Origin of the sequence: Kibdelosporangium banguiense, from assembly GCF_017876405.1 — a bacterium.
In the GTDB taxonomy this organism is placed as follows: domain Bacteria; phylum Actinomycetota; class Actinomycetes; order Mycobacteriales; family Pseudonocardiaceae; genus Kibdelosporangium; species Kibdelosporangium banguiense.
Genome location: NZ_JAGINW010000001.1, coordinates 9,756,217 through 9,871,559, shown reverse-complemented (window position 1 = coordinate 9,871,559; position 115,343 = coordinate 9,756,217). Strand labels below are relative to the sequence as shown.

The 115,343-nt window shown below is 67.0% G+C and carries 80 protein-coding genes and 5 pseudogenes (2 of these 85 only partly in view); 33 read left to right on the top strand and 52 right to left on the bottom strand.

Annotated features, from left to right (window positions below; genetic code table 11):
* Positions 1–237 carry the 3' portion of a DUF6292 family protein gene (locus tag JOF56_RS44545; protein ID WP_209645585.1) on the top strand. The gene continues 183 nt to the left of window position 1, outside the view, so only the last 237 of its 420 coding nucleotides appear in the window; the start codon falls outside the window, past its left edge; it ends in the stop codon at positions 235–237.
* Between the two features lie 164 nt (positions 238–401).
* Here JOF56_RS44545 and JOF56_RS44540 read toward each other — a convergent pair whose 3' ends face one another.
* The 6 genes from JOF56_RS44540 to JOF56_RS44515 all read right to left on the bottom strand — a co-directional run bounded on the left by JOF56_RS44540 (position 402) and on the right by JOF56_RS44515 (position 7,104).
* Entirely contained in the window at positions 402–1,907 is a 1,506-nt protein-coding gene (locus JOF56_RS44540; RefSeq protein WP_209645584.1) for an FAD-dependent oxidoreductase, read from the bottom strand.
* Positions 1,908–2,000: 93 nt separating this feature from the next.
* The gene (locus tag JOF56_RS44535; RefSeq protein ID WP_209649140.1) at positions 2,001–2,213 is read right to left on the bottom strand and encodes a hypothetical protein; all 213 of its coding nucleotides are present in this window, start codon (positions 2,211–2,213) and stop codon (positions 2,001–2,003) included.
* A 69-nt stretch (positions 2,214–2,282) separates the two neighbouring features.
* A complete protein-coding gene (locus tag JOF56_RS44530; RefSeq protein WP_209645583.1) occupies positions 2,283–2,498 on the bottom strand; it encodes a DUF3618 domain-containing protein in 216 nt (71 codons plus the stop codon).
* Entirely contained in the window at positions 2,495–2,893 is a 399-nt protein-coding gene (locus JOF56_RS44525; protein ID WP_209645582.1) for a phage holin family protein, read from the bottom strand. The genes JOF56_RS44530 and JOF56_RS44525 overlap by 4 nt, the downstream gene beginning before the upstream one ends.
* A 218-nt stretch (positions 2,894–3,111) precedes the next feature.
* Positions 3,112–3,756: an endonuclease gene (locus tag JOF56_RS44520; protein WP_209645581.1), complete on the bottom strand. Its 645-nt coding sequence runs from the start codon at positions 3,754–3,756 to the stop codon at positions 3,112–3,114.
* Positions 3,757–4,212: 456 nt separating this feature from the next.
* Positions 4,213–7,104 carry an FAD-binding and (Fe-S)-binding domain-containing protein gene (locus tag JOF56_RS44515; RefSeq protein WP_307855536.1) on the bottom strand — a complete coding sequence of 964 codons (2,892 nt, stop codon included), beginning with the start codon at positions 7,102–7,104 and terminating at the stop codon, positions 4,213–4,215.
* Between the two features lie 71 nt (positions 7,105–7,175).
* Between JOF56_RS44515 and JOF56_RS44510 the strand changes: the two genes are divergently transcribed.
* From JOF56_RS44510 to JOF56_RS44490, 6 genes and pseudogenes are all read left to right on the top strand, one after another.
* Positions 7,176–8,960 (top strand): thiamine pyrophosphate-requiring protein, encoded by a 1,785-nt coding sequence (locus tag JOF56_RS44510; RefSeq protein ID WP_209645580.1) that lies wholly within the window; start codon positions 7,176–7,178, stop codon positions 8,958–8,960.
* A 257-nt stretch (positions 8,961–9,217) separates the two neighbouring features.
* Positions 9,218–9,366, top strand: a pseudogene (locus JOF56_RS58760) (plasmid stabilization protein); the annotation flags it as partial.
* Positions 9,367–9,637: 271 nt separating this feature from the next.
* Positions 9,638–10,828: an AI-2E family transporter gene (locus JOF56_RS44505; protein ID WP_209645579.1), complete on the top strand. Its 1,191-nt coding sequence runs from the start codon at positions 9,638–9,640 to the stop codon at positions 10,826–10,828.
* Positions 10,829–11,696: 868 nt separating this feature from the next.
* A complete protein-coding gene (locus JOF56_RS44500) occupies positions 11,697–13,652 on the top strand; it encodes a multicopper oxidase family protein (protein WP_245378653.1) in 1,956 nt (651 codons plus the stop codon).
* A gap of 703 nt (positions 13,653–14,355) precedes the next feature.
* A complete protein-coding gene (locus JOF56_RS44495; protein WP_209645578.1) occupies positions 14,356–15,855 on the top strand; it encodes a hypothetical protein in 1,500 nt (499 codons plus the stop codon).
* A 39-nt stretch (positions 15,856–15,894) separates the two neighbouring features.
* A complete protein-coding gene (locus tag JOF56_RS44490; RefSeq protein WP_209645577.1) occupies positions 15,895–17,094 on the top strand; it encodes a cytochrome P450 in 1,200 nt (399 codons plus the stop codon).
* Positions 17,095–17,170: 76 nt separating this feature from the next.
* On the opposite strand, the gene JOF56_RS44485 is transcribed toward JOF56_RS44490, so the two are convergent.
* Positions 17,171–19,531 (bottom strand): arylsulfatase, encoded by a 2,361-nt coding sequence (locus tag JOF56_RS44485; protein ID WP_281065585.1) that lies wholly within the window; start codon positions 19,529–19,531, stop codon positions 17,171–17,173.
* Between the two features lie 572 nt (positions 19,532–20,103).
* On the opposite strand from JOF56_RS44485, the gene JOF56_RS44480 reads away from it, so the two are divergent.
* Positions 20,104–20,592 carry a DUF6069 family protein gene (locus JOF56_RS44480; protein ID WP_209645576.1) on the top strand — a complete coding sequence of 163 codons (489 nt, stop codon included), beginning with the start codon at positions 20,104–20,106 and terminating at the stop codon, positions 20,590–20,592.
* 149 nt (positions 20,593–20,741) lie between these two features.
* On the opposite strand, the gene JOF56_RS44475 is transcribed toward JOF56_RS44480, so the two are convergent.
* Both JOF56_RS44475 and JOF56_RS44470 read right to left on the bottom strand, forming a co-directional pair.
* A complete protein-coding gene (locus JOF56_RS44475; RefSeq protein ID WP_209645575.1) occupies positions 20,742–21,224 on the bottom strand; it encodes a hypothetical protein in 483 nt (160 codons plus the stop codon).
* Between the two features lie 88 nt (positions 21,225–21,312).
* Positions 21,313–23,145 (bottom strand): glycoside hydrolase family 15 protein, encoded by a 1,833-nt coding sequence (locus JOF56_RS44470; RefSeq protein WP_209645574.1) that lies wholly within the window; start codon positions 23,143–23,145, stop codon positions 21,313–21,315.
* Between the two features lie 608 nt (positions 23,146–23,753).
* On the opposite strand from JOF56_RS44470, the gene JOF56_RS44465 reads away from it, so the two are divergent.
* Positions 23,754–25,151 (top strand): FAD-binding oxidoreductase, encoded by a 1,398-nt coding sequence (locus JOF56_RS44465; protein WP_209645573.1) that lies wholly within the window; start codon positions 23,754–23,756, stop codon positions 25,149–25,151.
* Between the two features lie 13 nt (positions 25,152–25,164).
* Here the strand turns inward: JOF56_RS44465 and JOF56_RS44460 are convergent, their stop codons facing one another.
* The 3 genes from JOF56_RS44460 to JOF56_RS44450 form a co-directional block, all read right to left on the bottom strand.
* Positions 25,165–27,246 (bottom strand): ATP-binding protein, encoded by a 2,082-nt coding sequence (locus JOF56_RS44460; protein ID WP_209645572.1) that lies wholly within the window; start codon positions 27,244–27,246, stop codon positions 25,165–25,167.
* Positions 27,247–27,293: 47 nt separating this feature from the next.
* The gene (locus JOF56_RS44455; protein ID WP_307855535.1) at positions 27,294–29,678 is read right to left on the bottom strand and encodes an ATP-binding protein; all 2,385 of its coding nucleotides are present in this window, start codon (positions 29,676–29,678) and stop codon (positions 27,294–27,296) included.
* A 184-nt stretch (positions 29,679–29,862) separates the two neighbouring features.
* Positions 29,863–31,188, bottom strand: coding sequence for a diacylglycerol/lipid kinase family protein (locus JOF56_RS44450; RefSeq protein WP_245378651.1), 1,326 nt, complete (start codon positions 31,186–31,188; stop codon positions 29,863–29,865).
* 607 nt (positions 31,189–31,795) lie between these two features.
* On the opposite strand from JOF56_RS44450, the gene JOF56_RS44445 reads away from it, so the two are divergent.
* The 3 genes from JOF56_RS44445 to JOF56_RS44435 all read left to right on the top strand — a co-directional run bounded on the left by JOF56_RS44445 (position 31,796) and on the right by JOF56_RS44435 (position 36,161).
* On the top strand, positions 31,796–32,296 hold the full coding sequence (locus JOF56_RS44445) for a hypothetical protein (protein ID WP_209645571.1): 501 nt from the start codon (positions 31,796–31,798) through the stop codon (positions 32,294–32,296).
* 167 nt (positions 32,297–32,463) lie between these two features.
* The gene (locus JOF56_RS44440; protein WP_209645570.1) at positions 32,464–33,399 is read left to right on the top strand and encodes a polyphosphate kinase 2 family protein; all 936 of its coding nucleotides are present in this window, start codon (positions 32,464–32,466) and stop codon (positions 33,397–33,399) included.
* Positions 33,400–33,413: 14 nt separating this feature from the next.
* The gene (locus JOF56_RS44435) at positions 33,414–36,161 is read left to right on the top strand and encodes a cation-translocating P-type ATPase (RefSeq protein ID WP_209645569.1); all 2,748 of its coding nucleotides are present in this window, start codon (positions 33,414–33,416) and stop codon (positions 36,159–36,161) included.
* Between the two features lie 131 nt (positions 36,162–36,292).
* Here JOF56_RS44435 and sbnA read toward each other — a convergent pair whose 3' ends face one another.
* The 9 genes from sbnA to JOF56_RS44390 form a co-directional block, all read right to left on the bottom strand.
* Positions 36,293–37,279, bottom strand: coding sequence for a 2,3-diaminopropionate biosynthesis protein SbnA (gene sbnA / locus JOF56_RS44430; RefSeq protein WP_209645568.1), 987 nt, complete (start codon positions 37,277–37,279; stop codon positions 36,293–36,295).
* Between the two features lie 214 nt (positions 37,280–37,493).
* Positions 37,494–38,657: a threonine synthase gene (locus tag JOF56_RS44425; RefSeq protein ID WP_209645567.1), complete on the bottom strand. Its 1,164-nt coding sequence runs from the start codon at positions 38,655–38,657 to the stop codon at positions 37,494–37,496.
* A 99-nt stretch (positions 38,658–38,756) separates the two neighbouring features.
* A complete protein-coding gene (gene sbnB, locus JOF56_RS44420; protein WP_209645566.1) occupies positions 38,757–39,830 on the bottom strand; it encodes a 2,3-diaminopropionate biosynthesis protein SbnB in 1,074 nt (357 codons plus the stop codon).
* Positions 39,827–40,831, bottom strand: a complete 1,005-nt coding sequence (locus tag JOF56_RS44415; protein WP_209645565.1) for a TauD/TfdA family dioxygenase — start codon at positions 40,829–40,831, stop codon at positions 39,827–39,829. The genes sbnB and JOF56_RS44415 overlap by 4 nt, the downstream gene beginning before the upstream one ends.
* 46 nt (positions 40,832–40,877) lie before the next feature.
* Entirely contained in the window at positions 40,878–43,478 is a 2,601-nt protein-coding gene (locus JOF56_RS44410; protein ID WP_209645564.1) for a non-ribosomal peptide synthetase, read from the bottom strand.
* A gap of 37 nt (positions 43,479–43,515) precedes the next feature.
* Positions 43,516–46,335 (bottom strand): Pls/PosA family non-ribosomal peptide synthetase, encoded by a 2,820-nt coding sequence (locus JOF56_RS44405; RefSeq protein WP_209645563.1) that lies wholly within the window; start codon positions 46,333–46,335, stop codon positions 43,516–43,518.
* Positions 46,336–46,841: 506 nt separating this feature from the next.
* Entirely contained in the window at positions 46,842–47,900 is a 1,059-nt protein-coding gene (locus tag JOF56_RS44400; protein ID WP_209645562.1) for a PLP-dependent cysteine synthase family protein, read from the bottom strand.
* Between the two features lie 16 nt (positions 47,901–47,916).
* Positions 47,917–49,185 (bottom strand): MFS transporter, encoded by a 1,269-nt coding sequence (locus tag JOF56_RS44395; RefSeq protein WP_209645561.1) that lies wholly within the window; start codon positions 49,183–49,185, stop codon positions 47,917–47,919.
* A complete protein-coding gene (locus tag JOF56_RS44390; RefSeq protein WP_372448403.1) occupies positions 49,182–50,267 on the bottom strand; it encodes a PLP-dependent cysteine synthase family protein in 1,086 nt (361 codons plus the stop codon). The genes JOF56_RS44395 and JOF56_RS44390 overlap by 4 nt, the downstream gene beginning before the upstream one ends.
* Positions 50,268–50,652: 385 nt before the next feature.
* Between JOF56_RS44390 and JOF56_RS44385 the strand changes: the two genes are divergently transcribed.
* Positions 50,653–54,501 carry an nSTAND1 domain-containing NTPase gene (locus JOF56_RS44385; protein WP_209645559.1) on the top strand — a complete coding sequence of 1,283 codons (3,849 nt, stop codon included), beginning with the start codon at positions 50,653–50,655 and terminating at the stop codon, positions 54,499–54,501.
* Between the two features lie 117 nt (positions 54,502–54,618).
* Here the strand turns inward: JOF56_RS44385 and JOF56_RS44380 are convergent, their stop codons facing one another.
* Entirely contained in the window at positions 54,619–55,341 is a 723-nt protein-coding gene (locus JOF56_RS44380) for a S1 family peptidase (RefSeq protein WP_209645558.1), read from the bottom strand.
* A gap of 400 nt (positions 55,342–55,741) precedes the next feature.
* Between JOF56_RS44380 and JOF56_RS44375 the strand changes: the two genes are divergently transcribed.
* The 4 genes and pseudogenes from JOF56_RS44375 to JOF56_RS44360 all read left to right on the top strand — a co-directional run bounded on the left by JOF56_RS44375 (position 55,742) and on the right by JOF56_RS44360 (position 58,534).
* Positions 55,742–55,987 (top strand): RNA polymerase sigma factor, encoded by a 246-nt coding sequence (locus JOF56_RS44375; RefSeq protein WP_209645557.1) that lies wholly within the window; start codon positions 55,742–55,744, stop codon positions 55,985–55,987.
* Positions 55,988–56,318: 331 nt separating this feature from the next.
* Entirely contained in the window at positions 56,319–56,519 is a 201-nt protein-coding gene (locus JOF56_RS44370; protein WP_209645556.1) for a zf-HC2 domain-containing protein, read from the top strand.
* Between the two features lie 86 nt (positions 56,520–56,605).
* Positions 56,606–56,978, top strand: a pseudogene (locus JOF56_RS44365) (hypothetical protein).
* Positions 56,979–57,514: 536 nt separating this feature from the next.
* The gene (locus JOF56_RS44360; RefSeq protein ID WP_209645554.1) at positions 57,515–58,534 is read left to right on the top strand and encodes a S1C family serine protease; all 1,020 of its coding nucleotides are present in this window, start codon (positions 57,515–57,517) and stop codon (positions 58,532–58,534) included.
* A gap of 52 nt (positions 58,535–58,586) precedes the next feature.
* Here JOF56_RS44360 and JOF56_RS44355 read toward each other — a convergent pair whose 3' ends face one another.
* The 9 genes from JOF56_RS44355 to JOF56_RS44320 form a co-directional block, all read right to left on the bottom strand.
* A complete protein-coding gene (locus JOF56_RS44355; protein ID WP_209645553.1) occupies positions 58,587–59,570 on the bottom strand; it encodes a serine/threonine-protein kinase in 984 nt (327 codons plus the stop codon).
* A 112-nt stretch (positions 59,571–59,682) separates the two neighbouring features.
* Positions 59,683–60,393, bottom strand: coding sequence for an SPFH domain-containing protein (locus JOF56_RS44350; protein WP_209645552.1), 711 nt, complete (start codon positions 60,391–60,393; stop codon positions 59,683–59,685).
* 987 nt (positions 60,394–61,380) lie between these two features.
* On the bottom strand, positions 61,381–62,565 hold the full coding sequence (locus JOF56_RS44345) for a zinc-dependent alcohol dehydrogenase (RefSeq protein ID WP_209645551.1): 1,185 nt from the start codon (positions 62,563–62,565) through the stop codon (positions 61,381–61,383).
* A gap of 446 nt (positions 62,566–63,011) precedes the next feature.
* Positions 63,012–63,770 (bottom strand): alpha/beta fold hydrolase, encoded by a 759-nt coding sequence (locus JOF56_RS44340; RefSeq protein ID WP_307855829.1) that lies wholly within the window; start codon positions 63,768–63,770, stop codon positions 63,012–63,014.
* A complete protein-coding gene (locus JOF56_RS60420) occupies positions 63,736–64,506 on the bottom strand; it encodes an RDD family protein (RefSeq protein ID WP_307855534.1) in 771 nt (256 codons plus the stop codon). Before JOF56_RS60420 ends, JOF56_RS44340 begins: the two co-directional genes overlap by 35 nt.
* On the bottom strand, positions 64,503–65,075 hold the full coding sequence (locus JOF56_RS44335) for a hypothetical protein (protein WP_209645549.1): 573 nt from the start codon (positions 65,073–65,075) through the stop codon (positions 64,503–64,505). The genes JOF56_RS60420 and JOF56_RS44335 overlap by 4 nt, the downstream gene beginning before the upstream one ends.
* A gap of 6 nt (positions 65,076–65,081) precedes the next feature.
* On the bottom strand, positions 65,082–65,696 hold the full coding sequence (locus JOF56_RS44330; protein WP_209645548.1) for an HdeD family acid-resistance protein: 615 nt from the start codon (positions 65,694–65,696) through the stop codon (positions 65,082–65,084).
* Positions 65,697–66,585: 889 nt separating this feature from the next.
* The gene (locus tag JOF56_RS44325) at positions 66,586–67,176 is read right to left on the bottom strand and encodes an RNA polymerase sigma factor (RefSeq protein WP_209645547.1); all 591 of its coding nucleotides are present in this window, start codon (positions 67,174–67,176) and stop codon (positions 66,586–66,588) included.
* 417 nt (positions 67,177–67,593) lie between these two features.
* Positions 67,594–67,857: a PhoD-like phosphatase N-terminal domain-containing protein gene (locus JOF56_RS44320; RefSeq protein ID WP_209645546.1), complete on the bottom strand. Its 264-nt coding sequence runs from the start codon at positions 67,855–67,857 to the stop codon at positions 67,594–67,596.
* A gap of 169 nt (positions 67,858–68,026) precedes the next feature.
* On the opposite strand from JOF56_RS44320, the gene JOF56_RS44315 reads away from it, so the two are divergent.
* The 3 genes from JOF56_RS44315 to JOF56_RS44305 are packed head-to-tail and all read left to right on the top strand — an operon-like array spanning position 68,027 to position 74,216.
* Positions 68,027–69,754, top strand: coding sequence for a PEP-utilizing enzyme (locus tag JOF56_RS44315; RefSeq protein WP_209645545.1), 1,728 nt, complete (start codon positions 68,027–68,029; stop codon positions 69,752–69,754).
* 11 nt (positions 69,755–69,765) lie between these two features.
* Positions 69,766–71,859, top strand: a complete 2,094-nt coding sequence (locus JOF56_RS44310; protein WP_209645544.1) for a pyruvate, phosphate dikinase — start codon at positions 69,766–69,768, stop codon at positions 71,857–71,859.
* A 26-nt stretch (positions 71,860–71,885) separates the two neighbouring features.
* Entirely contained in the window at positions 71,886–74,216 is a 2,331-nt protein-coding gene (locus JOF56_RS44305; RefSeq protein ID WP_209645543.1) for an ATP-binding protein, read from the top strand.
* Positions 74,217–74,223: 7 nt separating this feature from the next.
* Here JOF56_RS44305 and JOF56_RS44300 read toward each other — a convergent pair whose 3' ends face one another.
* The 9 genes from JOF56_RS44300 to JOF56_RS44260 form a co-directional block, all read right to left on the bottom strand.
* Positions 74,224–76,569, bottom strand: coding sequence for an ATP-binding protein (locus JOF56_RS44300; protein WP_209645542.1), 2,346 nt, complete (start codon positions 76,567–76,569; stop codon positions 74,224–74,226).
* Positions 76,570–77,050: 481 nt separating this feature from the next.
* Positions 77,051–78,331 (bottom strand): cytochrome P450, encoded by a 1,281-nt coding sequence (locus JOF56_RS44295; RefSeq protein WP_372448309.1) that lies wholly within the window; start codon positions 78,329–78,331, stop codon positions 77,051–77,053.
* The gene (locus JOF56_RS44290; protein ID WP_209648852.1) at positions 78,328–78,861 is read right to left on the bottom strand and encodes a GTP-binding protein; all 534 of its coding nucleotides are present in this window, start codon (positions 78,859–78,861) and stop codon (positions 78,328–78,330) included. Before JOF56_RS44290 ends, JOF56_RS44295 begins: the two co-directional genes overlap by 4 nt.
* Before the next feature lie 52 nt (positions 78,862–78,913).
* Positions 78,914–79,273 carry a DUF742 domain-containing protein gene (locus JOF56_RS44285; protein ID WP_209645541.1) on the bottom strand — a complete coding sequence of 120 codons (360 nt, stop codon included), beginning with the start codon at positions 79,271–79,273 and terminating at the stop codon, positions 78,914–78,916.
* Entirely contained in the window at positions 79,270–79,689 is a 420-nt protein-coding gene (locus tag JOF56_RS44280) for a roadblock/LC7 domain-containing protein (RefSeq protein ID WP_209645540.1), read from the bottom strand. The genes JOF56_RS44285 and JOF56_RS44280 overlap by 4 nt, the downstream gene beginning before the upstream one ends.
* Positions 79,690–79,817: 128 nt before the next feature.
* Entirely contained in the window at positions 79,818–81,227 is a 1,410-nt protein-coding gene (locus tag JOF56_RS44275) for a sensor histidine kinase (RefSeq protein WP_372448308.1), read from the bottom strand.
* A gap of 750 nt (positions 81,228–81,977) precedes the next feature.
* Positions 81,978–84,053 carry an ATP-binding protein gene (locus JOF56_RS44270; protein ID WP_209645539.1) on the bottom strand — a complete coding sequence of 692 codons (2,076 nt, stop codon included), beginning with the start codon at positions 84,051–84,053 and terminating at the stop codon, positions 81,978–81,980.
* Positions 84,054–85,209: 1,156 nt separating this feature from the next.
* On the bottom strand, positions 85,210–87,303 hold the full coding sequence (locus JOF56_RS44265) for an ATP-binding protein (RefSeq protein ID WP_209645538.1): 2,094 nt from the start codon (positions 87,301–87,303) through the stop codon (positions 85,210–85,212).
* Positions 87,303–89,648: an ATP-binding protein gene (locus JOF56_RS44260; RefSeq protein WP_209645537.1), complete on the bottom strand. Its 2,346-nt coding sequence runs from the start codon at positions 89,646–89,648 to the stop codon at positions 87,303–87,305. Before JOF56_RS44260 ends, JOF56_RS44265 begins: the two co-directional genes overlap by 1 nt.
* Before the next feature lie 424 nt (positions 89,649–90,072).
* On the opposite strand from JOF56_RS44260, the pseudogene JOF56_RS44255 reads away from it, so the two are divergent.
* Positions 90,073–90,321: pseudogene (locus JOF56_RS44255) on the top strand (nSTAND3 domain-containing NTPase); the annotation flags it as partial.
* A 115-nt stretch (positions 90,322–90,436) separates the two neighbouring features.
* Here the strand turns inward: JOF56_RS44255 and JOF56_RS44250 are convergent.
* From JOF56_RS44250 to JOF56_RS44225, 5 genes and pseudogenes are all read right to left on the bottom strand, one after another.
* Positions 90,437–91,093 (bottom strand): Pycsar system effector family protein, encoded by a 657-nt coding sequence (locus JOF56_RS44250; RefSeq protein ID WP_209645535.1) that lies wholly within the window; start codon positions 91,091–91,093, stop codon positions 90,437–90,439.
* 178 nt (positions 91,094–91,271) lie between these two features.
* Entirely contained in the window at positions 91,272–91,691 is a 420-nt protein-coding gene (locus JOF56_RS44245) for a hypothetical protein (RefSeq protein WP_307855533.1), read from the bottom strand.
* A gap of 14 nt (positions 91,692–91,705) precedes the next feature.
* Positions 91,706–91,912, bottom strand: coding sequence for a hypothetical protein (locus JOF56_RS44240; RefSeq protein WP_209645534.1), 207 nt, complete (start codon positions 91,910–91,912; stop codon positions 91,706–91,708).
* Between the two features lie 124 nt (positions 91,913–92,036).
* On the bottom strand, positions 92,037–92,876 hold the full coding sequence (locus JOF56_RS44235) for a hypothetical protein (RefSeq protein ID WP_209645533.1): 840 nt from the start codon (positions 92,874–92,876) through the stop codon (positions 92,037–92,039).
* A 278-nt stretch (positions 92,877–93,154) separates the two neighbouring features.
* Positions 93,155–93,918 (bottom strand): annotated as a pseudogene (locus tag JOF56_RS44225) (SAM-dependent methyltransferase).
* 197 nt (positions 93,919–94,115) lie between these two features.
* On the opposite strand from JOF56_RS44225, the gene JOF56_RS44220 reads away from it, so the two are divergent.
* The 6 genes from JOF56_RS44220 (at position 94,116) to JOF56_RS44200 (ending at position 100,485) form a co-directional block, all read left to right on the top strand.
* Positions 94,116–94,886, top strand: coding sequence for an SDR family NAD(P)-dependent oxidoreductase (locus JOF56_RS44220; protein WP_209645530.1), 771 nt, complete (start codon positions 94,116–94,118; stop codon positions 94,884–94,886).
* A gap of 248 nt (positions 94,887–95,134) precedes the next feature.
* Positions 95,135–95,269: a hypothetical protein gene (locus JOF56_RS59750; RefSeq protein ID WP_281065584.1), complete on the top strand. Its 135-nt coding sequence runs from the start codon at positions 95,135–95,137 to the stop codon at positions 95,267–95,269.
* Positions 95,270–95,317: 48 nt separating this feature from the next.
* Complete coding sequence (locus JOF56_RS44215) at positions 95,318–96,763, top strand: amidase (RefSeq protein WP_307855532.1); 1,446 nt, start codon at positions 95,318–95,320, stop codon at positions 96,761–96,763.
* Between the two features lie 243 nt (positions 96,764–97,006).
* Positions 97,007–97,240 (top strand): erythromycin esterase family protein, encoded by a 234-nt coding sequence (locus JOF56_RS60900; protein ID WP_372448307.1) that lies wholly within the window; start codon positions 97,007–97,009, stop codon positions 97,238–97,240.
* Between the two features lie 48 nt (positions 97,241–97,288).
* On the top strand, positions 97,289–98,008 hold the full coding sequence (locus JOF56_RS44205; RefSeq protein WP_209645529.1) for a TetR/AcrR family transcriptional regulator: 720 nt from the start codon (positions 97,289–97,291) through the stop codon (positions 98,006–98,008).
* A complete protein-coding gene (locus JOF56_RS44200) occupies positions 98,005–100,485 on the top strand; it encodes a PEP/pyruvate-binding domain-containing protein (protein ID WP_307855531.1) in 2,481 nt (826 codons plus the stop codon). The genes JOF56_RS44205 and JOF56_RS44200 overlap by 4 nt, the downstream gene beginning before the upstream one ends.
* Positions 100,486–100,637: 152 nt before the next feature.
* Here the strand turns inward: JOF56_RS44200 and JOF56_RS58745 are convergent.
* The 3 genes and pseudogenes from JOF56_RS58745 to JOF56_RS44180 form a co-directional block, all read right to left on the bottom strand.
* Positions 100,638–101,282, bottom strand: a pseudogene (locus JOF56_RS58745) (arginine deiminase family protein).
* A 173-nt stretch (positions 101,283–101,455) separates the two neighbouring features.
* Positions 101,456–101,791, bottom strand: a complete 336-nt coding sequence (locus JOF56_RS58740; RefSeq protein ID WP_281065583.1) for a DUF3140 domain-containing protein — start codon at positions 101,789–101,791, stop codon at positions 101,456–101,458.
* Positions 101,792–101,978: 187 nt separating this feature from the next.
* Complete coding sequence (locus JOF56_RS44180; protein WP_209645525.1) at positions 101,979–102,191, bottom strand: hypothetical protein; 213 nt, start codon at positions 102,189–102,191, stop codon at positions 101,979–101,981.
* Between the two features lie 179 nt (positions 102,192–102,370).
* Here JOF56_RS44180 and JOF56_RS44175 point away from each other — a divergent pair, with 179 nt between their 5' ends.
* From JOF56_RS44175 to JOF56_RS44150, 6 genes are all read left to right on the top strand, one after another.
* A complete protein-coding gene (locus JOF56_RS44175) occupies positions 102,371–103,171 on the top strand; it encodes an aspartate/glutamate racemase family protein (RefSeq protein WP_209645524.1) in 801 nt (266 codons plus the stop codon).
* A gap of 249 nt (positions 103,172–103,420) precedes the next feature.
* On the top strand, positions 103,421–105,163 hold the full coding sequence (locus JOF56_RS44170; RefSeq protein WP_209645523.1) for a condensation domain-containing protein: 1,743 nt from the start codon (positions 103,421–103,423) through the stop codon (positions 105,161–105,163).
* Between the two features lie 58 nt (positions 105,164–105,221).
* Positions 105,222–105,761 (top strand): phosphopantetheine-binding protein, encoded by a 540-nt coding sequence (locus JOF56_RS44165; protein ID WP_209645522.1) that lies wholly within the window; start codon positions 105,222–105,224, stop codon positions 105,759–105,761.
* A gap of 10 nt (positions 105,762–105,771) precedes the next feature.
* The gene (locus tag JOF56_RS44160; protein WP_209645521.1) at positions 105,772–107,259 is read left to right on the top strand and encodes an AMP-binding protein; all 1,488 of its coding nucleotides are present in this window, start codon (positions 105,772–105,774) and stop codon (positions 107,257–107,259) included.
* Positions 107,243–108,139 (top strand): thioesterase domain-containing protein, encoded by an 897-nt coding sequence (locus JOF56_RS44155; RefSeq protein WP_209645520.1) that lies wholly within the window; start codon positions 107,243–107,245, stop codon positions 108,137–108,139. Before JOF56_RS44160 ends, JOF56_RS44155 begins: the two co-directional genes overlap by 17 nt.
* On the top strand, positions 108,136–109,674 hold the full coding sequence (locus JOF56_RS44150) for an amino acid adenylation domain-containing protein (RefSeq protein WP_209645519.1): 1,539 nt from the start codon (positions 108,136–108,138) through the stop codon (positions 109,672–109,674). Before JOF56_RS44155 ends, JOF56_RS44150 begins: the two co-directional genes overlap by 4 nt.
* Here JOF56_RS44150 and JOF56_RS44145 read toward each other — a convergent pair.
* The 4 genes in view from JOF56_RS44145 to JOF56_RS44130 are tightly spaced (each overlapping or abutting the next) and all read right to left on the bottom strand, a layout consistent with a single transcriptional unit that may run on beyond the window.
* Positions 109,635–111,437, bottom strand: a complete 1,803-nt coding sequence (locus JOF56_RS44145; RefSeq protein WP_209645518.1) for a condensation domain-containing protein — start codon at positions 111,435–111,437, stop codon at positions 109,635–109,637. The genes JOF56_RS44150 and JOF56_RS44145 overlap by 40 nt on opposite strands.
* Positions 111,434–113,464: a non-ribosomal peptide synthetase gene (locus JOF56_RS44140; RefSeq protein WP_209645517.1), complete on the bottom strand. Its 2,031-nt coding sequence runs from the start codon at positions 113,462–113,464 to the stop codon at positions 111,434–111,436. The genes JOF56_RS44145 and JOF56_RS44140 overlap by 4 nt, the downstream gene beginning before the upstream one ends.
* Positions 113,461–114,534 carry a GntG family PLP-dependent aldolase gene (locus JOF56_RS44135; RefSeq protein ID WP_307855530.1) on the bottom strand — a complete coding sequence of 358 codons (1,074 nt, stop codon included), beginning with the start codon at positions 114,532–114,534 and terminating at the stop codon, positions 113,461–113,463. Before JOF56_RS44135 ends, JOF56_RS44140 begins: the two co-directional genes overlap by 4 nt.
* On the bottom strand, positions 114,500–115,343 hold the 3' portion of the coding sequence (locus JOF56_RS44130; protein ID WP_307855529.1) for an ATP-grasp domain-containing protein. Its footprint extends 371 nt past the window's final position; the window shows 844 of its 1,215 coding nt (coding positions 372–1,215); its start codon lies off the right edge, out of view; the stop codon is at positions 114,500–114,502. Before JOF56_RS44130 ends, JOF56_RS44135 begins: the two co-directional genes overlap by 35 nt.

The window sequence follows — 115,343 nt, the reverse complement described above, 5'->3', positions numbered from 1 at the left end:
TTGTTGTGGGACGAACAGACCGGCTGGGCGGTCGCGATGGAGTCGGCGAGCGGCGAGGACTTGATCGTGGTGGCCGTGCACCAGGCGGACTTGCTGCCCGCCCCGGCCGCGGTCGCCCGGTGGCTCACACAAGTGACCGACGGCGCAGTACGTTCGGTGACTGTCCGTAAACGCCAAGTCGACCGTGCTGTGCTGACACGTAGGCTTTCGCGGTACGTACCGGCATATCGGGATTGACGAGCGGCCCGAGGCATCGGTTGCGGATGCGACAGGCCGGAGACGTTTCCGGATTCCGGGGAGTATCACCAGGGTGTTCAGCCCAGCCAGGCCGTGATGGCCGTGGGCCTGGTCAGGATCAGGCTCGGCCGGCGCCTCGCCGACGACGTGCGACACCCGGTAGGTCAGGTCTCCGGATCGCGGCGTGGCAGCGGACGCGTCGCCGGTCCTTCTAGGACATTGCCGTCGACATCGAACCGAGATCCGTGGCACGGGCAGTCCCAGCTGCGTTCGGCCTGGTTGAACCGCACCAAGCAGCCAAGGTGCGTGCAGCGCAGTGATACGCCGTGCAGGCCACCGTCATCATCGCGGTAGACGCCTTTGCGGCCGAGACCGTCCCGCACGACGCTGGCCTGTCCGCGCGGCACGTCCTCGCTGGTGGTTGTGTCGACGGTGACGAGCCGGTCGCCGATCATGTCGCCGGCGACCATCGCGTTCATCTTCAGCAGGGACGGCAGGGCGGTCAGCGTCACACGGTGCGGACTGAACCGGTCCGCCCACGGGTTCGGCTTGTCCATAAGCCGATCCGCGAGAATCATGCCAGCGAACGTTCCGGTCGACAGCCCCCATTTCGCGTACCCGGTCGCGACATGGAGCCGCTTCGAGCCCATCGTGTATGAGCCGATCATCGGCAGGTCGTCGTAGCCGCGGGGATCCTGCGCGGACCACCTGTGGGTGACCCGATCGACGTCCCAGTGCTCGCGGGCGAAGGACTCGAGCCGCTGGTACCGCTCGTTGCCGACGAATCGCTCCCCGGTGGGATGGCTTTGCCCACACACGATCAACAGATCGCCCGCGGAACCTATGGACCAGGCCGGGTTCCCTGCGCTGATGGCGAGCTCACGCGGCGGTGCCCCAGACCGCAGTCGCAGGGCGACGCAGTAGGCGCGGATGGGTTCCAGGCGGCCGAAGTACAGCCCTCGGTCAAGGATCGGGTAGTGCGTCGCAACCACCACGCGATCCGCACTGACCGTGCCGCTTTCGGTAGCCGCCCGGCATTGCGTTCTTTCGTGAACCAGCAAGACGCGGCTGTTCTCGAACACTTCGCATCCGTCACCGTGCACGCTCGCCGCCAGCCCGATCAGGTAGCGAGCCGGGTGGATCATCAACTGGTCATCCAGGCGGACAGCGCCGAACATCGGGAACGGGACATCGAGTTCGTCGACCGACGTCACGGGCAGCCCCGCCGCGGCAGCGGCTTCGGCTTCCCGCCGTACGGCGGGCAACTCGCCCTCGGTCATGGCGTAGGTGACCGCCGGCCTGCGGTCCGCGTCGCATTCGATTCCCTCCTGCTCGACAAGCGCGGCGAGCTGGTCCACGCCGGCCATGCTGGCGGCCGCGTAGTCGCTCGCCGCGGCGGTGCCGTGCCGTCCGGCGATCTTCGAGTACATGGTGGCTTGCAGCGCTGTCACCTTGGCGGTGTTGTTGCCACTGACGCCGCTGGCGATTCGGCCCGCCTCCAGCACGGCGACGCGTGCGCCGGCACGCTTGAGCAACAAGGCTGTGGTCAGCCCGGTGATGCCGCCACCGATGACGACCACATCAAAATTCTTGTCGCCCTCCAGGTTCCGGTATCCGTCGGCCGGCAGCGCCTCGAGCCAGAGCGAATGCCGCGCGGTTGTCGTTGACATGGCTCCCGGATACCCGCATCAGGCGCCTGCCATGCCGCGACGTACAGGACCGCGTCAACGGCTTTCTTGAGCGCCGTCGTGAGATTGTGTTGATCACGATCCGATGGTGGGTGTCTTCCGGTCGTCCAGCCACACTGCCACACCGGCTTCGGTCAGCTGGGATAGCGGACCGTCGTCGTCCGTGAAGGGTTCGGGATCACGCCATTCCTCGGACCTGGTGGGCCGATTGCCGCGCAGCGCGCCCTGGATCTCGTGCTTGAGCTCGTCGTCGCGGAGTGGTCCATGCTTGTCGCTTTCGCGTTGCATCGCGGCCTCCTCTTCAGTCGAAGCAGACCGACGCGAACGGCCCGAGGTGCTCAGTCAGCTCTCGCAGTCTCATCGGTGCTTTCGCCTCCACCACATCGCGGTCACGACAAGCAGGAGCATCACACCCGTGACGATCACCGGCAGCCGGGCAGAACGCCGCATCCGCGCCGGGACACGGGTGAGCGCGTCGATGGTGCCTGCCAGCTCCTCGCGGGTGAGCTCGACGTCGCGGCGCAAGTCGTCGTCGGTCAGTCCGTCGCCGGGCATCCGTTGCTTGCTGGTCATCGCTGCGTCGCCTCTTTCACGGTCCGGATGTCCTGTTTCGCGCTTTCCACAGCGGCGGACGGCAGCGGAGCGCCGCGGCGTAGCTGTGCGCGGGCGACTAGGATGGCAAGCCCCGCCATGGCAAGGGCGATGGCACCGCCGACAAGCGCGGCCACCCAGACCGGCATAACGAGTGCGAGCAGCAGGATCAGCCCGGCTATGATCGCGCCGCCACCGTAGAGGGCGAGCACACCGGCGACCCCGGCCGCCGTCGCGCCCAGTCCGGCGTGCCGGATCTTGCCGCGCACCTCACGTCCGGCCAGCCGGACCTCGGTGCGGGCGAGGTGGCCGACCTGACCGGAGAGATCTTTGAGCAGCTCACTGGTGGACTTCTCACCAGAGGTGTTTTCCGGCATCGCGATCACTCCTCCTGTCTGGACTACCCCGCCGGCCGGGCGGAAAACGACTCGTCCAGCACCTGTGACAAACCGGCTGGGGGGTACTCGAATGTACGGCCTGAAGTTGCTTGTCGGGGCCGGTGTGCATGGGCCGGACCAGGAAGCGTTCTTCGACTTCTGAGAGAACCGGGTGCATCCGGAGCTCCGGGACCGCGCGGCGGCCCTCGTGTGACCTGTCACGAGGCGCTTTGCTGGACTTCCTTGGCGAGGCGCCTATCCAGACCAACGCGGACCAGACCCGCGGCCAGCCTGGCGGGATCGTCACCGGCCAGTCGGGCCAGCCGGCCGCGATCGGCTGTCAGGCCGACCTTGGCCGCGCCGTCGAGCGCCTTGCGGTCCAGATACGGCCGAAGCTCCGGCCATACCCCTTGCACCTCGCGGCAGAAGATGTGTGCGCCCACCGGCCCTAGTCGCGGAATCTCCTGCAGCAACGCCCGGATCTTGTCCACGTCGCCGTCCGCCGCTTTGCGGAGCTTGCGTAGGTCACCGCTGTACTTGTCGAGCAGCAACTGCGCGCCCTCGCCGAGTGCGGTCGCGGTGCTTTCGTCGTAGCGGACGTAGTGAGCCCTGCCGAGGGCGTCGACTCGTTGCTGCCAGGTCGCGTTGAGCATCTTGCGAGGGGTGGTCATCTTGGCCTTGGCCAGCTCATGGGCGGCGGCCACCGCGATGTCCGCCTTGATCCGGGTGGACAGCAACACGCTCAGCACGAGCAACCGGTAAAGCGGGGACGGTTTGTCGGCGAGGCGGATGCTGGCCTGGCTGGCATAGGTGTCGCCGGCCACGTCGAGCAGCCGCCTCGCGATCTGCTTCTGGTCGGTCATGCAGGCCGGGTACCACGAGTGCCGGTGCGTGAACCCGGGCCGAAGGTCCGGGCGGTGGTGGCAAAGTGTTTGCTCTGGTGTGTACTCATGCCCTTGGGTTACCCCCAGCTGGTTGGTTGCCTGTCGGACGGCCGTCATCCGATCCCGAGTGCTGGGTGCGTCGTCTGGGATGCAGTGGGTACCCGGTCTGTGTGACCAGACAACGACCGATGCGGTATGTCGTCGTGGTGTCGCTTAGCGATCGGGCGTCTGGGTAAGTCTCTGGCATGACGAGAAGTGCGCTGACTCGAACCGAGCAGCTGTGCCTTGACCCATGTGCGGAATGCGTGGAGATGGACAGCAGTCACGTCGCGATGACGCTGGAACCGGCTTTCTACAGCACAGTGTCGCCCAGGTTGGCCGAATGGGCCGCAACGGGTCAAGGTGTTCTGACCTGACGTCAGGATGTGGCCTGGATCAATCGCGGGTACGTGCTCGCAGGGCTTGGGCGAGAAGCTCCGCGAGATGGACGCCTTTGTGACCGCCGCTGTCGAGTTCGTGGATCTGTGTGCGGCAGCTGAATCCGTCGGCGAGGACGGTGGTCGATGGGGCGGCTGCGCGTAGCCGAGGCAGCAGGACTCGTTCGGCGCAGGCTTTGCTCACGTCGAGGTGGCCTCGTTCGAATCCGAAGTTGTCGGCCAGTCCGCAGCAGCCGGATTCCAGCTGTTCGATGTGGACACCGGCCTGACGCAGCAGTGTGCGGTCGGCGTCCCAGCCCATGATGGCGTGCTGGTGGCAATGAACTTGGGCAAGAGCTTGGTCCACGGCTACGGGCGGGGGCTGGTACCCATCGGTGTGTTCGGTGAGTAGCTCGGCCAGTGTCACGGTCTGCTCGTGGAGGCGGCGGACGTCGTGGTCGCCGGGGAACAGGTCGAGGGCGTCGGACCGGAAGACCGCGGTGCAGCTGGGTTCGAGGCCGACGACGAGGCCGCCCGCACGTACGTGGCGGGCGAGGGCGCGCACGGTGCGGGTGAGGATCCGTTTGGCTGTTGTGAGCTGCCCGGTGGAGATCCAGGTCAGGCCGCAGCACAGCGGCCGGGCCGGCATGGTGACTTGCCAGCCGGCATCTTCGAGCACTTCGACAGCCGCTTTCCCGATGTGTGGATGGAAGAAGCCGGTGAACGTGTCGGGCCAGAGCACGGCTGTGCCGCGATGGCCGGGTCGTGAGCCGCGGCGGTGGAACCAGTGCTGCAGGCTTTCGCGTGCGAACAGCGGGATCTGGCGCTTCTCCACTCCGGCCAACGCGATGGCCAGTGTGGACAGCAAGGGAGTGTGAGTGGCCGCGTTGACGATGCGGCTGAGCCGCAGTCTGCTGACGGCGTGGGCGATCGTGGGGAGCCAGCCCATCGACAGGTCCGAGCGGGGACGCCGCCACGGCCGGCCTTGGTAGTGGTGAGCCAGGAACTCCGCTTTGTAGGTCGCCATGTCCACGTCGGCCGGGCAGTCGGCCTTGCATCCTTTGCAGGACAGGCACAAGTCCAATGCGTCCTTGACGGCTCCGGAGCGCCAGCCGTCCTGGATCGGGCTGTCGCCGTGACCGTCCAGCATCTCGAACAGCAGGCGGGCGCGACCGCGCGTGGAGTGTTCCTCGTCCTTGGTGACTTGGTACGAGGGGCACATGACCGCGCCTTTGGAGTTGGTGTGCTGCCGGCATTTGCCGACTCCGACGCACCGGTTGGCGGCCTCGGCGAAGGAACCGCCGTCATGCGGGTAGTGAAAGTGCAGGCGCTGGTCGACGGCGGGCGCCCAGGACGAGCCGAGCCGCAGGTGGTCATCGAGCGGGGACGGATGGACCACCTTGCCCGGGTTCATCTTGTCGCCGGGGTCGAAGATCGCCTTGAGCTTGCCGAAGGCGTCGACGAGGTCTGCCCCGAACATCCTTGGCAGCAGTTCACCGCGGCTCTGTCCGTCGCCGTGTTCGCCGGAGAACGACCCGCCGAACTCGGCGACCAGGTCGGCGGCGCGTTGCATGAACTGCCGGTACGCGGCCACGCCGTTGGTGGTGTAGAGGTCGAACGGGATGCGGGTGTGCACGCAGCCCTGTCCAAAGTGGCCGTAGAGACTGGGACCTGTGTTGTCGGCGTACCCGAATTCCTGGTACAGGCCTTGCAGGCGGCGGAGGTAGTCGCCGAGCCGGTCCGGTGCGACGGCGGAATCCTCCCAGCCTTCGAACGTATCGGGATGGTTCGGGATGTGGGCGGTGGCGCCGAGGCCTGCCTCGCGAACTTGCCACAGCTCGTCCTCGTGGGCGGGGTCGTGTTCCGACTCGCCGATCCCGTCGAGCAGTCGCTGTGCCTGTTGCTCGACTTCGTCCTTGGTGCTCGCGCCGAACTGCACCATCAGGTACGCGTGCCCTTTCGGCAGTTCGCCTCGTGCTTTGTCGTTGAGGTGCTTGATCTGTTCGTCGCGGATCAGCCGTGCGTCCATGCCTTCCAGCGCGATGGGGTCGTGCGGCAGGATCGCCGGAACGGCGTCCGCGGCCCGGTAGATGTCGGGGAATCCCAGCACGACCAGAGTCCGCTCGTTGAGCACCGTAACGAGTTCGAGTTCCGCACGGAGGATGGTCACCAGCGTCGACTCGCTACCGGTCAGCAGACCGGCAACGTCGAAGTCGTGTTCTGGCAACAGGGAGTCGAGGTTGTAACCGGACATGCGGCGTGGGATGTCCGGATAGCGTTCGCGGATCCGGTCGGCGTAGGTGTCCCTGAGATGACGCAGTCGCCGGTAGACCGACGCGCGGAGGTCGCCCCGGCGTTCGATCCGGGCGTAGTCGTCATCTGTGGTCTCACCGCACCAGAAGCGGGTGCCGTCGTAGAGCAATACTTCCAGTCTCGCGATGTTGTCGACGACCTTGCCAGTGCGTTGTGCGGTCGCGCCACAGGAGTTGTTCCCGATCATCCCGCCGATGGTGCAGTTCATGTGGGTCGCGGGCTCCGGGCCGTACCGCAGTCCTGTGTCCGCCAGTTGGCGGCTGAGCTCGTCCAGCACGATTCCCGACTGCACAACGCAGGTGCGCGCGTTGACGTCGACGGATTCCAGCCGCGTGCAGTATTTCGACCAATCGATCACGATCGCGGTGTTGGTGCATTGCCCGGCCAGGCTTGTGCCACCGCCCCGGGAAAGGACAGGGGCGTCGAATTCCCGCGCCACAGCGACCGCTTCGACTGCGGCCTCCGGTGTTCGCGGTATCACGACACCGATAGGCATTTGCCGGAAATTGGACGCGTCGGTCGAATACGCGGCGCGACTGCCCGCATCGAACCGGATCTCGCCGTCCACCCGCTCACGCAAGCTCGTTACCAGGTCCACGGTGGCTTGTGTACCCCGATGCCGACTGGGTAACCGCCAGGGAGGGAGTATCGAGCGGAAGGGGACCTGACGTGGCCGAGACCGTTGGCGACTACGTGCTGCAACGTTTGCGGGACTGGAATGTCGAGCAAGTGTTCGGCTATCCGGGCGACGGTATCAACGGGATTATCGCCGCGTTCGGAAAAGCGGACAACGAACCACGATTCGTGCAGTCACGGCATGAGGAGATGGCGGCTTTCGAAGCGGTCGGTTATGCGAAGTTCTCCGGCCGGGTAGGTGTGTGCATGGCCACCAGTGGGCCGGGCGCGATTCATTTGCTGAACGGCTTGTACGACGCGAAGCTGGACCACGTACCGGTGGTGGCGATCGTCGGGCAGACCGCGCGCAGCGCGATGGGCGGGAGCTATCAGCAGGAAGTGGACTTGCAGGTCCTGTTCAAGGACGTCGCCAGCGACTACCTCGTTGAGGTGAACGTGGCCGAGCAGCTGCCGAACGCCATCGATCGCGCCATCCGGATCGCGCTGGCCCGGCGCGCACCCACGGCGATCATCATCCCGGCCGACCTTCAGGACGAGAAGTACACGCCACCGAAGCACGCGTTCAAGAACGTTCCCTCCAGCCCCCCGAGCGTGGTCCAGCCGGACGTGCTCCCGGCCGCAGGAGACATCGAGCGCGCCGCCGAGGTGCTCAACGCGGGCAAGAAGGTGGCGATCCTGGTCGGCCAGGGCGCACGCGCCGCCGCCGCCGAGGTACGTCACGTTGCCGACCTGCTAGGCGCAGGCGTAGCGAAGGCTCTGCTGGGCAAGGATGTCCTCTCGGATGAGCTGCCATATGTGACCGGCTCGATCGGTCTGCTGGGTACCCGGCCGAGCTACGAGCTGATGCGCGACTGCGACACCCTGTTGATGATCGGCTCGAACTTCCCCTACTCCCAGTTCCTGCCGAACTTCGGTAAGGCCCGTGGTGTGCAGATCGACCTCGACGGCACCATGATCGGAATGCGATTCCCGACCGAAGTGAACCTCGTTGGCGACTCGAAGTCCACACTGGCCGCGTTGATCCCTCTGCTGCGGGCCAAAGAGGACCGCTCGTGGCGGAAGACCATTGAGTCCAATGTGGCACGATGGTGGCAGACAGTGGAGATGCAGGCGATGGTGACCGCCACACCGGTCAACCCGATGCGGATCGTCTGGGAGCTGTCCGCGCGCGTTCCGCAGGACGCGATCGTGACCGCTGACTCGGGATCCGCGGCCAACTGGTACGCCAGGGACTTGAAGATGCGTGGCCGGATGCGCGGGTCGCTGTCGGGTACGCTGGCCACGATGGGCCCTGCCGTTCCTTACGCGATCGGCGCGAAGTTCGCTCACCCGGACCGGCCGGTGGTGGCGCTGGTCGGCGACGGTGCCATGCAGATGAACGGGATGGCCGAGCTGATCACGATCGCTCGCTACCGCGAGCTGTGGGCCGATCCGCGATGTGTGGTCTGTGTGCTGCACAACAACGATCTGAACCAGGTCACGTGGGAGTTGCGGGCGATGGGCGGTGCGCCGAAGTTCGAGGAATCCCAGGTACTGCCGGATGTCTCGTACGCCTCGTTTGCTCAGAGCGTGGGGCTTGAGGGGATCACCGTGGACGACCCGGACGACTTGGGGCCTGCGTGGGATCGTGCCCTGTCCGCGGATGGTCCGGTGGTGCTGGATGTCCACTGTGATCCCGAGGTGCCGCCGATTCCGCCGCACGCGACGTTCGAACAGGCCAAGTTCGCCGCCGAAGCGGTGCTCAAAGGCGACCCGGACGCCTGGCACCTGATGGTCGAGGGCCTCAAGACCAAGGCACAGGAAGTGCTGCCGCATTGATCGACGCCGCCGCCTGTCGAGTGCCAGCCGAGGTCCTGGAAACGGACGGCGCTCCCTCCCTGCAGTGGAGTCTGGTCTGCGTCGGTGGGCATGAAGCAGGTTTCCACTTCTATGCGTCCGGCGATGGTGAGTTCGCAGATCCAGGGGAGCTGACCGTGACGGCGCATGGCTTCGGTCCGGGCGTCTCCCACGGTGGGGTTGGGTGGGCGGTTTCGCGGGATTCTCCTTTGTAGACAGCTTTCGAAGGATGTCGGCTTATGCAGCAGTCATGGAGCAACAAGCGTGAGCGACAGTACAAGCATGTCAAGGACTCAGCGAGGAAGTGCGGCGCCAGCACGAAACGAGCCAAGGAGATCGCGCGGCCCGTACGGTCAACAAGAACCGTGCCCAGTCCGGTGAATCCCAGCCGACGGCCTCGCCGATCCGCGCTCACCGGACTGTTCGCTGGGTACCCGTGACATGTGAGAGAACTCCAAGCCAGCATCCGGCCTGACCGGCTGGTGGGGGCGCGGTCACGCCAGGCGTAGTGGGCCGTCCGCCACGGGCGAGGAGTACTGGTTGCCGCAGGCGGTCTCGCGCTCGCAGCCGGGCTGGGACTTGCCGCCGCTCGCCGTCAGTAGCGTCAATCACCTTCGCACCTTATGTTTCGGCGGGCATCCGGGTGTCAATCCGCCAGCATGAGCGAGCGGCAGGATGTGCCCAGACCACTACGGTTGACAGCCGCATACGCCTGGCGCCTGGTGGTGATCGCGGCGGCGCTGTACGTGGCCGGGACAGTCGTCGGGTACCTGGGACCAGTGGTCGTGCCGGTGGCGGTCGCGCTGTTGCTGGCTGCCCTGCTCACCCCGGCGGTGGGTTTCCTGACGCGTCACAGGATTCCGCGCGGCTTGTCGGTGGCGTTGGTGTTGCTCGCCGGACTGGTTGTGATCGCGGCTCTGCTTACGTTCGTTGTTCAGGCCTTCATCGACGGCTTGCCCGCGTTGCGTGACCAGCTTGGGCGCAGTGTCGGGACCATCAGCGACTGGCTGATGAACGGTCCGCTGCACTTGAGCAACGACCAGGTCCGGCAGTTCTCTGGCCGGATCGTGCATGCGCTGACCGACAACCAGGCGAAGGTCACGACCGGCGCCATCACCACGGCCACGACCATCGGTGAGTTCCTGGCGCAGATGCTGCTGGTGCTGTTCGTATTGATCTTCCTGATGTATGACGGTGCGGACATCTGGAACTTTCTGCTTGGTGCGGTGCCGCACCGGACCCGTCAGCGTGTCGACGTCGCCGGTCGCCAGGGTCTCGCGTCCTTGGTCAGCTACGTGCGGGCCACCGTCGCAGTGGCCACTGTGGACGCTGTTGGAATTGGTATCGGGTTGTGGGCAGTGGGCGTCCCGCTGGTGATTCCGTTGGCCACGCTGGTGTTTCTTGGCGCATTTGTGCCGATCGTCGGCGCGGTGGTCGCCGGTGGCGCCGCCGTGCTCGTCGCGCTCGTGGCCAATGGGCCTGTCCCCGCGTTGATCGTGCTCGGCGTGGTGATCCTCGTGCAACAGCTGGAAGGCCATGTGCTGCAACCTTTCCTGCTGGGTCGCGCGGTGAAGCTGCACCCGGTTGCCGTGGTGCTCGCGATCGCGGCCGGAGTGGTCACCGCCGGCATCGTCGGCGCTTTGCTGTCCGTGCCTCTGTTGGCCGTACTGAATTCCGGTATCCGCTCGTTGCGCAGCCCTGCGGATGAGGGAACCGACCCGGACGACGTGCACAGCAGCCAGCCGGAAGTGGCCGAACCAGGCAGGACCGACGACGATGCCGACCAGCAGGAAGAAGAGCAGGACCGCCCGCCTGCACGACGACAGCGACCACGTCACCATCACTGTTAAGCTGCCCGCAGACCAACTACCCGACATCGCCCACGCGGCCGAGTCTTTCGCTCTTCGCGGAGTCTTCGAGCGGCACGCCCAGGATGTTGCGCGACGGGACAAGGCAAGGAGTCTACGATGGACAGACGGAGCGAGGAAGGCTACTGAAGGTGGCACTTGTGAGGCTCGGTCCGATGTCAGCGCTCGACAGAGTCAACCGATCGTGACAACTTCCATGGCGGTGCGATACGAGCCAATGCAGAGCACCAGCCGGCTGGCATCGTCCGTGTACGTACCGGATTCGCATGTACAAACGGGACCTCCTGTACGTACAGTTTTTCCATGTACATAAGAGATTGCCGTCCACGTCACCGATGAAATCGTCACCTGGAACCTGGTGGCTGTGAGGGCTGCCCTGTGACCAGTTCCGGGACCCGTACTCCACTCGGGTATTCTCGCGCGAGGCGACGATGTCCCTCTTATGGGCCAGTCCTTCGACTCGACCGTACCAAATAGTCGAGTCAGTCGACCACGTTGAGATGCTCAACGCGACATCTGCTCGCCACAAAGGGGGCACGCGCGTGACCCGATTGAACTATGGTAACGAGCTCCGCATTCCGAGAGAATGAAAGTGACGGTCCTGCTGAGACTTGGATCGAGCAGTAGGACGTCGTAGGGAACAATCGCGCAAAATGAGTAACGCGGCTCCGGTTTGTACGTAGCAGCCCTGTCTCCGCCAACTTCGGCAATGCAGTCATTTCCGTGCCAACGGCACGGTGTTCTTCCCGTCAAGCGAGCGGTGTCATCTTTTTGTCCATCGTGGAGTTACTGGTAGGGAGGAAGGAATCAGAATGCAGGTCATCTGTCCACGCGTAGACGAGGTATTCCCATGAATCGTCGCGGGTTTCTCGCGACCACGGCCACGTTCGGCGCGGCCGTGGCCTTGGCAGGCGACGCGTCAGTCGGCCCGGCCGCGACCGGGCTGGGGCCGGTCACGATCGTGCCTGATGATCCATGGTTCGACGATCTCGTCCAGCGGCCGGTCGGCTCCAGTTGTTCCGGTGCCGAGGAAACAAGGACAGTCCTACGCTCGAGTCTCACGTCGTACCTCGACCCATTGCGCGTCCCTCCTATGCTGTGCCCGAAGCGGGGGTACCTGACGGTGCGGATGCAGTCCACCTGGGTGCGGCTGCACTCCGAGTTGCCGCTGTCCAGGGTTTGGGCCTACGACGGGCACTTTCCCGGTCCCACCATCGAAGTCCGGCGCGGACAACGGCTGCGTGTGGCGTGGCACAACGACATCAGCGGGTGCTACCCGATCGTCGACGTACGCACCCAGGACCCCGACGGCACGACGAAGCCCGGTTACACCGCCCAGGACGAGGTGGTCGCCGGCGTGGCGGAGTTGCCACCATGGACAGTGGTGCACCTGCACGGCGCCCACACCAACGCAATGAACGACGGATGGGCGTTCAACGCAGTACCGCCAGGGCACGCACAGTTGGCGGAGTATCCGAACGACCAGCAGGCCACCGCACTCTGGTACCACGACCACGCGATGAGCATCACCGCGCTCAACGTGCTGACCGGACTGGCCGGCATGTACCTCATCCGCGACGACGAGGAGGACTCGCTCGCGTTGCCCTGTGGCGAATATGAGGTCCCACTGGTGATCGCTGACCGGAACCTGACCACCACACGGGACGGGCAGTTCACGGGTCAACTGATGCGCAAGCTGTACGACGACGGAGTGACCGATCACCCGTTCCTCGGCCCGTTCACCCTCGTCAACGGCACGATCTGGCCGTACTTCGACGTCGAGCCGCGGTGGTACCGGTTCCGCATGCTCAACGCGTCGAATTCCCGAACCTACCAACTACGACTGGCCGACGAGACCGGTGTACCGATCGAGCCAGACCTGGCGCGGCGCGCGGTCAAACAGATCGGTACCGACAGCGGCCTGCTGCCCGAACCGGTCGACATCCCGATCGGTGGGCTGACCATCGCCTCGGCCGAGCGTGCCGACATGCTGGTCGACTTCAGCGTGTTCGCGGGCAAGCGTGTGCAGTTGTTGAACACCGCCGGGGACGCGGGAGACAACCAGGAGGTCATGCAGTTCCGGGTCGCTCGTGATCACGCGTGCGCCGACAGCTTCACGTTGCCGGAGAAGGTATCCGGCTCGTTCGTGCGGTTGACACACGAGACGTTGCCGCCTGCGCACGAGCGCCGGTGGGTGCTGCTGACCCCGGCATCACTGACCGGGATGCCGATGATCTGGGAGATGATCGAGGTCGACGAGTCCTCGGTCACGCTGCCGAGCGACGGTGTGGTCCAGATCGACCTGCCGGGCCAGGGATTGAAAACGCTCAAGCGGGTCGCCGTGAAGTTTGAGGAGACCGTCAACTACTTCACCAAGTACGGCGGCTGGGAACTCTGGAACTTCCTTAACCTCAGCGGATCCGACGTGCCCGACAGTCATCCGATGCACATCCACGTGATGGCCTTCCAAGCGTTGAGCCGCAACAACTACACCGTCGACGCGTTCACGGTGATCAAGGCAGGGCAGGAGCGGACAGTGGGATTGGGCACGCTACCCGGCCGGCCGATCGCGTTCGCCAGTCCCGGCACGCTCGACGACAACGAGCAGGGCTGGAAGGACGTGATCCGGGTGGCAGCAGGCGAACTGGTCTCGGTCGCCGGCCAGTTCGGCGGCGGCACCGGTGAGTTCACGTATCACTGCCACATCCTGGAACACGAGGACGAGTCGATGATGCGCCCGTTTGTCGTGATGCCGGAGGAGATTCTGGCGTTGCACCCGATGGGCCCAGGCGGCGGGCACCACTGACCGTCAGTGCATCGAGCGTGGCCTCGACAGGCGGTCACGGAGAGCCCTTGGTTGCGGACTTGATTTTCGGAAAATCCAGTCCCGCCAAGGGCTCTCTGTCCATCGGGCCCGGTTGCCCACGACACCCCAAACGATCAACTCGTGGCTTTCATGGCTGCGATGGTGCTGTTCGGATGCCGATGTCGACCGGGTTCGTCGCGCGGGCGCATGAACGGTCCACTGATCGGCTCGAACGAGCAGGCTTTGACCAGACCATCGGTTCCGCGCTGGCGGGCGACGCCATCCACAACGCCCTCACCAGCGACCCCTGGATATCACCACTCGCCACAGCCTGTCGGGGCCGGGCGAATGGCCCCTTTCCAGAGCCCCCTCCTGATGCCACAGACTGGAGTGCGGTGAGTATTTTTCAATGAACGGGTGGGGGATGTCAAGCTGACACTCCATCCGGCGACTGCTCTCGCGTACCGAGAAATATTGGTACCGCGTGTGCATGGTCGCGGTACGGGGGTGATTGGCGGAATAAATCACGCGGGTCATTGTGGGCCCCATGCAAGCGGTGCCGCGCGGCATCACCTCCAGTGATGAGAGCGCCCCATGGGGGCGACCGGGGGGTGCGTCTTGTTTCGGCACAATGAAGCTTTGTCTGAAACTCTGGATCTATCGAGTTCCCATAGTAGTGAGATAGCGAAAGTGATATCCTGACATGCGTGAAGTGATGGATTTGCGAGATGCTCGACAGAATGCAATCGCCTCACATCCGTTCTTTGGCTGGTTGCACGCGGATCATGTGCCGCTCGAGGAGCGCCTGACGTTTGCGCCAATGGCGGCGTTCTTTGTCATGCAGTTCCGGGACATGAACCGTTGGGTGCTGCGTTTCCCCGAGCCGCGGGACGAGTATGAGTGGATTATCGATGCCGGCACCTGGGAGGACGAGAAGCATTCGCATTTGTTCTTGGAAGACTGGCGGAAGCTGGCACTCGATCAGAAGCTGGGGTGGAAGGCGAGTGACATGCTGTGGTGGCTGTTCCTGTCCGAGGATCAAGAAGTGTTCCGCCGGAGCGGCATGGAGTTCATCTCGCTGGCGGTCGAGGATGCCGACGACGCGCTGGTCCGCTTCGGCCACTCGGAGGCCGGGGAAGCCACCGGGCACGTAATGCTCGACAATACGTCGAAGGTCGCGACGGCACTCTCCGAGCGGACCGGGTTGGAATACCGTTACTTCGGCAAGTACCACCTGGACCTCGAATCGGGTCACGTCGCGAATACAGAGGGCGTGTTCGAGGAACAAATCCTCGACAGCCGGCGGCGTGTCAGTGCCATGGAACTGTGCGGGAGAATGTTCGATCTCTTCGAACGCATTTTCGACGGGTTCATGACCTATGCCCACACCTATATCGACTCCGGCACGGTGCCCCGTCGTTCCCCCTCCCGGCGGGCGACCGAGGAGTGGACCGCGCCACCTCTCGCGATCCATCCCGCCGACCACCGCGACGTCGAGATGGCCCGCCTGATCGAGGAGCGCAAGGCACGAGTCGCCACGCACCCCTTCTACGGTTGGCTGAGCAAGGAAAGTGGCCTGTCACCGCTGCAGAAGCTCCAGCGATTCATCCCCATGTGGATGATGGACGTGCTGGGCTACCGGGATCTGAACAAGTACGCCATGTCCTACACCGATCCTGAAAACGCCGCCCAGCAGGCGATCAACGCCTGGGCTTCGAGGCTTTCGACGCACAGTGACCTGTTTCTCGCCGACTGGGACGCCCTCGGGCTCGACACTGTGCTCGGATTCTCCGCCAGCGAGACCCTGGAGTTCATCTTTCTCGATACGGATATGGATCTGCACCGCGAACACATGATCGAGTTCGCCAAGCTCGCGCATCGGCACAGCGACCCGGCCGTGCGGTGGTGGATGATGACCGCCCTGGAATCAACCGGGGAGGCATTCTTCGCCCATACACGTCCGCTCGCCCGAGTAGTCGAAGAGACAACCAACGTGCGGCTGGACTACCTATGCGGACGGCACGACGCGCCACAGTCCGGGACGAGCGTCGGTGGCGTGGACGACGGTGTGCCGCCCGCCTCGCTCAACGCCGTCACCCTGGGCGTCGCACAGGGGCTGGTGAACCACGTATTCGATGCGATGGACAGCCAACTGTGGCGGTCCCTGGCCGTCGCCCGCGCGAACAAGTTCGCTGTGCCGTAGTGAGCGCTGTGTCGTAACGAGGGCGGAGGACCTGACATCATGCATGGCAACAACGCAGAGACGCCGCTGTGGGGGCTTCTCGACCCGGGGATCCGACCGGCCCCTTACCCGCACCACAGGCGTCTGCGCGAGTCGGGGCCGATCCATCACGACCCGATGGGCGCGTTCCTGCTGACCCGGCACGCCGACTGCGCCGCCCTTTTGCGTGACCCACGCTTCGGTCATGGAAAGCTGGTCACCGCGAGGCCGGACGGGAGCCCGCAGGCACAGGTCGGGCGTCCGTTCCTGTTCCTCAACCCGCCCCGCCACACCCGGTTGCGGCACCTGGTTGGCAAAGCGTTCGCGCCACCCGCCGTGGCCATGCTCCGACCACGGATCGAGCGCCTGGTCGCCCAACTGCTCGACGACGCAATCGCGCTCGGCGAGGTCGACCTGATCTCGACGTTCGCCTACCCATTACCGATGATGATGATCTGCGACCTGCTCGGGGTCCCCACCGAGGACCACGGCATGCTCCAGCAGTGGTCGCACGATCTGGCCATGGCGTTCGATCCCGACTTCGATTTCCTCCAGCCACCCGACATCCTGGTGCAGCGGGACCGCGCCTGGTCGGCGTTCGCCGAGTACTTCCTGGACCTGGCCGAGCGGCGCCGCCGACGGCCTCAGGCCGACCTGATCAGCCAGCTCACCGCTGTCGAGGAGCACGGAGACATACTCAGCCAAGAGGAACTGCTCAACACCTGCGAGTTGCTGCTCGTCGCGGGCCACGAGACCACGGTCAACCTCCTCGGCAACGGCACCCTGGCATTGCTGCGACACCCCGACCAACTCGACCTCCTCCGCCGCGATCCCAGACTCGCCGGCAACGCCGTGGAGGAACTGCTGCGCTACGACTCGCCCCTGCAATTCATCGCACGGACCGCGCTGACCGACGCGCAGTTCGCCGGCCGGTACGTTCTCGCAGGCGAACTGGTCATCGCGCTCGTCGCCGCGGCCAACCGCGACCCCGAGGTGTTCAACGACCCGGATCGCCTCGATCTCGCCAGATCTCCCGGCCGCCACCTCGGGTTCGGCCTCGGCATCCACTCCTGCCTCGGCGCGCGACTGGCCCGCCTGGAAGGCCAGATCGCCCTGACCGCACTCGCATCGCTACCCGGACTGGCCCTGGCCGGCGAACCCGTGTACCGGGACAACCCTGTGTTGCGTGGCCCTGCCAGCCTGCCTGTCAGGTTGCGGTGACGCGGGGTGCTGCGGGTTGGTGCTGGTCTGGTGGGTGTGATTGCCCAAGCTGTTCATGTGCAACAGGTCTTCGCCTTTACTGACGCACCATGGCCGCTCGAAGGCGGTCTTCCGGTGTGATCAGGCGGTCATGACTGTCGTCGCCGATCTCGAGCCGCACCCAGTTCACTGTGCCAGTGAAGTCACTGTTTTCGGGTGCGTAGTCGTCGCTGACGGCTGATCCATGGTCTTTGCCCAGGTCCACGGTTTCGTCAGCGGAGAACACCAGGGGGATGGTGGCGTCCAGGCGTCCCTCGCCGATCTGGGCACCGTCGAGGAGAAGAACTACCGTTCCGCCCTTGCCCAGGCCGCCGCCATCGTAGGCGAATTCCATCCGCAACTGGTGGATTCCCGGCCCCAGCTGCGCGTCGCCGGTTACGGTGTACCGGGCTAGTCCGAACAGGTTGTAGCAGTATTTGGGGATGCCGCCCTTGGCGTAGAGGACCCATCCGCCGAACGCGCCGCCCTGGGCGATGACGACCCCGTTCGCGGGCGCGGTGGACACGTCGACTTCGGCGGTCACCCTGTGGGATTTGTTCTTCAGGTTGATGACCGCCCCTTCGGGGAGCCGGCTCATGCCTTTGACCAAGGTCTGGGATCGGCCAGTGACCAGCACCGGACGTCCGGCCAGGTCCGAGTCGAGACGTTCGATCCGGCGGTCGTCGAGCGGAAGCACGTTGTATTTGGTCGCCTCGATCAGGAACTGGCGCTGGAGTTTGCGGAGTTTGTCCGGCATCTCGGCGGCCAGGTCGTGAGCCTGGGTCCAGTCGGTGCCGGTGTCGTAGAGTTCCCACACGTCGTCGTCGAACGCGGGTAGTTCGGCGTGGAACATCCAAGGCGTGCTGTGCCGTGTCACCGCCGTCCATCCCTGGTGATAGATGCCGCGATTGCAGAACATTTCGAAGTACTGGGTTTCCCTGCGCCCGGCTGCGCCGGGATCGTCGAAGCAGTAGCGCATGGACACCCCTTCAATGGGGCGCTGCTGAATTCCGTGGACGAAATCCGGAGCGGGCAGGCCCGCGGCCTCCAAGACGGTGGGGGCGACATCGATGACGTGGTGGAACTGGGTGCGCATCTCGCCGCGCGCGGTGAATCCGTTGGGCCAGTGCACGATGGCCGGGTTACGGGTGCCACCGAAGTGGGAGGCTACCTGCTTGGTCCACTGATACGGAGTGCACATGCAGTGTGCCCACGAGACCGCGTAGTGGTTGTAGGCCGTCGGAGTCCCGAACTCGTCGATGTGTGCGGCCACCGACTCGGCCGTCTCGAGCTGGGCCGCGCCGTTGAGCGAGATCATCTCGTTGAAGGTGCCGTTCGGTGTCCCCTCGGCACTGGCCCCGTTGTCCCCGATGATGTAGTAGACCAGCGTGTCATCCAGCACACCCAGTTCTGCCAGCGTATCGATGAGGCGGCCGACGTGGAAGTCAGTGTGTTCCAAGAACGCTGCGTAGATCTCCATCTGGCGGGCCAGCACCGGTTTGAGTGCGTCATCCATGTCCTCCCACGCCGGAACCTCCTCGGGCCGCGCTGTGAGGTCCGCATCTGGGGGGATCACGCCCATTTCCTTCTGCCGGGCGAAGGTCTCCTCCCGCAGAACATCCCACCCTGCGTCGAACCGGCCCCGGTAGCGGTCCAGCCACTCGGCGGGCACATGGTGGGGAGCATGGGTGGCGCCCGGCGCGAAGTAGATGAAGAACGGTTTGTCGGACGCCAGCGCCTTTTGCTGCTGGACCCACATGATGGCCTTGTCGGTCATGTCCTCGGTGAAGTGGTAACCCTCCGCTGGGAGCTTGTCCGGCTCCACGGGTGTCGTGCCCTCATAGATGGCTGGGTAGAACTGGTTGGTCTCGCCCCCGAGGAAGCCGTAGAAGTACTCAAAGCCGCTGCCGGTCGGCCAGCGGTAGAACGGCCCGGCCGGACTGGTCTCCCACAGCGGGATCTCATGGCACTTCCCGAACTGCGCCGTGGTGTAGCCGTTCAGCTTCAAAGTCTCGGCCAGCGGCGCGCAGTCGTCGGGACGCACCGAGGTGTACCCCGGAGCCGACGTTGCGATCTCGGTGATCCCGCCCATGCCCACCGTGTGGTGATTACGGCCAGAGAGGAGCGCCATCCGCGTAGGCGAGCACAACGCCGTGGTGTGGAAGCGCGTGAACCGCAGGCCGCCTGCGGCCAGGCGCTCCGCCATCGGATTCGACGACGGGCCGCCAAACGCGCTCGACGCGCCGAATCCCACATCGTCGAGCAGGACAATCAGCACGTTCGGCGCGCCCGGCGGTGGTCGCAGCGCAACGACGGGCGGGAAACTGGTATCCGGGTCCTTGGCGTCGTAAGTCGTGATCCCCACATGCTTGCGTTCAGGAATGGGAAGCACGTTCCGGGGACGATCCACCATAGTCATCACATCTCCTAACGGGTCCCACGGCTCGTCCCCGACTCCATACCCCCGCGAGGAACGAGTGCCTGCCTGAACCCGACAGCAGCCGCCGCGGTCAGCCATCACCCTCCATGGGTGAGTCAAGCCCCTCTGCGGCAAGGCATACGTCCGGCATCCACGTGTTCACCGTGATCATCAGTGGTCCACTGTGGGCAGCGTCGATGCGCACCAGGTGCATGAACGCCAGGGAAAGCTCCCCTGTTGCGGCCATAGTCCGGGCGCCACGCGCCGCTCCGGTACCCGTGTCAGTGCGTGAACGCCGGGTATCCACCTTCATGTGACGCGAAGCTGCCCCTGATTCGGATCAACACGAAGGAGGCACGGTATGGCCGGCCATGATCGAACGATTTGGATCAATCCCGCTCAGGGGAGATGTGAACCATGACAACCAGGACGGCCAATCGCCACAATCGCAGCGCGACCATCCCCGCGACACGGCGACACTGCCTGGCTCCGACCGGGATGGGAGTGCCAGGACTCCCAAGTGGACTGTACGGCCTGGCACTCCGGCATCGACGTGGCGGGAGAGTGTCGCCATGACTCGGCGTCCGGACTCGACACGCTCGTTCGACATCGACCGCCTGTGGGCCGGAGGTGGCGCCACCGCAGTGGTCGCGGCTCTGCTTGCCGTCGTCGGGATTCTCATCGCCCGTGGTTTGCTTGACGTCGCCGTACTCGCGCCCAAAGGGGAAGGTGCGTGGGGTAATGCCAACACCCTCACCTACTCCCTGGTGTCCGCCGGGTGCGCGCTCGTGGCCGCTGGACTGATGCACCTGCTGCTGGTAACCACACCGAACGCGACCCGGTTCTTCGGCTCGATCATGGTCCTGCTCACGCTGGTCGCCGTCGTGCTCCCGCTCAGCCTGGACGTCAGACTCGAGAGCAGGATCTTCACGGCGGTGCTCAACTTCCTGATCGGCCTGACAATCACACTGCTGCTGCTCGGTGTGGCGGCCAGCGCCCGGCGCAAATGGGACACCTGGGCCGACTCGGCCGCCTCCACGACCCAGTGGCGCGAACGGTGAACCCCGCCGACCCAAGCTGTCGCGGGTCAGCCGTCGGTCTCGCTCACTGCCGGCACGCGGTCGGGCTCGCCGTACTGGTCTTCGTGTTCTTCGACCAACCGGTGGCCGCCGGACCAGCCGGACAGGCCGACGGACCCTGATTGAGCCGCTCACGACGTCGGTGCCGTGGTGACCGTCGCAGTCGTCGACGAGCTCGGGGCGCAAATGGCGGCGACGTCGCCCAATGCGGCGACGAGGTCGTTCGTGGCCGCGCGCAGGCTGGCGGTGTCGATCGGCTGCGCGTTCAGCGCATCCTGCACCCGCCGCAGGGCCTGTCCGGCCTTGTCCAGGTGCGCGCGGGTGTCGGGCCCGACGGTCGCCTTGGCATCGTCGAACGCGTCGGACAACTCGCCCGCTGCGGCGCGCACCTGGTCGGGGGTCGCGTCCCCAGTGGTCAGTCGGCCAATCTGGGTGAGAAGCGCGTGTGCTTTGTCCGCGACGTTGACGCACTCCGGTCGGATCGACACGGTCGTAGCGGGCCCGGTCGTCGTGGTCGTCGTGGTTTTCTGACTGGGCTGGTCGTTCGTGGCCGACGTACAGCCCGTGAGGGCCAACGCCGCGCAGAACACCAGAGCGGCATGTCGAGCGATCACACGGTTCATGGTCGGGAGTACCCCCGGCGAACGCTTCGCATGTTCCGGGTGAGGTCCGCCACCGCGGGCTTTTCCTCGTACCGTTCGGTCATCGCCGGGCCGCACGGTCGATGGCCTGGTCGAGGGTGATCGCGGCGTCGATCAGCGCCAGGTGGGTGAAGGCCTGGGGGAAGTTGCCGATCTGCTCACCGGTGAGAGCGATCTCCTCGGAGAAGAGCCCGACGTGGTTCGCGTAGGTGAGCATCTTCTCGAAGGCGAGCCGGGCGTCATCGAGCCGGCCTGTCCGGGCGAGCGCGTCGACATACAGGAACGAGCAGAGTGAGAACGTGCCCTCGGAGCCGCGCAGGCCGTCGGGTGAGGCCTCCGGGTCGTAGCGGTGGACGAGGCTGTCGGTCACCAGCTCGTCGTCCATCGCCCTCAGCGTGTCAGCCCACATCGGGTCGAGCGGGGAGATGAACCCGACGCCGGGCATCTTCAACAGCGAAGCGTCGAGCACGTCGCTGGCGTAGTGCTGGACGAACGCGCGGCGCTCGGCGTTCCAGCCCTTGGTCATGATCTGGTTGTAGATCGCGTCCCGAGCCTGCGTCCAGCGGTCGACGGCGGCCGGTCGCCCGTGTGTGACCGCCAGCCGCAGGCCGCGGTCGAACGCCACCCAGCTCATCAGGCGCCCGTAGGTGAAGTCCTGGCGCCCGCCGCGAGTCTCCCAGATGCCCTCCTCCGGCTGGTCCCAGTGCGCGGCAAGCCAGTCCAGCACCTCGCAGATCGCGACCCAGCCCCGGTGCCCGACCGGCAGCGCCCGCTCGTCGGCGAGGAAGATGCTGTCCAGCGCCTCGCCGTAGATGTCGAGTTGGAGCTGGTCCGCGGCCTCGTTGCCGATCCGGACCGGGCGCGACCCGCGATAGCCGGACCAGTGCTCCAGTGCCTCCTCCGTGAGGTCGGAGGAGCCGTCGATCCGGTACATGATGTTGAGCGGGCCGCCCTCGCCGCCGACCCGTTCGGTCACCCGGTCGTACATCCAGGCGGCGAACTGCGCCGCCTCCTCGGTGAAGCCCAGCCGGAGCAGGGCGCGGACGGAGAACGACGCGTCCCGCACCCACGTGTAGCGGTAGTCCCAGTTGCGCTCGCCGCCCACCTGCTCGGGCAGGCTCGTCGTCGGGGCGGCGACGAGCCCGCCGGTCGGCGCATACGTCATCAGCTTGAGCGTGATCGCCGAACGCTCCACTGCCTCCCGCCAGCGCCCGGTGTAGGTCGAGCCGGTGAGCCACGAGTGCCAGAAAGCGACGGTGTGGTCGAACAGTCGCTGGAACTCCGCCAACCGGATCTCCCGCGGCGGGCCGTCCGCTCCCGACTCCAGCACCACTCCGCGCACATCCCCGGCCGTAAGGTCGATCGACAGGTGCACGTCACCCTCGTCCACGCGCGCCTGCGCCAGCCGGGCGTCCCCAGGCTCCCGCACCGCGTGCAGGGTCAACGTCAGGGCATCGGTGCTGAACACCGCCCCGTGCTCGGTCAGTTCCGTACGGTGCGCTCTACGGCCGTAGTCGAATCGCGGGGCGATGTCCACCTCGAAGCTCATCCGGCCGCGGACACAGCGCAACATCCGAACCAGCCGGTGGTTCCCGGTCGGCTCCGGGCCCGACGGCGGCATGAAGTCGACGACCTCGCCCGCGCCGGTCTCTGTGAGAAACCGCGTGACGAGCACGGCGGTGTCCGGGAAGTACATCTGCTTCGACTCGTAGTCCCGGCCCGCCGGCTGCACCCGCAGGTGCCCGCCGCGCTCGTCGTCGAGAAGGGCACCGAACACGCTCGGCGAGTCGAAACGCGGGCAACAGAACCAGTCGACCGACCCATCCGTGCTGACGAGCGCTGCTGTCTGTAGATCGCCGATCAACCCGTGGTCGGCGATCGCTGCCTCGGCCATGACAACCCCTCGAGGTGCGCACACAAGGAGACGTGGCCCGCGGGGCACTCCTCCTCGCGTACCGTCCCCGGAACCAACCCACCGTCCCCGGGAACCGGCATCGGACGCATCACCCGTACCGGAGGAGCGAAGCGCCCGGACGCCCAGCACTCGGTGCGATCCCGGCGTCAGGGGGCAGCGCAATTCCGGTGAGCGGCGTGCGTCGCCGCTCTGCGGCACGGCCCAGTCACCCCTGCGAGGTGATGAGCAGTGTGTGTGGGTTCCGAGGTCTTCGCGAACACCAGTTTCCCTTGCAGGACAGGCACTCCTGCCCACCTACAGCCCGTGTCACCCTGAATCGCGCGAAAGCGGCAGGTTAAAGTGGCCTATTTCTGTTATTGACGCCAACTCGCCATTCAGTTGCTTCCTGTGTATGAGCCCGGGAGGTATGATCCTCATTTCTTCAGTCAGGCGATAGTTTTGTAAACAATGGACGGATAGGTCGATTTACGACGGCTCAAGGAGTTTGCTTGAGTGTTCAGCGGGCGTTCTCCGGAGAACGAGGGTAGTTCCTCACCATCGGTGGTGCTTGCGTTTGACGGTAGAGCGCCGTAGTGGAAGGGCGCCACATGACCACCACGCCGTACGAAGGTCTGGCCGCCGCCCTGCGGGGCGACCTCATCACCCAGTTGGACGCCGGGTACGACGAGGCGCGTGCCGTCTACAACGGCATGATCGACAAGCGGCCAGCGGCCGTCGCCCGCTGTCGGGACACCGTCGACGTCATCGCCTGTGTCCGTTTCGGCCGTGAACACGACCTGGAGATCGCCGTACGGGGTGGCGGTCACAACGCCGCCGGCCTCGGGGTATGGGACGACGCTCTGGTTATCGACCTTTCCCTGCTTCGCAGCACCACGGTCAACCCCGAGAACCACACCGTCCGCGCCGACGCGGGCTGCACCTGGGGCGACGTCGACCACGCGACCGTCGGGTTCGGCATGGCGACTCCCTCAGGCTTCCTCGCGTCCACCGGCGTGGCCGGTCTAACGCTCGGGGGCGGCATCGGCTACCTTGCCCGGCGCTTCGGCCTGACCATCGACAATCTTCTCGCCGCGGATGTGGTGCTCGCCAACGGCACGTTCGTGACGGCCAGCGACAGCTCCCACAGCGACCTGTTCTGGGCCTTGCGCGGTGGCGGCGGGAACTTCGGGGTTGTCACGTCGTTCACCTTCCGCTGCCACGACATCGGTGAGCGCGGCGCGATCATCGGTGGTCCCGTGCTGTACGACTTCGCTGACACCGCCGAGGTGATGCGCTGGTACCGAGAGCTACTGCCGTCGCTGCCGGAGGAGCTCAGCGGCTGGTGCGCGCTGCTCACCATCCCGCCCGCTGCGCCGTTTCCCGAGGAGCTCTGGGGCCGCAAGTCGTGCGCCATCGTCTGGTGCTACACCGGATCGCACGCCTACGCCGACGAGGTGCTCGAGCCGATCATGACGTACGGCTCACCGTTGTTGGTCGGCCTGCACGACATGCCGTTCACCGCGCTGCAGAGTGCGTTCGACGGCCTCTACCCAGCCGGGCTGCAATGGTACTGGCGGGCGGACTTCTTCAACGAGATCTCCGACGCCGCGATCGCCGTGCACAGCAAGTACGGCGCGCAACTGCCGACCGGCCACTCCACCATGCACCTCTACCCCATCGACGGCGCCGCCAGCCGCGTGCCCGCCGACGCGACCGCCTTCGCCTACCGGGACGGCGGCTGGGCAGGGGTCATTGTGGGCGTCGACCCGGACCCGGCCAACGCTGGCGTCATCTCGCAGTGGGCCCGGGACTACTGGCAGGAGCTGCACCCGACCTCGGCCGGCGGTGCCTACGTCAACTTCCTGATGGACGAGGGACAGGACCGGGTCGCAGCGTCCTACCGCGGCAACTACAACCGGCTCGCCCAGATCAAGGACCGCTACGACCCGGACAACGTGTTCCACATCAACCAGAACATCCAGCCCGCCAAAGGGGCCGATCGTTAGTTCCTTGATGCCGTCAGAACGGTCTGATCACTTGTTCGCTGGTCTCTTCGAGGGCGTAGTCGATGGCCTGGTCGGGGGTGAATCGGGTGCCGTGCTGGAAGGCCGCGGTGAACTGGTCGTCCCCGAGCGCGGCGCGAATGTGGTGTTTGCAGTGGTCGTGAAAGGGGACGAAGAACCTCGGGCCGCAGGGAAGCGTCCCGGTTGTGCGCCAGATGGTGTGGGCCGCGCCGAGTAGTCGTGCGGCGCGTGTGTGCCGGCCATCCGCTTCCGTGATCCAGGCCAGCGTTTCAAGGTTGTGGGCGAGGGCCCACCGATCGTCGAATTGTTGCGTGGCGGGGAGGCCGTCCCGGATCAGCCTGGTGGCCTGCTGCCGGTCGCCGGACAGCCACTTGGCGAAGCTGAGCGCCCAGAGCGGGTAGGTCGTGGACGGGTACGCACCCCGGCTGTCGCACAGAGCCAGGCATTCCTCGCCGAAGTCGGCCGCGCGATCCGGGTTCCCGAGGGCCGCGGTGGTCAGAGTCAGACTGATCAAGGCGAGCCAGACGCCGGTCGGGTCGTCGAGCGTCTGGTGGTGGGCCAGGGCGTCCTCGAGGAGCGGGACCGCGCGGTCGAGGTCGTTCTGGAAGAACGCGGCCACACCAAAACCCAGCGTGGTGTGCGCGAGGGTAGGCTCGTCCCCGAGCTGGTGCGCCAGCGCACGGCCTTGCTCCAGCAGGGACAACCCGGTAGCCATGTCGGCCTGCAGCAGGGCGAGCCAGCTACCGGTCCACAGGGCCTTGGCCCGCTGCGGACTCGGCTCCGGGTCCAGCTCCAGGGCCTGGTCGAGCCAGTAGCGGCCCTCGGTGTGCGTGCCGGAGCGGACCCAGTAGTGGAACAGGGCAGCGGTGATCTCCAGCCCGGCCCGTGCCTGACCGGGTTCGGTCAGGCAGAACTCCAGCGTGGCCCGCACGTTGGGGTGCTCGCGGCGCAAAGTTGCGAACCATGCCTGCTCGTTCGGGCCTAGCCACTCCTGCTCCGCCCATGTGACCAGCCACCGGTAGTGGTCCCGGTGGCGTGCGCGCGTGGCCGTCTGCTGGCCGGATGCCGCCAACTGTTCCTCGCCGTACTGGCGGATGGCCTCCAGCATCCGGTAGCGCGCGACGGGGTCGGTGTCATCGCGGGTTCGGGGCAGGACGGACTTGTCCACCAGCGCGGCCACCAGCTCGAAGACATCCTCCCGCGCGATGCCTTGGCCGCTGCAGACCGCCTCGGCTGCCTGCAGGTCGAACCCACCGGCGAACACCGACGCCCGGGCCCACAGCTGCTGCTCGAGCGGCGAGCACAGCGCGAAGCTCCAGTCGATCGTCGCCCGCAGAGCCTGCAAACGCGGGACCGCGATCCGGTTCCCGACGGCAAGGAACCCCAGGTGGTCGTCCAGCCCGGCCAGGATCTCGGTCACCGGCAGCGCCCGGACCCGCAGCGCCGCCAGCTCGATGGCCAGGGGGATACCGTCCAGCCTGCGGCAGATCCGCACAATCGTGGCGCGATTGTGCGCATCGACCGCGAATCCGGGCCGGGCGAGCGCTGCCCGCTCGGTGAACAGCCGCACCGCCTCATGCCGCGCCACAGACCGCGTGGTCATCGACTGTTCCGGATCCGGCACCGACAGTGGCGGCACCTCCAACAGGTACTCCCCGGCCACTCCCAGGACTTGCCGGCTGGTGGCCAGGACCCGCACTCCCGGCGCCACCCTCAACAGCTCGCCGGCCAGCACCGCGCACGAGTCCAGCAGGTGCTCGCAGTTGTCCAGCACCAGCAGCAACTGTTTGTCCTCCAAGTAGTCCGCCAGCACGTCCATGGCAGACCGCTGCCCCTGCCGATCTTGGATACCCATGACGTCGGCCAGCGTGGGAGCCAGCAGCTTGTCCTCGGTGAGCGCGGCCAGCTCGACCAGCCACACACCATCCGGAAACGCCTCGCGCACCTGGGCGGCCACCCGCAACGCCAGCCGGGTCTTGCCGACCCCGGCCACCCCGGTCAGCGTGACCAGCCGCGCCCGCCGCACCAGCCGTACGGCTTGAGCGGTCTCGCGCCGACGACCCACAAAACTCGTCACCTCACCCGGCAGATTTCCCGCCGGCCGATCCGATCCGCCGCCGGCCATCACCGGTCCAGGCCTTCCCGTTGCTCGATGACCCACGCGGCGAGCCGGGTGCGTTTGGTGAAGCCGAGCTTGGCCAGGATGCGTTCCACGTGACCTTCCGCGGTGCGCTGGGCGATCACCAGCCGGGCAGCGATGTCCTTGTTGGACAGTCCTTCCGCGACCAGCTCGGCGACCTGCTGCTCCCGTCGGGTCAATGGCGTCCCCGCGGTATCCGTCGTGGTGGCGGCCGGGGTGGCGGGCGCGGGTTTCTCGCCGAGCGCGTAGGCGATCCCCAGGTCAAGGTCGAGGTCGGCGCCCCGGCCGAACGCGGCTCGGAAGGCGCGGTCGCCTAGGGCACGGCGGGCCTGCTGCTCGCATGTCTCGTGTGCGGCCAGGTGATCTGAGGAGCCGAACAAGGGTTGGCCGCCAACCAGGGACCACAGTTGCTGCGTCACGCCGAGCAGCACCGCGGCCCGCTCGTCCTCGCCAGCCGTCCCGGCGAGCCATGCCTGCTGCTCGACCGTCAACACCGTACCGAAGGTGTCGTCGAAGATGCGCATGACCCGGAGGCTGTCCTTGTTGTGCGTGCTCGCCAGCGCCAACTCGCCCCGCGTCCACTCGGCGAAGGCCAACGCGTCGAGCACGTAGCCCAGGGCCCATTGCTCGCCGTGCCTCTCGCAGAGCGCGCGAGCATGCTGGCTCAGCGTGATGGCACGGGCGAGGTCACCCTGGAAAACGGCTGTCGCGGACAGCGTGACATAGGTGATGATCACCATGCTGTTCAGTTCGCTGAGGGCCTCGAAGCGCCCCAGGGCATCCTCCAGCAGGGCCCGCGCGCGCCGGAAGTCGCCGCGGAACCGTGCGACGGCTCCCTGGATGAACAAGGCGTACGCCAGCACGGTCTGGTCACCGTGCAGCTGGGCCCAGCCGCGACACTGCTCCGCCATGGCCGTGGCGGCGGAGAGGTCGCCCTGCAGGAGGGCGAGGTTGGCGTTGCCCCACAGTGCGGTGGCCCGCACCCTGCCCGGCTGGGCGTCCAGGGTCAGTGCCCGGTCCAGCCAGTGCCGTCCCTCGGCCACGTGGCCGCAGTGCCAGTAGAAGTGCAGGGCCGCGGCCAGCCGCAGCCCAGCCTGGGATTCACCGGGGGTGCTCAGGCAGAACTCCAGCGCGAGGCGCAGGTTGGCATGCTCGCGCCGGGTGCGGGCGGACACCTCGGGCTGGGTGGGGCCGAACCACTCGGTGTTGCCTCGTTCGGCCAGATCCAGGTAGTAGTCCCGGTGCCGTCGGCGCAGCACCGCATCCCGCCCGGCCGCCCGCAGGGCGTCCTGCCCGTAGTGGGCGATGGTGTACAACAGCCGATACCGCACCCGGGGAGCGTGGTGCTGGTCCTCCCTGATCAGGATCGACTTGTCCACCAACCCGGCCACCAGATCGAGCACCCGGTCGCGGTCGATGCCGTCCCCGCCGCAGACGGCCTCGGCCGCGTCCAGGTCGAACCCGCCGGCGAACACCGAGGCCCGCGCCCACAGGGTCTGCTCGGGCGGTGAGCACAGCTGGTAGCTCCAGTCGACCACCGCCCGCAGCGTCTGATGGCGGGCTGGCACCGCCCGGCTACCTCCGCGCAGGAGACGGAACCGGTCGTCCAGCCGGTGCAGGAGCTGCTCCGGCGAGAGTGCCCGCAGCCACGCCGCGCCCAGCTCGATCGCCAGCGGAAGCCCGTCCAGCTGCTGGCAGATCCGCGCGATCGTCCCGTGATTACCGGTAGTGACCTCGAAGCCGGGCCGAACGAGCGCGGCGCGCTCCGCGAACAGGCGTACTGCCTCGTTGCCGTCCAGTTTCCCTTGCTGCGGTAGATGTTCAGGGGCCGGCACCGGTAGGGGCGGTACCGCGAGAACGTGTTCGCCCGAGACACACAGCGCGTGTCGGCTGGTGGCCAGGATCCGCAAGCCCGGTGCCACCGCCAGCAGATCGGTCGTCAGCCCCGCGCACCGGTCCACCAGGTGCTCGCAGTTGTCCAGCACCAGCAGCAGCTGCTTGTCTCGCAGGTAGTCCACCACGACCTCCTGCGGCGACCGCGCGGACTGATCCCGCAGCCCCACGGTGTCCGCGACCGTCTGCTCCAGCAGCGTCCGGTCTTGTAGCGCGGCCAGCTCGACCAGCCACACCCCGTCGACGAACGCCCGCCGCACCCCGGCCGCCACCCGCAACGCCAACCGGGTCTTGCCCACCCCACCGACACCGGTCAACGTCAGCAGCCGAGTGCTGGACAGCAGCCGTTTGACCTCGGAAATCTCTCTTCGGCGGTCCACGAAACTGCTGAGCTCCGCCGGAAGATTGTCGCCATGCTGCCGCGACCTGGTGGTGCCCGGCATCGCCGCGATGCACTCACTGTGACCTTCCGTCACACTGCACAAACCTCCACACCCGAAGAAGACCCGGGCAGCAGGCAAAACCCGGCCTTCAGAATGCCGCAGCAACCCGGATGGCGGAACGGCAGGAGAGACGCAGTGTCGACAATGGCCACTAGACGCCACCCGGCCAGGAAGAACGGTGACCAATACACCACAGCAGGTGTGAGAGCTGGGGCGGTCAGCTCGCCCGGCCGCCCAGCACCTGGAGCAGCGCGACGACCGTGGCTCGCGTTCCGGACGGCAGTGTTGCTGCCGGGGACGTGCCCGGTGCGTCGCGGGGTACGCGGACCCGCAGTGCGCCGGGCAGGATCCGGAAACGCAGGGGAGGCGCGAGGCGCATCGCTTCGCCATCGAGGCTCGCCTCGATCAGGGGGCGTCCCGAGTCCACCACGAACTCCGGTGCCGACCACGACCGGTAGCCGGAAAATCGTGAGATCCGGCCCGCTATCTCGGCCGAGATCAGCGCGGGGACCTCCGCGGCCCGGTTCACCGTCACGGTGACGATGCCAAGGGTTCCGGCGTCAAGGCGCTCCCGGGTGCCGAACCCGCTCAGGTGCTTCAGCCGGTACGGGTCGTTGGAGACGAGCAGGAGATCGGCCGATTCGCGACGGGTTCCGTCGGGCAGAGCGAATCGCAGGTCCGGGCGTTGCGCGTCCGGGCCGAGCAGGTCGGGCAACTGCCGCACCACCGTCGCCGCCTTGGCGTCTCGGTAGGCGGGCGACTGGACAGCGGCCGCGTAGACGCCGAGCGAGACGTTGTTGACGAAGACTCGCCCGTTGAGCTCGGCCAGGTCGACGCGCCGTTCGACGGCGTCGCCGAACGCGGCCAGCGCCGCGGGCACGTCGTCGCGGTCCAGCCCAAGGTCGAGTGCGAAGTGGTTCCGGGTGCCCGCCGGGACACAGACGAACGCCACGCCATGCTGGCGGGCCACGTCGGCGACCAATGCCTGGGATCCGTCGCCCCCTGCCATTCCGAGTACGTCCGCACCGTTTGCGACCGCCTGCTCGGCCAGCGTCCGCAGGTCGTCGCCCGGCCGCAGCTCGAAGGGCTCGACCCCGAGGGCGCGGGCCTTGTCGGCCAGGCCGAACCAGGTGGCCTTTCCGCCGCCGGAGCGCGGGTTCACCAGCAGGACGCCATGACGCGCCGGCCCGGTCCGGCTGACGGCACTGGAGGATGCCTGCCCCAATGCGGCCCTGGTCGCGCCCGCGGATAGCGCGACCAAGGCGGCCACCACCAGGAACCACAGGTACGCGCGCAGATCCGGCAGGGCCGCAGTGGCGGCCAGCGCGAGCACGGCGATCGCGGCGGCCGCAATACGGCGCCGTCCCCGGTGGACCAGCGCCGCCCACGCGGCGGCGATCGCGCAGCCGACGAGCAGGACGGCGGCGATCACCTCGAGCGGATCGCGCAATAGCACGGTAGCCGTGAGGACGAGCGACGCGGCGCCAGTGGCCAGCGCGACGAGTGCGAAGCCGCGCCGTGCCGCCGGGGGAGCGAACCGCATGCCCGGTCATCACCATCCTCTCCTGTCGGAGGCCAACACTGTCTCCGAATCTGCTGCGGCGGGCTTCACCCGGCGCGGAGGAGGCTTGGAGCTTGTCTTACGTGTGGCTGGGTGCTGCCCCAGCCAGACGCCCCGGCGCTGCTGTATGTCTCGCTGGTCCTGTGGCTGCTGTCGGCCGGCGAACCTGGCAGTGGCCGGAGTGCCCGCCCTGGCAGCGCAGGGCATTGTCGAGGCGAACCGGAAGTCCCGGGACGGGGAGCAGTGGCGCGTCGGCCGTCTCGCGGCGCCAACCGGTAACCATTCCGCGGGGGCGTGCGTTCCGACGGCGGATGTACGCGAGGCGCCCGATTCACCCGGCCGGGATGAGCAGGACGCGGTGCCGCCGTCTTAGCCTCGCTCGCATGAAGGAGCCTCGGGGCCCGCCGGTCTCACCGGGCGGTGCGGGACCGTCGGCAACATTCCTGTCCCGGACCGTGGTCGCGCTGCCCGGGACTGTGGCCGAGAGAAAGGGGCGGGCGGACAACGGTGCAGAGCGGGCGGGTGCGGTTCGCCGGACCGAGTCGCTGTTGCCTTTCCGTCCGTTTCGGACAGAATGGGGAAGCGAGACATGGCAGGCCGGACGGCTGAGCGGTTCGCCGGGCGGCGCCGGGCCGCGGGAATCTACGGGGCGATCGTCACCGCGGCCATCCTGACCGCGGCGGGAGGGCAGCTGCCTACTGTGCCCCTCACGATCGCGGTCGTGGTCACGCTCCTGGTCTACTGGACGGCCGAGGAATACGCGGAACTGCTGGGCGGGCACGTCCACGACGGCAGGTTCCCCGGGCGGGCGCAGATTGTCGCGGAGTTGCGCGCCACCTGGCCCATGGTGACGGCCTCCTACGGCCCGCTCGCCGCGCTGCTGCTGGTCCGGCTGGCAGGCGCCTCGCCGGTGACCGCGGCCAACATCGGGCTGGCCGCGGCGGTGGTGCTGCTGATGTACCACGCGTGGTCGGCGGCGCGGGACGCCCAGCTGCGTGGATCGGCGCTGATCGGGATGACCTGTGCGGCCGGGCTGCTCGGCGTCGTCATGATCCTGATGAAGAACCTCGTTCTGGTTCACCTGCACTGAAGGGGATCCAGTCGGTGTTCGTCTCTTCGCGGAACACGGCCGCGGCGGAGTCCACATCGGACGCGATGGTGTCCACGGTGTCCACATCGGAGGGGGACGAAAGACCCTCGACAGGACGGGACAATCCGCCGAGCCTCGACCGGAGGCCGGCACCGAGGAGGCGTCGGATGAACGACGTACGGGCCAAGCGGATAGCGAGTTTCATCGAGCCACTGCGCGTCGAGCCGGGTTCGAAGGTCAGACTGGCCAAGGACTTCGACCCCGCCTTCAAGGCCGGGGTCACGAAGAAGCGGGAAGGCCGCGAGCTGTTGCGGGCCGGGGTCGAACTGCTCGCCGAGTACCAGCGCAGGCTGGCCGCGGAGAAGACCCACGGGGTGTTGTTGTGCCTGCAGGCGCTCGATGCCGGTGGCAAGGACGGCACGATCCGGCACGTGATGAGCGGGGTCAACCCGCAGGGCGTGAAGGTGAGCAGCTTCAAGGTCCCCTCGGCCGAGGAGCTCGACCACGACTACCTGTGGCGCTACGCGTGCCGGCTGCCCGCCCGCGGCGAGATCGGGATCTTCAACCGGTCGCACTACGAGGAGGTCCTCGTGGTCCGGGTGCACCCGGAGAACCTGGACCGGCAGCACCTTCCCGGCGCGTCTGTGGGCAAGGACATGTGGGCCAGGCGGTACCGCGAGATCAACGATTGGGAGCGGTACCTGACCGACAACGGGTTCGCCGTCGTCAAGCTCTTCCTCAACCTGTCGTGGGAGCAACAGCGCGCGCGGTTCCTGAAGCGGATCGACGTGCCCGAGCGGAACTGGAAGTTCTCCGCCGCCGACATCCGGGAACGGAGCTTCTGGAAGGACTACCAGCACGCGTTCTCCGAGATGCTGTCGGCGACGAGCAAACCCTGGGCGCCGTGGTACGTGATCCCGGCGGACCGGAAGTGGTTCGCACGCCTGTGCGCCGGTGCGGTGCTGGCGCACACGTTGATGGAACTCGATCCTCAGTACCCGCGCGTGAGCGACGAGGCTCGTGACGAGCTGCGGAAGGCCAGGGCGGAGCTCGAGGCCGAGGAGAAACCTCCCACGACGGCGGGCGGTTCACGCCGAGCCTGAGAAGGGGTGACGAGATGACGCAACGTTCCGAAGCCCCGGTGCCGACCGTACCGTGGTACGCCCACACCGCCGAGGAGGCCGCCGCCTTGCTCGGTGTCGACCCCGCCCGGGGGCTTTCCGCGGCCCGCGCAGCGGAGTTGTGGCGTGTCAACGGTCCCAACGCGTTGCCGGAGGAGAAACCACGGCCGGGCTGGCTGCGGTTCCTCGGGGAGTACCGCAGCTACATGCAGATCATTCTGGTCGTCGCCGCAGTGGTCTCGCTGGCGATCCAGCAGTGGACCACGGCGATCCTGCTGGTGATCCTGACCGTGGTGAACGCGGTCGTCGGGTTGCGGCAGCAGGGCAAGGCCGACAGTGCGATGAACGCGCTGAAGTCGATGATGAAGGCGACCGCCAGGGTGCGCCGGGACGGGCAAGAGGCGGTCGCCCCGGCGGAGGACCTCGTCGTGGGCGACGTCGTGCTCATCGCAGCCGGCGATCAGGTGCCTGCGGACGGGCGGATCCTGCACGCCAGTTCGCTGCAGATCGACGAGTCCGCCCTGACCGGCGAGAGTGTGCCCGCCGCCAAGAGCGCGCAGGCGCTCCCTGCCGACCGGCTCGGCCCGGGGGACCAGGTGAACATGGCGTTCATGCACACCCCGGTCACCCACGGCAGCGGCGCGATGGTCGTCACCGCGACAGGCGCCGCCACGGAGCTGGGCCGGATCTCCGGGATGCTGTCGGCCACGCCGCCGGAGCAGTCACCGCTGACTCGGGAGCTCAACCGGCTCACCCTGTGGATCGCCGCCGCCGCGGGGCTGACCATGATCGTGATGTTCGTGCTCGGGCTCAACCGGGGGCAGACCTGGGACGCGCTGTTCGTCAGCGCGGTCTCGCTCGCGATCGCCGCGATCCCGGAGGCCCTGCCGACCGTCACCCAGACCATCCTCTCGCTCGGCAGCGTCGACCTGGCCAAGCGCAACGCGATCGTGAAGGACCTGCCCTCGGTGGAGACACTGGGTTTTACCTCGGCGATCAACTCCGACAAGACCGGCACCCTCACGATGAACCAGATGACCGCGGTCGAGGTCGTGGACCCGACCGATCGTTACACGATCTCCGGCAGCGGGTACGACCTGGCGGGCAGCGTGTATCGCGTGGCCGGGTCCACCGACACGATCGAGGGCGCCATCCTGCCCTACCTGGTGGCCAGCGACGCGAAGCTCGTCGAAGGAAAGGTCGTCGGCGATCCCACGGAGGGGGCCTTGCTCGTGCTGGGGCACAAGGCCGGCGTCGACGTCGACGCCACTCGCGCGGCGTTTCCCCGGCTGGCCACCCTGCCCTTCGACCCGACCTACAAGCTGATGGCGACGTTCCACCAGGCCCAAGACGCCTCGGGGCGCCCGGTCATCCGCTGCTTCGTCAAGGGCGCGGCGCCGGCCGTGCTGTCCAGAGCGGGCTCCGCCCTGGCCGGTCAGGAGAGTATTCCGTGGGGCGCGGACCTGTCCGCACGGGCCCAGGCGCACCTGGAACGGATGGAGGGCGAGGGCAAACGCGTGATGGCCGCCGCCACGCGCGACATCGTCCCCGAGCAATTCGATCCGCACGGCGACCTGCTCGGCTACGTCACGGGGCTGCGGGTCACGAGCCTGGTGGGCATGGTCGATCCGCCGAGGGACACTTCGAAGGAGGCGGTTGCCGGCGCGCAGGAGGCTCACATTCGCGTCCGCATGGTGACCGGTGACGACGTCATCACCGGTGCCGCCATCGCCGGGCAGCTCGGCATCTCCGGCGACGCCATGCTCGGCGCCGACTTCGCTGCCCTGCCCGAGCCCGAACGGCTGGCTCGCATCGACGGGATCGGCGTGCTGGGCCGGGTCGCCCCCGAGCACAAGGTGTTGCTCGCCGAGACGCTGAAGAAGAAGGGCGATGTGGTCGCGATGACCGGCGATGGCGTCAACGACGCCCCGGCCATCAAGGCCGCCGACATCGGCATCGCGATGGGCAGCGGTACGGAGGTGGCCAAGAACGCCGGCCGGATGGTGCTGTCCGACGACAACTTCGCCACCATCGTGTTCGCCGTCGAGCAGGGCCGCAAGATCTACGACAACCTCACCAAGTACATCCGGTTCGTCCTCGTCCTGCTGGTCGTGTTCGTCCTGACGTTCCTCGGGGCGGCGCTGTTCGATATCGCGGCAGGGGAGCCGTTCAACCCCGGGCAGGTGTTGTGGATCCACTTCGTTGTCAACGCGGCCTTCGGTTTCGCGCTCGGGTTCGACCGGCAGAGCCCCGGCCTCATGGCCCGCAGCCCGCGTCCTCGTGGCGCATCGGTCGTGAGCAAAGGGGTGATGGTGACGGTCGGGGCGGCAGGCCTGGTGATCAGTGCGATGCTGCTCGCGGTCCTGTACCTGGGCGAGTCCCGCTTCGGCGATCCGCGCGTCGCCAACTCGATCGCCTTCACCACGTTCGCGCTGTGCCTCATCGTGGCCGGCCTCGAATGCCGCAGCGAGACCGCGTCCGTGCTGACGACGGAGACGTTCGACAGCAAGCAGATGAACTGGGTGGTGCTCGGGGAGTTCGTACTCGCCGTGCTGGTGACGCAGATGGACGCGTTCCAGCGGCTGCTCGGCACCACGGAGCTGAACGCGCTGCAGTTCGGCTGGGCGATGGTGCCGCCGGTGGTGCTGCTGATGGTGTGGGAACTGGGCAAGCTGGCGGCCCGCGGCCGGCACGCCAATCGTCCCCAGTGGACAGTGGCATCAGGCCGAACAGGTTCAGGTTGATGGCTTTCGCGATGGCCAGCAATCCAGCCATCTGGAGATTTCCGCCTACCAGTGACCGGTAGGTACGCAAATCCGTCGAGCTATGCAGGCCCGGCCCGGTCACACGGCCCATGTCGTGGTCACCTCGTGTGTCAGACTGGCTGGGAGCCGGCGGTCAGCTTGTTGGAATTGAGTATGTCTTCGCCGTAGAGGTCTTGTAGCCAGTTGGTTTGGTAGATGGTGTCGAGGTAGCGTTCGCCGAGGTCGGGGGCGATGGCTACTGCGGTGAGTGCACGTGTGTCGTGCTGGGCCAGCCAGTCTGTTGCGCCGCTGACCACTGTGCCGGTGGAGCCGCCGAAGAGAAATCCGTTTCGGGCCAGGCGGTGGCAGGTGCGGATGGTGTCGGCTTCTTCGACGTGGATCACGTCGTCTACATAGGATTCGTCGAGCAGTGGTGGACGGACGCTGGTGCCCAGACCGGGGATCATTCGGCGGCGTGGTGTGCCGCCGAAGGTGACCGAGCCGACGCTGTCCACGGCGATGATCCGTACTGGCCGGTGCCGTTCCCAGAAGTAGCGTGCGCAGCCCATGAGGGTGCCGGTGGTGCCGGCTCCGATGAACAGTACGTCCAGTTGTGGGAACGCGGCCGCGATCGCTGGTGCTGTTGTGTGGTAGTGCGCTTTCCAGTTGCCTGGGTTGGCGTATTGGTTGAGCCAGATGTATCGGTTGTCGGAGGCGCAGAGGGTGCGGACGTGGTCGATGCGTGCGCCGAGGAAGCCGCCGTTGGTGTCGGGTTCGGTGATGATGTGGACGTGGCTGCCCAGTGCTTCCATCAGTCGTCTGGTGGAGAGGTTGCAGCGGGAGTCGGTCACGCAGAGGAACTGGTAGCCCTTGCTGGCCGCGATCATGCTCAGTGCCACGCCGAGGTTTCCGGATGAGGATTCGACCAGGATCGATCCCGGTGTCAGGGCGCCGTCTCGTTCGGCGGCTGTGATCATTTCGGTGGCGGCTTTGAGTTTGATGGAGCCGGCGAAGTTGAAGCCTTCGCACTTCAGGAAGAGCGGGTGCCCGACGATCGACCGGAGGTCGACGTAGAGCTCCTCCTCGTTGAAGTCCTGTGGAACGGAGATGACTGGCACCGTTGCACCCCTCATGTGTCTGGTAGAGCACTCGAGCTGCTTATCCGTGCCGGCGCAGCTCGTGGAAGAAGTCGTTGATGATGTGCGGCTCGCCGAAGCGGACACGACGAGCGCTTCGCGCTGTCCCTCGAAGGGATCTCTGCTGTGCGCGGTGCGGATGTTGTCGATGAGCATCAGGTCCCGGCCTGCCATAACAAGCCCGGCCCTGGCACGATCAGCAATCGCCTGCCAGAAACCGCTCGACTTCGTCGAGTGTTTCGACGATGGCCATCCGGTCCGGGCGGGTGGTCGCCTTGTTGGCTTTCATTTCCCGGCCGGTGATCAGGAGGGCCACGGTTTCCGCCGGGTCGGCCAGGCCGTGTTCGACAGCGATTTCCAGCCCGGCCAGGGCTGCCGCGCCGGCGGGTTCGGCGCCGACGCCGGCCCGGCTGGCCAGGGTGGCGACCGCGCTCAGGAGTGCGTCGTCGGAGACTGCGGTCAGTGCTCCGCCGCTGCGGTGTATCGCGTCCAGTACGGCGTTGCCGATGGCTGGGCGTACGACGGCGATGCCGTCGGCGATGGTGGCGGTGGGGTCCAGGTGGGCTGGTTGGGCGGGGGTGCCGTGCCAGGCGCGTACCAGTGGTTGGCAGTGTTCGGCTTGGATGCCGATCAGGCGTGGTTGGCGTGTGGCGAGGCCGCAGTGGACGAGTTCGGTGAAGCCTTTGTCGAGTGCTACCAGGGTGGGGCCGTCGCCGACGGGGGTGATCATTACGTCCGGTGGTTGGCGGCCGAGTTGTTCCCATACCTCGAAGGCGACGGTTTTTTTCGCTTCGATGGTGAGTGGGTTGGCGCCGGTGTTGCGGTCGAGCCAGCCGAAGGTGTGGGCGGCGGTGCGGGAGAGGTCGACGGCGGCCGGGTAGCCGTGGCGGACTTGGAAGACCCAGGCGCCGGCTTGGGTCATGAGGGCGAGTTTGTCGGGCTGGCAGTCGGTGGATACGAAGATGACGGCTCGTATGCCGGCTGCTGCGGCGCCGACGGCGGTGGCTACGGCTGCGTTGCCGGTGGACGCGGTGGTGATCGTGTCGATGTGGCGTCGTAGTCCGTCTTCGAGCACGAGTGCGGTGGCGCGGTCTTTGTTGGACGCGCTTGGGTTGCGAGTTTCGTCTTTGAGCCAGAGGTGGGGCATGCCCAGTGTTTGTCTGAGGGCTGGTGCGGGTAGCAGTGGTGTGCCGCCGATCGGTACCGGGTAGCGCACCGGGCCGTCGCCGATCGGCAGTAGTTGCCGGTATCGCCACATGGTGAACGATTCCGGCCGGTCCTGCGCGATCAGCGTGGGGTTGTAGTCGTATCGCAGCCATTCACAACCCGCCAGGCCGGCCGACCCGATTACGCTACCCACGTCGTGACCGCCTTCCGTACTTCGTGATACCGGGCAGATGCGATGACTGGCACGATGGCCTCCTTGTCTGTGGCAGGGCACTGGGCTCAATTGGGCTGCTCATCCGTACCGGCGCAGTTCGTGGAAGAAGTCGTCGACGGTGTGCAGCTGGCCGGTGTGGGCTGCCTGGTCGTAGACGTATTTGCCGACTGCGAGGTCGAGTACGCCGAGGCCGAAGGGGGAGAACACCAGTGGCCGGTCGGTGGGCAGTGTGATTCGCCCGGTCATCACGTCGTCGAGGGTGCCGTGCAGGAAGTCGCGGTTGCCGGTGAGTTGTTCGGTCAGGTGTGGTGAGGTGTCGGCTTTCAGGCAGTGCTCGATGTCGTCGACGATGTTGGTGGCGGTGAGCAGGATCTGCGGTGCGAGGTCGCGCAGCGATACGTGCAGTACCAACGGGTTGTGCTCGAACCAGGACGGGTCGTGGACATGCGGCTGGCTGGCGACGGTGGCGAAGACGACGAGGTCGCTGGAGCGGATGAGGTGTTCGGCGGTGTCGTGCACGGTGATCCGGCCGGTGGTACCTGACTGCTGCAGGTAGTTGCGGAAGCCGGTGGTGCTGTCGGTGGACAGGTCGTGCACGCCGATGTGGTCGAAGGACCAGCCGGTGGCGGTCAGGAAGGTGTGGATGTAGCGGGCGATCAGGCCGGTTCCGATGAATCCGGCGCGTGTGGGGCGTGGTCGGTTGCGGGAGAGCCGGTCGGTTGCTGCGGCGGCGAGTGCGGCTGTTCGGGTGGCGCTGATGATGGAGGCTTCGAGGCAGGCGAAGGGGTAGCCGGTGTTGTGGTCGTTGAGGATCAGGACGGCCGAGGCGCGGGGGAGGCCGGCGGTGACGTTGTGCGGGAAGCTGGAGATCCATTTCAGGCCGGCGACCGGTGTCTGGCCGCCGATCGAGGCGGGCAGTGCGATGATCCGGGCGGAGGGGTGGTCGGGGAAGCGCAGGAAGTAGGACGGTGGGTTGACCGAGTCGCCGGTGCTGTGCAGCCGGTAGGTGGCCTCGATGAGTTCCACGATCAGGGTTTCGCGGCCCTGGAGCGCGTGCTGGACCTGGGCACCGGAGATCACGGCGAATCCGGGCACGGGATCGGTGATAGCCGTACTGACGGATGGGGCCTGCGCCGATACATTCCTGGTCATCCGGTGGTCACCTCCATGGTCGGTGAGCAGTCGGCCAGGCGTACGGGGTCGGCGAGTGCGACGAGCATGTCGCGTGGTCCGTGGTAGGGGTCTCTGTTGTGGGCGGTGCGGATGTTGTCGACGAGCATCAGATCGCCGGCCTGCCAGGGTTCGCGTGCGGTGTGGGCGTCGTAGGTCTTGTTGAGCAGGTGGATGACGTCCGCGCTGATGGGGTCGCCGTTGCCGTAGTGGGTGTTGAACGGCAGGGCGTCGGCGCCGTAGACGTCGATGAGGTAGTCGCGTATTTCGGGGTCGATGGTCCATTGGTTGAGGAAGGCGATCTGGTTGAACCAGCTGCGTCGGCCGGTGATGGGGTGGCGCACGATGGCGCTGCGGTGTTGTCGGGTGCGGAGTGTGCCGTCGGGTTGCCATTGGAAGGCGATCGCGTTGGCGCGGCAGTAGTGTTCGATGGCGGCGCGGTCCTCGGTGCCGAATGCCTCGGTGAGGGATGCGCCGATCTCGGTGTTGTAGGTGCGGGTGAGCAGCCAGCCGTCGCGGGTGAACCGGTCGACCAGTTCGGGGGGCAGTGTGTCGAGCAGGGTGGGGGCGTCGGCGATTCCGGTGGCGCCGCCCGTGGTGGGTGCACGTAGGCAGGCGAACAGCAGCAGGCTGGGGAATTGGAGGGTGTAGCTCAGTTCGTGGTGCATGCACATTTGTTGGTTGGCTGGCCATTTTGAGGAGGAGTACACGCCGTCGGGGTAGGTTCGCCGGGAGGCGAAGGCTTCTTTCTCGGTCATCAGGCTGGTGGCCAGTTGGTGGAAGACGGCGGTGGTCTGGGCTGGGTCGTGCAGGCCGAGGCCGCGGATGAGGACCGCGCCGTGCTCGGTGACGATGGCGCGGAGCGCGTCGCGGTGGTCGGCTGCCCAGCGTGGCGGGTCGCCGGCCGGGTCGGCCCGCAGGATCGGGGGTGTGCCGGGGTGCAGGTCCACGCCGGGCAGTGCTGTCCGGGATGAGGACGTCATCTCGGTGTCCTTTCAGTCGCTACTCGGAGAAGGAAGCCAGTGCTACTCATGACAAAGCCGGTCGTGGCGACGCCAGTGATCCGGCAGTGGTAGCTGTGGCGGTCTCGTCGAGGATCGTGGCCAGGTCGGCGAGGATCGGGTGGCGGGTGAGGTCGGTGAGGGTCACCGCGCGGTCCAAGGTGATCACCAGCCGTACTGCTGACAGTGAGGTGCCGCCCCGGTCGAAGAAGTGGTCCCGCCGGCTGATCTGGTCGGGCGGGATGCCGAGCACTGTGGCCCACGCGGTCGCCATGCGCTGCTCGGTGGGCGTACGCGGCGCCTGATAATCCTCGTCGACGACGTCGCTGCCGTCGAGTTGCCCGGCGAGCGCGGTCAGGGTGGTGCGGTCGATCTTGCCGTTGGTGGTCAGCGGCAGGCCGTCCCGCCAGTGCACGGCCGACGGGACCATGTAGCCGGGCAGGGCCTCGCTGAGCTGGTCGGCCACGAGGCCGGCCGGGAGTGGGTGTTGGCTGGTGTAGAAGGCCACCAGTCGCGTGCCCAGGCCCGCGCCGGTGCCGTCGGTGACTACGACGGCGGCGTCGTGGATGCCGGGTATTCGTACCAGGGCGTTCTCGATCTCGCCGATCTCGATCCGGAAGCCCCGGATCTTGATCTGGTTGTCCCGGCGGCCGAGGAACTCCAGTGTGCCGTCCGGCCGCCAGCGGCCGTAGTCGCCGGTCCGGCACAGCCGCTGTCCCTCGCGGTGCGGATCGGCCAGGAACACCCCGCGGGTGCGTTCGGGGTCGTTGATGTAGCCGCGGCCGACGCAGATCCCGGAGAAGACGATCACGCCGGGGGCGCCCAGGGGCACCGGTGACAGGTTCTCGTCGACGACGTAGACGTGCACGTTGGTGATCGGGCGGCCGAGCGGGATCCGGTCGGTATCCGGTACTCGGTGCATGACCTCGTGCACGGCGTCGTCGGAGGTCTCGGTCAGCCCGTAGGTGTTGACCAGGGTGATCCCGGGCTGGGCGGCGAACCAGCGTTCGACGAGCTCTTTCTTCAGCAGGTCCCCGGTGGGGGACACGGTGTGCAGATCCGGCAGGGCGCGGGGGCGCTGCTCCAGACAGGACACGATCACGTCCAGATAGGACGGTACGACCTGCAGCACGCCGGCCCGGCCGGCGACGAGGGTGTCGAGCAACCGTTCGACGTCCAGGATCGTGTCCTGCTCGATCAGCAGGGTCCGCCCGCCCACCAGCAGCGCGGCCAGCAGTTGCCAGAGCGAGATGTCGAAGCATTGCGGGCCGGTCTGCGGGATCACCTCGCCTTCCCCGACTCCGAGGTCGGTGATCTTGGCGTAGATGTGGTTGAGCATGCCCGCGTGCTCGCACATCGCGCCCTTGGGTTCGCCGGTGGAGCCGGAGGTGAACAGGACGTAGGCGAGCTGGTCCGGCGCGACCTGGACACCGGGATTGCCGTCGGGATGGTTCTCCGCGTAGGCCGCCTCGACACGCAGTAGCCGGATTCCGGGCGCCTGGCTTGCGGGTGTCTGGGTTGCGGGTGTCGGGGTTCGGGACAGGGTGTCGAGGGCCGTCTGGAGGGTGCTGGTGCTGCCGTGTTCGCTCAGCACGAGCGTGCAGTGGGCACGGGAGAGCGCGGTCGCGATGCGACCGGCCGGGAACTGCGGCTCGAGCGGCAGATACACGCCACCGGCCTTGAAGATCGCCAGGACGGCGGCCATCCAGTCCAGGGTGCGTTGCATCACCACCGCGACGACATCCTCGCGGTGCAGGCCTCGGGCCAGCAGGGCTCGTGCCAGCCGGTTGGCCCGGGCGTTGAGCTCGCGGTAGGTCCACTGCCGGTCGCCGTGCACGGCCGCGACGGCGTGCGGGTGCGCTGCCGCCCGCTGCTCGAACAGCTCGTGCACCCGCAGGTCCGGCAATTGCTGGCGAGGGCCGGCCAGCCCGGTGAGCTGGACGTGGAGTTCCTGGCCCGACAGCAGGCTCTGCCGGCCGTGCTCGGCCTCCGGATCGGCCGCGATCAGTGCGAGCGCGGTGCGGTGATAGCCGGCGATCCTGGCGGCATAGCCCGCGTCGAGCACGTCGGTCCGGTACCGCAACCGCAGCACGAGTTGGCCGTTGTGCCATACGGTTCGCACCGACAGCACGGTGTCCTCGGCGAGATCCCCGCCGAGGGCAATGGTGCCGATCGGATCCAGCGTCGGATCGAACACGGTCTCGAACGACGGTCCGGCCAGACCCAGCTCGCGCCTCAGGTCATCGACCGGGAAATCCTTGTGCGACAGCAGTTGCGACTCGGCCCGATGGGCTTCCAGCACCAACGTCCGCCACGAAACGGGCTCTGTGGTCAGCCGGCACGGCAACGGCCGCCCGCCCGCCACGGCCACGTAGCCGGTCGCGACCTCGCGCTCACCGGACAACGCGGCCAGCACCTTGGCGTGCGCGGCCAGCAGCACCGAGCTGAACGGCACCGCCAGTTCGTCCGCCAGCCGCCGCAACGCCACCACGTCCTGGCCGGGGACCGGCACCTCGTGCCCGGCCACACCGGGCACCGGATCCAGAGTCCACCGCGGAATCGCGGTGAACCCGCCCGCGACGAGCACATTCCGCCAGAACTCCCGGTCGGCTTCCACATGCATGTCCATCGGAAAACCTTTCCTCCGCTCCCGGTGCGCCAGACGGCTACGTCCCGGGTGCTGCTTCTCGTCGAGTTCCGGACGTGACCACAGCGGCGTTGTCGTTGTGGTCCCGGAGAACCCGCGAACCGGCCAAGGCGTCCCGCATCTGGCGGGCCGGGTTTCCGCCCCACCGGGCGTGCGGTGGCATTTCCTCGCCCTTCATCAGGAAGGAATCGGGGGCCAGTACCGCGCCGTCGCCCATCGTCACGCCGTAGTGGACCAGCGCACCGGTCCCGACGGTGCAGCCAGAACCGATCACGGTGCGATCGGACTTGAAGGCGAAATCTTCCTGCGAGTGGCACTGGATGTGCGAGCCGGCGTTGAGCATGCAGTCGTCACCGATCGTCACCAGGTTCTTCTCGTCCAAATCGGAGCCGTCGTCGAAGAGCCTCTTACCGAGCCGGACACCCAGCAGCCGCCAGATCACAGCCTTGAAGGGGGTGCCATTGAAAACGGCGTGTACGCCTGCCGGCACAAACAACTTGTAAAAGCGTTCCGTCCGCCAGAAGTCGATCTGGTAGATCGAGCAGTATGTCGGTCGCACGCCCCGGAATCCCGTAGCGGCACGTTCGACCAGTACGAAGTAGAGGGTCCCGAACAGGAAGATGAGGACGGTGGCCAGCGCGATCGCCGAGGCGCCGAGCGAGTGGTAGAGGTCCGCGGCGCCTAAAGCTATCAAGACGACCAGGAAGGCATAGCACCACCGCGACAGCAGGAACCATCCCATACTCACCGCATTGTGCTTGTTCTTGGCCGCGAGACGCCGGGGCAGATCGTCCCCGCTCGCCAGGTGGTTGAACTTGGTGTCGCGTTCGACCGTGCGCGGGATCTCGAAGCTGGGCGAGCCCAGCAGCCCGACACCCTCCCGGAGCAGGCCGTCGATCGGGACCAGGACCTTCGTCGCCAGCAGGCAGTTCTCGCCGGTCCTGCCCTGCGCGGGATAGACGATCCAGTTCCCGAGGAAATTGCGCGCCCCGATCGAGGCCCGCGACACCCGAAACGACGTGCTCGAGAAGTCGACATTGGCGATCGACAGCCCGCTGGCGACCACCGTTCCGCTGCCGACAGCGCTCAGGTAGGGGGTCTCGTGCTTCACCAGGTTGCCGAAGTTCGACCCGGTCTGCACCACAGGAGCCAGGCGATACCCCATGCAGCGCAGATAGTGGACTATGCAGGAGCTGTCACCGAAGAGGGTCTTGAAGAACTGGATGTTGGTCAGGCGCGCGATCGCTCGATGCAGGGCATAGTGGATCCCGTACAGGCGATAGACCTTGCCCGGCTTGATGGCGAGGTTGAGCACGCGGGGGACAGCGACCATGACGAGCAGCCTGACGAGCGCGGAGCCGAAGAAGAGCACGAGGGAGACGGCCAGGGCGTCGCTGTAGAACGTCCAGCTCGTGAAGGCCAGAGGCTCGTTTCCAAGGAGCGCAGCGAGCCGTGGGACCTCGGTGAAGAGAATGGCCACGCCGCCGTACACCAGCGGAAGCTGCAGGGCCAGGGCTTTCAGCAGTTGCAGGACGGTGTAGACGGCCCTTCTCCCGGCGCCGCACCCGGCCGGTTCGACCCCCCGATAGTCCGCCTCGGCCGGCTGCGCCGGGGACCCGTGCCAGCGCTCGCCCTCGGGCACGGCCTGCCCGGCGTGCAGCGAGGAAGCATGGCCGAGCTGGGCCCCGTCGCCGAGCGAGGTCTCGATGTCGAGCACCGTCGCCTCGCCGACGAACACGTCCCGCCCGAGAGTCACTGCGCCCGTCTGAATCCAGCCGGCGCAGGCCCGGTAGCCGGTGAGGAACGCGTCCTTGCGGATGACCGTGCCCTCGCCGATGGTCAGCAGATCGGTGCACACCGGCGCGTGCCGGGAGAAGACCACCACGCCGCGCCCGACTCTCGCACCCAGCGCCCTCAGATACAGCACATAGAGCGGCGAACCGGCGAACAAGACCAGCGGATTCAAGCCGACCAGCGTCTTGACTACCCAGAAGCGGACATAGGCCAGGCTCCAGATCCGGATCCGCTGGGGCTTCCACCGACCGATGAGCACCCACTTCACCAGGATCGGGAGGGTGGACATGCCGAGGAAGAACGCACCGCCGAACAGGACCGACCGCAGGTAGACGTGGACCACATCGGAGCCGGCGGAGATCCACTCGAAACCTAGTTCGAGGACAAGTGCGGTGAGGTAGGAATATCCCAGGAGAAACAGGAACTGCAGTGCTCCGCAGAGGACATACTGCCGAGTGCTGACCGGTGTCGTCACCTCGGTTGTCGCCGGGACCGGCGAGCCGCCGGCGGCGGGCGTGGTGTCCGCGAGCGCCGCTGCCAGGCTTCTGATCGTGGGGTGCTGGTAGATGTCCTTTATGGACACTGACGGCAGGTCTGGCTGTTTTCGGACTCTGGCGCAGAATTGGGCCATCACCATCGAGTCGGCGCCGAGGTCGTCGAAGAAGTGGCTGTCTGCTGGCACTTGCTCGACGCGCAGGACTTCGGCCAGCACGTCAGTGAACATCCGCTCGACCGGGACGGGCGCGGTATCCGCGAGCGCCGCCGCCAGGCTTCTGATCGTGGGGTGCTGGTAGATGTCCTTTATGGACACTGACGGCAGGTCTGGCCGTTTTCGGACTCTGGCGCAGAACTGGGCCATCACCATCGAGTCGGCGCCGAGGTCGTCGAAGAAGTGGCTGTCTGCTGGCACCTGCTCGACGCGCAGGACTTCGGCCAGCACGTCAGTGAACATCCGCTCGACGCCAGCCGCCGGGCCGACGTGCGCGCCGTCCGTGGTAGAAGATTCAGCCAGATCGACTGTCGGGACTTCGACAGTTTTTCCCACCACATGAGCTCCTTGAACAGAAGTTGGCGATTGCGATGTGCGGCATCGATTAGCGACGGCGATCGCCCGGCTCATCCCGGGTCTGCGCGCACCGTTCCATCTGGTACACCCGCCGCCGAACGAAATCACGCCGGGACAAGCACTGGCGGGCCGGTGCAATTGTGGACACTGTGGTGCGCATCGCGCGTCCTTCCGAATACGTAGGTCAATTCGCCCGGTGGTGGGTCTTTATTGCCCTCTCGCCACACGGGGTAAGACCGCAAACTGGATACGCTCGCTTTGGCGTGGCACCGAGTTTTCGCCGACGTGGTGCCGATGGGGAGGGGTTTCCTGTATCCCTGGCTGATGACACTGCGGGATACAGGCCTTGAACAGGGAAAACAACCCCAAGGAGGCGCAGAGCTCGCAACCTGGGAAATGTTCCGGGTCGATTGGCTCGCTGCCCTGGTGAGCACCGGGCCCAAGCAGGCGCACTACGGCTATGGATTCGTGAGTGGACGAATTTGTCAGATGACGGTTGGGCCGGCGGGATAGTGGCGCCATGGTTCGAGTTGGCAGCCGGGGAACGGGGCGTAGTCCGTCAGTCGGTCACGTAGGGCGGCTATGGTGGGTATGAGGGCGAGGTCGTGGTCGCGAATCCACGTGTCGTCGTAAATGGTGTCCAGGTAGCGGTCGCCTCCGTCAGGTGCTACTGCGACGACGTTGTGGCGAGGGCCTAGTCGTTGGGCGACTGCCAGTGCGATGAAGACGGCGGCACCTGATGAGCCGCCGAGCAGCAGGCCTTCGTTGCCGGCGAGTAGCCGGCATGTGCTGAATGCTTCTGTGTCACCGCACCAGTAGGCCTCGTCGATGGTTGCCGGGTCGAAGTTGCCTGGGGTGAACCCGGAACCGAGGCCGACCAGCAGGTGCCGGCCCATGGGGCCGCCGATAGCGGTCGAGCCTCGGCCGTCCACCGCCACCATCCGGCAGTCACGCCGAGTCTGTTTGATCCGTCGGCCTATTCCGGTGATCTGGCCGCAACTGCTGGTGGTGCACACGATGGCGTCGACATCGCCGTCGAGGTCGTCGAGGATCTCCGCGGCGGTGGTCGTGCTGTGTGCGGCGGGGTTGTCCGGGTTGTCCCACTGGTTGGGCATGTAGGCGCCCTCGACAGTGTGGGCGATGGCTTCGGCTGCCTGGATCCGGGGGATCTGGTACTTGCCGTGCTCGTCGGGTTTCTCGACAAGGGTTGGTTCGGCGGCGTAAGCGGCAATGGTCCGTACGCTCAGTGCCGGTGTGCGGGGATCGACCATGATCTTCACTCGGATGCCGAGTGCGGCGCCGATCATCGCCAGTGCGATGCCCAGGTTGCCTGATGTGGCTTCGACAATGGTGCCGTCCTCGGTGAGCGCCCCCGAGCGCAGTGCCTCGCGGATCATGCCCAGGGCCGGCCGTGCTTTGACGCTCCCTCCTGGGTTGAGGCATTCGAGCTTGACCCACACCGTCGCGTCGGTCGGCTCGGTGAGCCGATTGAGGCGCACCATCGGAGTGTTGCCGATGGCATCGAGGATTGTGTCGTAACGCATGGGCCTTCTTTCCTTGTCACGAGCGGTCTTGGCGAGGAAACGCCGCCCTGGCGCGCAATACGCCGATCAGCATCGCGCAGGCGAGCCCATAACCGACAAGCAACATCCAAGGTAGCCACGGCATGTCCAGGCGGATACCGAGATCGGTGGCATAGCCGACAGCGGTGTTGCCGATCGCGGCGGCCAACCCGGCGGCCATGGCGTAAGCGCCGAGATACGTGCCGGTTAGCGCGCTACGCCCGAATGCTGGAGTGCGATCCAGGACGAATGGTTGCGCCACGGCGACGCCGAGGGTCAATACGATCGTTGCCAGTATCGCCGGGGAGATGGCCGGCAAAGAGCGCAGCACCGCCGCGATCCCGCCGTCGTGCGTGCCGGCGGCGGTCGGTTGCAGGGAGCCGGTGACGGCGAGCGGGGCGAAGGCCAGGCCGCACAGCGTCAGTCCGACGCCGATGGCCGTGGCCGGCTCCCAGTGCCGCTGGCACCAGTCGGTGATCCGAACCTGCAGACCGAGGGTGACGAGAGTGGAGGCGATGAACAGCATCGCGACCGTACTGTCCACTCCGGACACACGGCTGGCCTCCAGCGGCAGTGTCAGATAGAGCTGGTTGTACAGCACGAACACGCCGGAGGTGGCGCAGACGAAGAGCAGGAAACGCCGATTGGTGATCACCTCTCGCCAGTCCGCCAGCACCGACTGCTCCGCTGGTTGCGGCGCACGAGCGGGCAGCGCGAGAACCTGGGCGATGGTCAACAGCGCGAAGACGGCCGCCGCCGTGATCGCCGCGGCGCGGAATTCCACGGCGAGCAACACACCGCCCAGCAGCGGGCCGAGCAGTGTTCCGGCCTCGCCGGCGACGTTGAACAACGCGAACGCCCGCAGCCGCTGGTCACCTGACTCCTGCGCGAGATAGGCCCGCGTGGCAGGGCTGAACACCGCACCCGCGACACCGGTCAGGAGCGCCGCGGCGAACAGCCCCGGCACGTTGTCAAGGAACGCGAACGCCCCGAATCCCACTGCTCGAAGGGCACATCCGGCGATGATCAGCGGCCGGCAGCCGATGCGATCCGCCGCCGACCCACCGAACAAGGTGAGCCCCTGCTGGCTGAGGCTCCGTGTGCCGATGAGCGCCCCGACGACGCCGGTGGCCAAGTGCAGGTTCTCCCGCAGATGCGTGGCCAGATACGGAACCAACAGATAAAACCCGAGATTGACGCCGAACTGGTTCAGCAGCAACAACTGCACAGTGCGGGACAGCGACCGGACGGCTCGGATCGTGCTCAACGCCGTCTCGCCGTGCCGCGCTCTGGCCGGGCGAGCGGATCCACCACACGCCGGCAGCGCGTCCAAGAGGTGACCTCACGCGCCCACGGGTCGGAGATCTCGTCCGGTTCGTCAGCCGGTGGCACATCGAGCAGCCCGTGCCGCCGGCAATAGTCGTCGTTGTAGATGGTGTCGAAATAACGCAGCGGCCCGTCCGGGAAGATGGCCACCACCCGCAGGTCCGATGGCTGTGTCCGAGCGATCCAGCCGGCCACAAGGGCCACCGCCCCCACACTCCAGCCGCCGCAGGCGTATCGAGCCCTGGCCAACTGCCGGCACGACCACACCGCCTCAGCCGACGCCACCCAATGCACCTCGTCGAAGCTGGCATAGTCGACGTTGCGCGGGTAAATACTCGACCCGAGACCTCGCATCAAGCGCGGCCGGGCGGGCTGGCCGAAGATCGTGGAACCCACCGAGTCCACACCGACCAGCCGCAGATGCGAGAAGTACGTCCGAAGCACCCCGGCGACACCAGCCGAGTGGCCGCCCGTACCCACCGAGCACACCAGCACGTCGACGCGGCCAAGCTGAGCCACCAACTCCAACGCCAGGGTCGCGTAGCCCGCGGCATGATCCGGATTGTGATATTGATCAGGGTGGTACGCCCCCGGACACGCGGCCAGCAGTCTCCGGACCCGGTCACGCCTGGCCTGCTGCCATCCCCCGACCGGGCAAGGCTCGCGAACCACATCCACCCGCACACCCTGCGCGCTGAGCATGCGCCACATGATCGGCTCCGTACCGGAATCCGTCACAACAGTCACAGGGTGACCAAAGACAATTCCCGCCAACGCCAAGCCCAAACCAAAAGAACCGCTGCTCGACTCGACGATCGTCGCGCCCGGCTTGAGCTCACCACGCTCGCGCGCGCACGCGACCATATGCAAGGCGGGCCGATCCTTCATTCCGCCAGGGTTGGCCCCCTCCAGCTTTGCCCAAAACCCTCGGCTCTCCGGGGTGAATGGTCTGTCGATCCACAGCGCAGGCGTATTTCCCACGATCGAAGCGAGATTCGTGCACCTGCTCGCCCCAGCCGGCAGGAGCAGGCGCGCAGGTGGGCATGTGAGTAACCTGTTCAAGGTCCCGATCCCTCGAGACAAGAGTGGTCGTCGCCCCGCCCGGTGGCCGTGCTCGAAGCGCTCCGCTGCCGAACCTGCTTGGTCTTCCAGAGCCGGATTCTGCGTTGCCTGCTGGATAAGCACACGCATGACTGTCCAATTGTGGACACTGTCGTGAGCATCGGATGCCTCCGCATGAACACAGGTCTATTCTCCCGATGGCGAGCCCTTCCGGCCCTGTCGCCATCAGGGTAGGACCACACGCTGAATACGCTCGTTTTGTCGCAGCACCAAGTTTTCGTGAACGCGGTGACGGTGGGGAGGGGTTTTCCGTATCCCTGCCTGATGACGCTGAGGGATACAGGCTGTGAACAGGGAGAACGATCTGAAGGAGGCGCAGGGTTTCGCAGCGGAGTTGCGTCGCCTGCGTCGCGCGCGGCGGTTGTCGCTGACCCAGCTGTCCGGGCTGACCCATTACAGCAGGGGCTACTTGAGCAATGTCGAGAACGGACACAAGCCGGCGACGGCGGAACTGGCCCGAAGGCTGGATGAGGTGCTGCGGGCCGAAGGGGCACTGGCAGGCCTCGTGGCACCGGCCGAGGACGCCCCGCCGTGCCCGTATCGAGGGCTGGCGGCGTTCGGCTTCGAGGACGCCCGATGGTTCTTCGGCCGGGAGCGGAGTACGGCAGCCTTGATCAGCCGGGTCGCCGAGTGTGCGAATCGTGATCAGCCACTGGTGGTGTTCGGCGCTTCAGGGGCGGGCAAGTCCTCACTGTTATGTGCCGGACTGGTTCCCGCCCTGGCCGCCGGCGCCCTGCCGGCGACAGGTTCGGCCGACTGGCCGGTGCTGGTGATGACACCGACAGCGCATCCCACAGCCGTGCTGGCCGAGAGTGTGGCCAAGTTGCTGGCGGTACCCCATGAGAATCTCGGTGATGGGATCCGTGCCGGGCGGTGGGGTGCGGCGCTGCGGACCGCACTCGGTCCCGGCAGGGGCCGCCTCGTCCTGATCGTCGATCAGTTCGAGGAGGTCTTCACGCTCTGTGAGAAGGGCAGTGAACGCCAGGCCCTCATCGGGGCGCTGTGTGACGCGTCTCGTCCCGGAGAGGGCAGTGAGCAGGCGGCCGCGTTGGTGGTGCTCGGCGTCCGCGCTGATTTCTACGGTCGCTGCCTGGCCTATCCCGAGTTGCTTGGCGCGGTCCAGGACAATCAGTTCGCCGTTGGCGCGATGAGCCGTGAGGAGCTCGTCGAGGCGATCGTCGGTCCAGCCCGGGTCGCCAAGCTCGACCTCGAACCCGGACTGGTCGAGGTGCTGCTGCGCGACCTGGGCATTGACCACGGCATCGACCAGGAACACGCCACCTACGAGCCGCGTGTCCTGCCGTTGCTGTCCCATGCGCTGCTGGCCACTTGGCAGCAGCGGCAGGGTAGCCGCCTGACGGTGGCCGGCTACCAGCTCACCGGCGGTATCCACGGTTCGGTCGCCGCCACCGCCGAACGCGTTCACACCAGCCTGGATGCTACCGCCCGACAGGAAGCCCGTCGCTTGCTGCTGCGTCTGGTTCGAGTCGGCGAGGACAGCGAGGACAGCAGCCGCCGCATCGAACGTAACCGGCTGATAAGCGACTCAGCCGATCAAGCCGCGTCCGCGGTCGCTCTGGAAGCGTTCGTCGCAGCCCGGTTGCTCACGCTGGACTGCGACTCCGCGGAGATCACCCACGAGGCCCTGCTGCGAGCCTGGCCGAGACTGCGCGGCTGGATCGACACCGACCGCGCCTGGCTACTCGTCCGCCAACAGCTCACCGAGGCTGCCGAGGCCTGGGATCGCGAAGGCCGGCACCCGGCCACCCTCTACCGAGGCCCCCGCCTGGCCACAGCACGCGAGTGGGTGAACGAAGCCGGCTCTGCCGCCGGACTGACCCCGCTGGCCCGTCAGTTCCTCGATGCCTCGATCCAGCTCGAGCACGACGAACAGCGGGCCGTTCGCCGCCGCACCCGCCGCCTGCACAAACTCGTCGCCGGGCTCACCGTCCTGTTTCTCTTCGCGGCCGGAGCGACCATCTACGCGATAAAGGCCCGGGAAGACGTCATCGAGCAACGGAATCTGGCGGTCTCCCGCAAAGTGGCCAGTGAGGCCAACGGTCTTCGTGCCGGCGATCCGCTTTTGGCGGGGCAGCTCAGTCTTGCCGCTTATCGCCTCGCGCCCACGGTGGAGACCAGGAGCAGTCTGTTGAGTTCCTGGGCCGCGCCGTATTCCACCGTCGTGACGAGCGGCGCGGATCTCGGGAAGGCGCTCGTCCTCAGCCCGGACGGTCGAACACTCGCCACGACGACTCGAGATGGCTTCAGCCTGTGGGATGTCACCGATCCGTGGCAGCCGGGAGACCCGGTCACGGTGACAGGGCATTCCAAGGAGGTTGTCTCGGCGGCGTTCAGCCCGAACGGACGTCTCTTGGCCACGGACAGCATGGATGGGACAGTTCGGCTTTGGGATGTGGTGAACCGGCGCGGACCGCGCGTGCTGGGCACCATTCCGGGCTACACCGGTTCCGGGGAGGCCGTGGCGTCGGTGGCTTTCGCACCAACTGATGCGGTCCTGGTGACCGTCGGCCAAGACCGGACAGCTCGGCTGTGGGATGTCACTGATCCGCAGCAGCCGAGGGCCCTGGGCAAGACGAGCCAGCACTCCGACGCTGTCCGCGTGGTTGCGTTCAGTCCGCAAGGCCACACGTTGGCGACTGTGGGCGGCGATGGGACGGTGCAGCTGTGGGACGTGGCGGATCAGTCGTCCCCTCGGCATCTCAGACCTCTTCCTGTGCCCATGGAACCCGCTGCCGGGTTCAGTCCGGACGGACGCCTGCTGGTCACCGCCGGCAAGGACCGGACGATCCGGCTCTGGGACATGACGGACCCACGTCAGGCCAGCATGCTCGCCAGCCTGCCTGGGCACGATGACAGGATCCGTGCCCTGGCGCTGAGCCGGGACGGACGCATGCTCGCCACGGCGGGCGACGATCGCACGATCCGGCTGTGGGATGTGACCGACCCACACCAGCCTGGTGCTCTTGCGGTGCTGACCGGCCACACCGAAGCGGTCACATCATTGGTGTTCAGCCGCGACGGACGTACCTTGGTCAGTGCCAGCGCTGACAGCACAGCCCGGCTATGGGAGGTCCCCGGTCCCGTCCTCGCCGACCACACAGCAGCCGTCTATGCCGTCGCGTTCAGCCCGGACGGCCGGGTTCTGGCTACCACGAGCGACGATCGCACCCTACGTCTACGGGATGTTTCGGATCCTCGTCGGCCGAGCCTTCTTGCCGCGACGCCGACCGGCCACACCGGTACCGTTCGCTCAGTGGCTTTCAGTCCTGACGGTCGTCTGCTGGCCACCGCGAGCTGGGACGAAACCGTTCGTCTGTGGGACGTGGCCGATCCGCGCCGGCCGAGCCTGATGGCGATCGTGTCCGGTCACGACGCCAAGATCCGCTGGGTGGTGTTCAGTCCTGACGGTCGTCGGCTGGCCACCGCGAGCGACGACCATACCGTCCGGCTCTGGGACGTCAGGAATCCACGCAAGCCTACGCTTCTGAGCACATTGACGGGACATAGCGAAACTGTTCGCGTGGTGGCTTTCAGCCCTGACGGTAGTCTGCTGGCCACCGCGAGCTGGGACAAAACCGCTCGGCTGTGGAACGTCACGAACCCCCGGAAACCAATGCCCCTCGGAACGATCACCGGCTACGGCCACCAGGTGCGATCGATCGTGTTCCATCCGAACGGGAACGTAGTCGCCACGGCGACCTGGGACGGCGTGATCCGGTTGTGGAACGTTACCGACCCACAGCGACCCCGTCTCCTCGCACCCCTGGCAGAGCACAATGGCATGGTCTTCAGTGCGGTCTTCAGCGCTGACGGCCGTACCCTCGCCACCACCGGCATCGATGGCACTGTCCGGTTGTGGGACGTCACCGACCCACAGCGACCCAACGCATTGGCCGTCCTGCTGACCGAACAACCCACAGCAGTCTTCGCCTCGGCGTTCAGTCCGGACGGTCACACCCTCGCCACGGCCGCTCATGACCACACAACGCGCCTATGGGAAACCGATGTCGAGCGGGTAGCCACCCGCGTCTGCGGCACCGCCCAGAACGCGCTCCCCGAAGGTGAATGGGAACGCTATTTCCCCGAAACTCCCTACAATCCGCCCTGTTCGTAGGCTGACATCCGGTGATGTTGGCGAGGATGGGGACTGCAAAAGTTTCGGCTCTGTCGCCAATCCCGCCGAGCGCCGCGATCAGCGCCCGTGTGGTCCGGACGACGCGATGGGAACCCCTCACGTGCCGGTCTGCTGCCGGATCCAGGACAGGTGCGCGGCGATACCGGTGTACAACGTCGTGGTAGCACATTCGCCGGCGTTGTCGCCAGGGCCGAGGGTCTCGCCGACCAGGGTCCAGTTCCCGCGGGTGCCGATGAGCGCCGGGCCGCCGGAGTCGCCGTGGCAGGCGGACTGACCACGGCCGCCCGAGACACACACGTCCTTGCCGGTTCCGCCACCGGCCGCGCAACGGAGGCTGGGGAGGATGGTCAGGTCGATCTCCTGCAGCGTGACCGGAGCAGAGCAACTCGGCCAACTCGTGCAACCCCAGCCGATCAGCCGGACAGGGCTACCGGCGGCGGGGTTGGTCTGCGCCATCCGCACCGGGGCGGACCGCGCGGGTGCGGACAGGTGCATCAGGGTCAGGTCGGTCCCGGGCTTGGTGATGCGACGGTCGATCTGTCCGACCTCACCACCGGAATTCTTACTGATCGAGCCGATCCGCCCCTGCGACGCATCGCCGCAGTGGTTGGCCGTGACAATCCATTGGGGCGCGACCAGGTTGCCACCGCAGCTGTTGCTCAACGCGACCATGAACGAATACGTCTCGGTGGCGTTGTGCCCGCCGATGATGCTCGGCTGGGCGCCGCCAGTGGGTTCCGCCGCGTCCGAGGCCGTCGCACCGACTACCGCGAACGCGAGTGTGCACGCCCCGAACACGGCTATGAGGACTTTGCGCATAGGACTCTCTCATTCGAGCGCCGCGCCGGCACCGGTCCACGAAACTCGTCGGATCAAGAATGCGGCAGCAACCCGGCATAGTGGAACGGCAGGAGCTGGCGCAGTCTCGTCAACGGCCATAGACGTCGGGACCGTGAGCCTCTCCGGTGAACCGGAGGTGAGGCTGACTTCTGGGCCCCACATGGACTGTTGTCCTATTCGGACAATGTCCGATATTGGACAGGACTGGGCGGCCGGTACCCGATCGACTGAGGGCATGATCACAACATGCGTTGGGTGATGGTGGTGAGGTTTCTGGTGTCGCGGGGTTGCGGCGAAGCCGGACGGCTGAACGATCTACAATGGATGCTTCGGGGACGTCCTGACCGGAGAGAGACGGTCACTGACCGATGCTGCGGACTTGGCAGCGGCTTTGCCTGAGGCGCAGCGTGGTGGTGAGGACGCGTTTCGGGTGTTGTATCGGTCTGTTCACCCGGCTTTGCTGCGGTACTTGCGGGTATTGGTGGGTGAGGATGTGGCGTCCGAGGCGTGGTTGCAGATCGTGCGGGATCTGGCGTCGTTTCGTGGGGAGGTCGATGGGTTTCGTGGCTGGGCCGCGACTCGTGGTCTGCGCAAGCTCGCCGAGTACCTCGAGCACCCTGGTTGACCAGCATGGAGCATCCTGACTGGACGGAGTTCGCCGGTTGGAGTGACACGATCGAAGGCGTTGACGCTGAAGGACATGAGATGAGCGCGCACCGTTCCCGCCGGATCGACCGGCGCACCGCCGAGCACTTGCTTAGTGGCGCGCCGGGCCGGGCTCGGGCGGCGACCGTTCCGTAGTCCTGTTGCCCAGGTCGCCGCCCGAGGGCGGGCGGCGGTTGTCTTCCTCCCGGCCGCCGCTCGCCCCTCAATCCATCCAGGACACACAACGAATTGTTGGCACAGCACGGGAATCCAGAGGCGCCCGGGCGACGGTATGAGGTGGAGAAGACACGATGACGCACGCCTGCCCGTACACCGTCACGGTCCGCGCGTACGTGCTCGGAGCGCTCTGCGAGCGGGAAGGCACCGAGTTCCGTCGGCACGCCGAGGTGTGCCCGTCCTGCGAGCGGGGGATCGCTGAGCTGACACTGGCCGTCCGCCTGCTGGAGAAACTCCAGACCGAGACACACGCAGCCAACGGGCACGCATCCTAAGCGCAACCGTGCCGGCGGGTGGCCGGGACATCGCCGGGCACGCCATCCGGCGCGTGCCCGAACGAACATGAGGAGAGAGTTTCGTGATGAATATCGACACGGCCCTGAAAAGAGGCGATGTCCATTGCCGGCGCGGTGGGTGCCGCGCTGGTCGATTATGAGAGTGGGATGTCGCTGGGCACGCTGGGCGGTGGTGACTGGTTGGACCTGGATGTCGCCGCGGCCGGCAATACCGAGGTGGTGCGGTCGAAACTGCGGGTGATGTCCACCCTCGGGCTCAACGACGGTATCGAGGACATCCTGATCACCTTGCACCGTCAGTATCACCTGATCCGGCTGCTGAAACCCGCCAAGGGTACCTCGACGCTGTTTGTGTACCTGGTCCTGGAGAGGGAACGGGCGAACCTCGCGTTGGCCCGGCATCAGCTCAAGCGCATCGAAGCCGACTTGGTGGTATGAGCGAGATGCAGACCGCAGCGCCCACGGATGCCTCGGATCCTGCCGTGCTGCCCACGCGCCCGAGTCTGGTGCGTAAGGACTGGTAAAGAGTAACAGCGGCAGGGTGTTCCGATCGTCCACTGAGGATACACAACGGGACCGCGGCTCGCTTCCCGCTTGGAATGAAGTGCAAGTCGCCCGGAGCGGGTGATGTGTCGTCGCATGGCACCGCCCGATGCTGCTTCAGCAGTGCACGGAAGGCGGTAATACGATGACCGATCGAGGTGACATGTCCGGCGAAGTGGGCGGGCCCGCCGGGGCGTCATCTGACGGGAGTGGGTCGCATCGGTTCACGGCCGCGATCCCTTATGGCTTCTCAGCACTCGCGCAACACCGGCCATGGCTTCTGGGTGTATTGGTCACCGTTCTTCCTGGCCGGCGGCGCGCTTCTGTTCGGCGTCCCCGTCTATGCCGCCCAGCGCCGCCATCTGACCGAGCTGCGCCCAGGCCGCGTTATTGGGTGAGGGCGGCTGAATCATCGAGCGAGGAGGCTCGGAATGACCGAGACACGATGGATCAGTGTTGTGGTGCTGGCAGCGGCCATCACGTTGTCGGCGTGCACGGGAGAGGACGCCGCGCAGCCGTCACGCGAACCGGTGGCTACCACGCCGGCACCGGCTGGACCACATGCCGGCTTCGCAGATGTGGTGGATCGGGTCGGGCCGAGCGTGGTGACAGTACAGGTTGGCGAGGGCGTGGGCAGCGGAGTCGTACTCAGGCCGGACGTCGTGGTCACCAACCAGCATGTCGTGGGACAACAGCGCAAAGTGACCATCGCCTACGCCGATGGCGCGCGTTCACCGGGCACTGTGCTGGCCACCGACACGGTCACCGACCTCGCTGTGGTCGGCACCGAACGCAGGAACCTGCCGGTGCCGGAGTTCCGGGCGGAACTTCCGCGTCCCGGCGAGCGGGCCCTGGCGATCGGCAGCCCGCTGGGATTCCAGAACTCGGTGACGGCCGGGATCATCTCCGGGCTGCACCGGGAGATCCCCGGCTCGGCCGGCCAGACCCAGTCTCTTGTGGACCTCATCCAGACCGACGCGTCCATTTCTCCAGGCAATTCCGGGGGTGCCCTGATCGACACCTCGGGCTGGGTAGTGGGCATCAATGAGGCGTACATCCCGCCCACCGCGGGTGCGGTGTCGTTGGGCTTCGCGATCCCCTCGGCGACCGTCGTCAACGTGGCTGACCAACTGCTCGCCAACGGCACGGCCACACATCCGTATCTCGGACTGTCGCTCGGCCGACTCACCGCGGACATCCAACAGCGTCTCGGCGTACAGACCGGCTACGGCGCACTGGTATTGAACATCGACCAAGCCGGACCAGCCGCCAGCACCGCGATCCGCGTCGGTGACGTGATCGTCGAGTTCGCCGGCAAGGAGATCCGCACTGTGGAGGACCTGCTGTCCGGGCTACGCCAGACCAAACCCGGGCAGAAGGTGCCGATCACCGTCGCTCGCGGCGATGCCCGTCAGCACGTCGAGCTGACCATCGGCTCCCGAACCGGCTGAACTACCACTGCCATCGCCGATCACCGGTCCCCTGCCTGCTGGCGCAGCCGGGCTACCACAAGCAGCCCACGAACGCCCAACCGTCGGCGCGGTGTCCCTGGTTGCGGCTACCGCCCGTCGCGGCCGTGCTCAGCTTGCGGAGTTCTCGGTCGATCTGTTCAGGTGTGGGGCGCTGCCGCGGGTCTTTGTTCAGCAGCCGGTCGATGAGCGGCTTCAGCGCATGGCCGAGTCGCATCGGGTCGGGTTCTTCTTCAGCGGCGGCGGTGATGGTCGCCAAAGGGGTATCGCGGTCGTAGGGGCCGCGACCTTCTATTGCGGTGTAGAGCGTCACGCCCAGAGACCACAGATCGGATGCGGGTTCGGCGGGTCGTCCGCGGGCGCGTTCGGGAGCGATGTAGCCGGCTGTGCCGACCAGGAACCCGGTCGTGGTGAGCGGGTTCTCGTTGTGGTCGGCGGCGAAGCCGAAGTCGGTGAGGACGGCTCTCCCGCGATCGTCCACCAGGATGTTGGCGGGTTTGACGTCCCGGTGGACCACACCGTGCCGGTGGGCGCGGCACAACGCGGCGAGCGTGTGCAAGCCGATCGTTGCCGTCTGCGGCGGGGATAGCGGGCCGTGGTCGGTGATGAGGTGGGCCAGCGAACGGCATCGCAGCAGCTCCATCACGATCCACGGGCGCCCGTCATCCTCGATCATGTCGTGGACGGTGATGATGTGGGGATGGTTGAGCCGTGCTGCGGTGCGGGCCTCGCGCCGGACGCGTTCCTGCAGGATCTGTTGTTCGGACGGGATCAATCCCGGTATGGGCACGAGCTCTTTCACCGCCACCTGGCGGCCGAGCACGTCGTCCATGGCCCGCCAGACCACCCCGCTACCGCCGCACCCGGCCACATCGAACAGCCGGTAGCGACCTGCCACCAGCCGCGTGTGTGCTCGTGGTGACGCGGTAGCGGACGAACTGGGTCGCGACTGCGTCGACGACGAGCCACTGCCCGCCGGATGGAGGTCCTTGGCGACACCGGCGCCAGCTCTGTTCATCGGTGGGCCACTGGGCTGTTGCAGGGCGACTCCGACATGGCTGTTCCCCTCCCGTGGGTTGGGCCACCAAAGCGCCAGGCGGCAGCGAATGGCGGCATGGGGCAGTCGCTGGTCACGCTGTGCCGTTGGGGTTGTGACGTCCGTGATCGCTGTGTGCGGGGGCGTGGCGGGGGTCCCCGGGCTGGGGGTGCAGCAGCGGGGCTGCCGTGTCGAGGAGTTGGCGGACGTTCTTCAGTCGACCAAGGAGCCGGTCGCGACAGCCGTGCAGCGCGTGCGCCTGTTGCCGGGCATCGGCAAGGATCCGCCCGGCGAGCTCGCGGGCCTCACGAACCACACGCTCGGCCGCCGCCTCCGCAGCGGTCTTCTGCTCGGCCAAGGCGCGCATCGCTTCGGCGCGGCGAGCTGCCATGGCGATCTCAAAATCGCGTTCGACCTGCTGGCGGTCCTGGGTGGCCTGCTCCGTGTGCGCCCGGCTCTCCGCGGCTGTGGCCTGCGCCCGTGCCACGATCTGCGCCGCCTCATCCTCGGCGAGTTCGACCATCCGCCGCAGCCGCTCTTGCAACCCGCCGGTCTCGATCGGTGAACGGCAGACCCGGTCGAGCTGTGCCCGCAACCGGCTGTTGTCCGAACGTCGGTCCTCCAGTTGACGGACCAGCTTCCCGGCACGGCCCACGGCGGCATCGCGAGCCGCAACCAGTGTCCGCAACGTGGTTTCGGTGCTGTGCACGTACTGCCGGACCTGGCGTCGGTCGTAGCCACGCCAGGCCAGGTCGAAGACGGCCCGCGGCGGCACCGACTCGTCCCGGCTGTCGACGCTTGACATCGATCACCCCCTGCACGAACGGACCAATATGGACACAGGCAGCTGCGTGCATTCCCCGGCATATCGCATGGCCTGGGCGACGATCGCTGCGGCACAGGACGCTGACACGCACGCGAACACCCTTGGAGCTCGCCAGCCCTGCTGACGACTACCATCCACAGTGGTCGCTCCACCCCGCGGACAATCAACCGGTAGTAAACCGATCACCACACATGATCAGCGCATCACCGGCACGATCACCCACAAGGCCAGCGGCTTGTGTCCGGGTCGGTCACGGAAACCATGCCAGCGCCGGAGTTTCTCCCGTAGGCGGTACTTTCGATCCGCCGCGACATAACGGACGGAGATGGGTCACACCCGTTTCGTCTCCATGAGACGTGCAGTGCGTGCTGGCCATCGCCTCAATCGAATCGTGATGTGTATACGGTGGAGCCCTCCCTGAGTTGTCCAAACCCGTCATAGCCGACCTCCTTCCCTGTCCGCCGTCCAGCCATAACTGAATCAACGGCGAACCATGGACGCTTCGGTTCCAGATTCCCTGATTGGGGTGCCTGGCTGGGCTGCCCCGACATGGTCGACCAGGTCGCCGACCGTAAGCGCGACTAGGCCCGTCGGCACTTCGCTGTCGAAATGCCAGAACCGACCTCAAATTCAAACACCTCAAATTGATGGCACGAACCTAGTCAATAGCTCGCCCGCCCGACCTGCTGAGACAATGATCAGAATGCTCTGCCAGCAGGAGAGCTTCAAGCACATGGGGCGGCGTATGCTCGCCACTGTCATCCAATTGCCAGTCATCGACGATCGCGACCCGACGTCCGGGTGCTCACCTCCCAGGATAACAACGACTGTTCGAGGAACGAGCGCCTGACCTTCCCGTATCGGTATGCCCGATATTGGAAACTTCACCGCCACTGTTTCCTCAGCGTGCCTCGGATCAATTCTCGTCGGGCTCGAGTCACGCATTCCGCGTGCGAATGGCCCATTTCATGGCTGCAGAAGGACTTTCACCATGCCATCCTGTTTCTTCTGGAAGGTCTCGTAGGCGTGCGGGGCATCGTTGAGTGGCAGGTGGTGGGTGGCGAAGCTGTCCACGCCGAGTGGGTCGTCGTCGGTGAGCAGCGGCAGGATGTCATCCACCCAGCGCTTCACGTTCGCCTGCCCCATCCGTATTTGGATCTGCTTGTCGAAGATCGTCAGCATGGGCATCGGGTCTGCCATCCCGCCATACACCCCCGCCACCGACACGGTGCCGCCCCGTCGGACGATGTCGATCGCCAAGTGCAAGGCGTTGAGCCGGTCAACCCCTGCTTTCTGCATGAACTTGGCTGCCACGGCATCGGGCAGCAGCCCGGTGACCTGGTGAGCGATCTTGGCGACCGGTGAGCCGTGGGCCTCCATGCCGACCGCGTCGATCACTGAATCGGGCCCGCGGCCGTTGGTCATACCTCGGATCGCCTCGGCCAAGTCGCCATGGTAGTGCAGCAGGTCCAGCGTCTCGACTCCATTGTTCTGCGCTCGTTGCAGTCGTTCTGGCACGAGGTCGACACCGATCACTTGGCTCACACTGTGATGGCGGGCAATGCGGGTGGCCATGTCGCCGATCGGTCCGAGGCCGAGCACAACCAGGCTGCCGCCCTTCGGGACGTCGGCGTAGTGGACGGCCTGCCATGCCGTCGGCAGCACGTCGGAGAGATACACGAACCGGTCGTCCGACGGGCCATCCGGGACCTTGATCGGCAGGGTGTTGCCGAACGGGACCCGCAGGTATTCCGCTTGTCCGCCGGGGACCTGCCCGTAGAGCTTGGTGTAGCCGAACAGGGCCGCGCCCATGCCATGCTCGCGGACTTGGGTGGTCTCGCATTGGGAGTGCAGGCCCTGGCCGCACATGTAGCAAGTCCCACAGGAGATGTTGAACGGCACCACAACGCGGTCGCCCGTCTTGAGCTTGGTGACGTCGGCTCCGACGTCCTCCACGATGCCCATGGGTTCGTGGCCGAGGATGTCTCCCTCGCCCATGAAGGGGCCCATGACTTCGTACAGGTGAAGATCCGATCCGCAGATGCCACTCGATGTGATTCGCACGATCACGTCAGTGGGATCCTTGATCACTGGATCGGGCACAGTGTCTACTCGAACGTCACGCCTGCCGTGCCAGGTCACTGCTTTCATGTCATGCCCTCCACCCGGTGAAGAAGTACCTGCGCTGAGCCTTCCCGCCTCCGCCACGCATAAACCTTGGCGTCCGCTGCCGCAGGTCTGGAGTTGCTCAACCATCCGGAAAGTCAGGTCGGATTGCTCATCTTCGATGGTTCCCGACTATAGAAATCTCGTATTCAACTTCACCGCGAATGAACAGCTGGCGCCCACTGGTCGTTGTCGCATTCTTGCCAGCCGGTTACCGGCCAACGGGATACCATCAGTGATATAGTCTTCCTTTTGTTTCATCCAAGGCTGAAAATTCAATATATGGGTTGAGGTGTGGATCGATCGGCAAAATCGGATGCGGGTATCCCGGTGGAGAGCGACGAGTACTCGCTCACCGTTGGCCCGGACGAACCGATCCTGCTGCAGGATCACTACCTCAACTATCAGCCAGATTTAGTTGCTTGATGCGACTAAGGTGCGATGAGTTCGGCCACCTGCCGCGGCTCGTCGACCTGGACATAGTGGCCGGCGGTATCCAGCAGGTGTAGCTCGCTGTTGGGGAACAGGGCGGCCAGCCGCCTGGCGACCTTGGGGTTGAGGTACCGATCACGGGCGCCGAAGATCACCCGTACCGGGGGGCTGAAGCGGCGCAGCGCCCCGATGCGCCGTCGGCGGCTGAGCACCGTGGCGAGCAGGTCGTCGTTGAGTCGCCAAAAGGCAGGCCGTGCGGAAAGATACTGCTCGTAGAGATGCGCGACGAGTGGTCGCCGTACCTCGGGGTCGCGGATGAAGCCGCCCACCTGCCAAACGTACAGCCGCCGATCCAGGTCAGGCCAGCGGCGCGCGACGGCACGGGCCGCAGCACGCACCACAGGCGTCGAATAGAGCGCAATGGCTGGCGGGCGGCGCAGCCCAGGCATCCAGTGATAGTAGGTGTTGAGCAGCACCAGCGCGGCGACGCGTGACGGGTTGGACAGCGCCCAGTCGATCGCCGGCGGGCCCGACGCGTCATGTGCCACGAGCACCACCTGATCCGTTCCCAGGCGAGTGGCGACGGCGTCGGCCACAGCGTCCAGGTCTCCCGCCTGGTTCGCGGACGTGTAGGGGTAGCCCGGCGGCTTGTCCGATCGGCCCCAGCCAAGGAAGTCGAAACGCACTACCGGCCGGCGCCCGGCGAGGGGCGGCAGCAGCCGGTCATAGAGGTGCACGTTGTCGGGGAAGCCGTGCATCAACACGACCGGCGCCCCGGTACCACCTAGTACCTCGACGTACAGCCGGTACGGGCCTCGTGACACGGCCAGCGCTCGGGGTGTCCGATCCATCATGATGCTCCTCACTGTGGATTGTGCGAAACAACCAGCTCGCGAAACTACGAGTTTTGCCAAGCAACCACGTCGACAGCGCCAGCGCGCGTGCGGCCATGGTCGTATGGGTTCCAGAAGTCGGCTGCTGGCGTTGACCTAGGGACTTGGCCGCGCGTTCGTACTCCGGAATGGCACTGAACGCGGTGGCGCCAACGCCGAGGTCCTGGTGCCAGTCGTACACCACGACCGACTTCACCAGCAGGTCCTGCACCGATCGGCGGGACCTGCTCACCGTCGCCCACAGCAGGCCTAACGGGAACAGCGCACATAGAACCGCCCGGCCCGCCGCGCGCGGCCAGCCCAGCAGATGCCGCCGTGAGGACAGCACCCGCAGGCCCAGCAGGATGCCGCCCACCGTGCGTCCACTCGTCGCCCACGCAACGGTGAAGTAGCCCGACGCCAGCACGAGCAGCGCCGGTATCGACAGCCACGGAGCCAGCCGGGGCCATGAGAACGACACAGGGAACCACAGGAACACCACCACCGCTACAGCGATGTACAGCGCGGTCGCCAGCATCGCCACGAGCACCATGTCGATGACCGCGGCGATCAGGCGGGTGACGACACCGGCGGTGGCGTACTCATGTGGGATGCCGTTCACAGCGGTACAGGACGGCGTCGCAGGACGCGGTCGACAAGGCGATCGACTGCGTCATCGGCGCGTGCGCACTCCGCGCGCACCCCCCGCAGGGTCTCCGACGCGAGGGGACCTGCCGACTCACGCACGATCTGGGGCAGGTCGACCTCATCGAGCACCTGACGCACGAGACCGGCAAGGTCGAGCCGGACGATGATCGCGTCGAGATCCACTCTCGCAACGACGGCGTCCACGTCCAGACCGCGAGCAAGCTCGTCGACATCCACGTGCTCCTGGACAAGCGTGGTCAGATCCACGGCGTCGAGCACCGCCTCCACGAGCGGCCGAACCATCACCGGAAATGTCGCCTCGACGACGTGTGCCACTCGCCGGCGTAGGTCCGTGCCACGAGCGGCCAACGCCGACGCAAGCCTGTCCCGTAGCGGTCCGCGAGAGACCCGCTCGACGACGACCGCGACGGCGAACACAGGTCGCAGCGACCTGTGCGCCGCGGCCAGCGCGCATGCTCCAGCGCCAAGGAGCACGTCCGCAACGCCGAGGCGGCGAGACGCTGACGCGGCCATGTTGTCCATAGCCGATCAGGGTGTAGCCGGCCCTGCCGCGCGGGAGCCGCGGGTCGGAGCCGCGCCGCGGCTCCCGCTGAACACCGCCGAAACGATCGCCATCACCCCGATCACGACCAACGCGATGCCGAACAGCCAGATCATCGCGACAACGCTGGGAACCGGATAGACAAGAACGACGATGCCGGCCAGGACGCTGACGACGCCGGACACGATCGCCCAGCCACCGCCGCCCACGAAGCCGTGGAACATCTCGATCACGCCACTGACGATCCATGACACGCCGAACAGCAGCACCAGGATCGCGGTGGTGTGGAACGGCGAGCGCAGGCAGAGGATGCCCACGACGATCAACAGTAGGCCGAGCAGCACAAACAGAACCCGCCCACCCCCACCGTCAGTGTCCAACGAGAAGGCGGTCACGATGCGAATAACGCCGGCGACGATCAGTTGAAGGCCCAGGAGAACGGCCACGGCGAGCAGCGTGGCTCCCGGCCAGAAAAGCATCAGTAGCCCGACCACCACGGTTACCGCGCCGAAGGCGATCTGCCAGCCACGCGACGGTCTGGCCGTGATGACCGCCCTGACCGCCTTGCTACCGATGGTGGGCGAGGAATCCGCTGCACTCATTGAAACACCCCTTTGGGCGGATTGGCTATCGACAGCCGTCGTGCCACACGATTCGGCATCAACCCGGGTCGTTCATCCCCCGCGGCGGGCGAGTTGTCGGAGCGTTTCCGGCTGCTGCCCATCACCAGACCTCCTCGGTTCCACCCGCCCCGTAAGGACGGTCGGACGACCCCGTCACCCTGCGATGCACCCACGATCGCGCGCGTCACCCGTGGAGGGTGAAGAACGCCGCGACTGTCTCACCCACGCTCCACGACACCGGATGCAAGCAACCGTCTTCAACCGACAACGCACACCGAACACCTGACCGAACCGCGCCGGGTTGGTTGGTGACGGATTGCCAGGCGGCCATGACCAGCGAGGGCACCGTCCTGCAGGCTCCGAAAAGGTTCACCAGACTGACCGCCGCGCGGTGACCGGTTCGGCGACAGCCAGCGCGATTGCCCAAGCCACCGCCGACTTGTCGCTCGTGACTTGGGTGGTGTGTCCGTAACCCAGGTCTGTCCACTATGGAATGTGGAATGCCGGTTCGTCTGTGACCACGTGATCCGGCCTGGGCTCACCGCTGCCGGCTCTGATCCGTTCAGGGGCGGGCCCTTCGGCCGCGTGTGTCATTGGCTCACCCGCCACTTACGGTCGTCCGGTCGCCTCTGGATTCCCTTGTGCGCCAACAATTCTCCTTGTGTACTGCGCGGAATGGGTGGGCGAGCGGCGGTTGGAGGGGAGGCAACCGCCGCCCGCCCGGGAGCGGCGACCCTGCGCGCCGGCACGGACGCCGCCGCGAGCAGGTCGCTCAGAGCATCCGATCCGACGGGAACGGTGCGCGCTTATCTCATATCCATCAGCGTCAAAGCTTCCGATTGCGTCACTCGGTCCGGCTTTATGCTGGTCAGCCGGGGCAGTCGAAGTACTCGGCGAGCTTGCGCAGACCGCGATAGGCTGCCGTGCGCACTGCGCCCGGGCGCTTGCCCAGCAGCCGGGCGGCTCCCTTCACGTCCAGCCCTACGACCACGCGCAACAGCACGGCCTCGGCCTGATCACGTGGCAGTCTCCCGATCAACGCCAGCGCCGCATCGGTGGCCACCGCGTTCACCGCGGATTCGGCGGTCTCCTCGGGTCCGGATCGATCAGCCAGGTCCTCGACCGGCCCGGTCACGATCGGCCGCCGGCGCTGACGACGCAGATGGTCCATCGCACGATGCCGGGCGATCGTCGTGGCCCAGCCACGAAACCCGTCGACATCCCCACGAAAGGACGTCAGATCCCGCACGATCTGCAGCCAGGCCTCGGACGCCACGTCCTCGGCATCCTCACCCACCAGCACCCGCAAGTACCGCAGCAAAGCCGGTTGAACAGACCTGTACAGCACACGGAACGCGTCCTCGTCGCCATGCTGCGCCTCTGACAAGGCCGCCGCCAAGTCCGCCGTGTCAGCCGGTTTCCGTCTCCGTCTGGTCAGGACCTTCTCCCGGGAGTCCATTGTGGATCGCTCAGCCGTCCGGCTTCGCCGCAACCCAGCAACATCAGAAACCTCACCGCCATCACCAAACGCGACGCACCGTGCGCCCGCGACATCTTGATCCATTTCCCGGCTCAGCGAAACCCCTGCCGGAGTGTCATATCCACACGGGACTGACGAGGGGTTGGCAAGTAACGAGCACATTCCCCCGGCGGGGTCGACCGGAGACCTCTCATGGGTGTTGCCAAGATCGGCCGCATGATCCGGAACAAACTGTCTCTTTTGGACAAACAGACGAGTCGGCATCCAGATGCTCGACAGGACGTGGCGATGGCGTAATCACGACAACGGCGATTCTGCGCCACACGTAGCCCTTCACTCGCCCATCTGAGAGTGCCAGGCTGCCGACGTGGTATCCATTGCGCACTGTCGTCCACACTAGACAGAGTGCTGGCCGCTTCCCCTCGGCGCGGCTTTGGCGGGACGATCGACGGGATGATGAGTCGTTTCCCGACCGTAGCCCTCGACCTCGACATGCACGCTGTGCGCCGACTTCGGCCGCGCGACCTCGATGCCAGGCCCGACCGTGTGACAGAACCGCTTGTCGGTCGCGATCTCCCATTCCATCAGGAACGGACGGTCCGGCATCCCGCCATGGCCGTTGTCGGCCAACGGGTTCTGCGCGAGCCGGGTCCACAACACACACTGTGATGATCAGGGTCGCCCGAAGCGACCCGCAATTCCTATTATGTTGGCGGAGCGAGACTCGCCGACGACGAGCTGCAATTCGATGGTGAGGCTTCCCGGCTATGGCGGGTATTCGCCATTGTCATTTTCCGCCTCGGCCCGCGGGGAGGGCAAAGGAGTTCTCATGACTAAGGTTTGGGTCTGTGACAACGAACCCAGCGAGCGATTTCCCATATACACCCGGGGCAATGTGTCCGAGGTGTTCGTCGAGGCGGTCTCGCCGCTGACCTGGAGCGCCTACGCGCCGCGCTCCTGGGAGCTGGGCTGGCGGGACGCCTTGTGCCGGATGGGCGCGTTCACCCTGGACGAGTTCGAGCCGGTGGGCGAGTGCGAGGTGGTCGGCTGCTTTGGCGGTTATGTCTACCTCAACGTCTCCCTCTCGCGGGTGCTCGGGGTCCGGGTGCCGGGGATGTCGATCGAGGCGATGGACCGGTCGTTCTTCGGCGACTACCCGGATGTCCCGCCGTACCGGCCGGACCCGCGCGACGAGAACCCGGAGTGTGCTCGTGCAGCGGGCGAGTGGCTGAGGTCGCTGTTCACCACGACCGAGCTGCCGGAGCTCGCGGAGGACGAGGCCCGGCTCGACCGGCTGGTGGGCAGCCGGCCCGACCTGTCGATGGCGTCCGACGCCGAGTTGCTCGCGCGCTTCCGCGAGCTGCGACCGGAGAACCGCTACTTCTTCGCCAAGCACATTTACATGACCTACTGCTCGAATGTGGTGGCAGCGGTTGTCGCGCAGATCGCGGCCGCCGTGCAGGCGCCGGAAATGGCTGCCAAAGTGACGACTGTGCTCGATATTCCTTCGGCGCGGCAGTCGTTCGAGATGTGGGAGCTGTCGCGTGTGGTGGCCCGTTCCGCTGTGCTCATGCGGGAATTCGATGCCGGCGTCGACGGGCTGCTGGAACGCCTGCTGGACTCCGCTGAGGCCGACGTGAGGAAATTCCTTGCCCACTGGGCGGAGTTCATCGATCGGTGGGGATTTCTCGGGGCCAGCGTCTGGGAGTTCCGTTCGGCTACCTACGCGTCCGATCCCCGGGTCCCGCTGCGCATGCTCGACCGCGCCCGGCAAGCTCCCGACGCGGCCGCACCACGCGAGCGGTCTGCGGCGTTGCGGGCCGAACGGGACAAGGCGATCAAGGAGATCGCGGCACGGCTGTCGGGTGACGCCGAAGCCCGAGACCGGTTCCTCGGTGCCGCCCAGGCCGCCGAGGTGTTCCTCCCCGCCCGCGAGCAGACCAAGCTGAACTGTACGCGGATGACCGAAGAGATCCGGGCCAATCTGCGGGAGCTCGGCGGCCGGTTCGTCGAGCGGGGCGTGCTGGCGGCCTGGGAACAACTGTTGTTGCTGCTCGACAACGAGGTGGATGGCTTCCTCAACGCCCCCGGCCGCTACGGCGAGAAGATCGCAAACCGTCAGGCCGGCCTGGAGCTGCTGAAGTCGAAGTGGCCGCCGTTCGTGTTCGAGGGCGAACCACCGCCTCTCGAGGCATTCGAAGATCGCGTGAAGGAGCCGAAGCCCGCCGTCACCAGCGGGGAGCAGTTGACTGGCGTGCCCGTTTCGCAGGGTGTCCACACTGGGCCGGCCCGTGTCATCGCGTCGTTGGACGACGACAGCGACCTCGAGCCGGGTGAGGTCATCGTCGCCGTCACCACCGATTCGTCGTGGGGTCCGCTGTTCCTGGCTGCCGGCGCGGTGGTCTGCCAGACCGGAGCCACGATCTCGCACGCCGCCATCGTTGCCCGCGAACTCGGCATCCCCGCAGTGGTGTCGGTTCCCGACTGCACCGAACGGATCAAGAACGGCACCGTGGTGACCGTGGACGGCTCAACGGGTCGCGTGACGGTCGCATGAGGACAACAACCATGCCGGACCCCGGCAGGAGGCTCGTCGTTCCTCTCGACGGAACCATCGACCTGTCGCACGCGGATATCGGCGACAAGGCCTGGAATATCAACCGCATGCGGGCACTCGGGCTCCCGGTACCGCCCGCAGTCGTGGCCACCACCGCCTATTGCCGGTCGTACCACGCCGCCGGCGGCCGGTTGCCCGACCCGCTGTGGCAGCGGATTGTCGACCAGATGTGGGTTCTCGAAGCGGAAACCGGCCGTAGTTTCGGTTCGCCGTCGAAACCGCTGCTGGTGGCCGTGCGCTCCGGTGCCGCCCGGAGCATGCCCGGAATGCTGGATACGGTCCTCGACGTGGGGATCAACTCCGCGATCGAATCCGCTCTCGCCGCCGAGACCCAGGACCCGGCTTACCCGGCCGACACCCATCGCCGGTTCATCGAGGCGTACCGCCATATTGTCCTCGGGATGACCGATGCCGAGGTGCCGTCGGATCCCTGGCAGCAGTTGCGTGGCGCGGTGGAGGCGGTCCTCGCGTCCTGGAATTCACCTCGTGCCCGGGCGTACCGGCGACACCGTGGCATTCCTGACGATGGGGGCACCGCGGTCATCGTGCAGGCCATGGTGTTCGGCAACCTCGACGACCGGTCCGGCACCGGGGTGCTGTTCACCCGGAACCCGATGACCGGGGAGGGACCGTCGTTCGGCGAGTGGATCGTCCGCGGACAGGGCGAAGACGTCGTGTCCGGCCGCGCCGACCCGCAACCCCTGGCCGCCTTGCGCGAGCTATTGCCCGAGGTGCACGCCCAGCTCATGGATATGGCCGTCCGGTTGGAACGCGATTGCGGCGACATCCAGGACATCGAGTTCACCGTGGAGTCCGGCCGCCTGTGGCTGTTGCAGTCGCGGACTGCCCGGAGGTCACCGCGGGCCGCGCTGCGCGCCGCCGTCTCGATGGTCGACAAGGGCATTCTGGAACCGGGCACCGCGCTGGAGCGCGTCACTGCCGAACATGCTCGTGCCTTGCTCGGTTGCGTGCTGGACCGGTCGCGTCTCGCCGGAGCTGTGCCGGTGGCAACCGGGCATCCGGTCTGCGAGGGCGTGGCCACCGGCGTGGTGGTCCTCGACCCGGGCGAGGCCGAGCGGCGGGCCGGTGCGGGCGAGGACGTCGTGCTGGCCAGGTCCAGCACCAGTCCGGACGACCTGCCCGGGTTCATCGCGGCGCGGGCCGTGCTCACTGAACATGGAGGGTCGACCTCGCACGCCGCCGTGGTCAGCCGGGAACTCGGCCGCGTCTGCGTGGTCGGGTGCGGCGAGGGCACGGTGACTTCGCTGGCGGGCCAGCAGGTGACTGTGGACGGTGCCGGTGGGGTGGTATGGCTCGGCGAGATGCCGCTGCTGTCCATCGAGGACGAGATCGATCCGGACCTGGCCCGGCTGATCGACTGGGCTCAGGCCCGAGTGCCCCTGGCTGTGCGGCGCCACGCCCCTGCCGGATCCATCGACGAGTTGACAGTGCTGCGGCTGGTCGGGCTCAAAAGGCGGATCGCCCCGGAGATGGCGGCCCACAGTCTCGGCGCGGACCGCGACCGGCTGGACGCGGTGTGCCTGGAGCTGGTCGAGCATGGACTGTGCACGCACTCCGGAAGCGGCCTGCGCCTGACGCCGGATGGGCGTCGTCGGCTGTCCATTCTGCTCGCTGAGGAACGGATGAACAGCGACCAGGCGGTGGCCGGGCGCCTCTACCGGGAATTCTGCGGCTTCAACGGCGAACTCAAACAGATCATCACCGACTGGCAGCTGCGCGACAACGCCACACCGAACGACCACGCCGATGCCGCCTATGACCAGGCGGTCCTGCACCGCCTTCGCGACCTTCATGAGCGCGTGAAACCCTTGCTGGATCGGCTCGGCGACCTCGCCCCGAGGCTGCGGCGGTACGCGCCGAGGTTCGGCGAGGCGCGCGCTCGCCTCGCCGAAGGCGACCACACCTTCATCGCGAATATCAGCAAGGACAGCTTTCACACGTTGTGGTTCGAGCTGCACGAAGATCTGCTCAGCATCACCGGCGACAGCCGCGAAAGCGAAGTGGCGGCAGGCCGCGCGCTCTGATCCGGACAAGGTGGTCTTTCGGCACCATGCAGCGTGCGAAGTATCAGAGCATCCCGGCTCGGGCGCTGGGAGGCCTGCCCGTCCAACTGACCAGCTTTGTCGGCCGGCGGCGCGAGGTGTCCGAGGTGCGACGCCTGCTGTCCAAGTCGCGGCTGGTGACGTGCACCGGGCCCGGCGGGGTGGGCAAGACGCGGCTGGCGTTGCAGGTCGGCGCCCAGTGCCGGCGGGCGTTTCCCGACGGCGTCTGGTTCGTCGAACTGGCTGGTCTCAACGAAGCGCAACTGGTCGCCGACGCCGTCGCCGATACCTTCGGGCTGGCGGACCATCGCGCCGATCCGACCGTCCGGTTGCAGGAGTACCTCCAGGACCGGCACCTGTTGCTGGTGCTCGACAACTGCGAGCATCTGGTGGACGCCTGCGCGAGGCTCGTGGCCAGGCTCCTGGTGGCGGCACCCCGGCTGCACGTCCTGGCGACCAGCCGGCAGGTACTCCGGGTGGGCGGTGAGCAGGTTTTTCCGGTGCCGCCGCTCACGGTCATCACAGCGGAAGGAGCCATCGACGGCAGGAAGCTCCTCGCCTCGGACGCGGTCACCCTGTTCGCCGACCGGGCGGGCGCCGCGGAGCCCAGCTTCCGGCTCACCCCAGAGACCCTGCCGGCGGTGCATGCCATCTGCCGGCGGCTCGATGGTATCCCGCTGGCCATCGAACTGGCCGCCGTCCGGTGCCGCGCGTTCGGGCCGGAGGCGATGCTGGCTCACCTCGACGACGCGTTCGCGCTGCTGAACTCTGGGCGTGGCGGGGGCGAATCGAGACACCGGACCCTGGAGACCGCGATGGCGTGGAGCCATCGCCTGTGCACCCCGGACGAGCAGCGGATGTGGGCGCGGCTGTCGGTGTTCGCGGACGACTTCGATCTCGATGCCGCCGAAGCGGTGGGCTTGTGGGATGGGATCGACCGGTCTGAGGTGGCCGAACTCGTCGCCGGCCTGGTCGACAAATCCGTTGTCATCCGGGCCGACAGGACTCGCGGGCAGGAGGCGCGGTTCCAGCAGTTGGTCACCGTCCGGCAATACGGAGGCATCCAGCTGGCCCTGTCCGGTGAGGAGCTCACCGTCCGCGAACGGCACTTGGCCTACTACCGAGCCCTGGTCAACCGTGGCGAGACCGCGTACTTCCACTCTGGCGAGGTCGCGTGGTTCACCGAGCTGCGTCGCGAACACAGCAACCTCCGGGCCGCGCTCGAGTTCTGCCTTGCCGATCCCGCCCGCGCACCAGTTGCCCTGGACATCACCGCCCGGCTACGGATCTACTGGTATGCCTGCGGGTTGTTCCACGAGGGCGCACTGTGGTTGCGCCGAGCTCTTGCGGCCGCCCCGGAACCGAACGCGCTGCGTGCCAAAGCGCTGGCGGCGTGCGGGTTCCTGATCCAGTTCTGCGGCGAGTACGACGAGGCGGTGACCATGTTCGAGCTGGCCGAACAGTTCGGGGACACCACCATCAGCGCGGACGCCGACTGGTGTGCCGCCCTGCGTGCCGTGCACCGCGGCGACCCACGGACAGCGGTCACGCTGCTCGATCGGTCGTTGGCCAAATCCCGTGCGGTGTCCGATATGGCGGGCGTCTACCGCACGTTGATCGTGCATGGCGTCGCCGCGTTCGACATCGCGCCCGACGAGGGGAAGGTGTCCGCGGAGCAGGCGCGTGCCCTGGTCGAGCTGTCGGGAGCCGACTGGTCGAAGACCATTGTGCTGCGGCTTCTCGGCCGGTACCGGCTCGCCGACGGGGCGTTCCCCGAGGCGGCGGTCCTGTTCGAGGGGGCTCTCTCGCTGGCCTGGCAGACCTACGACCTGCGGACGATCGGGCGGTGCGTCGAGGCGCTGGGGTGGTGCGCTTCGGGTACGGGCCACCACGAGCGGGCGGCGCTACTGTGGGGCGCGGCCGAGACGGTGGTGCAGCTCGCCGGTGCCGCGCCGGATTATCCGCACATCGCCAAGCGCTTCGCCCGCCACGAGCAGGCCACCCGGGAGACACTCACCGGGCACCGGTTCGCGGCAGCCCTCGCCCGGGGCAAAGCGATGTCACCCGCTGAAGTGGTCGACTTCGTGCAGGGCAAGGCGGCAGAGGCGCTGGCTCCCACCCGGGGGACGGCCCAGCTCACCCGTCGCGAGACGGAGATCGCCGGGCTGGTGGGAGAGGGGCTGACGAACAAGGAGATCGCCGCTCGGCTCGTCATCGCCCAGCGCACCGCCGAGGGGCATGTGGAACGCATCCTGGCCAAGCTGGGCTTCCGATCGCGGGTCGAGATCGCGGCCTGGATCAACGGCTGCGGCAACGTACTTGCCGCGAACGACAAATAGATCCCCATCACGAGTTTCGGCTTTCTCGTTGTTCGGTGACCCATGCGGCGAGTTGGGTGCGTTTGGTGAAGCCGAGTTTGGTCAGAATGCGTTCCACATGCCCCTCGGCGGTGCGCCGGGAAATCACGAGCCGGGCCGCGATGTCCTTGTTGAACAGTCCTTGCGCGACCAGTTCGGCGACCTGCTGCTCTCGGCGGGTCAGCGGCGCCAGCGGTTGCGTTGCGGTGGCGGGACTGGCGGGGGCGGGCTGAGGGGTCTCGCCGAGGGCGTGAGCGATGGCCTGATCGAAGCCGAGTTCGGCGCCACGGCGGAAGGCGGCCTCGAACGCGGAGTCGCCGAGGGTGCGGCGGGCCTGCTGCTCGCACGCCTCGTGTGCGGCGAGGTAGTGCGCGGAGCCGAACAGGGGCTGGCCGCCGACCAAGGGCCAGATCTGGTGGGCCGTGCCGAACAGCACGGCGGCCCGCTCGCATTCGCCGGCCTTCTCGGCGATCCAGGCCAGCCGCTCGACGAGCAACGCGATGCCGAAGGTGTCGTTGAAGGTGTGCATGACCCGGAGACTTTCCTGGGCGTGTGCGCTCGCCTGCGCAAACTCGCCCCGTGTCCATTCGGCGAGGGTGAGAGCGTAGAGCGTGTAGGCCCGAGCCCATTGGTCGCCGTGCTGCTCGCAGAGCGCGCGGGCGTGCTGGCCCAGCGCGACGGCGTGCGCGAGGTTCCCCTGGAAAACGGCTGCTCCGATCAGTGTGACGTAGGCGATGATCACGGTGCTGTTCAGCTCGCCGAGAGCCTCGAAGCGCGCCAGGGCATCTTCCAGCAGTACCTGCGCCTGCTGGAAGTCGCCGCTGAATCGTGCGGCGGCCCCCCGGATGAATACGGCATAGGCCAGCACATTCTCGTCGCCCCGCGACTGGGCCCAGTCCGAGCATTCATGTGCCATGGCCGTGGCGGCGGGGATGTCTCCCTGCACGACGGCGATGTGGGCGTCGATCCACAGGGCGGTGGCCCGTGCCCTGCTTGGCGCGGTGTCCTGGGCCAGTGCCCGGTCTATCCAGTGTCGTCCCTCGGCCAGCAAGCCGCAGCCGAACCAGTAGAACCGCAAGGCTGCGGCGAGGTGTAGTCCGGTCTGGGCGTGGCCAGGGGTGGTGAGACAGAACTGCAGTGCCTGCCGGAGATTGGCGTGCTCGAGTCGCAGTCGCTGCAGCCAGGTGGCTTGGTTGGGTCCGAACCAGTCTCGGTTGCCTTGTTCGGCCAGGTGCAGGTACCAGTGGGCGTGCCGGCGCCGCAGCCGGGCGTGCTGGCCGGCCTGCCGGAGTTTGTTCTGCCCGTACTGGCGCAGTGTGTCCAGAAACCGGTACCGGGTCCCAGTCCTGTGGTTGTCATGGATGAGGATCGACTTGTCCACCAGCCCGGCCAGCAGCTCGAAGACCGACTCGGCAGGCAGATCCTCACCGGCGCAGATCCTCTCGGCCGCCGGTAGCCCGAAACTGCCGGCGAACACCGAGGCTCGCGCCCAGAGTGCCTGCTCGGCGGGGGTGCACAGCCGGAAGCTCCAGTCGATCGTCGCCTGCAGGGTCTGGTGGCGTGCCGGCACGCTGCGCGGGCCGGTGGTCAACAGGGCGAATCGGTCGTCCAGCCGGGCCAGGATCTGGCCGGCCGAGAGCGCCCGCAGGCGGGCCGCGGCCAGTTCGATGGCCAGTGGCAGGCCGTCCAGCCGGCGGCAGATGCCGGCCACCTCCTCCTGGTTCTCGCTGCTGACCGCGAACGCCGGCACCACCGCCGTGGCGCGTTCGGCGAACAACGCCACCGCGGTATCCGGGGAACGGGTCCCGGCCGGCCGGGACCCGTTGCGCTCGGGGACCGGCAGCGGACCGACCGGCAGGACCTGCTCACCGGCCACCCGAAGGATTTCCCGGCTGGTGGCCAGGATCCGCAGCCCGGCGGCCTCGCGCAGCACCGCGTCGGCGAGCCCGGCACACTCGCGCACCAGGTGCTCGCAGTTGTCCAGCACCAGCAATACCTGCCGGTCGCGCAGGAAATCGACCAGCAGCCCGAGCGGCTCCCGCCCGGCGATGTCATGGATCCGCAACGCCTGGGCCACGGTGTGCGCCACCAGCGTGCGATCCCGCACCTGGGCCAGCTCGGCCAGCCACACCCCGTCGGCGAACGCCCGCCGCACCGCGCCCGCCACCCGCAGCGCGAGCCGGGTCTTGCCCACCCCGCCGGTCCCCGTCAACGTCACCAGTCGCGCGGTGGACAGCACCCGCCTGGCCTCGGAGATCTCCCGCCGGCGATCCACGAAACTCGTGAGCTCGGCCGGAAGATTGCCACCGCGCTGCTGCAACTCGGAGACCGGCATGACAGGCCTCACGTTCGATGTGACCGTCGGCGGTGCATCGCGCCATCCTTCGCCGCACACAAGGCGGCCCTGGTGCCCGTCACAGATTTCACCGAAAGTCCAATCGGCGGAAGCCTGATCGTTCAGTACGCTCCGCGGACCCGGGGCGGTCAGGAGGAGCAGATCCCGGCGTGTCCGGTCGTGTCAGCGGCCGGTTTTGCCGGTGGCTCGGGGTAGACCCGGAACGCGGGGACAGACAACGAGCCTGTCCCTTCAGGGACGGGTTCATGACATCCAGGGTGACCCAGCAACCCCCAAGCCGGAACGACAGGAGCCGGCGCAGTCTCGTCAGTGGCCACCAGACGCCAGCCCACGGCCCGTCGACCACATGTCAGCCTGTTTTATGACGTCATCTCTCGGCAAGGGCCAATTACTGGCTGCTGTCAACGGCGGCTGAATGCGGGCCTCGTCCAAGGGGCAACCTGGTGCAGGCGACCCAGCCCTACGCCCTGGCGACGTATGCGGGGGCGAATTTGACCGGTAGGGCGGACAGACCGCGCATCCATACGGACGGTCGCCATACGAGTGCGTTGGCGGCCACTGCCAGCGTCACGTCCGGGAGCCGATCGAGGAGCACCTCGACAGCGGTCTGGGAGATGATCTCGGCGGCCTCGTGCGCCGGGTATGGGCACCCGTGCTCGCCGTGGCTGAAGGACATATGGGCGTGGTTGCCATCGGAGCCGGCGAAGGAGCCCGGTTGTACCTGCGGGTCGGTGTTCGCGGCGGCGTAGCTGAGGACGAGGAGGTCACCGGCCTGGATGCGTTGTCCGCCAAGGTGGGTGTCCCGGGCGGCCCAGCGCGCCGCGAAGTTCTGTGTGGGCGTGTCTGCCCAGAGCACTTCGTTCAACGCCTGGCCGACACTGCCGCGGCCGCCTGACAGGGTTATGGCGAACCGGTTGTCGGTCAGCATCAGCCGGAGGGTGTTGCCGATCCAGTCGGCCGTGGGCTGCTGAGCGGCGAACAGCACTACGGACAGGTCCGGGACGATTTCGTCGTCGGTGAGCTTCTCAGGGTGTGCCAGCAGGCGGGAGGGCACGTCCGGACCGGGATTCTCGCGCCTGAGGTCGAGCAGTCGGCGCAATCCGGCGTATATCCGGTGGTGGGCTTCGACAGCGCCTTCGCGGCTGTCAAGCGTGATGTACATGTCTCGCATCAGGTCCGACGCCTCGGACTCCGGCAGGCCGAACATCCAGGCGACGGCCAGCAGAGGAATCGGCCGCGCATACTGGTTCACCAGGTCGGCCTCACCACTGCCGGCGAACGTATCGATCAGCTTGTCGGCGAGCCGCTCACAGTGTCTCCTCAGCTCGAACTGGTCGACGGCGGCGAGGACGTCACTGATGGCTCCGGCACGCCGCCGATGCTCCGCCCCCTCGGTGAACATCGCGGACGGCTGGAACCCCACGATCGGCAGCAGCGGAGAGTCGGCCGGGACGCGGTCCCAGGCATTCCAGCGGCGGGAGTCGCGAGCGTACAACTGGGGATTGCTGGTGACTTCGTGGAGTTCGCGGTATCCGAGCACCAGCCACGCGGGCATGTCGCCGTCGAGCAGAATCGGGGCGACCGGCCCGTGCTGTCGTCTCATGTCCCGGTAAAGCTGGGCCGGGTTGTTCTGGAACCGCGGCCCGTACAACGGCGTGGCTTGCTGGTGGGCGGGGCACTCCGGTGGGGGCGAACCAGCGAACGGCGCTGTGGTGCCGGGTGAATGCTGAGGGGTGGTCATATCGTGGTCTCCCGTACGGAGGACAGGGCGAAGAGGTGGTTGACGAGAGCGATCAGCACGCCCTTGCAGGAGTCACGCCGGCGGGCGTCGCAGTCGATCAGCGGAATGTCGGGGGACAGGTCGAGTGCGTGCCGTACTTGGTGCAGGGTGTGTTCAGGCTGGCCGAAGTTGTTGCGGGCGACGACGAAGGGCATCCCGTGGTGTTCGAGGCGATCGATGGCGTACCAGGAGTCGGCCAGCCGCCGAGTGTCCACGAGCACGACGGCGCCCAGGGTCCCCGAGAACAGGCGATCCCAGAGAAACCAGAACCGCTCTTGGCCCGGTGCGCCGAACAGGTACAGCACCATGTGCTCGTTCAGGCTGATCCGCCCGAAGTCGAACGCGACCGTGGTCGTGGTCTTGGCCCGTACGCCGCTGTCGTCGATCCCGATGCCGGCCTGGGTCATGGTCTCTTCTGTGCTCAGCGGGCGGATCTCGCTGACAGAGCGGACCATGGTCGTCTTGCCAACACCGAACCCGCCGACGATCACGATCTTGAGGCCGTCCCTGGCGGTGCTCAGCAGCGGGGTATGGGCGGCTTGCTCAGAGTTTCTGAAGTCCAACGAGCACCTGCTTCAGGGTTTCGAGATCGGGCAGTTGAGTCTTGACGGAGGCCGAGGACGGATGGCGGGCGGTGATCCGGCCCATGTCGAGCAGGTCACACAGCAGGATCTTCACGACGCTGACCGGCAGTCCCAGATTCGAGGAGATCTCCACCACCGCTGTCGGGTAGCGGCACATTCGCAGGATCTTGACGTGCTCGGACTGCATGCCCGGGGTGGGGTCGCATTCGCTCACGATCAGCGTGACAAGGTCCAGGGCACTCTCGTCCGCGCGGCTGCGCCCGCCGGTGACGGTGTACAACCGGTCCGGGTCCTCGTTGTGAAGTGGTCGCCAGGTCATATCGGCTGGCTGTTGTGTTGAGGTTGGCGGGGCGGGGCGGTCAGATATTCGCCGATCTGCTCGACCAGTTCGTTCATGTTGTGGCCGATGACGCCGACGTCGGCATCGTCGTCGGCCAGTACGGCGAGATGGGCTCCTTCTCCGGCTTCCACGATGAACAGCAGCCCGCCGTGGAACTCCGTCATGGACTGCCGCACGCCGCCGGTACCGTCGCCGAACTCGACGGACGTGCCGTAGGCCAGACTCTGGATTCCCGAGGCGATGGCGGCTAGTTGGTCAGCCTGGTCCACGGTGAGCTCGTGGGTATGGCAGAGCTTGAGGCCGTCCTTCGACAGCACCAGGGCATGTCGAGTCCCCGGCGTCTTCTCCAGAAGGTTCTCCAGCAACCAGTCGAGGTCACGATCTGTGGTGTTCATCGGAATCCTGGGGTCACGCCCGGGCACCTGATGCCGGGAGCGGACCCCTTGCCTCCTAATCTGTTGTCCGATCGGGTCCGGTGCGAGCATCGAGGTGCCGATGTCCCCTTCTTCATGCAGGGAAGCGGTCACTGGGTGTCGTCGTCCTGGCGAGAAGAAGGATGGCTGCCGGTGCCGTTGCCCCGGCTGGCCTCGCGGAATGCGCCGAATCGCGCACCGGCGCCGGAGCGGGGAAGCGTGGGTTTCGTCGTCGGCGGGGCCGCAGCCGGGGATGTCGCGGCCAACGTTTGCCCACGGCGCCGCTGCGGCAGCCCGGGGTGTTCACTGTCCACAGTGGGCGCGGCCTTGGCAGGCGCGGCACTCCCGGCGGGCTTGGCGGCGTCTGCGCGGTGCCGTGCGCCCGGAGTGGGCACATGCGTGGGGCGTCGCGTGACCGAGACGGAGTCCTGCCCGTGCTCCGCGATCAATTGTCGCGGGATCATGACCAGCACTCCGGTGCCTCCACGTGAGGAGGGCCGGAAAAAGACGCTCAGGCCGTGCTTGCGGGCCAGACAGCCCACCACCGCGAGACCCAGCCGGGTACCGGACAGCGTGGTCAGGTCCAGCGGCTCGGAGGAAACCGCGCGCACAGCACGCTCCAACGCCGGAGGGCTCATGACGAGGCCGCTGTCCTCGATCGTGACCACGACACCCGCGTGCACCTCGTCCACGTACACGTGCACCTCCTCCGACGGAGGCGAGAAGCTGGCGGCGTTGTCCATCAGTTCAGCGAGAGCGTGCATGATGCCTTCGGCGGCGTACCCGGCGATCGCGACGGTGCAAGTTGAGTGCACCTTCATCCGCTGGTAGGCGTTGATGCGGCCCATCGCTCCGCGCAGGACGCTTTCCATGACGATCGGCTTGGTCCAGCGTCGGCCGGAGCGTGCTCCGGTCAGTACGACGATGCTGTCCGCCAGCCGGCCTGCCTGCGCCGTGCTGTGGTCCAGCTTCAGCAGGTCACCGAGGACATTTTCGTCGCATCGGTCCTCCATCTCCCGCAGGTCGGCGAGCATGCTGGTGGCCAGGGCCTGGACTCGGCCCGCAGCGTTCGCGCAGGCTGCCATAGTGGCCGCGCGCATGCGCTCTGCTCTGCTGACCTCCTGCGCCAGCGTCCACAGGAGGCGTTGGCGGACACCATCGACGGAGTGCTGCACTTCGGCCAGTGCGGTGTCCACCGACGCCCCCTCGCGCACCCGCTGGACCACAGCGGGCAGCGTGTCGTCAGCGAGCCGAGCGACGTCCGCGTCCAGCACCGCGATACGGCCGCGGAAATAGTGTGCCGCCTGTGTGCTGTATGCCGCGACCGTGACGGCAACACTCACCAGGACCGCTGCCGCCGCGCCGAACCAGGCCACGAGCGTCTGACCCACAGCGGGTGTCTCGGCTGTCACCCACAGGCACGCGCTACCGGTGATGACAAGTGCGGCCAGCAGAACGAGCAGGGCCCAACCCATCGGCGGGCGCTCTGCCTGATGGTGAATGGGTATGCGTACTGACATCGATCAGGTCCTTGTGGGGCGTTGGTGGCAGAGGGACAGGGACATGCGAACCGGAATCCCACTACGGCGGGACGCGGACGCCGGGCAGTGGACCGCCGGCGGTATGCCGAATGCCGGCGCGTGCTCATACAACGTGGCCGGAATGAAATCCGGACATGGTTTTCGGGTGTGGCATCGGCGGGTCCGGTCCGTACCCGGCAAGATGGTGCGCGAGCAGACGGACAACGGCCCAGTACGGATTCGAAGGACTGGTGCTGACTCAGGTACTCAAGCTCCTAGATTTCGATTCTTCGTTTCACCTGCGCCAGTCGCCCTGGCGCAGCAGTGCGTGCCGGGGCGGTGTGTTGGGACCGAGATCGTTCACAGGATGGAGATCCTAGCGTCGATCTTTCCCGTTCGTAAGCACCGATCCCCGGAATGTCGTAACGATCTTGGCGGACAGTAATTACGTGCAGGTGGGAACGATTTCCCGCGTTGTTGTGCTCATCGGCCATCCAAAGTTTTCCGGGGGACAATACCAAACAGCGTCAGAATCCCGTGCAGGTGCTCCGTTGGTGGCGGCAACCAGTGAACGCGGAGGGTCGACCTGGGAGTCTTCCGGTTCTTGGGGCGGCTCGGACTGGCCGGTGAACCGCTGTTGAAACTGTCCGCGAGAGAGGCTGGCGTGTTCCATCCGCCTTGCGTTACATAACGATTCTGCTCTGAGAAGAATCTGAATCTGGTTCATCATGACACATCCAACTCGAGTGACTATGTCGTTGCCTCAATGACCTCGTCGAGGGTGAGGCGGGTTCCTTTGTGGAAGGCGGCGGCGAACTTCTCATTCCCGAGTGCCCGGCGGGCTCGTTTCACGCATTGGGCGTGGGACGGGGCAAGGTGCGTGAGTCCGGCCATCGGGGTCCCGACAGATTTCCAGACCTTGCGGGCTGTGCCGAGCAGTCGTGCGGCGTGTTCGTCGTCTCCCTCGGCTGCCGCGATCCAAGCCAGGATCTCGAGACTGTGAGCAATGCCCCATTGGTTGTGGAACCGGCCTAGCCGGAGGCTTTCGCGAATCAGCTTGCCGGCCTGTTGCCGATCGCCGGTCAACCACTTGACGAAGCCGAGCGACCACAGCGCCCAGGATCTTGACAGGTGTGCGCGGGTTTCGGACAGGGCCAGGCACTCCTCGCCGAAGGCGACAGCACGCTCGGGGTCGTCGGCAACCGCGGTGGCCACAGTGAGCTGGAGTAAGGCGATCCAGACGCCGGCCAGGTCACCGGCCGCGTGATGGTGGGTGAGTGCGTCCTCAAGGAGCGTGACCGCGCGTTGGAGATCGTTCTGGTAGAACGCTGCCATACCGGAGATCCGGGTGGCGTGCGCGAAGGCGGATTCATCGTGAAGTCGCTGAGCGAGGGCGCGGGACTCCTCCACCATGGACTGTCCTGCGGCCACGTCGGCCTGCTGAAGGGCGATCCAGCCGCCGGTCCATAGGGCGTTGGCCCGTGCCGAACTCGGTTCCTGGCTGAGCTCCAACGCCTGGTCGAGCCAATGGCGGCCTTCACGGTGGGAGCCGGTAAGGATCAAGTAGGTCCATGGCGCGGCTGCGATCTCGAGCCCTGCCTGCGCCTCTCCGGGGGTTGTCAGGCAGAACTCCAGCGCGGCCCGGATGTTCGCGTGCTCCCGCTGCAGCCGGACGAGCCATTCCACTTCGTTCGGCCCAAGCCACTCCCGTGTCGCGTTCTCGATCAGATGTCGGTAGTGGTTGCGATGTCGTGCCCGCAGGGCCGTCCGCAGGCCGGATGGTGCCAGGCGTTCCTCGCCGTACTGGCGGATCGGTTCCGGCATTCGGTAGCGCGCCGGGTCGCCGTGGTCCATGCGGATAAGGACGGACTTGTCCACCAGCCCGGCCACCAGGTCGAGGACAGTTTCGCGGGCAACCTCCTGACAGGAGCAGATGACCTCGGCCGCATCCAGGTCGAACCCGTCGGCGAATACGCACGCTCGCACCCACAGTGCCCGTTCTGACGCCGAGCACAGGTCGAAGCTCCAGTCGATCGCTCTTCGCAGTGTCTGCACGCGGGGCGCCGAGACTCGGCTCCCCCCGGCAAGGAATTCGAAGTAGTCGCCCAGCCTGGCCAGCATCTGACGGATCGACATCGCCCGCACCCGTACCGCAGCCAGTTCGATGGCCAGGGGGATGCCGTCCAGCCGATCGCAGATCTGGGCGACGACCTCGTGGTTCGTTGCGTCAACCCGGAAACCGGGCATTGCCGTCGCGGCGCGCTCGGCGAACAGGCGTACCGCCGCGTACGGCGTCGAAGAGCTCGTTACGTGTCTCAGGTCCGGCACTGGCAACGGGGGCACCTCCAAGAGGTACTCGCCGGTCGTTCCCAGTGCCTGTCGGCTGGTGGCCAGGATCCGTAGTTCCGGCGCCGCTCCTAGCAGTGCATCCGCCAGTATCGCGGACGTGTCCACAAGGTGCTCGCAGTTGTCCAGAACCAACAACAGTTGCTTGTCCCTGAGATAGTCGAACAGTATGTCCACTGTTGACCGAGCCGACTGATCCTGGAGACCCAGGACATCGGCGACCGTCTGGGGCAGCAGCTTGTCGTCCGTCAGCCCCGCCAGCTCGACCAGCCATATGCCGTCGGGGAACTCCTCGCGTAACTGCGCAGCCGCACGTAGTACCAGCCGTGTCTTGCCGACCCCGGCCACACCCGTCACGGTCAACAACCGGCGCCGGCGCAACACCCGTTTGGTCTCGGCGACCTCGCGCCGACGATCTACAAAACTGGTCACTTCCGCGGGAAGATTGTTCTTCGGCCGTCGGGAACTGGTGGGGGTCATGACGGAATCTCACGTCGTTCGGTGGCCCCGGCAGCGATCTTCGGGCGAGCGGTCAAACCGCGCTTGGCCAAGATGTCCTCGATGTCGTGAAAGGTCCGTTTGATCCGCAGGCTTCGAGTGCGTGCGCCGCCACCTTTCTTGTCTCGCCATAGATCGAGCCTCGTGAGATTGCCCCCGAAACTGGTTCGCCGCAACTGGAAGACGTGGGCGCAATCTCGTCATTGGCCACCACGCGCCAGCGCGAACACAAGGCCAGGTGATCGGCCTTCTTTGCCGCCCGGCACGAATCCGGACGGAGTAACGCAATCGAAAGGCTTGACGCTGAAGTGCATGAGATGAGCGCGCATCGTTTCCGCCGGGTACAACGAGAACAGAATCCGCGACTGGCGCGCCTACACCTGCTAACCTCATGCACGTGCAGATGCATGTGCATGAGTATCCTGGACGGGTGGTCTTGGCAATGTCCGGTAAGTCCGCAGTGGTCTGTCCATAGGGGCCGCTGGTCACGCCAACGGCCGTGATCGCTTGCTCGGTATGGATGCCTGCCGGAGGTTGAGCCGGAGCGATGGGCCGAGATGGCAGAGTCCTCATAGGACTCTGTCAGTCCTTTGCTTGCTGCACCAAGGTCCAGCGCTCCGATCGGCATGCAAGGTGGCCGCGGATCGGGTTTCTCGGCTGGTGCTCTGCAGCGTGCTGTTCCGGTCTTGAGATTTGGGGTTTGTCATGATTCGCGCGCGGGCCTTCGTCGGCAACGTGGTTCATTTGTGGGTACCAGATTCGGTCACCGCGTCCGGTCTTGCGTTGTGCGGTGTGGCTGGTCCCGCCATCGCAGACCAGGCTGGTCCGTTGTGCGCAGCATGCTGGCGGGCTCATGGCGGCTCACTCGGCTCGGCGTTCGCACGGGGACCGTTGCGCGGGCGGCCCCAACGGGCGGTGACTGGCCTGTTTGAATGACACAGTCGGCAACCCGGAGGACGTGTGCTGTTTGCACCGCCTGGCCGGCGCCGGTTGCATGCGTTGCGGGACAAGGTCTTCCGTTGGATGTCGGATACGACAGGTCTGTCCCGTCGGGACGTGCCTGTAGGTAGGCCAGGTGCGGCGGACCCGACTCCGGCAGCGGACCCGACTCCGGCAGCAGAGCCGCCGGTGCGGAAGGCTATTCGCCCAGTGCGTAGGCGATGGCCTGTTCTGGGGTCATCCGGGCGCCGTGCTGGAGGGCGTGGTGGTAGGCGCGGTCACCGAGGGCGTCGTGAGTGTGTGTCCGCCATTCCTGCCCCTGGTCGATCAAGGCGTCGAAGCCGAACAGTGGTCGGCCGATTGGCTCCCACATCGTGTCCGCCGCGCCCTGCAGCACGGCGGCCCGTGTCCAGTCGCCCTGCGCGGCGGCGATCCACGACAGGAGATCCACACCGAACGGGTAGCCCAGCTGGTCGGTCACGTCACGCTTGACGCGGAGGCACTCACACAGGTGAGCCGCCGCTTGCCGGGGGTTTCCCGCTGTCAAACACGCGATGCCGGCGGCGTTCAATGTCCAGGACAAGGCCCAGCGTTCTCCCAGCGACGCGCAGATGGTCCGGCACTCGTCGAGCAGGTCCATGGCATGGTCGGTGTCGCCGGCCGTGCCGACGGCAAATACCTGCATCGGAAAAATAATCAGCGCGGGCGCGGTCCATCGGGTCGATGCCCGGTGGCGAGCCAGGACCTGGTCAAGCAGTGGGATCGCCTGCTGCGGGTCGCCGGTCGCCAGGCGCGCCCAGCCGAGGTGCTGGGTCGCATAGGTCCGCTCGGTCTCGTTGCCCAATTGTTGGGCGAGGTCCCGGCTTTCGTCCAGCAGGGCCAGGCCGGCCTGGTAGTCGCCCTGCACGGTGGCGATCCATCCGGTGATCCACAGCGCCCTCGCGCGGTCCCGGCTGGGTGCCGGATTGGCCTGCAGGGCCTGGTCGAGCCAGTACCGGCCGTCGCGGACGAAGCCGCAGGCGATCCAGTAGAACCACAGGGCCGCAGCCAGCCGCAGGCCGTCCCGCTGCTGGCCGGGCACGGTCAGGCAGTAGTCCAGCGCCGCGAAGAGGTTGGCCCGCTCGATCCGCAACCGCTTGGCCCAGTCGGGCTGGCGCGGGCCGCCCGAGTCGGCGTCGGCCTGTTCGGCCAGGTGCAGGTAGTAGTCGCGGTGCCGGCGGCACGGCCCAGCCGGGTCCCCGGTCTCGGCCAGCCGTTCCCGCCCGTACTGGCGGATGGTGTCCAGGATCCGGTACCGCACTGCGGTAGCGCATTCTTCCCGGATCAGAACCGATTTGTCGATCAGTCCGGCCACCGCCTCGAAGACCTCATCGTGGGCCAGCCCTGGACCGGCGCACACGTGTTCGGCCGCGTCCAGGTCGAAATCCCCGGCGAACACCGAACACCGGGCCCAGAGCAGTCGTTCCGCCTCCGAGCACAGCTCGAAGCTCCACTCGACCGTCGCCCGCAGGGTGTGATGGCGCGGCAGGGCTGTGAGGTGCCCGGCCGTCAGCAGCGTGAACCGGTCCTCCAGCCGGACCAGCAACTGCTCCACCGACATGACTCGCATCCGGGCCGCGGCCAGTTCGATCGCCAACGGCAACCCGTCCAGCCGTCGGCACAGCCGCGCCACCACCGGCTCGTTGTCCCTGCTCAGGGCGAACCCCGGAGCGACCGCCGCAGCCCGGTCGGCGAATAACGCCAGCGCGTCGCGGGGGCCTGCCGGTGCCCGCGTATCGGGTTCGGTGGGGGGCAGGGACAGCGGTGGGACGGGCCAGCGATGTTCACCGGGGATGCCGAGCGGTTCCCTGCTGGTGGCCAGCACGGACAACCGCGGCACAGTGGTCAGCAACCGAGCCGAGAGGTGGCCGCACCCGTCCAGCACGTGCTCACAGTTGTCCAGGATGAGCAGCAGGTGCTTGTCCGCCAGGAACTCGGCCAGCACGGTCGCCGGATCCCGCCGCGAGTGATCGCGCAACCCCAGCGCGGCGGCGACGGTCTGCTCCACCAGCGCCGGATCGCTGAGCGTGGCCAGCTCCACCAGCCACACCCCGTCGGGAAACCTCCGGCGAACCGTGCGCCCGACGTGCAGGGCCAGCCGGGACTTTCCCACCCCACCGACCCCGGTCAAGGTCACCAACCGGGCCGCGGACAGGACGCGTTTCACCTCGGCCGTGGCCTGCCGCCGCCCCACAAAACTGGTCACGTCGGCCGGCAGATTGCCTGCCACCCTGCCCGATCCGGTGCCCGCCATCACCGCTCCCGGCTTTGTCGTTGTTCGGTGACCCATGCGGCGAGTTGGGTGCGTTTGGTGAAGCCGAGTTTGGCCAGGATGCGTTCCACGTGGCCCTCGGCGGTGCGCTGGGCGATCACCAGCCGGGCGGCGATCTGCTTGTTCGTCAGGCCCTCGGCGACCAGTTCAGCGACCTGCTGCTCGCGTCGGGTGAGCGTCGTCGCGGCGCTGGCGGGTGCTGGCGCCGCCTGCGGTTTCTCGTTCAGGGCGTCCGCGATGGCGTCCGCGAGGCTCAGGTCCATGCCGCGCTGGAAAGCGGCCTGGAATGCCTGCTCGCCCAGCGCGTGACGCATCCGCTGCTCGCACTCCTCGTGGTAGCCGAGCAGGTGCCGGACCGTCGCCGGGGACGCGCCGATGGTGTGCCAGAGCGCCTGCGCGGCGCCGAGGAGCGTGGCAGCGCGCCGGGAATCCGGCTCGCCAGCCGCGATCCAGGCCAGGGCCTCCAGGCACCAAGCGGTGCCGAGCAGGTCGTTGAGCGGGCGCTTGAGGCGTAGGCTCTCCCGTACCAGCCCGGTCGCCCGCCGAGGCTGGCCCTGCTGCCAGACCGCCAGCCCGAGGGCCCACAGCGAGATCGATCGGTACCAGACCTCGCCGCGAGGTTCGGTGATCGCCAGTACCTCTTCGTGGGCGGCGAGTGCCCGTGTCGCGTCTCCGCGTCCCCCGCTGTATACCGCGAGAGCGAAGAGGGTTTCGAGCAGCCGGGGGAGGTTGTTCTCGGCGCGGAACGCGTCGAGGGCCGCATCCAGCAGCGCGACCGAGCGGGGGAGATCCCCCCGGTGCCCCGCCACGTATCCGGAGGCGAGCGAGAACAGCGCGCACGTCGAGGCATCATCCAGCTGCCTTGCGACCTCCTGTCCCTCATCCAGCAGGGCCGACGCGGCAGCGATGTCGCTCTGCTGCCCGGCCAGCATGCTGTCGGCGTAGAGGGCTCGGGCCCGCTCCACGGAGGACCTGGGCTGCTGGGCCAGGGCGCGGTCGAGCCACTGCCGGCCCTCGCTGAGCAGCCCCCGGCCGAACCAGTAGACGTACAGCGACGTGGCCATCCGCAGTGCGGCCCCGGCCTCGCCGGGCTCGGTGAGGCAGAACTCCAGCGCGGCACGCAGGTTGGGGTACTCCCGCTCCAGACGGGCGAACCAGTCCACCTGCCGGGAACTGATCCACTCGGCTTCCGCACGCGCCACCAACTCGGCGTACCAGTCCCGATGCCGCCGGCGTAGTGCGGTGTCCTGGCCGGATTCCCGCCCCTTGTCCTGACCGAATTCGCGGAGGGTGTCCAGCAGCCTGTACCGCACGGTGCCGCCGTCCTGCCGGATCAGGATCGACTTGTCCACCAGGGACCTCACCAGGTCGAACACGCCCTCCGACGCCAGGTCGTCCCCGGCGCAGATGCCCTCGACCGCCTCCAGTTCAAAGCCGCCGACGAACACCGTCAGCCGGGCCCACAGCAGCCGTTCCGGGCACGTGCACAGCCCGTGGCTCCACTCGATGCAGGCCCGCAGGGTCCGCTGCCGCGCCGGTGCGCCGCGCAGACCAGCGCCCAACAGCCGGAACCGGTCGGACAGGTGGTGCAGGATCTCCGCCGGTGACAGCGCCGGCAGCCGCGCCGCGGCCAGCTCGATCGCCAGCGGCAGCCCCTCCAGCCGGCGACAGATCTGCGCGACCGCGCCCTGGTTGTCCGCGGTAAGGCAGAACCCGGGCACCACCGCCACGGCCCGCTCGACGAACAGGGCCACCGCCGCGGACTGGGACAGGCCCCGCAGGGTGTGCGGCCGCCGTGGGTCTGGTACCGGCAGCGGCGGCACCGGCAGCGTGACCTCCCCGCTCACGCCCAGCCGCTCCCGGCTGGTGGCCAGCACCCGCAACCGCGGGCAGGCCCGCAGCAGCGCATCGACCAGTTTCGCGACCGTGTCCACTAGATGCTCACAGTTGTCCAGCACCAGCAGCACCTGCCGGGCAGCGAGATACTCCGTCAACATCGCCATCGGCGGGCGCCGTGACTGTTCCCCCGGCTCCAGCGTGGCCTGCTCCCGCAGCCCCAGGGTGGCGGCCATGGTGTGCTCCACCAGCGCTGGATCCTGCAGCTCGCCCAGCTCGACCAGCCACACCCCGTCATCGAACGCCCGCTGCACCTGCGCGGCCACCTGCAGCGCGAGCCGGGACTTGCCGATCCCCCCGACCCCGGTCAAGGTCACCAGATGGGAGGCCGACAGCACCTGCTTGGCCTCGGTCACCTCGCGCCGACGGCCGACAAAGCTGGTCAGCTCCAGGGAAAGATTCCCGGCCTTACCCGGGGCGGTGGGTGGCATGACACCTTCACACTGCAACCCAAGGCTGCTGCTCGATCTTCGGTGTTCAATCGAACCCAGGCCCGGCTGCCACGTTAACCGCTGCAGCGCCGGCACGCAGCTGACTTCATATCGGCCGTATTCATGCAGCGACGTTGAGGCACGGTCGGGCTCGATAGTTGGTCGCCAGGCCTTCTGGGCGGTTCTCGAACGGCCAAGAGCCCGCCCGCTTGTAGTCTTGGCCGTCTTTGTGGCGGCTAAGTGTCCACGACATATTAATGAGATCATGTTAATGAGGTCGTGGCGAATAGTGGCCAGTGGCGCCTTTTCTGCCTGGGCACGACACATATGTGACGGACCGTCGACCGAATACCGCTCACGGGGGCTGGTTCGGTGTGGAGATCGCTGCAAAGATGATTGCACATCGGACAACCCGGGATCTGTGATGTCACGTGCCGGTTCGTGTCAATCGGTGGGCAATCTTCCCGCCGAGGTCACCAGCTTCGTCGGCCGCCGAGGAGAGGTCGCCGCGGCGAAGCGGTTGTTGCGGCGGCATCGGCTGGTCACCTTGACCGGTGGTGCGGGGGTCGGCAAGACCCGGCTGGCCCTGCGGATAGCCGCGCGCCTGGCGGATGCCGTCCCCGATGGGGTGTGGCTGGTGGAGTTCCTGCATGACAACGACCTGCTCGTATCCATCCGCAGTGCTCGGTTATGGCTCACTGTGGCTGGCCACTTCGAGCTCGTTCACCTTGGAGGAGACATCCGGTAGGAAGGGGCTGTGTTGGGTGAGCCCGCTGGGTTTGGCCTGGTCACTGTCCCCAGCTGAATGCCAGGCCGCCGGCCAGAGCCAGGATGATCCCGGCTATCAGCACCAGCCCGGCGCGGCGGATCCGCCGATAGCGGCCGACGACCAGGCCGGCGTGCAGCAGAGCGGCAGCCGCGTGGTGGCCCAGCGGATCGGTCGCCACCTTGCGGTAGTAGGTACGGGCCTCATCGAGGGTTTTCAGTTCGGAGACCTCGACCAGTGCGCCGAGCGGACCGCCGCCGTAACGCTTGCGGTGGTGCAGTTTGGGCAGGATTACGAGCACGATCAGGACAAACCCGATACTCAGCACTATGGCAGCGGCGCTGAGCAGTACCGCGGCCGCGACAGCCCCGGCTTGGCGGGAATAGACAGTGGCCAGAGTGCCGAGGACTCCGGTCGTGCCGATCAGTGCGGCCAGTAAGGACAGCAACGCGGTCACTTTGGTGTCGGTGCGTGGACCCTCGGAACGGAAGCTGGCGGCGTCGGTCTCAGCGAGCTTGGCTGCCGCCGCGTTCAGTTCGACGTCGGTCTCGGGCGGCGTATCGACCGTCGGGGCGCAAGCGGCGGCGCCATTGGTGATCTGGTCGGCGGGCGAGCCGGTGTCCACGATCAGTTCCTTCGTTTCGGGGCCGAAGTGAGCAGGCACGACAGCCTTGCGCATGTGTCGAACTCCGTTCGAGATGATGGTGAACCGCAGTCGCTCGCACGACACCTGCCTCTGGCGTCGGCTGCGTCAGCCGTGGCCAGGAGCATGGAGTACATGACATCGACGGCCGCCGATCATGCCCAAGGCCGTTGCAGCCTCATTGCAACAAGACCGCCCCTCGGGCACCGTGCTTTCACGGAGGCAACTGGAAGCCGCCCGCGGCCCTGTCGCGGATCAGGAAGCCGAAGCCTTCCGTTCGGCTGCCGAGGTCCATGAGCAGATTGCGTGCCTGTTGGGTGGTCCAGGGGCCGTCGGGGTTGGTGGTGGTGCCGAGGATGTGCACGTAGCGCGTGGAGACTTCGAGGACGAAGAACACGTAGACGCGCTTGAGGATGACGGCGCAGTCGACATGGAACAAATCGCACGCCAACATGCTCGCGGCCTGGGTACGCAGGAACCGCCGCCAGGACATGTCGGTGTCACGCCTGGGCGCAGGTGGCATCCGCAGCGCAACTACGGCATCGTCTACCGGCGGCCGCCCGGTCTTGTTCGGGTAGGTCCACTTCTTCGCGACCAGTCGCCGGTGCCAACGCAGGACGGCGCCTGGTGTCACCAATCGATGCTCACTCAGTGGCCGGGGAATCGGCGCATCAGTGCGGCGAGCACCGCACGATCGGCCCAGTGCAACCGCGGACGGGGATTGGTCCGGCGCAGCACGGCGATCTCATGTTGCAGCACCAGCAGTTCGACGTCCTTGGTTGTCGACGATCGGCCAAGCAGAACCAACCAGTCCACGAGCCGAACGAAGATTAGGTACAGCAGTCGGAACGCCACGCCTCACGATCATGCCCTACGGCTCATGGTGCACGATTACTGCAGCTCAGCGCGCCAGTACGCGGTTTTGGAACCTCACAGGGTCGTCGGAACGATGTGACTCAGCTGGGAAAGGCAACCAGGGCTATGACTTCCATGCTTCGCGGACGGCGGCCACCTGTTCCGGGGCCTGGCCGTCGATCTCCTGGACCAGCGCGGCGACGGCAGGCCGGAGGGCGGCTGTCCTTGCGAGAGTCCACTGGTAGATCTCGTCGGACTCGTTGGACTCGAGGAATTCGGCCCAGAGGGATTCGTAGGTGTCCTCGTCGTCGTCTTCGTCCTCGTCGTTTTCGGTTTCCTCTGGTGCGTTGGCGAAGCGGTCCAGCCAGGTGCGTGCTTCTGGGGACAGTGCTGGCACGGGGGTGTCGGCGGGAATGTCGCTGAGCTGTTCGCCGGCCTCGGTCAGTGCGGTGAGGCAGCCGGTGAGCGCGGGTTCGGGTACCTGGTGGGCCCGTAGTACTCGGATGAGCCAGTCGAACGCGTCCGGGCTCGCCGGCCAGAGGGTCGATTGGTGGACGATCGCGGATCGGAAGTGGAGGGCTGCGGCGTTCTGAGCATCGGCGTCGTCGTCGAGCAGCGCGGCGAGGTGGCCGCGGGTGTCGGTGGCTTTGCTATAGGCGTGGGGCCAGTTCGTCCACTCAGCGTCGGCGAGCCCGACGATGTCCTGCCGGAGAGTCATGGGTGTGCAGGCTATCCCTGCCGTATCGCGGCCCAGCAGCGGACCGGCGCTCATGTGCGCCCTGAAGCTGGCCAAGGGGCCTCGCCGTCCTACCGACGCTGGCGGGAGTGATTCGAAGATCGGCAGGCGGATGGGGACCAGCATCAGCAAGAACCAGCGCGCCTGCCCGACCACGTCCACCGCGACATTCCAGGTGCACGCGACCCGATCCACCCGGATGCGCCGAATGTCGTCCCCGGGTTTCATACCGCGACCTCATGGTCAGCAAGGCCGGACCGTTGACGGCACCTGTTCCACGCACTACGCGAACACGAACAGTTCTACAACTCTCACCGACCTCACCAAGGCATCGCCAACGCCCGACCGCTCGACCACTGCCATCGCCGATCACCAGTCAGGACAAGATCACCCGTCTCGACATCCGTCGACGCCCACGGTTGGGCGGCATCCTCAACGAGTACCACGATGCCGCTTGACCTGGCCGGATGACATTTACGGCAAGCGCAGGGCCTGATCGGGTTGTATCAGGGCTTGCGGGCGACTCCGCCGACGAGCAGCCGCTGCAACGGGGCCAGTGGCTGGACACGGGGCCCGTCGGGCCACCAGTCGGCGACCGGCACCATGCCCGGCTCGACGAACTCCAGTCCCCGGGTCATCTCGGCAAGCCGCTCGGCGGTGCGGAACCAGCCGGTGCCTACCGTGCTGGCGAGGCCGGCAGCCTGAACACGGGCCGCCAGGCCGGCCAGTTCGTGCCCGTCGCCCGGGTCGAGCGTGTGCGCGAACACGACGTACGAGCCGGGCGCGAGGGCGTCGACCAGCACGCTCGTGATCCTGGCGGGTCGTATTCGTCGGCGATGTGGTTGAGGGTGGCGACCTGGAAGATCGCCATCGGCTGGTCGAAGTCGATGTACTTGCCGAGGGTGGCGTCAGCCAGCACGTTCTCCGGCTGGCGCCAGTCGATCTCGACCATGTGCGTCTGGTCGTTGTCGGACAGCAACGCCCGTCCATGCGCGATCACGAGCGGGTCGATACCGACGTAGACCACGTTCGCTTCGCGGTTGAGCCGTTGGACGACTTCGTGCATGTTCTCGCCGATCGGCAGGCACGGTCCGAAGTCCACGAATTGCCTGATCCCGGCCGAGCCGGCCAGGAACCTGGCGGCGCGCATCATGAACAGCCGGTTGTCCATGGCCACCTGGGGAAACTCTGGGGCCTGCGCCGCCAGTTGGTCGCGGGCCTCCCGATCGGCCTCGTAGTTGTCCTTGCCGCCCAGCAGCGCGTCGTACACCCGCGCGATGTTCGCGGCGTGAGGATCTGTCACCACTCGCCCTCTCAGACCATCGGACTCACACGTTCCGGCCAACCTATTGCCTGCCCCGGCCCGGACACCAATCGGCCGGCTGTTACCGCGCTGTGGAGGTCGGTATGTCGTCGGGGAGGATCAGGCGCCGACATACCTGTCACTACCCACAGCGGAGGATGCGCATGCGTGGTCTGGAAGGAAAAACGGTAGTGGTCGCCGGCGGCGCGACGGGTATCGGGCGTGGTGTGGCGCTGAGGCTGGGCCAGGAGGGCGCCAAGGTTGTCCTGGGGGATCTGGACGGTGCCGGTGCGGACCGTGTGGCTGGCGACATCACCGAGGCCGGTGGCGTCGCGATCGGCGTTCAGTTCGATCTGGGTGACGACGAGTCGGTGACCAGCCTGATCGAGACCGCGGTCGGTGAGTTCAAAACGGTGCACGGCTTGTACAACTGCGCTGCCGACACCTCGCCGGAGACCATCGTTGCCGACACCCACGTGATGGAGGCCGACCTGGGCATCTGGCGGCGTACCTTCGAGATCAACCTGCTCGGCTTCGTGCGCACATGCAAGGCCGTGCTGCCGATCCTGCTGGGCAACGGCGGCGGAGCGATCGTCAACACGTCGTCCGCGGCCGCGTCGCTCGGCGAACCGACCCGGCCGGCCTATGCGGCGTCCAAGGCCGGGATCAACACGCTCACCCGGCACATCGCCACGACCTGGGGCAAACAAGGTGTGCGCTGCAACAGCGTCGCGCCTGGGGTCGTGCTCACGGAGCGCCTCAAGGAGAACCCGCCACAGGAGTTGCTGGACTGGGCCAGCTCGCTCGTCCGGGCGCCACGGCTCGGCGAGACGTCCGACATCGGCGCGGCCGTTGCGTTCCTGTTGTCCGACGACGCCGAATGGGTCAACGGGCAGGTGTGGCGGGTCGACGGCGGTCACGAGTTCCGAGAGTGATCGCCCCTGCGAGCTATTCGGCCGCCTCTCCCGACAACCCGCGCTCGTTCGCGATGGTGGGGGACAGTGACCGCATGCTGGCGGGGTGGCACGTGTGGCTGAGTACTACTACGGCCCCGGCGGCCAACTCGCTACGGCCGTCGGTCTTCGCGGCGGTTCGGGGACGCCGATGGCCCGATCTGTGCTTGGCTCGCGTGGTCGGGGACCAACTCCTGGGATACGCGGCCAGTGCTGCCGGGCGTCCCGGCATGACGATACGTCTGGAGTTGTCCTACCGGGCGCCCGTACCGCTGCTGACTCCGCTTCGGCCGGAACAGGCCGCCATGCTGTTCGGCTCGATCCGGCACCTGGACGCGACGAGCCCCTCGGTGGCGCACGACTGAGGTCACTGTGACGGATTTCGGCCGACAACGTTCGCATCCCGGTTACTGGTGAGTAATGTGGTCTGGGATGACCGGGACGACGACGAGGCGGCCATGAGCAACGACCGGATTCACGCCTTTGGCGATGACGTTCTCGCTGATCACGACGCGGTCGCCATCGCGGAACTGGTACGTACGCGGGAGGTCGGCGTCGCCGAGGTGACCGCGGCCGCGATCGCGAGGGCCGAGCGAGTCGGCTCGTTGAACGCGGTGGTTTTCGACGCGTACGAGGCGCCGCGATCGACCAGTGATCCGGGCGCGCCGCTGTACGGGGTGCCGACGTACATCAAGGACAACACGGATGTCGCCGGCATGCCCAGTAACCACGGGACCGATGCGTATGTCGCGCGGCCTGCCGAGAAGGACGGGCCCTATACCGAGCATTTTCTTGCCACCGGGGTGACGGTTCTCGGGAAAACCGCGTTGCCGGAGTACGGGTTCAGCGCGAGCACCGAGTTCCAGTCCCGGGAGCCGGTCGGCAACCCATGGCAGCCGGAGTACTCGGTGGGGGCCTCGTCGGGTGGTGCGGCGGTGCTGGTGGCCGCTGGTGTCGTGCCGATTGCGCACGCCAATGATGGTGGTGGATCGATCCGGATCCCGGCTGCGTGTGCTGGGCTGATCGGGCTGAAGCCCACGCGTGGCAGGCATGTCGACGGGCCGAGCGCACGTCAGATGCCGATCAACGTGGTCTCCGAGGGCGTGCTCACCCGGTCGGTGCGCGACACGGCCGCGTTCGTCGCCGCGATGGAGGACCGGTGGCGTAATCCCGCGTTGCCGCCCATCGGGCTGGTCACCGGGCCGGCTCGGCGCCGGCTGCGGGTCGGCCTGATCACCGAGTCGGCGACCGGCGCGTCCGCATGCTCGCAGACCAAGGCGGCCGTCGAGGCTACAGCGATCCTGCTGGAGCAGCAGGGGCATATCGTCGAACCCGTGGCCGTGCCGTTCGGCCGGCAGTTCGTGGACGACTTCGTGCTGTACTGGGGATTGCTGGCGACGGCCGCGGCACACACCGGCAAACTCACCGACCGTGCCTACAACCGTCACAAGCTGGACGGATTCACCCAAGGGCTGCGCCGCCGTTACCTGCGCACGCTGCACCACACACCGGGCGCGATCCGCCGGCTCACCCGTGCGCACCGTAGGTATGCCGGCATGTTCAGTCACCACGAGCTGATCTTGTCCCCAGTGCTGCTGCACACGACACCGAAACTCGGCTACCTCAGCCCCACAGTCCCGTTCGACGAACTGCTCGAACGACTCACCGGCTACGCCGGCTTCACCCCGCTGAGCAACATCGTCGGCGCGCCGGCCATCTCCCTGCCCATGGCAGTCTCCGAAGAAGGCCTCCCCATCGGTGTCCAGTTGGCCGCCGCGCACGGCGACGAACGCACCCTCCTGGAAACCGCTTTCGCCATCGAACAGACCCACCCATGGCCACGCATCCAGGAGTCGTAACCGGGAGCGGATATCGAAGACGTACGCGCGCAGCTGGTCACTCGATTCGGTCCTGAGGCCGAGAGGTGGCTCGCCGAAGTCCCAGACCTCGCCGCACGGCTGGCCTCGCAGTGGGGATTCGAGCTGGGCGAGTTGTTCGGGAGTGGGGCCTCGGTATTCGCGGCGGCATTCGCTCTCCGTCCCAGCCACGATCGCTGCTTACGGCAAACTCGCGCCCGAAACCCGGAACGCTTTGCGGGCCGCGTGGAGTACCTGCGGCGCACCACGGCCGACCCTTATGAACGTGCGCTGCGATCACTGCTCTTCACGGCCAGACCCGACACGGTCAACCGGGCGATGGCCCGCGGCGACTTGCAGGGGGTGATGTTCAACCGCGATGCCGCGATCGTCGACACCGTCGAGTGGATCCTGCGCAGGGAGGACCGCATCGTGCTGGCCGCCCACAACGCCCATATTCAACACGGACCGTTGCCATGAATTAAATGACCGAATACACTCATTCAGTCAAACAATGGGGTGAGGTTGATGGTCAAGGCTGGACGGCCGCCGCAGGATCCGGCGCGTCAGCTGGAGCGGGCGCACCGGATCCTGGATGCCGCTGCCGAGTTGATCCTGCGCTGGGGTTACGGCAAGACCACGATCGATGACGTGGCGCAGCGTGCCGATGTCGCCAAAGGCACGATCTATCTGCACTGGAAGACCCGCGATGATCTGTTCGCCGCGCTGCTGCGCCGTGAGCGGGTCCGCTTGCTGGAGGAGATTCGGGCGGATGCGCCGGCCGCACTGAGCGAACTGTACGGGCAGTTCGTCGGTACGATGTTGCGCCGGCCACTGCTGCGGGCGGTCTTCGTCGGCGACGCCGAGGTACTCGGCAAATTCACGCGGATGAAGCGGCACAGCACGACGGGGCTGGAGCTGGGGCCGGCCTTCGATACTTACCTCGGCCAATTGATCGAGCATGGCGCGGTGCGCGAAGAGCCGGGGGATCACGCGTTGGTGATCTCGTCCATTGTGTACGGGTTCGTGTTCCTGCCGGACATGCTTGCGCAGGAATCACGGCCGACCGATGAGCGGATCGCCGAACTGGTAACCGACACCGTGGAGCGGGCCATGGCCTCAGGCCGGACGTTACCGGAACCGCATGCACGGGCCGTGGCGCAGGCGACCCTGGACTTTCTGGACGCCATGCTGGCGGTCGCCCGTCGCAGACTCGCGGTTTCTCTGGGGATGGAGCGTGCGCTGTGAAGCTGGTACTGGTTCTCGATGATGCCGCGGCCGATTTGGCCACTGTGGGCGGAAAGGGCGCGTCGCTGGGGCGGATGTTGCGAGCGGGATTGCCGGTGCCCGGCGGATTCCACGTCACGACCGAGGCGTACCGCGCCTTCGTGTCACCCTTCCGCGATGAGATCGATCCCAGCGATCCCGAACGCACGGCGGCGCTGTTCGCCCGGCACGGGCTCCCCGCGCCTATTGCCGAGGAGATCCAGCGCGCTTACCAGGCTCTCGGCGAAGACGTGCCGGTTGCGGTCCGCTCGTCGGCCACCGCTGAGGATCTGCCGGAGATGTCGTTCGCCGGCCAGCAGGACACCTACCTCAACATCCGCGGCGACGCCCTGTTGGACGCGGTCAAGCGGTGCTGGGCCTCACTTTGGAACGCGCGTGCCATCGCCTACCGCGACCAGCATGGGGTTTCCCACGACGATGTAGCGTTGGCGGTGGTGGTGCAGGAGTTGGTGGACGCGGACGCGGCCGGGGTGATGTTCACCGCCGACCCGATGACCGGAGCCCGCGATGAGACGGTGATCAACGCTTCTTGGGGGCTGGGCGAGGTTGTTGTCGGCGGTCAAGTCACTGCGGACACGACGGTGGTCACGCACGGCGCGGTTATCCAGGCTCAGACCGGCGACAAGACCGTCATGACGGTGCGCACGTCGACAGGCACTGAGCAACGGCCGGTTCCCGAGGAGCTTCGCGGTCAGCCTGTGTTGGATGTGGCGCAGGCCGTGGCGTTGGCCGGAATCGGTGCGCGTGTGCAAGAGCTGTACGGCATGCCGATGGACATCGAGTGGACCAGGCGCGACGGCGAGTTCGCGATCGTGCAGGCCCGCCCGATCACTGGCCTCAAGCCCCAGCACGAGGAGTGGAACGACAGCCTCAAGGGGGAGTACCTGTGGACCGGGGGCAATCTCGGTGAGGCCATCCCTGACGTGATGACGCCGTTGACGTGGTCGTTCGTGCGCCTGTTCATCCATGAGGCGATGTCCGCCTCGGCCATGCCCGGTGCCGAGATGGTGGGCAACATCGGCGGCCGCTTCTACATGAATCTCACCCCGATCTACGCCGTGATCCGGGTCCTGCGCGCGAAGAGCTTGCTCAGCGCGATCGAGGACATCTTCGGCAGGATCCCGCCAGGGCTCGACGTGCCGAAGATGAAGCTGTTGCGCTGGGAGGTCATCAGGCACGGCGTGCCCACGGCGATCCGGGTCCGGCGACGGGCCCGCAGGAACCTGAAGGGCATGCGCGCGTTCCTGGCCACTGCCCAGCAGCGGTGCGAGCAACTGCGTACGCACATCGCGGCCACCGGTTCGTGCTCGGAGCTCGCTGAGGTGTACGAGCGCGAGGTCCAGCCGCACCTGGTCACCGCTTCCCGCATGCTGGAGGCCGCCGGCCGGCAGGGCGGCATTTCCCTGATCCGTACCCGCGACGTGCTGCGCAAGATGATGGGCGACATCGATGCCGAGGCCATGCTCACCGGTGTCAACGCCGACGGCGAACTGGCCAGCATGGGGCTCGTGATGGGCCTGACCCGGTTGGCGCACGGAGAGATCAGCCGGGATGAGTTCGCCCGCACCTACGGCCATCGCGGGCCGCACGAGTTCGAGATCTCCGTCCCGCGTCCCGGCGAGGACCCGAGCTGGATCGATGCCCAGCTTGCCGGTCTGCGCGACCTGCGGTCGGGCACCGAAGCACTGCTTGCCCGGCAAGAGAAGGCGCGCGAAGCGGCCTGGACGCGCTTCGCCGAGCGCTATCCAGGCAAACAAGCCGCGATGCGCGATCGGGTACGGCGCTGGAACGGTGTCGTACGTGATCGCGAGTCAACGCGTTCGGAGGTCATGCGGGCGTTCTGGGTGCTGCGCGCGTTTGTCGTCCGGGCAGGCGAGCTGACCGGCCACGGCGAGGACGTGTTCCACCTCTACCTGGAGGAGCTGCTGGATCTGTTGCGCGGCAACGCGATCGGCCTGGGAAGGGTGCCTGTGCGGCGGGCGACCTACGAGCGGTACGCGGCACTACCGCCGTATCCGGCCTTGATCGTCGGCCGGTTCGATCCGGTGCGTTGGGCAGCCGACCCGGATCGGCGTGCCGACCTCTACGACGCGCGGGGCACCATGGTTCCGGTGGGCGACACCGTGACCGGCTTCCCCGGCGCCCCAGGCGTGGTGGAAGGCATCGCCCGGGTGATCGCCAGCCCGGAGCAGGGCGACAGGCTCCAGCCCGGCGAGATCCTGGTGACCACGCTGACCAACGTGGGCTGGACCCCGATGTTCCCCCGCGCGGCCGCTGTCGTGACCGACATGGGCGCGCCGCTGTCGCACGCCTCCATTGTGGCCCGTGAACTCGGCATCCCGGCTGTCGTCGGCACCGGCAACGCCACCATGCGACTGCACGACGGCGACCGCGTCCGGGTCGACGGGGAACGCGGCACAGTGGAGTTGTTCACCTGACGGTCCCCAGGTGCCGTCACGGGTGGCGTCGTTCGGCAGTATGTCCAATATGGACGGTCAAGAGTAGTTCGGAGCCGTCGGAACGTTCACATGTTGGAAGTGGCTGACCGCTTCCAGCGAGATCGACGTGCGTCGTGTGGTGTTTCCCTGTTTCACGCCGGGAGCAGATCGAACCCTTCGTACTCTTTGGCGGCGACCTGGTCGCAGTGTTCCCGGTAGGCCCCGACGCCGCCGATGTAGGTCAGGAAGACCCGCGGTTTTCCCGGCACGTTCGCGCCGTTGTAGTACGTGTCGGCCGTCGGATAGACCTCCCGTGCCCGCACTCCCGCACGCATACGTCCAAGCAGGTAACCGTCACGGAACCAGGCCGAGCTGTCGCGCACGAACATCTGGTTGGGCAACGGTTCCAGCAACCGCCACGGCCGGTGGTGTCAGAGCGAACGCTTCCCTGAAACCGACCGCGGGACATCAGTGCTGGCGAGCCCGCCCAACAGTGTTCGCACAAACTTCTCGGGAGGTAACCGTGCCAGCCAGGATCCGATCTTGTCGCGGACCCGTGGCGGCACCCGTGCGGCAGCCATTGCCTGTGCTGCCAGGTGTTCGCGGACTGCCAGGTCCTGACACACGTCAGCCAAACCGTCCCGCAGATCGAGAACGGCGACACCCCGCGAACGCAATACCGCCGTGAACGCCTGGTGTTCCTCGTACGCCCGCTGCGGCCAAACCAGCTCGTCGAACAGGAAATCGGTGTGATCGTCGGGATCCAGTTCCGAAAGTTCGCTGCCCGGACTGTGCACCAGCACGGCGCGTAATCTACCTGTCTCAGACTCCACCCGATGCTCGTTGAGCCACGTCGATGGCCTCCCCACAACTTCCACGCTGCGGGATAGACCACGACCCTTTACCCAAACCAAGGTGAGCGAGAAAAACCCGGGTTTACCCGATCGTCGTAAGCAACGGCAGAGTGTTCCTACGGCGCCTTCAACGGGTCGTGCCCGATCGACATCAGACGTCGGCGCCAGTTTGCTTGTCCTTGCGTGGGTTCGAGGTCGTCTCGCCGTTCGGCCAATACCCGGTCGACCACCGACTGCATGACACGCACGTCGTTGGTGTCCAGATCGGTCCGGCGTTTGCGCAGGATGCTCAGTACCTGCTGGCCGGTGGGAGTTCCGGCCTGGTCGGGCAACGCTTCGGTCTCCGGTTCGGCGGATCGGGTGCGTAACCAGTCACTCAGCTCACGGGAGGACATGTTCACCACCCGATGGAACTCGTCCCACAGTTCGTCGTCGACCTGTGACTCGGCCAAGATCCTCACCTCCTCGATTCCAGGCGTACCCGCATCGCGGCGAACGAACCGTGTGTATGTCCGATGAAGGCCGGGTAGCCCCGGTCGGATGGCCGTACTGGCGGGAAGCGCACAACTGACACACACGAGATCCCGCGCGTCCGGTATCGCTGGGCCGGCCCTTGACTGGCCACAGTGGAGCGATCCGTCACCACGGGATGTCAGATTGGCCGATAAGCCAACCGATGAAGACGGTGGCGCCATGGATGAGGACGACGACCACGAGGGTCAGAACCACGACAATCGCAGCGATGAGGGCGACTCCGGCCGCCAAGCCGAGCCCCCAATCACGTGGTCGTACAGTCAATCGCCTGTTCGGTTTCGGCTGCGGATCAAGCGTGTCGTCTTCATCGTCTGCCATGACAGAATGATAGGCGGAAACCTCAACCACGTTGTGACCGGCACCTGCGTGTACGCGGCTATCGGTTCGGTATTCGTTCGGAATCGTTTTCCGGGTTTTGACAGTGCTTGACTCGGTGGCATTCGATGCGTTTAGTTGTGTCTGGTGATACGGATAGGGGCCGATACTGTGGGGCAACCATGAATGGGTTCGGCGCGGCGCAGCACTATTTGGACAACGGCCGCACAGCGAAACGCGACGGTCCGACACTCGGTGTCCTGGGCGGCCTTGGCCCGGCCGCCGGTGTCGAGTTCATGCGGCTGTTCACCGACGGTTGGCCTGCCACGCGGGACCAGGACCATCCACGCGTCATCCTGTTGTCGGAGCCGGCCATTCCGGACCGCACGGCCGCGCTACGTGGCACGGGCCCCGATCCGACGCCGTACCTGAGTGAGTCGCTGGCCCAGTTGGCGGTTTGGGGAGCGGACCTGCTCGCGGTTGTTTGCAACACGGCGTTCGCCTTCATCGACGAGTCCGTTGCCGCGATCCCGGTCCCTGTCGTGCACACAGTGGCGGCCGCCCTGGACGCCGCGCAGGTGCGCGCGCCGACCGGAGCATGGCTGCTCGCCACAGACGGATGCCTGATCAGCGGTGGCTACCAGCGCCACGCCGACAAACGCGGATACCCGCTGCGGGAGCCGGATCCCGGCACTGCCCGCCGCGTGCACGAATGTATCGAGATGGCCAAGGCGGGCTGTCTCGGCGACGCCACGCGCCTGTTCGACGAGGTGCTTGACGGGCTGCCGGACGCGTGGCCACCGCTGCTGGCGTGCACCGAACTCTCCCTGATCCGGCCGCTGAGCCGGCATCGGCGGCCGGCGGTGGACAGCACCCAGGCGCTGGCCGCCGAATGTGTCAGACGGCTGCAATTGTGCGGGCCCGGCGAGGTCATCGGCGGGCCCGTGAAAGGAATGCGGCCGCGCCGTGCCACTGTGAAGTAAAACATTCGACCGCAGGCATCTATCGGTTCGGTATTGGTTCGCGATCGCTTTTCGAGCGTACGGCAATGCTTGACTTTTCGTTATTCCATGCGTTTAGTTGTGTATCTGGGGATACGGGGTAGGAGACCTCATGCAGATCGCCTGGAATCCGGCCGAATGCCGTGAACCGCATTCGAACCATGGCTGTCCGGTCCATCTGAGTGCCCGCGCTTCCGGCATTCGCGCAGCGGGAACCGGGAGCGTGCGGTCATGACCCGGTCCAGCCGGCTCCGGCGGCCACCGATCCTGCTGAGCGCACCGGAGCCGGTCGCGGTGGCGTTCACCGGGCAACGGGCTGCCGAGAAGCCGATGACACTGGGCCAGCTCAACATCCTGGAATGGTTCCGCAACGCGTCCGGGCATCCGTACGTCACCATCGGCGCCGAACTGGCCGTCTGCGGGGACGTAGGGGTCGCGGACGTTGTCGAGACCATTGCCGTTCTGCTGGCCAGGCACGAGGGCCTGCGCACCCGCTACCGCGACGGTGACCCGCCGACCCAGCAGGTGCTGGACTCCGGTGTGCTGACGCTCGGCGTCTGCTCGACGGACGGCAGCGGACCGGACCGGTCGGCCATCGCCCAGCGGCTGCTGCGGCAGTTGCGCGCCGAACCCCTCGACCCGGCCGGCCTGCCGCTGAGGATCGCCGTCGCTGAGAACACCGGAACAGTGGTGGCCGCCGCGATGGACATCTCACACCTGGCCGCCGACTTCGGGGCCGTGGAGATCATCAAGCAGGAGTTCGCGCAGATGCTCGCCGACCGGTCGGCCAGGCGAGCCGGCCTGCCCCGGCACCAGCCGCTGGATCAGGCCGAACTGGAGTCTTCGCCGGCACAACGGCGGCAGGCCGAGATGGCGCTGCGCTACTGGCGGGAACAGCTGTCCCGGATGCCGCAGTGCCTCTACGCGACACCGAGGACAGCGCCGAGCGGCGACTCGGTATGCGCCGGCCTGTCGTCGGTGGCAGGCGCGCTCGCGGCGTCCGCGATCGCGGCCAGGACCAGGACCAGCCGGGCCAGCATCGTGCTCGCCGCGGTCGGTGCCGTGCTGGCCCAGCGCACCGGCTACCGGGAGCTGGTGTTCCCGGCCTTGGCCGGCAACCGGTTCGGTCCGCGCCTCGCCGGCTACGTCGGTACCCTGGCCCAAGGCTGCCTGACCGTGCTGCCAGTGGCCGGGCACGACTTCGACGCGCTGGTCCGGACTGCCTGGACTGCGGTTCTGGAGAGCTGCCGGCACAGCCGCTACGACGCTTTCCACCGGGTCGAGATGGCGCGGCGGATCGAGCATGACCGCGGCGTGCGTTTCAACTACGAGCCGCTGTTCAACAGCGTTGCTGCCGAGACCGGAGTCCCGAGCCGGGACAGCTCGCCCGCGGCGATCGAACAGGCCCGGCGGTCCACGTCGGTGAGCCTGCGGCCGATGCCGGCTGGTTCGTCGCAGCTGCGTTTCGACCTGTGCCAGGCCGATCACGTCCTGCGGCTGGATCTGTGGACCGGGGACACCCGCCGGGTGAGCCCGGACGAACTGCGGTCCCTGCTGCTGGCTGTGGAGAACCTGCTCGTGGCGGCCGCGGCCGGTGACCTGAGCGCCGAGGAGATCCGGGCGGCGGTGCGGCTCGAACCGATCACCAGGGGACCGGACTGGGTGCTGGCCGACTCGTGCTGGGTCGAACCGGCCGAGGTGCAGCGTGTGCTCGACGAGGCGTTCGGCCCGGATGTGGCCAAGGTCTTCGCACAGGCCGGCGACCGGCAACTGGTCGCCTATCTGGCCGAGAGCGAATCCGTCCGCACCCCCGAACAGGCCCATGCCCGATACATGGCCGCGCTCGCGGGCCATCCCACCGCGATCGCTCCGCGCCATTACGTGATGTGCGCGGCGATGCCGGCCGATCCGGCTGACCGGTCGCAGTGGCGCGTGCTTCGGTCCGGGGACGGGCGATCACCAGGTGAGAGCTGACCGGCCGGCGCTGTGCCGGCCGGGAACAAACAGGGCCAAGTGCAGGAGGAGAAGGGAAATGGCATCGCTGTCGGAGATCTCCGGAGTACTCGGCCGACATCCCGGCGTCGAACAAGCCGATACCGTGATCGTCTGCCTCGACGGGCAGGAGCTGGTCGTGGCGGTTGTCGAGTTGCGTGAGTACTGGAGTGGGCCGGTCCTGCGTGACTACGTCAACCAGCAGTTCGGTGTGGCCGCGCTGGCGGGTGTGCTTGTTGTGGAGACGCTGCCGATGGTCGACGGGACGGTCGATGCCGGCTACGTCGAGGCGGCGATCGCGGACGGTAGATGCACGTTGTACGCACACCCCCGGGACGAAGTCGAAAGCCGCCTGGCGGCCATCTGGGCCGAGCTCATCGAGCTGCCCTCGGTCGGCGTGCACGACGATTTCCTGGAACTGGGCGGGGATTCGCTGTCGGCGCTCGGCATCATCTCGGCCATCGAGGCCGAGTTCGACCGGTCGCTGGACGTGTACGAGTTCATGAACGCCTCGTGCGTACGGCGGCTGGCCGACCTGCTCCGCGCGGACGCATCCCTCGTCAGCACCGAGCGCGAGTGATCCCGTGGCGATGAGGACTTCTGTCCGGCAACGGATCGCGGACATCGCACGGATGGCGCCCGGGGAGACCGCACTGGTCGGCTTCGACACAGAACTGGCCGAGCAGTCGTTGTCCTGGCGCGAGCTCGCCGAAATGACGGACGATCTCGTCGGCTTGCTGCGGGCGTTGCCGGATCGGCGAGACACGCCGTGCGTCGTCGTGGAGGCAGCCAACACTGTCCACTCCGCAATTGGCATCGCGGCCGTGCTTTCCGCGGAGCTGCCCCTTTTCCCGTTGAATCCCGCCGCGCCACCGGCTGAAAGAGCGGGCATCTTCAGCTTTCTCGGCCGGCGGTTCGGGCGCGTGCATGTCATGGACGGCCGTCATCAGCTACACGAAGCCGACATCGGGAGGGCGGCTGGGACAGCACCGAAGCCGTGGCCGGAGGCCGCTCCCGCCTTCATGCTGGCGACTGGGGGAAGCTCCGGGGTACCGAAGATATCGATGCATCGTGACCCACTCGGTTACGACCCCGCCCGCACGCCCGCGATGGCGATCCGCAACACCGGGTGGCGTGCGGGGCAGCGGCAACTGATCGTGGGACCCCTTTACCACGCAGCGCCCTTCACCGTGTTCCTGGATGCGCTGCTCGACCGGAACACCACCGTCCTGCAGCCGTTCTTCGCGCCGTCGTGGACGATCCGCCTGGTGGCCGGTCACCAGATCGAATGGATGCAGCTCACCCCGACCCATATGCGCGAGATACTGCGGCTGCGGCCGGATTCGGCGAGTTTCGCCAGCATCAAAGCCGTGCTGCACACGGCCGCGCGCTGCGACGCGGACACCAAGCGCGGATGGATCGATCTTCTTGGCGCACAACGGCTTTACGAACTGTACGGCGCGACGGAGGACATCGGCGTAACACTAGTGCGTGGCGACGAATGGCTGGCTCGCCCCGGAACAGTAGGTCGCGGGGTGCTCACCCAGATAGCGATCATGGACGACAACCGCCGCCGCGTTCCGCCGGGGACGGTCGGAACCGTGTTCATGCGTAGCCCGGGACGTCCCGAACGGCGCGGGTACGTCGACAACCGGATGCCGGAGACCACAGTGGACGGGTTTGCCACAGTTGGTGACCGCGGCCGGGTCGACCGCGACGGCTACCTCTTTCTGGAGCCGCGCAAGCACGACGTCATCAACGTGGGCGGGGAGAAGGTCGACCCGAGTGAGGTGGAGACGGTGGTACTGGGCCATCCCAAGGTACTTGACACAGTCGCGGTGGGTGTTCCGCACGAAACGCTCGGATTCGTGGTCGGCGTGCACGTCATGCTGAAGCCGTCCTCGACCATGAGCAACGGCGAGCTGATCGCGCACTGCGGACAGCGGCTGGCGACCCACAAGATCCCCAAACAGGTGACGTTCGTCGAGGAGATCCCGCGTTCGGCGGCCGGGAAGGTCCAACGCTGGCGGCTGGCCGAATCGGGCAGGGGCGGTGAACGCGATGCGTCCATCCGTTGACGATCCCGTCGGCTACCGCCGGATCCATCCCCGTGACCCCCTGGAGATCTGGCTTTCCCAGTGCTGGCGGGAAGTGCTCGGGTTCCCGGCCGGGATCCGGGACAACTTCTTCGCCATGGGCGGGAACTCGCTCGACGCCGCGAGAGTCGTCGACGCCGTGTTGCAGGAGTTCGGGATCCAGCTCCCGCTGAACGTGGTGACGAACTGCCCGGACATCGAGAAGCTGGCGGCACAGCTGCGGGGCCTGGGCGCACGATTGCCCGGCCCGCTGGTCGAAATCCAGTACGGCGAGAAGGACCATCCGCCGTTGTTCCTGGTGCATCCGGTCTCTGGGCAGGTTGATCCGTACTGCGGGCTGTCGGACGCACTGGGCGACGAGTTCGCCGTGTTCGGCTTACAGGCCATCGGCCTTTACTCCGGCGAGGAGCCCCTCGCGGCGATCCCGGCGCTGGCCGGCCGGTATGTCGAGGCCATCAGATCGGTCGAGCCGGACGGCCCTTACTGCCTGGGCGGCTGCTCGACCGGGTCGGTGATCGCCTTGGAGATGGCCCGGCAACTGGCCGGCTCCGGCGCACAGGTGCGGTTGCTCGCCGTCATCGATCCCGCTCTCATGCCGGGGGCGTCGATCGGGCGGGCACACGTGCCGAACGAAACCGAGGACTTCCTCCAGCGCGCGGCGCGCGTACGGCAGGCCAACGACATCGCGGCCCGCAGCTACTCGCCGGAGGTGTACCCCGGCACGATTGACCTCTTCCGGGTGGCAGACAGCCAATCGCCGGACCTGGACTGGGGCGCGGTGGCCTCATGTCGGGTGCACGTCTGTGCCACTGATGACGAACTCGGCCGCCAACTCAGGTCCCGGATCGAGGTGCGGCCGTGACCGGCGGGGCGTTGGAACGCCGGGCGTTTCCGGGAGTGCCGACTAAGATCGCCACCTGGGCGGGCGTGTGTCCCGATGCGCCGGCGATCACCCAGAACTCGCGGCAATGGACCTATCGGCAACTGGTCGATGCCGCCGCCGTTGTCGCCGGAAAGCTGAGCGCTGCCGGCGTGGCCGGCGGTCAGCGGGTCGCGGTAATGGGTCCCCGCGGATTCACGCTTGTCGCGGTGTGGACGGCCGTGCTCGCCATCCGGGCGGTGCTTGTTCCCGCTGACCCGGCGCTGCCGGTGGCCCGCCAGCGCGACATTCTCGATCGAGCCGACCACGTGGTCGCCGTCGGTGATACCGCCGTGCCGACGGGATTGCAGATCCCGGTCGTCCGCATCGCCGACATCGAGTTCGGCACTGGCATGTGCGAGCTGGCGGCCCAGCACGTCCCGCCGTCAGACGAGTCGGCGTACCTCTTCCTCACCTCCGGTACGACCGGACGTCCCAAAGGGATCATCGGCCGCCATCGCAGCCTCGCCCACTTCCTGCATTGGCAGCGCACAACTTTCGAAGTCGGACCCGGCGACCGGGTGGCGCACCTCGCCTCCGTGGAGTTCGATCTCAGCCTGCGCGAGGTCTTCCTGCCGTTGACCTCAGGCGCGACGCTCTGTCTCCCGGCTGCCGGACCGATGCCGCCGGCATCCCTGCTGCCTTGGGTTTCCAGCGAACGCATCACCGTGATGCACGCCGTCCCCACTGTCGCCCGGGCCTGGCTGCGGGCTGCTTCTCCAGAGCTGCGCGTGCCCGACCTACGGCTGCTGCTCTTCAGCGGCGAAGCCCTCAAGTCCGCTTTCATCGAGCGATGGCGTGACCAGTTGCAGTACAACGGCACGATCATCAACCTGTACGGCCCGACCGAGACGACCCTCATTCGCTGCTGGTACGAGGTCCCAGAGCCCGCCACGCCAGGCATCCAGCCGCTCGGACGGCCGATCGCGGACAGCCTCGCCTGGATCGAGTCGGCCGACGGGCAGCACTCCCGGACCGGCGAAAGCGGCGAGATAGTCATCCGGACCCCGTACGGCAGCGGCGGCTATCTCGACGCGACCGCCGACGAGCGCGCGCGATTCACCGTTGCGGCGGACCATCCAGAGGACACGATCTTCCATACCGGGGACCTCGGCCATCTCGACCAGGACGGTGTCCTGCATTTCGATGGCCGGGCCGACGACCAGGTCAAGCTGTACGGCGTTCGCGTGCACCTGCGTGCGGTGGAAGCCGTTCTCGAGCAACAGCCAGGCATCGACCACGCCGCAGTGGTCGTCAGCCCAGACCCGAACGGCGGGCCGCCTCACCTGACCGCCCATCTTGTGCTGGAAGCCGGATCCTCCATGATTCCCACGGACCTGCGTACGCGTCTGTACGAGCGGCTGCCGGTGGCGGCGGTACCGGCCAGATTTGTTGTCACGAAGACCCTGCCCACCACCGCGGCCAGTGGGAAGACCGACTACCGCAGGCTGCTGTCCAACGCATCCGCCGACTGCTGATCCACGCGGCCGGTACCGGCGCTGAGGACCGAGTGCCAGGTATTGAGGTTGGCTGGGTCGAGCGGAGTGGCCGCGCACAGTACGTAGTGGCGTGGGGTGAGGGCGTCAGGGTGGTTGGGCAGGGCGGCCATGCATCGGGCATGGGCCTGTTCGGGGGTGCTGACGGATTCGGTCGCGACCAGGTACGCGACCAGTGGCCGGCCACCGACGGAAGGGAAGAGCCGGGCCGCCGCGGGCGCGAGTGCCTCGTCGAGGAGGCGCTGTGCCTCGACGAGGTCCACCCAGCAGGAATCGACGAGAGTCCAGTCCGGTCCGCGGGAGATCGGGTCGAGACTGATCACTTCGCGAATCCGGCCGGCGTCCAGGTCACTGTGGGCCGCGGCCACGAGCAGGCGTTCGACGGCGAGCAGCAGTGACTCCATCTCGGTGCGGGGCACCTTGCCCGAGTCCGCGCTCCACGACTCCAGCCGGACAACGCCCTCGACCTGGGTGAGCCCGAACCTGACCGGCGCCTGGAAGCCCGGCACCGGCCGCCATCGCAGCTCGGTCTGCCGCAGCGCGGCGTTCACCTGTTCCAGGCGGCACTCGGCCCCGGCGTTGAACGCAGGCAAGGACTCGGCCACGAGACTGTTGAACAACGGCTCGTACGAGAAGCAGAGACCCCGTTCGTGTTCGATTCGCTTGCCTACCGCCACGCGATCAAACGCGTTGTACCTGCCGTAGCGGCATGCCTCGATGACCGACGTCCAGGTCTGTGTGACCAGCGCGTCGAAGCTCGCCCTGCTGACCTCGACCGTGGCGACGCAGGCCTGGACCAACGTGCCGACATACCGCGACAGGCGGCGTTCGAAGCGATTGCCCGACAGCAGGGGGAACACCAGCTCCTGGTGGCCGGTGCGTTGCGCGAGCACGGCACAGATCGCGGCGAGGACGATGCTCGACCCGCTGGCGCGTGTGCGCGCAGCCACCGCGCGCACCGCCATCGCGGCGGCCACGGACGACAGTTCCACCGACAATGACTGGCCGGTCGGCCCGGCACTGGGCACATACAGGTGCCGAGGCATCCGCTCCAGCTGATCCTGCCAGTAACACAGCGTTGTCGCCGCCTGGTGTCGCGCGGCAGGCGTGGCCTCCAGCCCGGCCTGGTCCAGGGGCTGGTGGCGCGGTTCACCCACCTGCCGCGCGGACCGGTCGCGGATCATCTCGGCGAACTCGCGCCTGACGATTCCCAACGCCTGGTAGTCCACCGCCATGAGAGAGAACTCCGCGGCGCAGGCGATGACCCGCTCGTCCACGACGGCAACGGCTACCCGCACCGGAAAGTCCGTCATGCCGGGCGTTTCCCGGGCGGACAGCCACCGGATGAGCGCCTTGGCCACGGCAGGCCGGTCCGCCGCGCCCCACCCTGCCTCGCCGAGCGAGCAGACATCGAGCATCAGCACACCGGCGTCGACGACCAGCTGACGTGGGCGTTCACCGGTCACGTACGAGGTGCGCAGCCCTTCGTGCCTGCCAAGCAACACGGCGATGATCTCCGCCACGTCGCCCACCGACGTCTCGCCGGACACTTCGAGCTCATCGCAGACGGTCGCGGGGACGTGCCCGGGTGTGCCGCTCAGCCACTGCAGGATGTTGAGCTGGCCGAAGGTCATCGGCCCCTCAGCGGCCCGTCGCCCGGTGAAGCCGACCGGGATCGAGCGCAGCGGCGTCAGCTGCACGCGGCGCCGTGGCGCACCGGTTCCGGTGGGTGGACTCACTGTCATCTCACCAGATCCAGGCCTGCCAGCCGGCTGTGGTCGATCTTGCCGTTCGGGGTGAGTGGGAACGTGTCGAGTGTGATCACCGACTCCGGGACCATGTACTCCGGCAACAGTTCCCGCACGAAGGCACCTAGCTCCTTTGTGGACACCGGCTGCGCCGACTCGACGTAGGCGGTCAGCCGCGGGGTCTCACGGTGGTCCTGGCGGATGGCCACCACAGCCTGGCGAACCCCTGGATACGCCATGACTCTCGCCTCGATCTCGCCCGGTTCGACCCGGAAGCCGCGCACCTTCAGTTGCCGGTCGAGCCGCGCGACGAACTCCAGCCGTCCGTCGGGCAGATACCTGACGACGTCGCCGCTGCGGTAGACACGGCCCGTGCCGAACGGGTTGGGGATGAACTTCTCGGCGGTCAGAGCCGGCCGGTTCCAGTAGCCCCGGGTCACGCCGATCCCGCCGGTCAGGCACTCCCCGGGCACACCGGGCGGCACGAGGCTCAGTTCCTCGTCGACCACGTACAGCTGGGTGTTCCAAAATGGACGTCCAATGGAGACCGGCGACGAGGTCAGCTCCCCGGCCGGCCGGCACTCCATCACGCATGCCACTGACGTCTCGGTGTGGCCGTACTCGTTGGCCACCATGACATGCGGGGCGTTCTCCCGCCAGAACGCCAGCTGCTCGGCGGTGAGCTGCTCGCCGCCGACGACCAGCCAGCGAGCTCCGGCCGCGGCGGTCGTCGCGGACTCCGACACGCACTGCGCCAGCAGGGGCAGGTGGCCGGGAGTCAGCTTGACGAACGTGTAGTCGGCGTCGTCGGCCAACCGGTCACTGAGGCCGACGACAGGATGCTCATCCTCCGGGATCAGGGTGACCGTACGGCCGTACACCAATGGCAGGAACAGCCCAGTCACCGTCAGGTCGAAGGACACGGGTGAATGCACTGGCGCGCCGGTGCCTTCGTGTGCCCGGTATTTCCAGCCACACCAGGCGAGGTAGTGCACTACGCCGCGGTGCAGCGCCATCACGCCCTTGGGCGTGCCGGTGGAGCCGGACGTGTAGATGACGTAGGCCAGGTTGTCCGGTGTGACAGTGCTGGCCGGCCGGTGCGACGGCTGCTGGGCGATCTGCTCCCGGTCAGTGTCGATGGTGACCACCGTCCACGCGGCGGCCGGTACCCGGTCGGCCAGGTCCGAGCGGGTGAGCAGCACCGGTGCTGCCGTCTCGGCGGCCATGAACGCCAGCCGGGAGGCCGGATAGGACGGTTCGAGCGGCACGTAGCACCCGCCTGCCTTGAGCACGGCGAGCAGGCCGACCACCAAGTCGATCGAACGGTCCAGCAGCACGCACACCGCGACGTCGGGGCCCACTCCGAGGGCGATCAGGTGATGCGCCAACCGGTTGGCTGCCGAGTCCAGCTCCCGGTAGGTGAGCCGGTCCGGGCCGAACGTCACTGCGGTCTCATGTGGACACTGATCCGCCTGCCGCTCTACCAGCTGGTGCAGGCAGTCCTCGGCGAAGGGGTAGTTCGTCGTGGTCGAGTTGCGCCCGTGCACCAGGTCGTGGCGCAGCTGTGGCCCGAGTACATCGAGGTCGGCGAGCCGCACAGAGCAGCCGGCCGCGATCTGTTCGCATAACCGCGTGTATCCCTCTGCGAGCGACTCGACCAGGTCCGGGCCGACGATCTCGGGCCGGTGGCCGAACCGCCCGCCGTCCGGCTCGGGAGTGAACAGCAGCGCCGCGTCAGGGCGGGCCGGGCGGCTGCCTGCCTGGCGCACCCGCCGCACGAGTTCGTCGAACCGGACAGACCCCGAAAGCCCGGCGGGCAGTACGAGCGCGGCGCCGCTGACCGAGCCGATGACCCGGAGATCGCGAGGTCCGGACCACCGCCCGGCGAGTACCTGGAAGACCGCGAGCAGGACGTCGTCCAGCGTCGCGTCGCAGTCCCGGCCGACGGCCGCGAGCCTGCGGCACACCCCGTCCGGCAGTGTCACGGCCCGGAACTCGGTCTGCGCCGGTGCGAACGTGCTCATGCGGCTTGTTCCTTTCGCCAGTCGCGCACGACGGCACCGATGATGTGCACCGCGCGGTCGATGTCGTCGCGGGTGATCTCCCGGTGGGTCACCGCGCGAAGCTGCCCCTTGCCCAGTTCGGCGAGCCGGACACCGCGCTCGGCCGCCAGCGCGATGAGCGTCGCGTGCGGCGGGCCGGGCTCGTCGACCTTGCACATGACGATGTTGGTACGCACCCGCGCCGGATCGGCACTGATACCGTCGATCTGGTCGAGCCCTTCGGCCAGTAGCCGGGCGTGCGCGTGATCCTCGGCCAGCCGGTCGACCATGGTGTCCAGCGCGATGATCCCGGCCGCGGCGATCACGCCGGCTTGGCGCATGCCGCCACCCAGCATCTTGCGCACCCGGCGCACCCGGTTGATGAACCCGGCCTGGCCGGCCACGACCGAGCCGATCGGCGCCGACAACCCCTTGGACAGGCAGAACTGCACCGAGTCGGCGTACCGCGCCAACTCCCGGGCGGGGACCCGCAGCGCCACCGCGGCGTTGAAGATCCGTGCGCCGTCCATGTGCACCGCCATCCGGTGGTCCCGTGCGAACTCGGCTATGTCCACCAAGTCAGGCGGCCCGAGTGGGATCCCGCCAGCCCGGTTTGCAGTGTTCTCCACGCACACCACGGCGGGCAGCGAGAACTGCGGGTCGTCCCAGTCCTCCGGCAGCGCTGCCGCCAGGTCTGCCAGCCTCGGCCGGCCGAGGTCGTCGACGGCGATCGGGTCCAGCGCGACCCCACTGCACACCGAGACCCCGTGCGCCTCGTACACATAGATGTCGGAGTCGCGGCCGGCCAGGACCCGGCTGCCTCTCGGGGCATGCGCGGTGAGCGCGGCGAGGTTTGCCATCGTGCCACTTGGCATCAGGCACGCGGCCGGCTTGCCCATCGCGTCCGAGGCCTTCTCCTCGAGCAGCCGCACGGTCGGGTCCTCGCCGTAGACGTCGTCGCCGAGCGGCGCGGTGGCCATGGCGGCGAGCATGTCCGGCGTGGGCCGGGTGAAGGTGTCACTGCGTAGTTCGATGATCGGCACTGTGATCACTCCCGGGCGGTAGGTACTCGATGGCGATCGCCGCGACAGCCCGGTCGGCGATCTTGCCGGCGGTTTCGCCGTCACCGCTCAGCGCGATCACGTAGCCCTTGCGGTCGGCGAAGGAGTGTCCGATATGGATCGTTGTCCCGGCGGTCGCCGCGCAGCTCGTCTCGACGACGCCGGGCAGCTCGCGAGCCAGGTCCAGGCCGGTCACCGCACGCACGACACCGGACCGGGGTGGCACGAGGAACCGGATCGACGCGTAGCGGTCGCCCGTGCCCACCGGACGGACCGGCCGCCCGGACAGGCCGGCCACCACTTCACCGACCAGGTCTCGCCCGGTCGCATGACGCACCAGCCGGGGGATGAGCCCGCCGGCGAGGCGAGGGTTGACTTCGATGACGTACGGGTCGCCCGAATCCTCCAGCCGCAGTTCCATATGCGCTGGACCGGTCGTGAGCCCGAGTGCGTGCACCGAATCGCGAGCCACCGAGCCGAGCCGCTCCGCGACGTGGACAGCCACCGGAGCGGGGAAGTCGTGCCCGGTCTCCACGAAGTACGGCTTGGCGCCCAGGTGCTTGGCGGTGATTCCGGCGACCTCGCCGTCGACGAGCTCCACGGAGAACTCCGGCCCGCTGATCTCACGCTCCACCAGCACCTTGTCGATATCGTCGCCGGCAAGCAGATGCTCTGCCCAGCTCGCGGCGGTGTACGGGTCGGCACAGGCGCGCACGCCCTCAGATCCAGAGCCTCGTAAGGGTTTGACCACCACCGGCGACGCCATGGTCCAGGCGGCATCGTGCGCCTGTACCCGCGTC

Bases quoted from the DNA above. Each gene is read 5' to 3' on its own strand.
- JOF56_RS44330 (WP_209645548.1), bottom strand. From the start codon at position 65,696: ATGAGTGCAGCGGATTCCTCGCCCACCATCGGTAGCAAGGCGGTCAGG.
- JOF56_RS44485 (WP_281065585.1), bottom strand. From the start codon at position 19,531: ATGACTATGGTGGATCGTCCCCGGAACGTGCTTCCCATTCCTGAACGC.
- sbnB (WP_209645566.1), bottom strand. From the start codon at position 39,830: ATGACCAGGAATGTATCGGCGCAGGCCCCATCCGTCAGTACGGCTATC.
- JOF56_RS44465 (WP_209645573.1), top strand. From the start codon at position 23,754: ATGACCACCACGCCGTACGAAGGTCTGGCCGCCGCCCTGCGGGGCGAC.
- JOF56_RS44450 (WP_245378651.1), bottom strand. From the start codon at position 31,188: ATGCGGTTCGCTCCCCCGGCGGCACGGCGCGGCTTCGCACTCGTCGCG.
- JOF56_RS44180 (WP_209645525.1), bottom strand. From the start codon at position 102,191: ATGGCAGACGATGAAGACGACACGCTTGATCCGCAGCCGAAACCGAAC.
- JOF56_RS44260 (WP_209645537.1), bottom strand. From the start codon at position 89,648: ATGCCACCCACCGCCCCGGGTAAGGCCGGGAATCTTTCCCTGGAGCTG.
- JOF56_RS44325 (WP_209645547.1), bottom strand. From the start codon at position 67,176: ATGGACTCCCGGGAGAAGGTCCTGACCAGACGGAGACGGAAACCGGCT.
- JOF56_RS44355 (WP_209645553.1), bottom strand. From the start codon at position 59,570: ATGAACAGAGCTGGCGCCGGTGTCGCCAAGGACCTCCATCCGGCGGGC.
- JOF56_RS44310 (WP_209645544.1), top strand. From the start codon at position 69,766: ATGCCGGACCCCGGCAGGAGGCTCGTCGTTCCTCTCGACGGAACCATC.
- JOF56_RS44500 (WP_245378653.1), top strand. From the start codon at position 11,697: ATGAATCGTCGCGGGTTTCTCGCGACCACGGCCACGTTCGGCGCGGCC.
- JOF56_RS44145 (WP_209645518.1), bottom strand. From the start codon at position 111,437: ATGACAGTGAGTCCACCCACCGGAACCGGTGCGCCACGGCGCCGCGTG.
- JOF56_RS44400 (WP_209645562.1), bottom strand. From the start codon at position 47,900: ATGCGTTACGACACAATCCTCGATGCCATCGGCAACACTCCGATGGTG.
- JOF56_RS44295 (WP_372448309.1), bottom strand. From the start codon at position 78,331: ATGACCACCCCTCAGCATTCACCCGGCACCACAGCGCCGTTCGCTGGT.
- JOF56_RS44345 (WP_209645551.1), bottom strand. From the start codon at position 62,565: ATGAAAGCAGTGACCTGGCACGGCAGGCGTGACGTTCGAGTAGACACT.
- JOF56_RS44270 (WP_209645539.1), bottom strand. From the start codon at position 84,053: ATGACCCCCACCAGTTCCCGACGGCCGAAGAACAATCTTCCCGCGGAA.
- JOF56_RS44165 (WP_209645522.1), top strand. From the start codon at position 105,222: ATGGCATCGCTGTCGGAGATCTCCGGAGTACTCGGCCGACATCCCGGC.
- JOF56_RS44440 (WP_209645570.1), top strand. From the start codon at position 32,464: ATGAACGACGTACGGGCCAAGCGGATAGCGAGTTTCATCGAGCCACTG.
- JOF56_RS44340 (WP_307855829.1), bottom strand. From the start codon at position 63,770: ATGCACGGCTTCCCCGACAACGTGCACCTCTATGACCGGCTGCTGCCG.
- JOF56_RS44280 (WP_209645540.1), bottom strand. From the start codon at position 79,689: ATGAACACCACAGATCGTGACCTCGACTGGTTGCTGGAGAACCTTCTG.
- JOF56_RS44525 (WP_209645582.1), bottom strand. From the start codon at position 2,893: ATGCCGGAAAACACCTCTGGTGAGAAGTCCACCAGTGAGCTGCTCAAA.
- JOF56_RS44335 (WP_209645549.1), bottom strand. From the start codon at position 65,075: ATGGACAACATGGCCGCGTCAGCGTCTCGCCGCCTCGGCGTTGCGGAC.
- JOF56_RS44360 (WP_209645554.1), top strand. From the start codon at position 57,515: ATGACCGAGACACGATGGATCAGTGTTGTGGTGCTGGCAGCGGCCATC.
- JOF56_RS44140 (WP_209645517.1), bottom strand. From the start codon at position 113,464: ATGAGCACGTTCGCACCGGCGCAGACCGAGTTCCGGGCCGTGACACTG.
- JOF56_RS44380 (WP_209645558.1), bottom strand. From the start codon at position 55,341: ATGCGCAAAGTCCTCATAGCCGTGTTCGGGGCGTGCACACTCGCGTTC.
- JOF56_RS44275 (WP_372448308.1), bottom strand. From the start codon at position 81,227: ATGTCAGTACGCATACCCATTCACCATCAGGCAGAGCGCCCGCCGATG.
- JOF56_RS44155 (WP_209645520.1), top strand. From the start codon at position 107,243: ATGCGTCCATCCGTTGACGATCCCGTCGGCTACCGCCGGATCCATCCC.
- JOF56_RS44530 (WP_209645583.1), bottom strand. From the start codon at position 2,498: ATGACCAGCAAGCAACGGATGCCCGGCGACGGACTGACCGACGACGAC.
- JOF56_RS59750 (WP_281065584.1), top strand. From the start codon at position 95,135: ATGACGATACGTCTGGAGTTGTCCTACCGGGCGCCCGTACCGCTGCTG.
- JOF56_RS44160 (WP_209645521.1), top strand. From the start codon at position 105,772: ATGAGGACTTCTGTCCGGCAACGGATCGCGGACATCGCACGGATGGCG.
- JOF56_RS44480 (WP_209645576.1), top strand. From the start codon at position 20,104: ATGACTCGGCGTCCGGACTCGACACGCTCGTTCGACATCGACCGCCTG.
- JOF56_RS44175 (WP_209645524.1), top strand. From the start codon at position 102,371: ATGAATGGGTTCGGCGCGGCGCAGCACTATTTGGACAACGGCCGCACA.
- JOF56_RS44235 (WP_209645533.1), bottom strand. From the start codon at position 92,876: ATGAAACCCGGGGACGACATTCGGCGCATCCGGGTGGATCGGGTCGCG.
- JOF56_RS44540 (WP_209645584.1), bottom strand. From the start codon at position 1,907: ATGTCAACGACAACCGCGCGGCATTCGCTCTGGCTCGAGGCGCTGCCG.
- JOF56_RS44370 (WP_209645556.1), top strand. From the start codon at position 56,319: ATGACGCACGCCTGCCCGTACACCGTCACGGTCCGCGCGTACGTGCTC.
- JOF56_RS44435 (WP_209645569.1), top strand. From the start codon at position 33,414: ATGACGCAACGTTCCGAAGCCCCGGTGCCGACCGTACCGTGGTACGCC.
- JOF56_RS44265 (WP_209645538.1), bottom strand. From the start codon at position 87,303: ATGGCGGGCACCGGATCGGGCAGGGTGGCAGGCAATCTGCCGGCCGAC.
- JOF56_RS44415 (WP_209645565.1), bottom strand. From the start codon at position 40,831: ATGACGTCCTCATCCCGGACAGCACTGCCCGGCGTGGACCTGCACCCC.
- JOF56_RS44445 (WP_209645571.1), top strand. From the start codon at position 31,796: ATGGCAGGCCGGACGGCTGAGCGGTTCGCCGGGCGGCGCCGGGCCGCG.
- JOF56_RS44490 (WP_209645577.1), top strand. From the start codon at position 15,895: ATGCATGGCAACAACGCAGAGACGCCGCTGTGGGGGCTTCTCGACCCG.
- JOF56_RS44300 (WP_209645542.1), bottom strand. From the start codon at position 76,569: ATGCCGGTCTCCGAGTTGCAGCAGCGCGGTGGCAATCTTCCGGCCGAG.
- JOF56_RS44470 (WP_209645574.1), bottom strand. From the start codon at position 23,145: ATGGCCGAGGCAGCGATCGCCGACCACGGGTTGATCGGCGATCTACAG.
- JOF56_RS44170 (WP_209645523.1), top strand. From the start codon at position 103,421: ATGACCCGGTCCAGCCGGCTCCGGCGGCCACCGATCCTGCTGAGCGCA.
- JOF56_RS44410 (WP_209645564.1), bottom strand. From the start codon at position 43,478: ATGGACATGCATGTGGAAGCCGACCGGGAGTTCTGGCGGAATGTGCTC.
- JOF56_RS44350 (WP_209645552.1), bottom strand. From the start codon at position 60,393: ATGTCAAGCGTCGACAGCCGGGACGAGTCGGTGCCGCCGCGGGCCGTC.
- JOF56_RS44535 (WP_209649140.1), bottom strand. From the start codon at position 2,213: ATGCAACGCGAAAGCGACAAGCATGGACCACTCCGCGACGACGAGCTC.
- JOF56_RS44220 (WP_209645530.1), top strand. From the start codon at position 94,116: ATGCGTGGTCTGGAAGGAAAAACGGTAGTGGTCGCCGGCGGCGCGACG.
- JOF56_RS44315 (WP_209645545.1), top strand. From the start codon at position 68,027: ATGACTAAGGTTTGGGTCTGTGACAACGAACCCAGCGAGCGATTTCCC.
- JOF56_RS44250 (WP_209645535.1), bottom strand. From the start codon at position 91,093: ATGCGCAAGGCTGTCGTGCCTGCTCACTTCGGCCCCGAAACGAAGGAA.
- JOF56_RS44285 (WP_209645541.1), bottom strand. From the start codon at position 79,273: ATGACCTGGCGACCACTTCACAACGAGGACCCGGACCGGTTGTACACC.
- JOF56_RS44505 (WP_209645579.1), top strand. From the start codon at position 9,638: ATGAGCGAGCGGCAGGATGTGCCCAGACCACTACGGTTGACAGCCGCA.
- JOF56_RS44305 (WP_209645543.1), top strand. From the start codon at position 71,886: ATGCAGCGTGCGAAGTATCAGAGCATCCCGGCTCGGGCGCTGGGAGGC.
- JOF56_RS44520 (WP_209645581.1), bottom strand. From the start codon at position 3,756: ATGACCGACCAGAAGCAGATCGCGAGGCGGCTGCTCGACGTGGCCGGC.
- JOF56_RS44495 (WP_209645578.1), top strand. From the start codon at position 14,356: ATGCGTGAAGTGATGGATTTGCGAGATGCTCGACAGAATGCAATCGCC.
- JOF56_RS44205 (WP_209645529.1), top strand. From the start codon at position 97,289: ATGGTCAAGGCTGGACGGCCGCCGCAGGATCCGGCGCGTCAGCTGGAG.